Raw genomic sequence first — 84,983 nt, 5'->3', positions numbered from 1 at the left:
TGTCTCTGTGCCCAAGGAATTGAAAACCCTTAGTTTAAAGGGGGAAAAACAGGGGGATTGACAAATTCGTTCATAGCAGTGGGAGCATTTCCAGTTAAAACGTCGAAAATCCTCATTTTGCTTAAATTAGCTGGAGCTTTTCCTTCTATTAGATCGTAAATCAGTGGACTTCGAGAGCTAGTCTTAGAACCCTAGAACCCTTGTAACCTTAGAGCAATCACTCGTTTGACGCGAGGCCATGATTTATCTCTGCCGGTCGTCGCAGTTCTCATCTGTGCCATTCGAGTAGTTTCGGGAAATTAAGCCAAGATAGACCCGGAAAAGTTTAAGATTACCTCACTACACAACAGATTACATATATTGTAAGCTAGAGCTAGTCCTAGAATTTACAATTTCATCCAATCCATAATGGAGGAGGTAACATTTTTATGAAGAAAAAGCTTGTGGGCCTGCTTTCGACCGGAACGTTGCTGCTGTCCGTTTTTACGGGATTCACATCCTCTGCCTCGGCTGCCGATCCTGTTACCGTGTCAGGAAACCCGATTTTCACCAGCATCTTCACCGCCGATCCATCCGCGCATGTGTGGAATGACGGACGGATTTATGTGTACCCTTCGCACGATATTTTTCCTTCCAGAGGCAGTGATCTGATGGATAAATATCACGTATTCTCGTCGGACAATATGGTTGACTGGGTGGACGAGGGAGAGATTCTGAGCGCTGACGATGTGCCGTGGGGACGGCCCGAGGGCGGCTTCATGTGGGCTCCGGATGCGGCTTATAAAGATGGAACCTACTACTTCTATTTCCCTCATCCGAGCGGATCGAACTGGAACGATACCTGGAAAATCGGAGTGGCGACCAGCGACAAGCCTGCCGCGGATTTCACCGTTCAGGGGTATATTCAAGGTCTTCCGGGAGGCAATCTGATAGACCCGAGTGTGTTCCGCGATGATGATGGAACTTATTATATGTATGCCGGAGGAGGCGGACAAGCCATCGGGTTCAAGCTGGGGGCCGATATGATGTCCATTGACGGTCCGGTCAAGCAGTTCACCGAGCTGCAGGATTTCCATGAAGCCAGCTGGGTTTTTAAGCGGGGCAATCTCTATTACCTGATGTATGCCGACAATAATCCGAGCGGAAACCAAATGCGCTACGCAACGAGCAGCAGCCCGCTGGGACCATGGACGAACCGCGGCGTTATTCTCGATCCGGTTCCTAGCAGCGGAACGACGCACGGCTCCATTGTTGAATACAAGGGAAACTGGTACATGTTCTATCATAACGGAAAAATCTCCTCCAACGGTACGCTGCGCTCCGTCTGCGTGGATAAGGTCAATTTTAATGCGGACGGCACGATTCAAAAGGTTGTTCAAACCAGCGACGGCGTCCCAGCTGTTGGACCGCGTTCCCATGCCACGGAAATCAAGTATTATGATCTGATCAATGAGAACTTCGACGAATACACCCAGCAAACGCCATACGGCATGAATGACGGGAATGTGACCTTCGGCGGCGGAGCCACCCGGTCCAATGGCACGATTGAAAATATGCATACTTCCGGCTCCTATATCCAACTGAGCGGCATCAACGGCGGAGCAGGCGGCAAGGCGCTGCTTACCGTATTGTACGCTTCAGGCGACAGCGGGGCGGCCTTTAAGGTGGACGCCAGCGGCGATACGGCCGGAGACGGGTATTTCCTGGCCTTGCCGGGCACGGGCGGCTGGGGAAATTATACCGGCCGGACCAATCGACTGATTGATTTGAATCCGGGCACGAACAACATCATCAAGCTGAGCGGCGGCATGGGAGGAGCTAACGTAAATCAAGTCATCGTGTCGCTGATTCCTACGGGCGGCCAGGACCAGGACACTGAATACCCGATGAGCGGAAGCAATGTCACGGTTGGCGGCGGAGCGACCCGATCCAACGGAACGATTGAGAATCTGCATATTTCAGGCTCTTACGTTGAGTTAACCGGCATTAACGGGGGTTCCGGCGGCCAAGCTACGGTTACCGTGATTTACGCCTCCGCGGACAACCAGTCTACTTTTAAGGTGAACACCAGCGGCGATTCGAGCGGAAACGGTTATTCGCTGACGCTTCCGGGTACAGGCGGCTGGGGCAATTATACGGGGCAGGCCAGCCTCCAAGTCGCTTTGAATTCGGGTGGAAATAATGTCATCCGGTTAAGCGGGGGGAATGGCGGGGCCAACATCAGCAAAATTATCGTATCGCTGAATCCTTAATAAAAAGCGGCTGCTGGGCCAGTTTGCTGCAACTGGAAAACCGCTTATAAATAAAAGCCTAGAGAATCGCATTGGGCGCGATTCTCTAGGCTTTTTGCGCTGGAAAACTTCCATTAGCAGCGTTATCGGACATGACCGCGAGAAGTTTTGAACGTTTGTTTAAACTTTCAGAAAATTTCATTATCTTGAGCAAAGATTCGACATCAGCTTACATTTTGCGCATATTTCATTGCTACAATTCTCTTAGTAACAGAAAAAAACCAATAGGGAGAGATAACCATGAGGGAAATGTTCTTCAAGAAAATTGGACGTAAGGGTTTCAAAAGCATTCGGACGAGAACATTCGCGATCATAATGCCGGCTTTCCTGGTTACCTTGCTTATCGTTGCCATTTTCGCTTACAGCTACTCCAAATCTATTATCCAGACACAGATTCGGGAAAAAATGAACGTGCAGCTCTCCGAGGTTTCCAATCAGATTTATTCCAACTTGAGCGCTCACGGCAAAGTGCCTGAGGTGCTGGCCCGCGCACTGGAAAGCGACGCGTCCGCCTATTCGCTGAAGCAGTACCAAACGATTCTGAGTCACGCGCTGGAAAGCAACGCGGATACGTTTGGCGTGGGTGTTTATTTTGAACCGAAACAATATGATCCGAATGTTGATTTCTTCTCTACATACGCTTACCGTGACGGGGATAAGATTGTGACCACCGAGCAGTACAGCGATCCGTCATACAATTATCCGGAGCAGGATTGGTACAAGATCGGCAAGGAAAAGACGGGGATTACCGACCCTTATTATGATCCGGGTACGGATACGACCATGACGACGTTTACCGTGCCTTTTTTCCGGGCGGACCATACCCTGCAGGGCGTGATTACCGGGGATATCAACCTGAAGACGATGCAGAAGGAGATCGAAGAGACTCAGGTCGGAGATACCGGCTGGGCGATGCTTCTGGATACACAGGGGAATTATATCGCCGGTCCCGATAAAGATAAAATTATGAAGCTGAAGATTACCGATGAGACCAATACTTCCCTGGCACAGGCGGGAAAAGAAATGATGGCGCAGGACCGGGGGATGGTTACCTATACGAACGATCAGGGCAAGCACCAGCTGTATTACGAGAAGCTTCCTACCACCGGCTGGGTGCTCGGCCTGACAATTTCCGAGGCGGAGCTGTATGCGCCGCTTAAATCGCTGCTGGCCACGATGGTTGCGATCGGACTGGCCGGGTTGATCGTGACCCTGCTTGCCGTGCATTTGTACAGCAGATCCATTACCGGAAGACTGTCTCGGGTCAATAACTTGGCGCAATCCATGGCTGAGGGCGATTTCACCCAAAATCTGAGTATCGACGGTTCGGATGAATTCGCCAAAATGGCTCAGTACATTAACCGGATGCTGGAAAGAGTAAGAGAATTATTGGGACAGGTTGCCGACAATACGTTTCAGGTGGCGTCAACCTCGGAACAACTGATGACCAGCTCCGCCCAAACCCATGAAACAACGGAGAAAGTGGTCCAAGCCATTAAGGGCGTGGCATCAGGTGCGGATACCCAGCTTCAAGCGACCGGCGAATCGGCAAGAGCCATGGAGGAGATGTCGGCGGGAGTACAGCGGATCGCGGAATCCTCCGTTCATGCGGCCGAGTTGACGGATCTGGTCTCCAGACAGGCCGGCAGCGGATATGAGAAGATTGCTCAGGCCGAGGCTCAAATGAGAAAAATAGAGAGCTCTGCGGCGGAAACCTCTGGGCTGGTTGCTTCCCTGGGAGCAAGGACTGACCAGATCGGCAGCTTCAGCGGACTCATTACCGAAATCAGCAGCCAGACGAACATGCTGGCGTTGAATGCTTCCATTGAGGCGGCGCGGGCCGGTGAATACGGGCGCGGCTTCTCGATTGTCGCGGCCGAAGTCAAAAAGCTCTCGGAGCAGACAGCGGACGCGGCCGGCAAAATCGGCAGTCTGATTGTCGAAATTCACGCGGAGAGCGACCGCGTTGCGGAAGCCATGCTCGGCAATAGCGAACTGGTGAATAAAGGTGCACAGACCATCGGAGAAGCGGGAGAGATGTTCACTGGAATTCTGGAAGGCATTCGGGACATCAACGCTCAGATTCATGAGGTATCGTCTTCCTCGGAAGAATTGCTGGCAGGCACGGAGCAGTTGACCGCGACGGTGGATCAGCTCGCGGGTATCGCCCGCAACGCCGCCGGTCATTCGCAGAACGCCGCGGCCTCGTCAGAAGTGCAGTTGGCTTCCATACATGAGGTTGCCTCGGCTTCCATGGAACTGGCTTCAAAAGCGGACGGACTGCAGCTGTTGATTGCGCAGTTTAAGGTAAGCTGAAGAACCCGCATTCCAAGGCATTCATTTATTTGGGCATGTACTTTATTCCTGAATGAGGCCGGTTCGTTGCCGCTGGAGATCAAAGAAGGATGTCGAGTCCGCCGCTGCACGGCGCTTGACATCCTTCTTGTCTGAAAGTCTGTTTTTAGATTTTCACCGTGTCTGATCTATGCGAGCGTTATCTCTAGGTAATGGGCTTCAGTCCGCGCTTGCGGTAACTTGTTCCCATTTATCGTATTCGTCCAGCATGGCATTCAGCTGTGTCCGGGCCATAACAAGCCCCATGCTGCCCAGCGCCAGTCTTCTTGGCGGGTTGTCAGTCCCCGCTATGTCCACAACAGCCATCATTGCCTTCTCCACATTGCCGTATGGGGCGGTTTCTGCTAAATTGTCCATCCAATCGTAGCTTGCCTGATAATCCGGTATTTTGCTTATGGCCGCTGTCGTATTGTTCTGGAAGCCGGTTTTGAATCCCGCCGGCTCAACGAGCGTAACTTTTATGCCCAACCCTTTAACTTCTTCTGCCATGCCTTCGCTCAGATTTTCCAGAGCGGCTTTGGAGCTGCAGTAGACGGGCATCGTCGCCAAGCTCTGAAGGGCTCCCATGGAAGAGGTGTTGATAATGTGTCAGGAGCGGCGTTGTCTCATTTGCGGCAAGACGGCCTGAGTGACGCCGATAACTCCGAATACGTTGGTTTCATATTGCGCCCTTGCTTCGTCCAGCGTTACTTCCTCAACGGTTCCGAGCTGTGCGTAACCGGCATTGTTGACCAGTACGTCGATGCTGCCATATTGACTTGTCACTTCCTTGACAACGCTTGTGATCATTTCGGGTTTGGTTACATCGAGGGCCATCACCTTGATATTGCTGTATTTTCCAAACTCGGGATCTGCCTTTACAGGATTTCGCATGGTGGCGACAACTTCCCAGCCTTGCTTGGCGAACTGAATCGCCATGGCCTGTCCAAAACCTGTGGATGTACCTGTGATCAGAACAGTTTTACTCATTGGTTTACCTCCTGGTATTTTGTTGGAGCCCAAAGGCTCAAAAGGATGATACGACTTAAAGTTGACTTCAAGTCAAATGTTATTTTTAAAAGCCTTGTTTCCGCGAACCGAAGTGAGTTGACTTGAAGTTCACTTTAAGTGCTACGATAATTTGTACAGGTGGAATGAGGCCTAGGCGGAATACTTGTGGATGATTCGAACAAGGTATGGGAGGAGTGAAGGAATGAAATTATCGATAGGGGAAGTTTCGGAAATCCTGACATGTCCGGCATACACGATTCGCTATTATGAGAGGGAGGGATTGCTTCCCTTTATAAATCGGGATGGGAATGGCAAGCGCTATTTTACGCAAACCGATCTGGACTGGATTCGGTTAATCATGTGTTTTCGCGCTACCGGCATGAAATTGACGGATTTGAAAAAAATCGTGGAATTGGCGCTGCAGGGGGAAGAAACCATTCCGGAGAGAAAGATGATCCTGAAAGCGCACCAGGAGGAGCTGCAGAGAAAGCAGAAAGAGTTGAACAGGGCATTTGAAGCGATTACCTACAAGCTGGACAGCTACGAGTATATAGAGCAGAAAAGAATAAATTCCCCGGAGGGAATCTACTTGGCGGATAACTGCTAGCCGGTCGCTTTGTCGTTTGTCGGCTTAACCACGTACGAATTTCGCGCTGCCATGTTGCGGAAATCCCCGGGAGGGCTATACGGGAACTCATTTTCCGAGAAAGGTGCTGACCCATGCAAACCATTCTTCTGCTTCTGAATTTGCTGGCATCCTTTGCTTCCGCAGGGGCTGCCGTAGTGGCTCTGATCCGGCCGGGGGCTTTGTCCGGCTCCGGTCATGCTGTTGCCGGCGAGTTATTTTACGCGCGCATGTATGCGGCACGTTCCATTCCATTCGGACTGGCCGCCGGCATTTTGCCTTTTTGGCCCGGCGGGCTCGCCGCCGCTTGGGTTCTTTTTACGGCTGCCGTGATTCAAATCCTCGATGCCGTCATTGCCGCGAACAAAAAAGAACGGGGCATGATGATAGGCTCCTCTGTCGGCGCCGTCGTGCATCTCATTTGCGGTATTACACTCAGCTAATCCAGCAAAATAAAGCGTATTTGCCGTTCTGGCTGTTGAGAAAGTCTCGACAGCCTTCTTTATGTTTGTGACAGAAAAGTATCCCAACATTATAATTGTTTATTATATCCTATAGCGGCGCTGACCAGGAGGATGGCATGCAATTTCAACCAATGTATGTTGACGGGGAATTATTTCTACCGAAGATCGAATTTAATATGACATCGAACCAATCGATTGGCATTATAACGGACTTGAAGCGAAAGCAGCTTTTAATGAATCAATTGGCGAATCATTCCCAATATTATTTATTTCGAGCCGGACAAAGCGAGTATATGCGTCTAACGGTGGAAGAGCTAATCACTTTTCTGATCAAAGTAACGGAGAGGGACGACCGAGTCGCTTTGTTAATGGATTATTTTGCTTTAAAGGAAGAACGAAAGGTAAAAATCAAGGATCTAAGCTCATCGAAAAGGATGTATGTTACATTGCTGCGTGTCTTTTTTGCGCATCAGCCCACACTTGTACTGGAGGAACCCTATTTTTACTTGGAAGAGCAAGATCGTCGTCATTATAAACGGATTTTGGATGACCTTTCGAAAGGGAAGCAGCTTTTAATTTTGACTTCGAATTTGGAGGATGCCCTTATTTCCTGCGATGTCATTTATCGATTGAATGAATCCGGATTTCATCCACTGGATATTCGGGACTCGGAAGAGGATAAGCAGGAAGTGCAGGAACAAGATCGGGCCAATATAACGTTGCAGAAGATATCTACTAAAAGAAATGACAAGGTGATTTTATTTGATCCGCCTGAAGTCGATTACATAGAAAGTATAGAGGGTTCGGTCCTTGTTCATGTGGGCGGAGAACATTATGCTTGTGCTCTGACGCTAACCGAGCTCGAGCAGAGATTGTTAAATTTCGGTTTTTTTAGGTGTCATCGATCCTACATCGTTAACTTGCAAAAGGTAAGAGAGATTATTACGTGGACGAAGAATAGCTACAGCTTGCGATTAAATACAGGAAAAGATGCCGTGGTTCCGTTATCCCGCTCAAAATTGCAGGAATTAAAAGCGCTTCTTCGCATTTAATTTCCGGAGTAATGCCGAACCAATCAAGCATAGGGTGGTACCATTCAGGCGGAAACAGCTACATTTCGGCGGGTTTTGATGGCTGGAAGCATGCAATCTTTATATACTTATGCCATTAACTCTAAGGAAGTGGTGTTAATGGATGTTATCCAAGTCGAACGTATTCGAAAGAGATTTGGGAATAAGGATGCGTTAGCGAATGTGTCTTTTTCCATTCCGAAAGGTGAAATTTTTGGTTTCCTGGGTCCGAGCGGTTCAGGAAAAACAACATTAATAAAGATTTTAACCGCTCAGTTAAATCCGACAAGCGGACAGGCAAGTGTATTTAATCAGCCGGCGGAGATGATGCATCAGTCTGCACAGAAGATGCGCTTTGGCATTTTGACGGACAACAGCGGACTATATGAGAGGTTAACGATTGAGGAAAATCTGGAGCTGTATCGTAGGTTATATGATCTTCCCGGATCTTCGATCGATAAGGTGCTGCAGTTTGTAAACCTAAGCGGAGAGCGCAAAAAGAAAGTCAATCTCCTATCGAAAGGGATGCGTCAGCGTGTCCTGCTGGCATGCGCGATTATCCATGAGCCGGAATTATTATTCCTGGATGAACCTACTTCGGCTTTAGATCCGGTAAACTCAGCACATATTTATAAAGGCCTGCGCTACTTAAATGAGAAAGGGACAACGATTTTTTTAACTACGCATGATATGGCTGAAGCAGAATTGATATGTAACCGTGTAGCGATTTTGTATCAAGGACAAATTCAAACCATCGGTTCACCCAAGGAACTAAAAAAACAGCATCGGGAAAACGTAGTTTGTGTTGATTTAATCAATGGAGAAGCATACGAGCTCCCGCTCGATGAGGAAACGGCCGATCAAATATCCGATTGGATGAAACGAGGGTTAATTGATCGCTTAGAAACGAAAGAGCCAAGTCTGGGCGATATCTTCATTAAGATGACAGGAAGTGAGTTACTATGAGTATCTCATTAAAACGTGTGCGAGCGATATTTGTGAAGGATTACAAAGAGTTTTCACGTAATTATGCGGTCTCCATTATGTTGATTTTTCCAATAGTCTTTGCACTTCTTCTTCGAGGTGTAGACCCGTCTTTGTTGCCTGGAGCTTTCGGTTTAGTTCTTAATCTTTCGTTTGTGATACTAACATGTTTTGCACAAGCATGCTTGATTGCGGAAGAAAAGGAGCGTAACACTTTAAGATCATTAATGATGACTCCGGCCACGACCACGGATGTTTTAATCGGCAAAAGTACTTTAGTCCTTGTCATGTCTGCCGTTGTTCTGGCTATTGCTACGTATCTATTTGGCTATGAGCCGGCTAGTATATGGGCGTTTGTGGCAGCAATCATTCTTTCGATTATTCTATATACAGCAGCTGGAACGATATGTGGTTTATTCTCCAAGACGCTACTTGAAGCCTCATTATCTATAGTTCCTGTGGCGATCGTATTCGGTTTACCATATGGAGGAATGTTGCTAGTGGATGATTATCCAATTTTCAAAGTGCTGGAGTATGCACCAAACCTTCAACTTGTGCGTTTGCTGGATATACGTAATATAGGCTTTACGACTGGAGATTTATTAAAACCCCTCCTGATTATTTTGGCATGGACGATTGTATTAACGATTGTATCTGTTGTTTTGTATGGGCGACGGTTAAAGGATGAGTAGAAAAAAATAGAATCGAGTATTTCTAACCGGGAGGGGTCAAATTCCGATGAATTTAGCCGTCAAGTTAATACGAGAATTCAAAGACCGCGATACCCGGCTACAACTGAAAGGCTACCGGGATAAAGCGGAGCTCATCAGGAAACGGAATTTGGAAGCATGGGACGAAAAGCAGCTGCAAGCGGAATCTCTCCGGCTGAAAAAGAAAGCAAAATCGGGTACGCCTTTGGACGAACTGCTGGTCGATGCCTATGCGTTAGTCTGCGAGGCAGCGAAGAGAATGCTTGGATTACAGCCCTACGATGTCCAGATTATGGCTGCCGTCGCTCTGCACGAGAGATTTCTGATCGAGCAGCATACCGGCGAAGGAAAAACGCTTTCTGCCGTTATGTCTGCTTATCTAAATGCGCTAACCGGTGAAGGCGTTCATGTGCTCACTTTTAACGATTATTTGGCAAATCGGGACGCGGAGTGGATGGGCCCGATCTATCGTTTCCTGGGGTTAACGGTAAACACGGTTCAAGCGGGCATGAGCTTGTCCGAGAAACGGAGAGCGTACGCCGCGGATATAACCTATGTTACGGCCAAAGAGGCGGGATTCGATTATTTGCGCGACACGATCGCTCTAGACCCATTCGATACCGTGCATCGTCCTTTCCACAACGTCATCGTCGACGAAGCGGATTCACTGCTTCTCGACGAAGCGCGGGTGCCGCTGGTCATCGCCGGAGAGCCGGGTTCCTCCAAGAGCGACGGCATTCATTTCGCAGAAGTGGCTAGGCAGCTCAAGCAAGATGAGGATTACGACTTCGACGAGTTCAAGCGGAACGTTTATTTAAATGAAGCGGGATCGGCGAAAGCGGAATCGCTGCTGGGATGCAGCAATTTGTACGAAAGCCATAATAGTCATTTGTTAATGTCGTTAAATTGCGCCCTGCATGCGGAATTGTTATTGAAAAAAGACGTCGATTACATCGTCCGGGACGGAACAATCGAGCTGATCGACGAATATACCGGCCGCGTGGCGGAGAACAGGCATTTGCCGGACGGGCTGCAAGCCGCGCTTACGGCTAAAGAAGGACTACAGCCCTTTGCCGGCGGGATCATTCTCGGTACGATCACCCTTCAACACTTCCTTAGCCTATATCCAAAGATTTGCGGAATGACGGCGACCGCGCAAGCTTCCGCAATGGAATTCGAAAAAATTTATGCGCTGCAGGTCGTGCAAATCCCGCCGAACCGCCCAAACATACGGATCGACCATCCGCATCGGATTTATACCCATAAGGAAGCCAAATTCAAGGCGCTTATACAAGAAATCTCGGCCGTGCATAGGGCGGGGCGCCCAATTCTCATTGGTACATCAAGCGTTGAGGAGTCTGACATGCTGGCGGTGGCGCTAGCGGTTGCCGGCGTACCTTGCCATGTTCTGAATGCGAAAAATGACGCAAAAGAAGCCGAGCTCATCGCCAAAGCGGGAGAAATCGGCGCCGTGACAGTGTCTACGAATATGGCGGGACGCGGCGTCGACATTCGGCTCGGCAGGGGCAACCCCACGCAAGCGGAAGTTGTCGCCAAGCTGGGCGGGTTGTACGTGATTGGTACGCATATGCACCAAAGCGTACGGATCGACAACCAGCTGCGCGGGCGATCCGGCCGCCAAGGCGATCCGGGGGCTTCCGTATTTTTCTTAAGCTTGGAAGACGAGTTGTTGGTTCGGTTCGGCATCGATAAAGCGATTCGCGCTCCTAGGCAGGATGAGGCTCTCGAAGAGCCGGCGCTCCACAGCAAAATTAAGCATATTCAGCGCGTTATTATGGGCCAAAACTTCGATATCCAACAGGAATTGAACGGTTATTCGGATATGGTGGAGGAACAGAGGCGAATGCTATATGAGGAGCGGCTCGGAATTTTAAGAGGCGAGACGAAGATGAGTCCTTCGGAGCAGCGGGTACGGCTTTATTATATCGACAAGTTCTGGGCTGACCATCTGGCATACGTTTCTTATATTCGCGAAGGCATCCATTTGACGAGCCTTGTTAACCGCAATCCGATCGACGAGTTTCATGCGCAAATCATCCAAGCCTACGAGCAAATTCCGGCTAAAATGAATAGAGAGTCGGCGAATATGCTCGTAAAGCTTGGAGGTTCGAATGATCCGGCGATGTGGGAAAAGTTCGGGCTGAAGAACCCTACTTCCACTCGGACTTATATTATCAACGATCAATACAAGGAGTACTTGCAGAATCCCGGTTCATGGTCCGCAGGGACGATAATCGCTTTTTGGATGCGGAAGTTTTTGAGGCCGCCAATGATCAGGCAGTAATCGCACTTGTGTCCGCCGGGGTGGGAATCTCGCTTGTCCTTGGCTGTTTAAGTAAAACCTTTGATAAGGATATTGCCTTTATTCCGCTCATCAAGCCAAAATTCACTATGGACTTTGCCTTTTGCTGGCCGCGGAACAATGAAACGGCTCAGGTTAAGGAGCTGGCGAAGTTTGTCGGGGAGCATGAGGAAAGTATTTGTCCCTTCTAAACTATACTGAGGGGTTACGGCAGATTTGCTGATACCTGGATGGAGGATCCTTGACGGTAAGATTGCCGGTTCACAGCAAGGATCCCTTCCGCCAATTCGGCAGAAGGGGCCAGTTCAAACAAATGTTTGTTGCACTGTGAATTGAATTCCAAATCCATGCTTTGCATGTCCTATGGGACGCTGAAGGAAACTGCTGATGACACCAGTTTTTCGCTTATTTTTCAGGTTACACCTGAGCGGTGGGACGGATCACGATCTCGTTCACATCAATATCATCCGGTTGTTCGATTGCGTATGCAATTGCGCGTGCTACTGCATCCGGCGTCATCGCCAGTTTGAGTTTTTCTTGCAATACTGGGTCTGTCGCATTCTCCGTGAAACTGGTCTTTACAATACCGGGCGAAATGATGGTTACACGTAGCTTATTGCCCGCCTCTTGGCGCAGCCCCTCCGAGATGGCACGAACAGCGAATTTCGTTCCGGAGTAGACCGACTGACTCGGCACTGTTTTATGTCCTGCTGTAGAAGCGGTGTTCACGAAGTGCCCGAAGCCCTGCTTGCGAAAGATTGGCAAAGCTGCAGCAATGCCATACAGAACACCTTTTACATTAACGTCAATCATGTCCTCCCAATCTTCGACACGCAGGTCATCGAGAGGGGAAATGGGCATAACCCCAGCATTGCTGACGAGAACATCAAGCTTTCCATACCGTTCGCAAGCTAATGTAACAAGTCTGCTTAGATCCTCGCGCCGTCTCACGTCTGTGCTTGCATAAACAGCTTCGCCACCTCTATTTACAATGCGAGCCGCCAACGCTTCAAGACGATCCGCTCCGCGTGCCCCAAGCACTATTTTTGCTCCGCGTTCGGCAAGCAACAGTGCTGTTGCTTCTCCAATCCCGCTACTTGCCCCCGTGATAATGACGACTTTATTCTCAATACTCATACTCAGTCCTTCTTTCATTAGTTTCTTATCCTGCAAGCAAATTATAAGTGGAATGTGATTGAGTCAGGTAGACGGATCGCCTCTTATTCTTGCCTAATCCTATTCGGTGTAATATAATTAGCCATCAAACATTCTTGGAAAGGAAAAGTAAAGCATGAATAAATTCTCCCCTCCCTCTACTATTTCTGCTCTTTTGCAAGAACTGATTCTTCTTATTCAACGTCACGCACCTTCGGACGGAACACATGCTTCAACAGTGCCGGAGCTGTGCTTCAGACGCTCAAGCCATGTGTCCGAGCCAAGGCATTCAGTAAATATGCCTTCTCTATACGTGATCGCACAAGGTTCCAAGACAGCAACGTTGGCAGGGGATAATTACGTATGCAATCCGGCCAACTATATGGTTAGTTCGGTGTATCTGCCTGTAGTCGGAATAATCACAGAAGCCTCGCCAGAGCTTCCTTATCTAAGCCTTCAATTATCCATTTCTCCGGATGTCATTCTGGACATCATGCATAGCAGCAGCATCCCTTGGGACGGAAAAACGGGACGGGGCATATTGGTGAGCCAGTCCGAGCCGCCGTTACTTGATGGACTGGTCCGGCTTATTCGGCTTCTGGATACCCCTGAGGATATTGAATTCCTTGCACCTATCATTATCCGCGAGATCCTTTATCGTGTGCTAAAGGGTGAGCAAGGCGCCTTAATCAGACAATTCTCTATTCCCGGCAGTTATTCACATAACATTTCCAAAGTGATCCAACTGATTAACCGCGATTACTCCAAGCCGCTTGTGATCGAGGAGTTAGCGAGGGTAGCAAACATGAGTCCTTCTTCTTTGCACAAGTATTTCAAAAAGGTCACAGCAATAAGTCCCCTGCAATATCAGAAGGCCATCCGGCTGCAGACCGCACGTCGTTTACTGCTCTCAGAGGGGATGGAAGCTGCTGATGCAGGCTTTCAGGTTGGCTATGAGAGTCCTTCGCAGTTCAGCCGGGAGTATAGCCGTATGTTTGGCCGCCCGCCAATGAACGACGTTAAGCATTTTCGCAATACCTTAAGTACTCCGGTTGATTGACAGTACACGAGTTTATTGACGATATGTAACTTGTTTTTATAGACAGCGTGGTGAACCGTGTCACAAGTAGTGGGGAATTTAGGGGGGCTCCCTCCTGAATAGCTTAAGCTTCTGCTTTCAGGAATTAGTACCATGTGCTAAGGTCAGATGAAGAAGCGTTTTACGCTGCTGGATTGGGAAATGACACAGTAGCTCATCGGACTTAGTCATCAGGGATCGCACAAGTTCGAAGGGGACGATTGGCTTGACCGTCTCGCAGATTCATCGCCAGCGTTGATTCCCCGTTGACTCTGTATATCTCCCGGCCCGATGTACGCCTTCTGTACCATCATAGCACCAAGCAAAAAAGCCCGCGCTCAGCGCGGGCTTGTCTTTATTTCTCTCCCCCCGTAGCCACTGGGTTGTCCTCGTACGAGATCCAGTCGCTCCAGCTTCCCGCGTACAGCTTTACCTGCGGGTAGCCGAGCTTGTGCAGGGCCAGCACGTTCGGGCAGGCGCTGACGCCGGAGCCGCAGTAGACGATCACTTCGCGGCCGGCGTCGAGCGCGGCCGCTGCCGGGGCGAGCTGCTCCCGGAGCGGCTCGCCGCTTTTCCATGAGCCGCTGTCGTCAAGGACCTGCTTCCAGAAGCGATTGATCGCGCCCGGGATATGCCCCGCCTTGACGTCTAGCGGCTCGACCTCGCCGGCGTAGCGGTCCCCGGCCCGCGAGTCGACGAGCAGCACGCCGGGATCGCGGAGCGCCCGGCGGACGTCCTCCACATCGGCCAGCATGTCCGGCCGAGGGGAGGGGGTGAAAGCGGCGGGAACCGTGATCCGCCGCTCAGCGGTGACGGGGTAGCCGCCGGCCTGCCAGGCGGCAAATCCCTCATCCATGACGAAGACTTCGTCATGGCCCAGCCAGCGCAGCAGCCACCACAGCCGGGAGCCGTTCATGCCTCCCTGGTCGTCGTAGGCGACGACCCTGGTGCTGCTGCCGATCCCTGCCCGGCCTAGCCGCGCCGCAAGCTCGGCGGGATCGGGCAGGGGATGCCGCCCGCCGTGCGCCGAGACCGGAGCGGAGAGATCCCGCTCCAGGTCAAAATACACGGCTCCCGGCAGATGGCCCGCCTCATAAGCTTCCCGCCCGGCAAGAGGTTTCCCAAGCTCGAACCGGCAGTCCGCAATGACAAGATCGGGTTCATACAAACGCGCCAGCACCCATTGTTTCGAGACGATTTCATTCATCCGCACCAAGCCTCCTTTGATAACACCATCCATAAGCTAAAGATTTATAATTATTGATTCTATCATAAATCCGGCTTTGCCTGAATGAAGGAGGCGAGGCGGGATAGGACCGATGCGGTCCCGCAGCTTTTATCGACCCGTTTCCGGTTTAACGCTGCTTCAATTGCAAATGCGGCAGGCGAACCGATTTCGTTCTCCCCGCAAGATAGGTAACCGCCGCGCCGGCGGCCAGCAAAATACAGCCGTAATAAATCATGCCGTTCCAGCCGATCTGATGATAGAAAATGCCGCCCGACCAGCCGACGAAGCTGGACCCGCCGTAATAGAACAGCAGGTACAGCGACGAGGCCTCGGCTTTATGCGACTTGTCCGCGAGCACGCCGACCCAGCCGCTCGCCACCGAATGCCCCGCGAAAAAGCCGAAAGCGACCACGGCGACTCCCAGGATTTTGACGCTCAGCACCGGAACCTCCGTCAGCAGCGTCCCGGCCATCAGAATGGCGATACCGATGCCGATGACATGGGATCTGGGATGGCGGTCCGCCAGTTTCCCGAACCAGATGGAGCTGAACGTACCGACCAAATTAACGACAAACAGGAATCCGAAGGCGGTTTGGCTCAGGTTGAACGGGCTGCTGGTCAGCGGGTATCCGATATAGTCCAAAATCATGATATATACGCCCATAAGCACGAAACCGGTCAAAAACAGGAAGACCAGCTTTTTGTTCAGCAAATTGCTCAGCATCCCCGTTTTCCATTGTTTCAGGGACACTTTCCGTGCCGCAAAGTTGCGCGACGCCGGAAGATACCGCCAAAACCAAAGGCTGAACAGCAGGCTTGTTATGCCAAGCATCATCATGGCGACCTGCCAATTGAAGAGGTCGGTGAGCGTCCCGATGACGATCCGTCCGGTGAACCCGCCGATGGAGGTCCCGGCAATATAAATGCCCATCACCCGGCCTATGGTCTTGGGACGAAATTCTTCGTTCAAGTAGGCCATCGCGATGGACGGAAACCCTGAAATACTGATGCCTTCCACGAAGCGCAGAATCAGGAATAAAGTGAAATTATGGCAAAAAGATGATAATAACGCCAAAACCGAGGTGAGCACGAGCGAGCAGCTCATCAATACTTTGCGGTTCCAGCGGCCCGCCAGCGCCGAGACGAGAATCAGGCCGATTGCCAGCCCTACCGTCGCCAGCGATATTGAGGCTCCGGCCGTTGCCGGGGTAACGTTGTACTCTTTGGAAAACAAGCTGATCAGCGATTGGGGACTGTACAAAACGGCAAAAGTGACGATGCTCCCCATCAGCATACTGGCGGCTGCCCGCCGGTGCGCCGAGCTTCCTATCTCGATGAAATCCATGCCTTACTCTCCTGTCCTATCCAATTCTCTATTTTTGGTTTTCTAACCGACAAATTAAGTATATGATGGGAATGAAACAAAGTATAATGCATTACTTTCATTAGTTTCATATACTTCACGTAATGAATGATAGGGAGTTGTACAGTATGGAATGGCAGCAGCTGGAGTATTTCGAGGCGACCGCACGTTTGCAGCACATGACCCTGGCATCGCAAGAGCTTAACATCACGCAGCCGGCGCTCAGCCGGTCCATTGCCAGGTTGGAAACGGAGCTGGGAGCTCCGTTATTCGAAAGACGGGGACGCTCGATCCAGCTTAATCGTTACGGAATATTGTTTTTGGAGCATGTTCAGCGCATTTTGGAGGAATACCACTCCGGCAAGCAGGAGATCGAAGATTTGCTGAGTCCGGAGCACGGGGAGGTATCGCTGGGATTTTTGCATACGCTGGGCATTCAGCAAATCCCCAATCTGATCGGCAGGTTTCGGACCAAGAATCCGAATGTCTCTTTTCAACTGCATCAGAACAATACCTTCTATCTTCTGAACCATCTGATGGCGGGAGAGATTGACTTGTGCCTCGTTTCTCCTCCGCAGGATACGAATTTGAACGTCGATTGGGTTCGGCTGTGCAGCGAGGAATTGTTCCTCGTCGTTCCCGCAGGGCACCGTTTGGCAGGGACCGATTGCCTCCCGCTCAAGGAGATTGCGAACGAGCGGCTGATTTCTTTTAAAGAAGGGTATGGACTGCGCAAAATTATTAATCATCTGCTCATAAAAGCGGAAATCAACCCGCCGATTTTGTTCGAAGGCGAGGACGTCCACACGATTGCCGGGCTGGTCGCCGCCGGACTGGGGGTTTCTATTTTGCCGAAAAGCAAAGGGCTTGAAATGGAGGGTCTGGCTTGGGTTTCCGTATGCGAACCGGTCTGCCGCAGAGATATCGGTATCGCGCGGGTTGAAGGAAGATACCTATCGCCGGCCGCGGAGGAATTCAGGGAGTTTGTGATTAAATACTTCGGATAAAAATCCGCCGCAGGGAAGCATCGAGAGATGATACGCCCGGCAGCGGACTTAGGTGATGAATTTTGGCTTGCACGGACGTCGGGTTATCCTTTTAAAGCTCCAATCATGACGCCCTTCACAAAATAGCGTTGAATAAACGGATATACGCACAAAATCGGGAGCGTGGCCACAACAATGGTCGCGTATTTGATCGTTGCCCCGATTTGGAATTGTTCGCCTACCGCGGAGTTTGACGTCATCGTATCCGTTGAGCTCAAGATCAGAATCTGTCTCAGAAAAATTTGCAGCGGGTACAGATCGTGATCCTGAATAAAGACGGAGGCGTAAAACCAGCCGTTCCATTTCTCCACCGCATAATAAAGCCCCATTACGGCGATGACGGGCAGCGACAGCGGAATGATGATCCGGGACAGAATGACAAAATGATTGGCCCCGTCGATTTTCGCGGATTCCTCCAGGCTGTCCGGAACGGCCATGAACGAAGTTCTCATGACGATCAGGTTAAACGTATTGATGGCAAACGGAATGATCGTCGACCAAAGCGTGTTGTATAAGCCGACGCCTTTGACCACCAGGTAGAACGGAACAAGCCCGCCGCTGAAAAACATGGTGAAGGTGATGAGCATCATGAACGCTTTGTTCCACATCACGTTTTTCCTTGAGAGCACGTAGGCGCCGAGCGCGGTCATCAACAGGTTAAGGGCAACGCCGGCCACGACGATAAATAGGGTGTTCCGGTATCCCGTGTAGATGCCCGGGTCGGCAAAAACCAGCTTATATGCCTCCAGATTGAAGCCCAGCGGCTTCCACAGCAGGCCTTTGTGCGAGATGATTTCGTTCGGATTGCTGAATGAGGCGAAGATGACATGAATCAGCGGATAAACCGTAACGACAATCAGTAAAAACAATACGAAATAGATGATATATAGTGAAATTTTCTCCGACAAAGTCGTTTTCAATAGGGCACCTCCTAATGCAGCCGAAACTTATTCAATGATCGGACGGGGTTGTTTACCACAGGCTGTTATCGGTCACTCTTCTGCTGATCCAGTTGGCCAGGACGAGCAGGACCAGATTAATTACGGAGTTGAACACCCCGACCGCGGTGCTGTAGCTCCAGCTGAATTCCAGCAGCCCCTTCCGGTACACGAAGGAAGAAATGACGTCTGCCGTTTCGTACACCACCGGATTATACAGAAGAATGATCTTTTCAAATCCGACGTTCAGCAAATTCCCCATACGCAGAATAAATAAAATGACGATCGTCGGGAGAATTCCCGGAAGAGTGATGTACCACATTTGTTTGAGCCGTCCGGCTCCGTCCATGCGCGCGGCTTCATATTGCTCCTGATCGATCCCCATCAGCGCGGCCAGATAAATGATCGACTCCCAGCCCGCTTTTTGCCAAATTTCCGACAGGATGTAGATCGGACGGAATAATCCCGCATGCTGTAGCATAGCGGTGCCGTCTCCGCCGAAATAAGTGTAAAGGGTATTGATCACGCCTCCGCTGTCCGTAAAATCCCGGATTAAGCCGGCAATCACGATCATCGAAATAAAATAAGGCATGTAGGTGGCGGATTGAACGACCTTTCTGTAGGTTTTGCTGCGCACTTCATTAATCAGAATCGCCAGAATAATCGGGGCGGGAAATTCGAAAATCAATGAATACACACTGATAATCAAGGTGTTTTCCAGCACGCGCCCGAAATAGTAACTGTCAAAAAACGTCTTGAAATGATCCAGGCCGACCCAAGGGCTGTCCATAATTCCTTTGAGCGGCGAATATTCTTTGAAAGCGATCAGCACGCCGTACATCGGGGCGTAATTGAATATGGCATAGTAAGCGATCACGGGCAGCATCATCAAATACAAGTACTTGTTGGTCAAAAAATCCCGGATAAACCTCTTGCGGAATACGGCTTTGTTCATGTTTTTCTCTCCTTAAATGGGAGAGGGGCGAGTCCCCGAATCTCCCGCCCCTCTTTGCCATCTCCCAACTAACGTTTAGCGTTTATTGTAGCGGTCCAGGGCAGCTTGCTGAATTTCGATCGCGCGGTCGATACCCAGCGTTTTGAGCTTATCCATATATCCGTCGAACGCGTCGACCGATTCATTGCCCATGATGATTTTAAGCGTCATTTCGTCCACCAGCGTATTTACGTCGTTCATAATTTGCGCGAGCTCCGAAGCTTCCTCCGGCGTAGGCGTGATTTGCGGCATTTTATATTTGTCGACATCCGTTTTGGCCCAAGTTTCCAGCGCTGATTTCTGTTCCGGAAGAGCCAGGTATTGGGTGATGTAGCGCTTATCCTGAACGAACGGGCCGCCGTAGTTGGCGCGGATATACAAAGACATCGCCTGGGAAGGGGACAGCTTATCCGGATTGTTCATGAGCAAATCGGTGTAGGTAGGGTTGCCGTCTTTCATTTCGTAGCTGACCCCTTCTTGCCCAAAGTTGAAATACATATGTCCTTCTTCGCTGTAGCCCCAGTCAAGCAAGCGGGCGGCGAGTTCCGCGTTTTGCGCTTTGGATGTGATCGCTACGTTCGTTCCCGTCGTATAGATCGGGTCCTTTTGGCCGAGCATCGGAACGTCTCCGGCATGCAGTACCGGATATGGTGCCGCGACCAGGCCGGCTTTCGGATCTTCCTCCTGAAGCAGAGGAAGCCATTTGCCGATGCCGCTGCCGGAATTATGGACGGTGGCGCCGGTGACTCCGGTCGTGATGTTGGAATCCAGAGCTTTGCCGTCCACATTGGCGATGTTTTTATCGAGCAGTCCCTCGGCATACCACTGGCGGAACGTGTTCAGAAATTCCTTGTATCCCGGCTGCATGGGACCGAACTTCACGGTTCCGTTATCTTGATACCAGGTATGGCTCGTGCCAAACGCGCCGATAAAAGCTCCATTGTTCAAAAATTCGGATTGGAAAACATAAGACAGCGGAGCCGTTGCGCCTTTCTTTTCTTTAAAGGCCGTCAGCATCGTATGCCAGTCGTCGATCGTTTCAGGCACCTTGAGACCAAGCTCGTCGAGCCAGTCCTGACGGATGATCGGTCCTTGATATACCTGCAGCAGAGGGTCGCCGCGCAGGAAAGGAAAAGTATAATAGCTCCCGTTATCGGTTTTCAGCATCTTATCGATTTCGGGATTTTCCTGAAGAAATTTTTTCAGATTCGGCGCGTATTTGTCGATGACGTCATTCAAGCGAAGAATGTAACCTTCGGCGATGGCCTTTTCCGGTCCGCCCGGGAAGTTGAACCAGTCGTATTCGATCATGTCCGGAAGATCGCCGGATGCAAGCATAATGTTCAGAGCATCCTTCGATTGCCCGGCGGGAGGGCTGATGAACTTAAGCGGCACTCCCGTGCGTTTTTGCCATTCCTGGAAAAAAGGAACCTGGTCCATCGTCGCTTTCACCGAGCCGTATTCGGCCCAGTAGGTCAGCGGTTTGTCCGCGTCCGCCTTTAACGGATAAGATGCATCTGCGGATCCGGAGGAGTTTTGCGAATTTCCCGCGTTTGCCGAATCGTCCGGCTTGGCTTCATTCTTGCCGCTGCCGCCGCAGCCGGCCGCAATCGTGAACAGCATGACAGTGACGAGGGTCAATGTGGCGAATTTGAATTTCTTTTTACGTGGCAAGCCCATATTGCTGTAACCTCCCTGTATTTTGCGGTTTTGAAGTTGAGGCGCCTCACTACCGATTATGGCGCTTCCGTGCCGTTCTTGAGAATCGTCAACACCTCGAATCGGATCGCCGATATTGCGTTTGGCGTAAACCAAATCGAAAATGGCATCGGCAAAATCCCAAATTCGAGAAAAAAAGAGGCTCGGGAGAGCCTCGGGTAGGGGAAGGAGGGACACGGTCGCGCGTGAAATCGGCTACAATATTTTCTGATATTGCCCCGGCGTTATTCCCTCGTATTTTTTGAAAGTCCTAATAAAGGTATTGATATCATGGAATCCGACCTGGGCGGAAATGGATTTAATGCTGCCGGAGGAATCGCGCAGCAGCCGTTTGGCCTCTTCCATTCTGAATCGGTTGATGGTATCCAGCAATCCGTCGCCGGTTTGGTCTTTAAACAGCTTAGACAAATACGTCGGGGTCAATCCGAAATGCTCTCCGATCATGGAAATATTCAGATTGGCCTCTTTGTAATTGTTGGCGATGAAGGTCAGGATTTCGGTGCTCAGTTCTTTAAGCGCCTGACTGCGGGTGGACGACTGCAGCTGCTTTTGCCGGAATAATGCGTATTCGCAGACCTCATGCATGACCGCGAGCAATTGGAGTTCCATATCTTTGAGCGATTCGCAGTTCATGACCCGGGTTACCCAAGCCGTGCTGTTCACCGTTGAGTTTTCCTCCGTTTCGCCGATTTCGCCGACCGTTTTGATTAAAGTGCTGATCAAATCGAACATCAGGCATTTGATCAGATTGACGGAGAGCTTGCTTTGTTCCATGCACCGGGAAACGATGTCCTTGATCAAAGCCTCGGCTTTGGAGTCGTCGCCCGCTTTGACGTAATTCATCAATTGCTGCTCCGTTTGAAGCGGATAATAGAAGCCGGTTTTCACTTCTTCCGGGTCGTTAATCTGGATTTCGTCATAGGTTACGGCTTCGCGATCGCCGACCACGACCATGTATTCCAAGGCGTCGACCGCCTCCTTGTAGGCCGTGGAAATTTCGCCGACCGAACCTTTGATCGAACTGATCGAAGTAAACGTATGAATATTAAATTTTTCATTCAGGAATTGTCTTGCCCGCTCGGCAAGATGTTGTGCGTCAACCAGCAGCTGCTCCCGGTCCCCGGAGGCGAAGTTGAGGATACACGCCATATTGTCGTCCATTTCGCATACAAACCCCCGGTGTTTTTCATTGGCCAGATCCTCAACGATATTGGTTACGATAAACTGCATCAGCTTTGGTTTGTTGGCGATATCGGACAACTCGTCCAGGTGCCAGGCAAACTTTTCATAGTCCAGATAAAAGAGAATTACGGCGAAATCGTCCGAGTGAAAATGAACGTCAAAAGCGGCCAGCGATTCGTCCAGCGACAGCTGGTTATCCAGCTTGCCCTTTAGCATGCGCGCCAGCATGTTGGAACGGAGCATATAGGACTGCTGCTTCATCCTCAGCTGGATTTGCCCTTTTTCATTCAACGTATCGGAGATTGCCTGCTGAATTAGCGCAAATTCATTGCCCTCGTAGAGAGCTGCCTTGTCCTTCGCCCCCTTCAGCATCCGCAGCAGCCGGCTGACCGGACTGTAGTTTCTGAACAGAAAAAGGGCGGTAAGGAGGATGCCTCCGATCATACTGATCAACAGGCCAATATACGTAATATTGCGCAGATAATAGGTTTTGTGCCAAAACAGGCTGCGCGGGACGACCGTGGCATAGACAAGCTCCGAGTTTTTCGATTTGATGTACATGAACTCCGAGGGCTTGCCTTCGTATTCCGTAAAATAAGAGCCGGTGTCTTTGGTAAAATCCATATTCGATAAGGCCAGAGGATCGCTGTTTTGTTCCGTGGAGAGCAGAACCTGCTTGTCCCGGTTCAATACGAATACCTGACCGTCGCTGAAATCCTGAACGTTAAGGATCGTTTCCATGAGCTGGGTCGTATCGAGCAGAACAACGGTTGCCCCCGGCGGACTCCCCAATTTTTCGCCGGGAAAAGAATGAATGTACGCCAGCGTGTTCATGGCGGAATCTTTGTTTTTCAATTTAATGAATCGCCCGGCGTTGTTCTTTTGCAGGATGTCCAGCCACACTTCATAAGAAATGGATTCATTCGGATGAATGGTTTCAAAGGCCAATTTGCTCGTGCGATATACGCCCGGCTCGAGGACGAGATCCTGATCCTTCCAGTAAACGTAATAGGTCCTGATGGAAGGATAGAGCGTTTGGTATATGGCGATTTCCTGAGCGGTCTGGTGCAGGCTGTAAAGGTCGGAATCCAGGCTGCCGTGAGTTTTGTACAGGTTCGAGTACATAAACCCGCGGATGCGTACGTTCCAAGTCAACTCCGTCGTGAGGCGTTCCGCGTTTTGAACCTGGTTGTCGATCGTTCCCCTGACTTCTTTCAGCAGCACGTTGTTCGCCCGGTGGATTTCGCTTTTCAAGATTTCCCGGGACTCGTCATAGACGAAAATGCTGATCAAAATCGGTACCGTCAAAACGACCAAGTAGGAAAATAACCATGTTAAAATGATGCTTCTGCGCCGCAGAAGAAACCGCTTCCATAATTTTTGCTTCTCCTTCGCCATCTTCTGACTCGCCTTTCTTCGTCATAGTGTATGGTTAATACTAGAGCAGATATCGGCGCAAAATTCAACACGAATTTTTGTTTTTTTCTTAATTTGTCGTATAAGGCCGATGTTTGGATTGGCGATTGCTTATTTTCCAATCGCGGCTTCTCGGCTATAATGTGTAGTGGCCTGAAAATAGGAAACCGACAGAAATCGTAACCATTAAGAATGGACCAAACATGAAGAATAGTTCTAATAGGGAGCCTGAACATGAATTCGAACATCAAGTCATCCTTTAAGTATCCGTTGTTTTATGTCATCGGAATTATCGCCATCTCGTTTTCGTCCATTTTTGTCCGCTGGTCCGATGCGGAAGTGTCGGTAATCGCCATGTACCGCCTTTATTTGACGAATTTGCTTATGCTTCCGCTGCTGTGGAAATATCGCGGGGAGATCGCGCGGCTCAGCTTGAACCAGTGGGGACGCTTGCTGCTGTCCGGCTTTATGCTGGGACTGCATTTTCTGCTCTGGATGAGCTCGCTGCGGTTCACGTCGGTAGCCAGCTCGACCGTCATTTTGACGTTAGAGCCGATTCTCGTCATGATCGGTTCCTTTTTCCTGTTCGGGGTCAAAATCAACCGGGCCATGATCCTCGGGATCGGCCTTGCTTTGATCGGCTCCATTGCGATCGGATCGGGAGATTTCTCGTTGTCGGGGAAAGCCGTAACCGGAGATATGCTATCCTTGCTCGGTACCGTCGCGATCGCCGTACATATTTTGATCGGCAAACAGCTTCTGCAGAACATCAGCGCCTACGTGTACAATTTCCTCGTTTTTGCGGTAGCGGCGTCGTTTTTGGCGCTTTACAACCTGTTCTCCGGCATTTCGTTTACGGGCTACGCCCCGCGCGAATGGGGGATCTTTTTGCTCCTTGCCGTCGTGCCTACGCTGTTCGGGCATTATTTGTTCAACTGGCTGATGAAGGTGATCAGCGCTTCGACGGTGTCCATGGCCGTGCTCGGCGAGCCGGTATTTGCTTCCATTCTCGCCTGGATCCTGCTTAAGGAGAGCTTAAGCGTGCTTCAGCTGCTGGCGGGAGCGGTTATTTTAAGCGGGGTTTGGATTTTCATCCGTTTCGGCAAAGAGGACTTCGGCCGCAAAAAAGAGCAGCCTTTGGCGGTTAGCACCGGTCCGAAGGGGGAATCCGCCGGACTGCGGTAGAATCGGCGTGAAGGAAGACGACGGGGCGGAAGAGCGGGGGAGTCATTTTTTGAGTTCGAAAAACTGGCATTCGGAGCGCGAGTGGTAAGTGATGTCGCTGACCCCGGACTGCGTAATGATCGTAGCTTCGGTAAAGCGGATAATAATGCCGCCGGTATCGATCAACTGGTTGTTTTGAAAAACGCGAATGCGCAGCTGCCGGTCCATCGCTTCCTGAAAATCCTGTTCGGTGAGCAGCTCTCTGATCACGGGCATGGAAATGAGCCTCCTTATGCGTAATACAATATGCTTTTTGTTTTTGATTAAGACAAATATAGAGCTTCTGCTATTGTACCTATAACCGCTTCTCTTGAAAAGTCACCTTCAGGAGAAGCGTTTTTTTGTGAAAAACCGCCTTTAGTTGGCAGTCATGTTCTGCTCCTAAAGGCGGTCCTTAATTACTGCTTGTTCTCTTCATTCCTCTTCAGCAGCATATCTACGAACATATCAATCTGGCCGGTGATGGCGATCGGATCGTAACGGTAAAAGGTGTCGAAGTCGTTATAGAAAATGCGGTTATTCTTGACGGCGTCGACTCCGTTCCATACGGGGGAGTCTTTCAGCTTCTTCAGCGCTTCGCCGGTTTTGTCCGGATCGTAGGTCGTCAGGAACATATAGTCGGCGGCGTAATCGGGCAGCGTTTCGAGAGAGAGCTGGAACGTCTGCGCGTCCTTCTGCATTTTTTTCGGCATTTTGAGCCCGAGTGCGTTATAGACGGCCTGACCGCCCCGGCCGGCGTTGTCTCCAAAGACCCACAGTTCGTTTTTGTTTGTCAATTCATAAAGGCCAAACGTCGCGTTCTCGTCGATCACGCCTTTCAGCTTATCGCGTCCTTCGGCAGCTTTTTTCTCGAAATCGGCCAGAAACGCCTCGGCTTTATCCGGCGCGTCTACAATATCTCCGAACAGCTTAACCGTATCCGTAATGTTGGTCGTCGTTCCGTACGGTATGTACAGCGTTGGCGCGATTTTGGACAGTGCTTCATAATTGTCGTCATACATGACGATGATGAGATCGGGCGCGAGCTCCAGCGTTTTCTCCGCATTGACGGGGGTACCAACATCCTCGGTATTTTTGAGCAAATCGGCCAGGAATGGATTTTCGAAAGCGGTAGGTTCAACGCCGACCACATTCGCTCCAACCGATAAAAGCTCGCCGCCATAGTAATCCGTAACGATTCGTTTAGGTTTTACGGGAATTTTCACGCTGCCCTTCACGGTTTGGAAGTCCCGGAGTTCGGCGGCCTCCGCGTTGGATTCGTCCTCGGCGTTTCCGGGGGTGCTTCCATTTGAGGCGGACGACTCTCCGCTCCGGTTGTTCGAAGTGGTGTTTCCGCTCGTGCCCGCGCTGGGGCCGCTATTTCCCCCACAGGCCGTAACGAGAATGGATGATGCCAAAATAAGCGCAAAAGCGATGAAGCGTGAGGTTTTTTTCAACTTGATAAGCCTCCCCTTGGGAAATAAGTGACTGAGTAGCGGTCATTGGATAATAATGATAATCATTATCAATTAAATAGGACTATATCAGAACTTCAAATTTGCTGTCAATATGCAAATAAGAAGATGAGAGTGTGCTTGGGAGAAGAAAGGAGCGAGCTCACTGGGGAGAAGACAATCCTAATTGCCGGAGTTGCGTGGTCCGAATGGCTGGAGGTAGGAAGGGGGGGGCTGCGTGCATGCTGTTAGTGCCCGGAAGCGAGTATGGAGGGGCGGGAGGTTCTTTGGTCGTTGGGATTCGATTCACTTGCAAGCCGCTTAGCGAACGTGCCCGAGCAAGTGCTGGAGAGTGTTCGGAGTCAAGCGGGACCGCTTCTTTGGGGAACTTTAGCGCACGGGTGTGAGCAAGAGCATGGAGAGCGTACTGGTACGGTACAACGGTGCGGCAATTTGCTGGGCTGGGATGAGTAACCGGGTTCATGTTGCTGTACGTAGGTTCTAAGCACTCCCTACTTATAACGGTGGGCAACTATTGGAGACGTGCAGCCGAACTTTTGACTGGTGAACTAAAAATGTTGTATAAAGTACAACATTTTTCCTCGATTGCCTTTAGAGAAGAAAAAATGTTGCAGAAAGTACAGCATTTTCGGCGTTTTTTACCGGGGGAGGGTGAAAACGGGCTGAAATGTTGTATTAAATGCAACATCCCAGGCTAAATCCGTAAAATACGCCCCGAAATATTGTACGAAATACAACATTTCGGGGCGACAAGTTAGCTGAAGTGAAACCCGTGCGGGAACTCGCCCGGCACCCGCCAATCTCGAGTCCGGATTCTCCAGCAGGGTGAATTCAAGCCTGGTCCGGTACGCCCCAACGGACGATCTGCCCGGCGTGGGTCAGCCCGCTGCCAAAGCCGTAAAGCAGCACGCGATCGCCGCACTTGAGCTGGCCCGCGTCGATGCCGGCCTGCAAGGCGAGGGGGATGGAGGCAGAGGAGGTATTGCCCATGTCCTGCACACTCTGCAGCGTTTTGCCCAGGGGCAGCGAGGCTTTCTCGCAGATGGATTCGATCATCCGCAGATTGGCGCTATGCGGCACGAACCAATCGATGTCGTCGCGGCCAAGGCCGGATTGATCGAGTAGCTGCTCAATTCCTGCGGTGACGGTGCGTACCGCCCATTTGAACACCTCGCGGCCGTTTTGAACGATTCTTCCGCGCCCTTCCAAGGGAATGCCGTCCATGCTCGAGGATAACCCGGAGCGGTAAACATGGATGCCGCCGGCGCCACTAGTTCCGAGCACGAACGACTCAAAGCCGGGGTACTCGGGATCGTATTCGACCAGCACGGCCCCGGCTCCGTCCCCAAATAAAATGCAGGTGCTGCGGTCGGTGTAGTCCGTGATTTTGGACATCGTTTCACCGGCTACCACAAGTATTTTCTTGTGAAGTCCGGAGCTGATCATGCCGTTAGCCATATGAAGAGCGTAGGAGAAGCCTGCGCAGGTAGCATTTAAATCGATGGCCCCGGTCTCACTGATGTTAAAATGCTGCTGAATCCGGCAGGAAACCGTCGGAAAGGAGAAATCCGGAGTGGTTGTGGAGACGATAATCAGATCTACATCATCCAGGGATTTGTTGTACGTATCCCGCAGCTTCTCCACGGCCCGGATGCAAAGATGCGAAGTGAATTCATCGTCAGCGGCGATGCGGCGTTCCTTGATACCGGTGCGCTGTACGATCCACTCATCGTTCGTATCTACCATCCGTTCCAGATCTTCATTGCTCAGGATGCGCGCCGGAACGTAGGTCCCGATTGCGGTGATGCGGGCTTGCGAAAGAATAGCCAATCCAATCACTCCTCATCATAATGTGATCAAGTATTAGAACCAGGTACTAAATTGATTGTATCAGTTTTTTATTAATTTTCCAACTCTTCCCCAAAAACATGTACCGGTACTCGTTTTCGCCTTCGCATTTATATCCGTCCAAGCCATTGGGCAGGCATTTTCATAAACTATATAAATATCAATGTTCTGGTAGAAATGTTGAGCCGATGATTATGCGTTAAAGGCGCCGTATTCAATGTCATATGCAATATAATTCTGACTATCGTTTGTCGAGGGAGGATGCTTAACATGCCGGTAATCAAGCTGTATTTGGAAGCTCAAAATACGGTGACGGGGAGTATCAGCACGACAACCACGACCAGTACAGCTCCGGCCGTCAATCGTTATATAGCGACGGTGGTACTCGGGAACATCATCGGAAGCACCACCGTCATTCCCGCGTCCAGTTTCACGGATGACAGCGGGGGAACCGTTCCGTCCGGAGGGCTGGCAATCCCAACGGGCTCGGGCTTCTACAATCTTTTCGTGAACAATACGCTCCAAAGAGGAGGGTTCAGCTCTTTGACTTCCGCGCAGTTGACGATCAACACGGCTCTGGTTATCGGAGTGACAGTTATTGTCGAAGTCGTCAACTTTACTTCAACTTCATCGTCCACATCGAGCACAGGCGGTCTGGGGGTTTCAACATCCATCGGATATTGAAGCCGGAGGCTTGTTTGACCCGGAGCGGCGATTCGCAGCTTCGCGGGTTTATCCTTGCCTTGCTTCAGATGATATAATATAGCGAGGAAAGGAGTGTCTTTAAATCTCATGAAAACGTTGGTATTGGCGGAAAAGCCCTCAGTCGCGCGGGAAATTGCCCGTGTAATGGGGAGCCGCGATAAAAATAAGAGTTACTTTGAAGGACCCAAATACGTGGTGACCTGGGCGCTGGGCCATCTGGTAGGTTTGGCCGAGCCCGAGGATTACGATAGCAAGCTGGGCACGTGGGCTTTGGAGGATCTGCCGATTTTGCCGGGCAAAATGAAGCTGAAGATCCTTAAGGAAACGAGTCATCAATTCAAAGCCGTGCAGCAGCTTATGCGGCGCCAGGACATCGGCGAGTTTATTGTGGCGACGGATGCAGCCCGCGAGGGCGAACTGCTGGCAAGATGGATCATGGAGATGGTTAAGTGGAACAAACCTTTCAAGCGGCTGTGGATCTCCTCGCAGACGGACAAAGCGATCAAGGAAGGGTTCGCTACGCTGAAGCCGGGAAGCGCCTATGAACGGCTGTATCAATCGGCGCGCTGCCGGGCCGAAGCGGACTGGATGATCGGGCTCAATGTAACGCGGGCGCTGACCGTCAAATTCGGTGCGCCGTTATCTGCCGGCCGCGTTCAGACCCCGACCCTGGGGATGATTATGCAGCGGGAGCATGAAATCGTGAATTTCCGCTCGGAGGAATACAGCGTGCTGCGTGCCGATTTCGGCAAATTTGAAGCGGTTTGGAGAGGGAGCAACGGGGATTCCCGGATTTTTGACAAGGAGCGGGCGGCAAAGCTGCAAAGCCTTCTGCAGGGAAAGTCCGGGAGCATCGTCAAGCTGACGAAAAACGAAAAGACGGTGCCGCATCCGCTGGCATACGATCTGACCGAGCTGCAGCGCGACGCCAATAGGCTGCTCGGATTTTCGGCCAAGCAGACGTCAAACGTGCTGCAGCGGCTTTACGAGCAGCATAAGCTGGTGACGTACCCGCGGACCGATTCGCGCTACCTCACCTCCGACATGACGGATACGCTGAAGGAGCGCCTCACCAGCGTGGCCGTCGGACCATACGCGCCGCTGGCCCGCCCGCTGCTGCGCAAACCGCTTCCGCTCGGTAAGCGGATCGTCGATGACAGTAAGGTGACCGATCACCACGCGATCATTCCGACGGAACAGACGGTGCTGCTGAACGCGCTTAGTCCCGAGGAACGGAAGCTGTACGATTTGATTGTGCGGCGGTTTATCGCCTTGTTTTATCCGCCGGCCCGTTTTGATCAGGTATCGGTGACCGTGGAAGCGGCGGGAGAAATGTTCCATGCCAAGGGAACCACGATGAAGGATAACGGCTGGCGAGGCGTTTATGACGGACGCTCCCTGGAAGAAGAGGGAGACGACGAGGAGGAGACGGGCACGGCGCTGCCGGCTTTAAGCCTGGGCGAGGCGGTTTCCGTTAGCCGCTGCCGGTTGGAGCCCGGACGGACCCAGCCGCCGAAGCGTTATACCGAAGCGGCTCTGCTGACGCAGATGGAGAAGCACGGTCTCGGCACGCCGGCGACACGCGCCGATATCATCGAGAAGCTGGTCAGCTCCGATACGATCGAACGGCAGGGCAATTCGCTTCATCCGACCGGCAAAGGCAAACAGCTCATTGAACTGGCGCCGGCCGATCTTCGCACGCCGGAATTGACCGCGCGCTGGGAAGCCGAACTGGAACGCATCGCTCGCGGGCAAGGGAAGCCGGAGCCGTTCCTGAATGGCATACGCGACATGGCCTCGGGACTGGTCAAAGGCGTTAAAAACAGCGAGGCCGCCTACAAGCCTCATAATGTATCGAACAGCCACTGCCCGGACTGCGGTACAAGGCTGCTGGAGAAGAAAACGGCCCGCGGGCTTATGCTGATATGCCCCAGCGAGGATTGCGGGTATCGCCGCTCCGGCGAGAAAAGGCTGTCCAATCGGCGCTGCCCGCAGTGCCATAAGAAGATGGAGCTGAAGGAAGGCAAAGCCGGGCTTTATGTGCAGTGCCTGAGCTGCGGCATTACGGAAACGGTGAACAAGGATGCCAAGCATATCAACAAACGCGAACAGCAAAAGCTTGTCCAGCAGTATTCCAAGCCGGAATCGATGGGCTCCAATCTCGGCGAATTGCTGAAAGCGGCCATGGAGAAAAAGGACCATTCTTAAGACAAGACGGCATAAAACGGATATATTTCGGGATGCTAGGTATGGAGGTGATGAGGATGCCGCATCATGGAGCGCGGAAAACCGAAAACCGGCAGAACAAATCGAGCATTCTGGAGAAGACGGACGCGGCCAAGCCGGACAAACAAGCCGCTTACCCGCCCAGTCTGAACGAAATTTCCAAGAACGAATCCTAGTGGACAGCATATATAAGGGTACAAAAGGGCGCTATTAGGTCAATATCCCTCGTTTTGTGTGAAATAGAGGACAGGAAGGGCGCTATTTCTCGAGACTCCGGGGAATGGCCTTCTTTTGCACCGTTTGCTCAAAAATAGCGCCCTTCGATTCCCTTATTGATGCGAAGCACGCTCGGATCCGTAAAATAAGGTCATAATGTTCCGCTATTTTGTAGGGTCCCCCCTTAGCAAAGGAAGTACTGCCAGGAGATGAACTCCGTTATCGATTAGCCGATGCTGCTCTCCCCTGCGGAGAGCTTTTTTAATAGATGGGCACGAGTTATAATTAAAATTGGAAGCGAAGCGAGTGGGCAACAATATCAATAACGGTAACGGAAGGGGCGGTGCTGATGAGGACAGGCTTGCTGCTCTGGTTCATCTTTATCAATGCGGTAGCGTACATGGTGATGTCTGACGACAAACGCCGCGCCCGGCATAGGCGGGAAAGGATTCCCGAGCGGACGCTGTTTCTTCTGGCGACGATCGGCGGAGCACTGGGCGTGCTGCTGGCCATGAATCTTAAACGCCATAAGACTAAACACGCCAGTTTCCGGGTTGGCGTCCCGCTGCTGCTGCTTTTGAATGCCGTGCTTTACGGGTATTTTCTGATTTGATCCTAGGACAAGAGAGGTGCTTCATATGTTATTCTCGAAAATCGTGGCGGCTTACGACGGTTCCAAGGCTTCTACCAAGGCTCTTGAAAAGGCGATTGAGCTGGTTAAAGTGACACCCGGGGCAACGCTTGAGGTACTGCATGTTTATGATTTTCCGCGGTTTTATGTAGCTGAGGGATTCGCCCCGGTTCCGGCCTCGATGAACAAAGATTTCTACGATCTTGCCGAAAAAACCGCAGATGAAGCGAGAAGCCGTCTGCAGGAAGCCGGCGTAGACGGCAAAGTGGAGCTTGCCCAAGGGCCGGCGCCGGAAGTGATTCTGGAATACGCGAAAGAGCACGGAGCGGATCTGATCGTGGTCGGCAGCCGTGGATTGGGCGGCATACGCGAATTCGTACTGGGCAGTGTCAGCCATAATGTCGTGCAGCATGCCCGCATCCCGGTTCTGGTCGTGAAATAACAGTAAGAGAATCGTATATCAAATTTCCAAAAGGGATGCCGTTAACAGACGGTGTCCCTTTTTTTGTTTCGGGAGCCCAGGGCCTTGTCGGAACCGGGTTCCGGATGGGTTACATTGACAAAAATTAAACGAGTATGTTATCTTACGTGTAACGTTAAACATTTAGTCCCGTTTTATATTATTATTCTGCGGTATGGGGGAGAATGTGGATTTGGACACCTATGAGAACCTTAGTGTGAAATTCGTGGCGCAAGGCAAAGCGGCCCTAGTGAAGGAAGTCTTGGAAGGACGAGCGCTGGGGGATCATGAGATATTCGGCAAAACGCTCGTATCGCTCATTTCTTCGGGTTCCGAGCGGGGCGGGTACATGGATTATTTCGGCGGGAACCGTTATCCGATGGAAACGGGGTATGCCGTAGTTATGGAAGTCATTGAGACAGGAAGCAAGGTAACAGGAGCGGCGCCCGGAGACCTTGTGTTCGCCAGCGCTCCTCATTCGCTGTACAACATCGTTCCGGAGGGAGAAACCGTTCCCGTGATCAAGGGAATGAAACCGGAGGAGGCCGTGCTGTGCAGGTTTCCGGCGGTTTCGATGACCACGATGCTGAAAACGCAGATTCGCCCGGTGGAGCCGGTTCTGGTTACCGGACTTGGCATCGTTGGCCTAATGTGTGCGCAAATGCTGAAGCATTGCGGCTACGACGTTTACGCGGTGGATCCCGGCGAAAATCGGCGCCGGATTGCCTTGGATTGTGGCATTCGGCATGTGTATCCTACTGTGAAGGACTGCCCCGTTGCAGGAAAAATCGGTCTCGCCGTCGAATGCTCGGGTGCGGAGCAAGCGGCCCTTGACGCGCTGGATGTGCTGCGAAAGGGAGGAGAGCTGTCCCTGGTGGGCGTGCCATGGTATAGAGGGACGGACACTTGGGCGCATGAAGTGTTTCATAAGGTCTTTTACGGATTTATCACTTTGACTTCCGGCTGGGAATGGAGTATTCCCCGCCATTCGACGGAGTTCATGCCCGGCAGCAATTACGGGAACTTTGCCAAAGGCATGCAGTGGATTTACGACGGCGATATCAAGGTCGGGGATATTTACGAGCTGGCCGATCCGGCTAGTTGCGACGACGTCTATCAGGCGATCGTCGACAAAACTTCGCCCAAAACCTGCACGATTTTCGACTGGAGAACTGCCGCGGCGGGAGCAAATTAATTTATTGTAGGAGTTGTTAAGATGGCAACGATCAAGGATGTGGCAGAGCGTGCCGGGCTTTCCACCACGCTGGTCTCGCGATATCTGAACGGTCGCAAGGGCGTAAGCCCCGTTTCGAGAGAAAAAATTCAGTCGGCGATCAAGGAGCTGAATTACCGGCCGAACGGCATTGCCCGCTCGCTGGTTCTCCAAAAGACGCAAAGCATCGGCATCGTTTTGGACAATCTGTGGGCTCCTTTTGCGGGGCGGCTGATTTCCGGATTGGAGCAAGGAGCCGAGGATTTTGACAAGGAAAACAAATACAACGTGCTGTTTTGCTCCTCCAACGGGGATTTGCAGAAAAAACGGCGCCACATCAGCTTTCTGACGCAGGGGCGGGTGGACGGCATCATCATATACGGAAGCCTTACGTCGGACGACACGATCATTCGGGAGCTGGCCGATTCGACGTTTCCTTTTTTGCTGATCGAAAACAACGTCGACGACGTATACGTGGACAAGGTCGTGATCGACAATGCCGAAGGAGCTTACCGGGCTACGGAGCATTTGATCAAACAAGGACATAAACGAATCGCGCATATGGCCGGCAACATGAGCCTGAAGATCACACTGGAACGCATGAACGGCTATATCAGGGCGCTCCAGGATTATCAGATTCCGGTGCAAAGCGACTTGATCATCTATCCGACATTCGATCCCGCCGTGCAGCCGCCTTCGCAGGATTCCAACATGCGCGGGGACCGTTCGTATTACGAGGTAGGTTATCGGGAAATGAAAAACATGATCGCTAAAGGCAACCTGCCGGACGCGATTTTCTTCGCGTCGGACATTTCCGCCTTCGGGGCCATTCAGGCCATGGAGGAAGCGGGAATCCGGGTGCCGGAGGATATTTCCGTCATCGGGTTCGACGACGAGAATCCTGGGGATTACCAGTGCAGCTGCAAGCCCATCAGCACGATGCGGCAGCCATTGTACGATCTGGGCTATATCGGCATCAAACGGCTGATCAAAAGCCTGAATCACCCCGAGCTGCCGAAAGAGAAAGTGGTACTGAAAGCGGAACTGATCGTGAGAGACAGCTGCATGCCCAGAAGCAGTTAAAAAAACACTGACATGTAGCGTTACACATTTGTTAACCGGAGATCCGGGATAAGCCGTCCAAAGGGCGAACTTGTCCCGGATTTTCTTTGTTTTCCATGAAAATACCGAAATACAGATAATGTAAGCGATTGCTATTATTCGAATGCTGAAAAAACACGAATAATAAATTGCGATTTTTTGGTTGACATCAGGAAAAACCGTTGTTATATTTTATGTGTATCGATACACATTGGGAATATGAATGGCAGCTTTTCGAGCTATCCTGAGTGAATGGAGAAAAACAGCTATGACCAATCTTTTGTTCGACAAGCATCTTCAAGATAGCAAAATGATTCATCGTCCGCTGTTTTTGGCTGAAGACGAGTATTATGAGCATGTGCTGGGGACGACTCCGGCAATCGGGAGCAGAACGCTCGAAACCTTCGAGAATCTCGAAGCTTGGGAAGCCGATTCCTTGGCAAACCTGTCGTTAAGCGATGAACAATTGTGGAACGAAACCAAAACCATCAAATTCACGACGCCGACTCGTCTTGAAAAGTGGACGGAAAGTTACGCGCGCATTTACGCAACACCTTATATCAGCCGTAAATTTGCAAAGGAAGATTGGACGGCGTATAACCGGATCTCCTTGAGAATCCGGCCGGAGATGCCGGGGTTCAAGTTTGTCAGCCTGCATCTGCAGTTGATCAACGAGGGAGCCGAACCCGTGCCTGATCGTTATATCCGCGAGGGCTGCCACAATTTCAATCTCAAAAATCACGAATGGAATCACGTGAGCGTTGAGATTCCCAATGTGGCGAGGGATCAAGTTACCGCGCTGAAATTCGGCTACGACATCATCGGCCACGAAAACGAGGCTGTAGAAGAATCCTGTTTCTTTCTGAGCGACATCCGCCTGGAGCGGGTGGAGAAAACCGCCAAATGGAGCGGATGGGAGCCGGAGGCGGGCAGTGTTCTGTTCTGCGGATCGGGGTACCAACCGGGAGCGGCGAAAACCGCGATCGCGGGCGAATCGACTGCGGACAGCTTTAAACTGGTGGATGCCCACACAGGACGTATTATCCTGGAGAAGCCGGTAGTTAGGACGGAAAACGAACAAGGGAAATTCTCGCTTCTCGATTTTTCCGAGGTTCATATTGAAGGAAGCTATCTCCTGATATACGGCGATACGGTTACGCGAACCTTTCCGATAGCGGAAGACGTTTGGGAGAACTCCATCTGGAAAACGGTCAATCTTTTCTTTTGCGAACGCTGCGGGTTTGAGGTGCCCGGTGTACATAAATACTGCCACGGAAACGTCGTGGATCGTCACGGGGACAAAAGCGTGGTCGCTAACGGAGGCTGGCATGATGCGGCGGATATGTCCCAAAATCTGACGAACACCGCGGAAGCGGTTTATGCTTTCTTTCACGCCGCGGTCTCGCAGCAAGATTACCTCCCTTTATTCGAGCGTTTGATCGAAGAAGGAAAATGGGGACTCGACTGGATGCTGCGCACCCGATTTGGCGACGGCTACCGGACGATGGGAAGCGGCGGATCGGTCTGGACGAGTCATCTGATCGGCCATCATGACCAGCTCAACAGCCAGGCGCAGAACCTGGCGATCGAGAACTTCATGGCCGCCGCCGCCGAAGCGTACGCCGCGGAGGTGCTGGAGGACATTGATCCGCCCCAAAGCCGTTATCTGAAGCAGGTCGCCAAGGAAGACTGGGATTTTGCTTACGAGAAGCTGGACTTCGAGGAATATACGGAAGCGATGGACCCGGCGCGGGTATCGTCGCCGATTCTCCTGTACAGCGCGTGCGTGCTGGCGGCGGGCCACATCTACTCCTTCACCGGCGACGATTATTACGCGGAAAAGGCCGCCGAAGTCGCCGAACGCGTGCTTGCGTGCCAGCAGACGGAGTTTCCGGAATGGGACATTCCGCTGACGGGATTCTTTTACCGGGATGAAAAGAAAGAGCAGATTCAGCATTACAACCATCGCTCCCACGAGCATGAACCGGTCATGGCGCTGAGCCTGCTGTGCCGCATACTCCCGGAGCATCCTCACTGGATCCGCTGGTATCACGCGATTGTGCTGCATACGGAGTATCTGAAAACGGTCGCAGGAAGCACCGCCCCTTACATGATGGCGCCGGCTTCAATTTACCACGAGGACGAAGCGGACCAGGACGCGGAACTGTTCCTGAACCAGCAGGCTTTTGCCCATCCGGGTATGCTGGCGGAATACCGGGAACAGGTCAGAAACGGCGTAGCTTTGGGCAAAGGTTATTATCTTCGCCGCTTTCCGACTTGGTTTAGTTATCGCGGCAACAATGGGCTTGTGCTTGCCGGCGGCAATTTGGCCGCAATCGGAGCGGAAATCCGCAACGATTACGAGCTGCTTCAACTGGCGCATCGTCAACTGGAATGGGTCGTGGGCAAAAATCCGTTCGGCCAATCGCTGATGCTGGGAGAAGGGTATAACTACGCGCAGCAGTACGTTTGCCTCCCCGGGCCGGTGTCCGGATCGATCTGCGTAGGGATTCAAAGCTACCGCAACGAGGATTATCCTTATTGGCCGCAAAGCAACAACGCGGTTTACCGGGAAATGTGGATTCATCCCAGCGTTCGTTACCTCCTGCTTGCCGGCCGGATGAATCGGAAGGCGGCCGTTTACGGCTGGTTGTCCGATGCGCCGGGAGCGCTGCTGGAAGCGGAAAACCGGATGACGGGGCACAAAACGGAGATCCATACCGATCCGCATACAGGAGGCTTCAGACTGGAGCTGCCGAGCGGCGAATACCGCTTTAAGTGGCAGGGGCTGACCCAAACGCTGCGGCTCATCAACGGCAATGAATACTTGTTGGACAACGGCTTTGCCAATTATGAAGCAACTTGGCGGGCCGAGGGCGGCATTTTAACCATCTCGCTGTCCGCAAGCGGAAATAAACCGGTCGAATTTGCTTTCCGCACGGACAATCTCGAAGAAATCAAGCCGGTTACCCTGGCCCCAGGCGAAACGGCCGTGCTAAAAACGGGCATCCTGAACAGCGGCCGCCCTTGGCTGGCGATTGTGGTGCCGGACGGGAAGCTGGAGAATAAGTCGGAGATGTATCCCGGTAAGAAGGTGATCGGCGAATGAACGGCGACACGGTACTTGCCATGGACCTGGGCGGCACGAAGCTGCTGATTGGGGAAGTTGACCATAAGGGACGGATTCTTGGCTCCAAGTCGTATCCTTCAGGATATCTGACTCAGGAACAAGCGGTGGAACTGATTTGTTCGTCTCTGGACGACTACTTGTCCACGACGGACTTGTCGGCTTCGAAACCGGCCGCGCTGGGCGTGGGGCTGATCGGTCTTGTTGATGCCGCGAAGGGCGACTGGGTTATGATCGATCCGGGAAGAAAAAGCCCGGTGGCTCTGACGCCGCTTTTAGAGGAGCGTTACGGCTATCCCTGCCGGATTGAAAATGACGTCAAAGCGGCGTCTTTGGCGGAACGAACATTCGGCGCGGGGCGAGGAACCGATCACTTTATTTATTTGAACATCGGCACCGGCATCGCCGCCGGATTCGTGACGGATGGACAGCTGATTCGCGGCTGGCAAAACGATTCCGGCGAGGTTGGCCATATGACCGTGGATTATACGGGCGGAACCCCTTGCGTCTGCGGCCGTTTCGGCTGCGCCGAAGCGATCGCTTCCGGCGGGGGGATGGACCGCAGGCTGCGCTTGCTCGGTCAGCGTTACCCCGGATCGCCGTTGCTGGAATTAGCCGGCCAAGGCTTCGTCCGCGCGGAGGACATCTTCGCCCATGCGGACAAAGGCGACACGCTGGCTTCCAAAATCGCCGGGGACGCCGCCGACGCGGCCGCCGAGCTGATCATGAATCTGGTGCGCGTCGTCAATCCCGAACTCGTCATTTTGGGGGGAGGTGTGGCGGGCAGCGCCTGGATGGCGCGGGAACTCCCCAAACGACTGGAACTGCCGGTAATGGAATCGGTCGCGAAGGGCGTGATCTTCTCGCAGCTGGATCCGGCGACGGTAGGGCTGATCGGCGCTGCGACCATTGCGCTTTCGTAAATTTTGCATAGCTAGGAGGAGCCGCATATGAAAATCACCATTGAAAGAGACGAGCATGCTTTTGACGTAGCCGCGGCCTGGCGCATCATCGGGCAGATGCTGAAAAAGCCGGAGGCCGTGATCGGACTGTCCACGGGGCAGACCACCGGAGGCATGCATGAAGTCGTCTCGCAAATATACCGTAGTTTCCCATTTGACGTGTCCAGAGTCACCGTTTTTAATGTGGATGAGCTGACAAATCTGGACCGGAGCTATCCCGGAAGCTGCTACACGATGATTTACGAGCAGCTCGTCAAAAACTTGGGGATTCCCGATGAAAACTTCATCATGCCGCCAACGCTGTCGGACGATTTCGAGCGGGAATGCGAAATTTTCGAATCGAAGCTTGCCGCCCGCGGCGGGGTGGACCTGCAGATGCTGGGAATCGGCTTTAACGGACACATCGGCATCAACCAGCCGGGAACGCCGTTTGAGAGTACGACCTGGGTATCGCCGATGGACCCTATTTTTGAAGCGAGAGTACGGAAAGAAACCGGCGTAGGCCCCGATTATCCGCTCGGGGGCTTGACCCGCGGCATCAAAGACATCATGCAGACCCGCCATTTGATCCTGGTTGCCAAAGGCGAGCATAAAGCGGATATCATCGAAAAAGCGTTATTTGGCCCCATCACTACGGATATGCCGGCATCCGTCGTTCAATTGCACCCGAACTGCGAAGTTCTGTTGGACGCGGCCGCGGCATCCAAGATCCTGAACCGGATTTAGGAGGGACTTTGATGAAAAAAGAAGCGCTGATTATCTGGAACGATTTTTATCATCCTAAAGAAGTTTTGGCTACCGCTGTTGAGAAGCTGTTCCCCGTTTCGGAATGGAATGTGCGGAAAACGGAACGCGCCCGCGATTTGCTGGAATCGGCCAGGCCGGACCTGACGGTATTCTTCACCAACGGCCGGCCGGAAGGCGAGACGGATTTAACCTTCGCGGAGCAGTCCCGAATCGCGGATCAAGTGCGCGCCGGCATGGGCATTCTTTTCTACCATGCGGGGCTGGTGCTCATCGACGAGGAGAGCCCGTTCTATAAAGAACTGAACTCGGGCCGATTCGTCCATCATCCGGAACAAAGCGACGTCACCGTTACTCCGCTCGGCAATGTCCGGCACCCGATTACTGAAGGCGTGAACGCGTTTTGCCAAAACGACGAGCATTATTTCTGTCAGGTGGACGTTGCCCGCACCAACCTGCTGGCCTGCGCAACCTCCGAGCATCTGACCTCGGCAAGCGTCTGGTGCCACGATTACGGTAAGGGCCGCGTCGCCGGAATCAGTCAAGGCCACACGCTCGAGATGCAGAACGATCCGGAAATGCTGAAGCTGGCTGCCAATACGCTGAGTTGGCTGACCGAAACCGGGGCAGGGAGCCGGCCATGAAAATCGCGCTCGCGATGTACACCGTATATGAGGAATTGCAAAAGGATCTGGAAAGCACGTTCGGCACGCTGCATCGGATGGGGTACACCGGCGTGGAGATGTATGGCGAAGCCCGGTGGCCTGCCGCAGAGGTGAGGGAGCTTGCGAAGCGTTACGAATTGGACATTTGCGGCTGGCACGTGGAATGGAAGCTGCTCCAGCCGGAAACGATTCAAGACACGATCCGTTACCACAAGGAACTGGGCAACCGGAACATCGTTATTCCCTGCCTTGGCGGGCCCTGGAACATTGCCCACACGCCGGAGGAGAATAATGTGGCTACATGGCTGCGCCACGCGGAGGACATGAACCGGATCGCCGAACTGCTGGAGGCGGAAGGGATGCGGCTTGGCTACCATACCCACGCGCATGAATTCGAGGACGATCTGGATGGAATTACGCCTTGGGAAATTCTCGTGAGATATACCCGATCCTCCATTTTTTTGGAGCTTGATACGGGGAACTGCATCGAAGGCGGGGGCGATCCCGTTCGAGCTCTCAGAGAAGCTACGGGAAGGCTTGACGTCGTCCACTGCAAGCCGTTAAGCGCTGCGAATGGCGTGGAGACGGGGATCTCGGAAACCGGCGACTTGAACGACTGGCCCCGAATTCTTGAGGAATGCCGTGCCGGCGGCTGCCACTGGCTCGCCGTCGAGAACGAGGCGGAAACGAAGGGCGGCAAATTCGACGTGGCCCGGCAGGATTTGAAGCATCTCGAGCAGCATCTGCTCCGAATGCCTTAACGTTGTAAACACCGGGAATATCCTGTGTTTAAAAATTATGGGGGGGATTTTCAATGGTAAAGAAAGCAATGGCAATCATGATGGTTTTTGCTCTTTGTTTTACCCTGGCGGCTTGCGGCGGCAACAACTCCAATTCCCAATCGGCCGGAAACGGCAATGCGAGCGGGAACGGACAGCCTGCGAACTCCGGCGAAACCGAGAAGAAGGATCCGGTTACGATTGAATTCTGGACGTTATCTTTGCAGCCAACTTTTACTGATTATGTAAACGGTGTCATTAAGGATTTTGAAACCCAATACCCTTACATTACGGTCAAATGGACGGATTTGCCTTACGACGCCATGCAGCAAAAACTGGTAGCCCAAATCGCCGGCAGCAAGGCCCCGGATGTGGTCAATGTCTGGACGACGCTGCTGCTCGGCATGGCCGGGAAGGACGCGCTGGTGGATTTGCGCAAGGAAGCAACTCCTGAGCAGCTGTCCATCTACCAAGAAAGCCTGAATAAGTCCAATGAGTTCGGCGATGGATTGTACGGCTTCCCATGGTACGTCACCCCTCCGATTTCGACCTATAATACGGAGCTGTTCCAAAAAGCGGGACTGGATCATCCGCCGGTCGATTACCCGGAAATGTTCAAAATGGCTAAAGTCATGAAGGAAAAAACGGGCGCTTATATGTACTTCCCTAATGAAATGTGTCAAGTGCTGTACAGCAACGGCATCCAAATCCTGAGCGAAGATAAAACCGCAGCGGCCTTTAATACTCCTGAAGCCTTGCAACTGCTCACCGAACTGCAGAACGGAGTTAAGGAAGGCTGGATGCCTAGAACGGACTGGAACAACTGGGATAACATGATCAAGCTGTATGCGCAGGACAAATTGGCCTTGATCAGCTTGGGCGCCCAAACGGTTACCCGGATCAAAAACGAAGCGCCGGGCTCCGTGAACAAAACCGCCGTCGCTCCTCCTCTGCTGGGTACTGCCGGTATTGCGCAAGGCGCGCTGCAAAGCTTGGTGATTCCGAAAGCATCCAAGCACCATGAAGAATCTATTTTGTTCGCGAACTTCCTGTCCAACGACAAAAACCAATTGGCTTTTGACAAGCTCGCGGCGATCATGCCAACCACGAATGAAGCTGCGAAGGATTCGTTCTTCACTTCGGATACGGAATCTCTGGAAGGACGCGCTCGCGCCGAAGCGGCTAAAGCCACTGCGGTAAGCTTTGACCTTGGCCTTGGGGTCGAGAAGGAAAGCGACGTGGTCAGCACGGTCAACGGCATGTTCGAGTCGATTATGCAGGCGAACAAAGATCCGCAAAAGGTGCTTGACGAAACCGAAGCCAAAGTCAACGAACTGCTGAAATAGCAAGGACACGGCATACCTGCCCGGCGGGAGGGGGGACCCTTCCGCCGGATTATTAAGGAGATGAATGACATGACAGGTGTAGGTGCAACTTTAGAGGAAGTTGGCCCTGGCGGCATAAGCGGTACACCGAAGAAACTCAGCAAAAAAATGAGAACCAGCTTGATGGCCTATGCTTTTATGGCTCCGGCACTGATCGTCTTGGTACTGTTTGTGTTCTATCCGATAATCTACAGCATCCCTTTGGCATTTACCGACTATTCCGCCATCGGAGACACCAGCTTCGTCGGTTTGGATAACTTCAAGCGGGCTTTCGCCGACCCTGAATTCTGGACGGCCATGAAGAATTCGGCGATTTTCGTCGCCTGTGTGCCCGTGCTCCAGATCCTGTCTATCTTACTCGCGGTTGTCGTCAACACGAAACTGCGCGGGGTTACCTTTTTTCGCGTGCTCTTCTATATTCCGGTCGTTACTTCCATGATCGCGATTTCCATCATGTGGAGTTTTATTTTTAATCCGGACGGAATCATCAACAGTCTGCTGCTGCAGCACGGCTGGATCAAGCAGCCGATTTACTTCCTGGCGGATACCAAGTATGCGCTGGTCTCGCTGATGTTCGTCACGATCTGGCAGGGCCTAGGCTATTATATGATGCTGTACCTCGCCGGACTGCAGTCCGTGCCCGAGGAAATGCAGGAAGCCGCACTGATCGACGGGGCGGGGAAAGTGACTGTGTTCTTCCGGATCACGCTGCCGATGCTGAAGCCTTACATCTGGTTCTGCAGCCTGTTCAGCGTGCTGTCGGCCCTGGGCGTCTTCGACATCGTTTTCGCCATGACCAAAGGAGGGCCGGACAAGGCCACGATGGTCATGAACCTGTATACGTACAACAAAGCGTTCGGAACCTTTGAGTTTGGCTACTCCGCCGCCGCGGGCCTCGTCATGAGCGTGGTTACCACGGTGTTCAGCCTGGCTATTTTCTTCTACGGGAAAAAGGGAGGGATGAGCTATGGGGAGTAGCTTGCAAACGGGTGCGGTTACCGTCAAAAGCACCTCTGGGCGAAAAATTGCCGGAAAGGTTGTTTTGTATCTGATCCTGATTTTGGTGGCGGTGCTGTGCGCCGGACCTTTCCTTTGGATGCTCAGTACCTCGTTCAAAGGCAACGAAAATATTTATGAAATGTCGCTGTTTCCGAAACACCCGACCTTCGACAATTACGTTGGTGTCGTGCAGTTCCTCGACTTGCCGATATACATCTGGAACACGCTGGTCATGACTGCGCTCGGGATTGTTCTGGACGTCGTGCTGGCCTCGTTATGTGCGTATCCGCTGGCCAAATTCGACTTTTACGGAAAAAAGATCATCACCGGCGCTTTGCTCGCCACGCAGATTTTGCCTGCGGCCGCCGGGCTGATTGTCAACTATATAACCATCGGCGGGCTGCAACTGATGGGCAGCTATTGGGCCGTTATTTTGCCGGGCTCCGTGGCGGTGTTCAGCATTATCCTGTTCCGGCAGGCCTATTTTTCGGTATCGAATGAGGTTATGGAGGCCTCGCGGATCGACGGCGCTTCGGAATTCAAAATCTGGTACAAAGTGATGGTGCCGCAAATCCTTCCCGCCGTGTCCACGGTTGTAATCTTCGACTTCATCAACAAATGGAACAACTTCCTGTGGCCGATCATCGTGTTGAACCCGGAAAAATATCCGATCGCCGCGGCTTTGAACTATTTGGGCGGGACCTTTAACTTCCAGTTCGGTTATATCGCGGCCGCTACAATTATTTCGATCATTCCGATCATTCTCGTCTTCATCTTCTTCCAGAAGAACTATATCAATTCCGTCGCCGGGGCGGTGAAAGGATAACATGATGAATCCAATTCCGAAGGAACCAAGCCTGCATCATGTCGGCATGACCTCCTATCATTTTGAAGAGACGATCAAGTTTTATCAGGAAGGCCTCGGTTTTAAGGTCAAACATATCTGGGGCAGGGATAAGCAGGTTTACATGATGGATATGGGCGACGGCTCATGCATCGAGGTGTTCGAAGGCGGAGCGGAGGATGTTCCGGCAAGCGGCCGCTGGCTGCATGTCGCGCTGCGGACGGATGATATCCGCGCCAGCTACAACCGGGCGATTGCCGCGGGCGGGAAACCGAAGCTTGCGCCGACGTTCGCGGATATTCTGGAAGCGAGGCCCAACCCCGTATATATGTATTTTGCTTACGTGATCGGGTTTGACGGGGAGGAAATCGAGTTCATTCAGGAAGTGGAGGGTCCGGAATCATGACGGCAGCTTTACTCAATCGCCGTGTGCTGTTTGCGCGCAAGCAGGACGCCCGCTTTGTGGAAGAACCGCTGGATGAGAAGAACCTAGGCGAGCGTGAAATTCTCGGCAAAACGGTCATGTCGCTGATTTCCACCGGCTCCGAGCGGGGCGGGTACATGGATTACAACGACAACATGGCGTATCCTCAGGAGACGGGATATGCCGCTGTTCTGGAAGCCGTGGAGACCGGCTCCGCGGTGACGCGGATCAAAAAAGGCGACCTTTTCTACGCGGGTACGCCGCATGCGCTGTACAGCCGGGTTTCGGAGGAGGAAATCTTTCCGGTTCCCTCCGGACTCGCACCCGAGCGCGCGGTGTTCTGCCGATTCCCGGCGGTGTCCATGAGCTCCATTATCCAGATGACGGTGAGGCCTACCGAACCGGTGCTTGTTACCGGGCTTGGCCTCATCGGGCTCATGTGCAGCCAGGTGCTGCAAAGTTTCGGCTATGACGTTTATGCGGTGGATCCGGTGCAAAAACGCCGGGATTACGCGAAGAGATGCGGTATACTGCACCCGGTTGCCGAAATGGCCGACGTTTCCGGAATGCTCAGGAAATTCGGGGCGGCTTTTGATTGCAGCGGGGACGAGAAGGGCATTTATGCTTGCGCCGACAGTTTGCGCCAGGGCGGCGAGCTGTTCCTGGTCGGCGTTCCTTGGCGGAAATCAACCTCCATGGACGGACACGGCCTGCTGCTGAAAATCTTTTACGGCTTTCTTCACGTCCATTCCGGGTGGGAATGGAACCTTCCGCGCAAATCGGGCCCGTTTCTGCCGGACAGCAATTATCACAGCCTGGAAAAATCGCTGCAATGGATTGCGGAAGGCAAGCTTCACACGGACGGCATCGCGCTAGTCAGGGATCCTGCGGATTGTGGCGAGGTGTACCGCGGAATCGGCGATAATGTCCTGCAAAGCGAGGCAAGCTGCGTTTTGTTCGACTGGAGATCCTATTAAAAGCGCGAGTTCAAAAAGTCAGCTTTAGAGCACCGAAGCGTATGCCGAGTTTCCTCGTGATCAAAAGTTGACTTTGAACAACCTCTAAAAGGAGGCTTTTTGAGATATGGCGGATTTTCCGAAGATTCGAGTAACGGTGTTTTGCGAGCATAATCAGGACCGCTATGAGCCGGTAAGCAAGGTGTATCCCGAGGGAATTCATGCGGCGCTTGCCGGAGCATTTGCGAATGATCCCGAATTTAGCGTTACGATTGCGATCCAGGATATGGCCCAGCACGGACTAACGGAGGAAGTGCTGAATCACACGGACGTGCTCCTCTGGTGGAGCCATTTGGACAATCCCGAACTGGACGACACGGTTGCCGATGCGGTGTGCAGACGGGTCGTGCGAGACGGAATGGGGTTTATCGCCCTGCACTCGGCCAGCTTCTCCAAGCCCTGGCAGCGGCTTCTGGGCATTGAATACGAAGCCGGAGAATGGGGCAGATTCCGCACGATGCCTAAAGGCGAGAAGTCGCGGCATTGGGTTATCGCTTCCGGTCACCCCATCTGCGAGGGGATCGGCGATTTCATCGAGATTCCGCATGATGAGATGTACGGCGAGCCGATGCTGATTCCCGACCCCAATAAGCTGCTGTTCATCGCCTGGTGGGAAGGCGGGGACGTGTGCCGCAGTGGCTGTCTGTATGAACGCGGCCGTGGCAAGCTGTTCGGTTTCACGCCCGGGCACGAGGAGTTCCCGATTTATTATCAGAAGGACATTCGCCAGGTACTGCGCAATGCCGTACGTTACCTCGCTCCGGCGGGGGGCGCGAAGGTAAGGAACGGAGAGGGGCATCTGTCCGGCGAACCGAGAGAGGACTTGTCTCACCGGATGTAGGGCGAAAACTTCATAGCCGAAAAGCGGCAGCCTGACCGAGATCATCGGTCGGGTTTTTTGAATTTGCTCGAGCATAAAGCGAAAGTTCCTTCGAACGGTGGTTTTGCGACAGAAAAATGGGCAGTCCTGGCCGGTGAAAAACGGACAAATGTGCAGCGAGAAAAGTTTTTACGGATACCGTTTTGATGTTGGTGGAGCAGATGGAGCAGCGATGCCGTTTTATATCCCGGAAACAATCATGTGAGTTCGTCAAAAAACGAACATTCTATTTTTACATAGTTTTAATGTTCGGATTTGAGTTGACATGGCGTGTTCGGGATTGTTAAACTAGTAGATGTAAGGCGGCATGGCCGCCCAATATAATATCCTCGTATAAAGCCGGGAATAAGGCCCGGAAGTTTCTACCCGAAAACCGTAAATTTTCGGACTACGAGCGAATACGTGAGGAAGGTAAGGCGTAATTGCCGGTTGACCTTCTTTTGTTGCGGCCTGAACCGGCATGGGTTCGGGCTTGGCGCCGCCGATGCCGAAAACGGTCGTTGATGGGGGGCGGCAGACTTGGCGTATTCCTTTGTGGTCCGGAAATTCTGAAAATACTTGTTATTTTTAGAGTGCGCTCCGGACCTTTTTTGCATGGGGCCGAAGCGACCGAAAAATCAGCGTTTACAGAAAGTGGGTTGAACATGTCAGCACAGGTTGCAGTGATCATGGGCAGCAAATCGGATTGGGAGACGATGTCTCACGCCTGCTCCGTTTTGGAAGAATTGCGGATTCCTTACGAGAAAAAAGTCGTCTCCGCGCACCGCACGCCGGATTTGATGTTTGAGTTCGCGGAGCAAGCCGCCGGACGCGGGATCAAGGTCATCATCGCCGGAGCCGGAGGCGCGGCTCACCTGCCGGGCATGGTCGCGGCCAAAACGGTGCTGCCGGTGATCGGCGTACCGGTTAAATCGGCCGCGCTGAACGGGCTCGACTCGCTGCTGTCGATCGTGCAGATGCCGGGCGGCATCCCCGTGGCGACAGTGGCGATTGGCAAGGCCGGCGCAACGAATGCCGGGCTGCTCGCGGGGCAGATGCTGGGCGTGTTCGACCCTGACGTGCAGCGGCGCGTGCAGGAACGGCGCGACCGGATGAAGGGCGAAGTGCTGGAAAGCGGCGCAGGCCTGGGGGCGCTGGAATGAGTGGCGGCGGCAAGACGCGGGAGACGCGGACGAACGATGCGAACGGCTGGCCGGTGCTTGGTCCGGGTTCCACGATCGGGCTGCTGGGCGGCGGGCAGCTCGGGCGGATGATGGCGCTCGCCGGCACCAATCTGGGCTACCGCTTCGTGACTTTGGATCCGACGCCGGATTCGCCTTGCGGCCAGGTGGCCGGCCAGATCGTGGCCCGTTACGACGATCGGGCGGCGGCACGCGAGCTCGCTGAACGTTCGGACGTAATCACGTATGAATTCGAAAACGTCGACGCCGGTGTAGCCGCGCTGCTCGAAGAGCTGAGCTACGTGCCGCAGGGCAGCCGGCTGCTCTACACGACGCAGCATCGGCTGCGCGAGAAGCGGGCGGTGGAAGCGGCGGGAGCCAAGGTGGCCCCGTACGCCGAAGTCGGCAGCGAAACGGAGCTGCGGGCAGCCGTGGCGCGGCTGGGCCTTCCCAGCGTGCTGAAGACGGCAACCGGCGGCTATGACGGCAAAGGACAGTGGGTGATCCGCAGCGAAGCGGAAATCGCCGAGGCCTACACCGAGCTGAGCAAGGCGGGAACGGAACTGGTGCTGGAGCAATTCGTTCCGTTCGTGAAGGAATTGTCCGTCATTGCGGCGCGGAGCCCACGCGGGGAGATTAAGACTTTCCCGGCGGCGGAGAATATTCATGTAGACAACATCCTGCATATCTCAATCGTGCCCGCCCGAGTGGAAGAGCGCGTGCAGCGTAAGGCGGAGCGCCTGGCGGCGCAAATCGCCGAATCCATGGAAGCAGTCGGGCTGCTGGCCGTGGAGATGTTCCTGACCGGCGACGGCGAGATTTACGTGAACGAACTGGCGCCGCGGCCGCATAATTCGGGACACTACACGATGGAGGCCTGCACGACCTCGCAATTCGAGCAGCATGTCCGGGCGGTCTGCAATTTGCCGCTTGGGGAGACGAAGCTTTTGACGCCCGTGGTTATGGTTAATGTTTTGGGCGAGCATCTGGAATCCGTGGTCGAAGCCGTAATGGGCAACTCCTGGATTGACCGGGAGGGCACGGGGTTGCCGGAAGAAGACGCAAACAGGGATGCCGCTGGTATAAAGGTTGTCCCGAAAGTACACTTATATGGAAAGAACGGGTCCGCTCTCAAGCGCAAAATGGGCCACATCAACCTGCTTTGCGGGGACGTGCGGGACGGACTCGACTGGATACAGCAAACCAACATTTGGAGGAATGGGCAGTTATGATCGAACGTTACAGCAGACCGGAAATGCGGGCCATTTGGACGGAGGACAACAAGTTCAAGGCCTGGCTTGAGGTAGAACTATGCGCCTGCGAAGCCTGGGCCGAGCTTGGCGTAATTCCGAAGGAAGATGTGACGCAGCTGCGCCAAAACGCGTCGTTTGATATCGATCGGATTTACGAAATCGAACAAGAGACCCGCCACGATGTGATCGCGTTCACCCGGGCCGTCTCCGAAAGCCTTGGCGCCGAGCGCAAATGGGTGCATTACGGTTTGACCTCGACGGATGTCGTCGACACCGCGCTGGGATATTTGCTGAAGCAAGCCAATGAAATTTTGGAGCGGGACATCATCCATTTTATCGCGATTCTAAAAGACAAAGCGATCGTCTACAAGGATACGCCGATGATGGGGCGCACGCACGGCGTGCATGCCGAACCGACGACCTTTGGCCTGAAAATGGCGCTTTGGCATGAAGAGATGAAACGGAACCTGGAGCGTTTCCGTCATGCGGCGGGCGAGGTTCAATACGGCAAAATCTCCGGTGCGGTTGGCACTTACGCGAACATCGATCCGTTTGTCGAGCAGTTCGTCTGCGACAAGCTGGGCACATCGGCGGCGCCGATCTCGACCCAGACGCTGCAGCGCGACCGGCATGCCCAGTACATGGCGACGCTGGCGCTGATCGCCACTTCGCTCGACAAGTTCGCCACGGAAATCCGGGCCTTGCAAAAGAGCGAGTTCCGCGAGGTGGAAGAGGCCTTCGCCAAAGGGCAAAAAGGCTCGTCCGCGATGCCGCATAAGCGCAACCCGATCGGCTGCGAGAATATCTCCGGCCTGTCGCGCGTGATCCGCGGCCACATGCTGTCGGCTTACGAGAACGTGACGCTGTGGCATGAGCGCGATATTTCGCATTCATCCGTCGAGCGGATCATCCTGCCGGACGCCACGATGCTGCTGAACTACATGCTGAATCGCTTCGGCAACATCGTGAAGAACCTGACGGTGTTCCCGGAAAACATGAAGCGGAACATGGGCCGCACGTTTGGCGTACCGTTCTCCGGCCGCGTGTTGACGAAACTGATCGACAAAGGCTTCAGCCGCGAGCAAGCGTACGATACGGTGCAGCCGCGGGCGATGCAGGCTTGGGAAACGCAGCGCCAGTTCCGCGACATCATCGAGGAAACGCCGGAAATCACGGCGGTGCTGAGTCAGGAAGAGATCGAAGATGCGTTTAACCCGGCATGGCATCTGAAGCATGTCGACACGATTTTCCGCAAGCTGGGGCTGAGCGAGTAACTAGCCGGACGGGGCGGTTGGGCCGCGGATGCGCGGCCTGCCGTTTTTGGGCGGATTAGTTGGTTTAGTTGGTTTAGCCGGCCTGTGGTATGGGCTGACGGACTGAGCGCGATATAGCGGTAAAAAATACCGCTATTCAGTGAGATTTAGCTTTTTACGGGAAATAGGGGTGTTATTGGACGTTATTTTGCGAAAAAGGCGTGGGTTTACTTGGTTAACCTTATTGTTGAGCGGAATAACGCCATTTTTTGACCTTATTTTTCGGATTACGGCTGAAAGACTGGGAATAGCGATATTTTTTACCGTTATTGTTTTAGCTTCATTTAGAAAGATACAGTTCATTGAGGAGATTGGAGGACAGCGAAATGTCTTTACCGGCAATTTCTACGGCGGCAGACGCGGTGAACGCCCCGCTGCTGTACAAAGGAAAGGTTCGGGAACTGTACGATTTGGGCGAGCATTACCTGATCGTCGTGACCGATCGGATTTCCGCTTTCGATTACGTGCTGGAGCCGGCGGTGCCGGACAAAGGAAACGTGCTGAACCGGCTGAGCGCTTTTTGGTTCGAACAGACGAAAGGTTTACTGGACAATCATGTGGTTCACACCGATGTGGAGCGTTTGGGGGACATTATTCGCGAGGAGCATCGGGAACTGCTCAAAAACCGCGTGATGGTGACCCGTAAAGCCGAGCGCATCGATATCGAGTGCGTCGTCCGAGGGTACGTCACCGGTGGCGGCTGGCGGCAGTATCAGCAAAACGGTGAGATCAACGGCATCCGGCTGCCGGAGGGATTGCGGAAGAACGCCAAGCTGCCGGAGCCGATTTTTACGCCGGCCGCGAAAAACGACGTAGGACATGACGAAGACATTTCGTTCGAGGCCATGGCGGATCTGGTCGGCCTTGAACTTGCCGAGCAACTGCGCAGCCGCAGCCTGGAGATGTACGCTTTTGCCCGCAATTATTGCGAGGAACGCGGTATTATCCTGGCTGACTGCAAGCTGGAATTCGGGCTGGTAGACGGCAAGCTGATTCTGATCGACGAGATTTTCACCCCGGATGCATCGCGTTTTTGGGCCAAGGAAAACTATGCGCTCGATATCGAGATCGACAGCATGGACAAGGAGCCGGTCCGCAGCTATTTGTCCAGCTCCGATTGGGATAAAAACAGTCAGCCGGAGCCGCTTCCTTCGCACGTCGTCGAGGAGACGACCCGGCGCTACCGCGAGATTTACCGGCGCCTGACCGGTCAGGAGCTAAGCTAGGAAGACGTTGTCGCGGCTGCCACGGTAATTTGGTGTTTAGCACCATTCGCCAACTGACACGCATCTCGTATCGAAGTTGGCAACGAACCTGCCATTCGGCTATGCGGCTCCGCAACAAGTGCGGCAACGAACCCGTAATTCGGCAAAGGTGGTTCACACCAGGCGAGGTGCGTTCCACCTACGGCTTGAGGGACACCCCACGAGACTAACGCACCCATTTCGCGGCTAACGGACTCCAGTAGCGTTATTTGCGGCAAAACTTGGGTTTTTGAAATCTAACGGATCCAGGAAACCTTATTTCGGGCAAATCCATACAAATGGCCTCAATTGCAGTCAAATAACGTCTGTAGAGTCCGTTAAAAGTGAAAATCGTCCGAAAGTGAGCGAATAACGTCATTACGATTCGTTACAGTGTGGAAGTTTGGCGGAAGGGCCGGTCAAAGAGTCAAAATGAAGCAAGTACGCAGAAGTAAGTTGGAAAGACGGATGGAGAGTAAGACGGAGTGTTAAACGGGAGACAAACAGAGAACAAACAGAGAACAAACAGAGAAACACATGAAAGAATCCGCAGAGAAACAAACAGAGAGATCATAGGAACGGCAATGAGTCACACAGCGAGAACGGAGAGAAGTCGTGAAACAATCAGATAGGCAAGAGGGAAAATAAACGTAGCGACAAAAATAACAAGATAAAAAAGACAAAGCAAGCAAAATGCAACAAGTAGCAAGCAACCAGCAAGCAACCAGAAAGAAACAGCAACGCGGCCGTGCCGCACAAGTCCAAATCATAGGAGGAACACGAGGAACATGATTAAAGCGAGCGTTTATGTCACCATCAAGCAAAGCGTACTTGACCCGCAGGGGGTTGCCGTACAGGGCGCACTGCATTCTTTGGGCTTTAGGGAAGTGGATAGTGTCCGGATCGGCAAATACATGGAGCTGCAGCTCGACACGAACGACCGGTTTGAGGCGGAAGCGCGCGTGAAAGCGATGTGCGAGAAGCTTTTGGCCAACACGGTTGTCGAAGATTACCGCTTTGAATTGGAGGGCTGATCGATGAAATTCGCAGTGCTCGTATTTCCCGGTTCCAACTGTGATATCGACTGTTATAAAGCGGTGGAAGATACGGTCGGCGAATCCGTCGATTTCGTGTGGCACACGGCCACCGATCTTTCCGCCTACGATTGCATCCTGGTTCCCGGCGGATTCTCTTATGGCGATTACCTTCGCTGTGGAGCGATCTCCCGGTTTGCTCCCGTAATGGCGGAAGTGGCCAAAGCCGCGGAACAAGGCAAGTACGTCCTTGGTATCTGCAACGGGTTCCAGATTCTGACCGAAGCCGGTCTGCTGCCGGGGACGCTGCGCCGCAACATGTCGCTGAAGTTCCGCTGCCACGATACGGCCCTTCGGGTGGAAAATAACGAAAATCCTTTTACTTCGCAATATTTGCCCGGCGAAGAAATTACGATTCCGATCGCTCACGGCGAAGGAAATTATTATTGCGACGAAGCCACGCTCGAGCGGTTGCGTGAAAACCGTCAGATCATTTTCCGCTACGTTAACAATCCGAATGGTTCGGTGGACGATATCGCCGGCATTTCCAATGAACGCGGCAACGTGGTTGGCATGATGCCCCATCCGGAGCGTGCAGTAAGCAGCTTGCTCGGCTCGGAGGACGGCAAAAAAATGTTCACATCGATATTAAACGCCTGGAGGGATCGTCATGAGTCAGCAAGTGTCCGCTAAAGAACCGAACGCGGAGCAGATCGCGGAGCAGCAAATATACAAACAGATGGGCGTTTCGGACAGCGAATACGAACTGATTTGCGGGTTTCTTGGCCGAAAACCGAATTATACCGAAATCGGCGTGTTCAGCGTAATGTGGTCCGAACACTGTGCATATAAAAATTCGAAGCCGCTTTTGCGCCGGTTTCCGACCAGCGGCCCCCGTGTTTTGATGGGACCGGGGGAAGGCGCCGGGATCGTGGATATCGGCGACAATCAGGCGGTCGTGTTTAAAATCGAAAGCCATAACCACCCTTCTGCGCTGGAGCCTTATCAGGGAGCGGCGACGGGCGTCGGCGGGATCATCCGCGATATTTTTTCCATGGGAGCCAGACCAATTGCCTCGCTGAATTCCTTGCGTTTCGGGCGGCTGGAAAGCGAGCGGGTTAAGTACTTGTTCGAGCATGTTGTATCGGGGATCGCCGGTTACGGCAACTGCATCGGGATTCCGACTGTTGGCGGGGAAGTGGTGTTCGACGAGAGCTATGAAGGCAATCCGCTGGTCAATGCAATGTGCGTCGGCTTGATCGATCACGATAAAATCCAGCGCGGCGTCGCCAAAGGCGTGGGCAACCCGGTATTTTACGTAGGTCCTCCAACGGGCCGCGACGGCATTCATGGCGCGACCTTCGCTTCGGAAGAATTGACGGCCGAGTCGGAAGCAAAGCGGACGGCGGTGCAGGTAGGCGATCCGTTTATGGAAAAGCTCGTCATGGAAGCCTGTCTGGAATTGATCGACACGGGCATCGTGCTCGGTATTCAGGATATGGGCGCGGCGGGGCTGACTTGTTCGAGCTCCGAAATGGCCAGCAAAGCCGGGAACGGCCTTGAGCTGTACCTGGATCAAGTGCCTCAGCGGGAACAAGGCATGAGCGCTTATGAAATGATGCTGTCGGAATCGCAGGAACGGATGCTGTTTGTGGTGGAGCCGAAAGACGAAGCTCAGGCCCGGGAAATTTTCGAGCGCTGGGGCGTCATTTGCGCCAAGGTTGGCAAGGTAACCGACGACGGACAACTCAAGCTGTTCCATCACGGCGAGCTTGTGGGCGACATGCCGGTCAAAGCGCTGGTGGACGAATGCCCGATTTACGAAAAGCCTTCCGCGGTGCCTGCTTATTACGAGCAAAACGCGTCTGTCAATACGGAACGTTATGGGGAAGTTACCGATCTTGGCGGAGCTTTGGACAAGGTGTTGTCCTCGCCTTCCGTTGCGAGCAAGGCCTGGGTTTACAACCAATACGATTACATGGTGCGCACCAGCACGGCGGTTCGTCCGGGTTCGGACGCGGCTGTCGTACTGGTGCGCGGCACGCGCAAAGCGCTGGCGATGACCACAGACTGTAATGGCCGGTTCGTCTATCTCGACCCGGAAGTTGGCGGACGCATTGCCGTTAGCGAAGCGGCGCGAAACATCGTCTGCTCCGGCGCGGAGCCGCTTGCCATTACGGATAACCTGAATTTCGGCAGCCCGGAAAAGCCGGATATTTTCTGGCAAATGGAGCGGGCGGTCGACGGTATGGCCGAAGCCTGCCGCGTGCTGGACACGCCGGTCATCGGCGGGAACGTCAGCTTATACAACGAAAACTCCAAGGGTGCGATATACCCGACGCCGGTGGTTGGCATGGTTGGTCTGGTGCATGACACGGATCACATTACGACCCAAGGCTTCAAGGCCGAAGGAGAAGTGATCCTGCTGCTCGGCGACACGCGCGCCGAACTGGGAGGCAGCGAATTCCAAGCCGTCGTGCATGGCGTAACGGAAGGCCGCCCTCCGCAGCTTGATCTTGCGGTGGAGAAAAAGCTGCTGAACGCCGTGCTTGAATCGATTCAAAAAGGGCTTGTATCCTCTGCCCATGATTTGTCCGAAGGCGGTCTGGCCGTGGCGCTGGCGGAGTCTTGCATCAGCGGCGGCCTGGGGGCTCGGGTTGATTTGGCGACCGAACTACGTCCGGACTTCGCGTTGTTCAGCGAATCGCAATCGCGCATTTTGCTGTCGGCTAAGCCGGAGCATGCCGAAGAGCTGGTGCAATTGATCGCTTCGCGCGGCGTGCCGGTAGAGCGGATCGGACGCGTGGAGGGCCGGAACCTGGCCGTTTCCATCGGCGGAGCGGCTGCACTTGAACGCCCGGTAGACGAATTGAAGCGTGTGTGGGAGGAAGTCATTCCATGTCTGATGCAATGATACCGCAAGGGCTATGGACAGGGGATTTTTATAACGAGGATGCGGGCCGCGTCGATCCGTTCGACACGCTCAGGGAAGAATGCGGCGTGTTTGGCGTGTTTGGCCACCCTGAGGCTGCCTCGCTATCTTACTATGGGCTGCACGCGCTGCAGCACCGGGGAGAAGAGAGCGCAGGGATCTGCGTGACGGGGAGCGAGGGCTTCCACTATCACCGTGGCATGGGGCTGGTCAAGGAAGTGTTCGACCGGGACAAATTGGACTCGCTGAAGGGCGACCGCTCGATTGGGCACGTCCGTTACTCCACCAGCGGTGACAGCCGATTGACGAACGCGCAGCCGCTCATTTTCAAATACCGCGACGGGGATTTGGCAGTGGCGACGAACGGCAACATCGTGAACGCGCCCAAGATCCGCCGTGAGCTGGAACAAGCCGGCTCGATTTTTCAAACGACCAGCGATACCGAGGTCATCGCGCATTTGATCGCCCGCTCGCCGAAGGATTTCGTCGAAGCGGCCAAGGATGCGCTGCGGCAGCTCGTGGGCGGCTTTGCGTTCCTGCTGCTGACGAACGACAAGCTGATCGCCGCCAGCGATCCGAACGGCCTTCGTCCGCTCACCATGGGTCAGTTGGGTGGTGCCTATTTGTTCTCGTCCGAGACCTGCGCGTTTGAGGTAGTTGGCGCCACGACGATTCGCGACATTCAACCGGGCGAGATGATCGTGCTGGACAAAAGCGGAGTTCGCGAAGAGCGCTTCACGGAGCCGCAGCGCAAAGCGCTGTGCGCGATGGAGTACATTTACTTCGCCCGCCCGGACAGCGATTTGAACGGCTCGAACCTGCACGCCTCCCGCAAACGGATGGGGCAGGTGATGGCGCAGGAATCGTTCGTGGATGCCGATGTCGTCACCGGAGTTCCCGATTCCAGCATTTCCGCCGCTATCGGCTATGCGGAGCAAACCGGCATTCCTTATGAGCTTGGTCTGATAAAAAATAAATACACCGGCCGGACTTTCATTCAGCCGAGCCAGGAGCTGCGCGAGCAGGGCGTGAAGATGAAGCTCAGTGCCGTCCGCCGGGTGGTTGAAGGCAAACGCGTCGTGATGATCGACGATTCGATCGTCCGCGGAACTACCTCGCGGCGGATCGTTAATCTGTTGCGCGAAGCGGGAGCGACCGAGGTTCATGTGCGGATCACGTCTCCGCCTTTTAAAAACCCCTGCTTCTATGGCATCGATACGCCGGACCGCGGTGAATTGATCGCCTCTTACAAATCCGTAGACGTAATTTGCCGGGAGATCAATGCCGACTCGTTGGAATTTCTCAGCCCGGAAGGCTTAATCCAGGCCGTTGGCGGGGATAACGCGGGCGATTACAAAGGCGGCCTGTGCATGGCTTGCTTCGACAACGATTATCCGACGCAAACCGATTTTGACGGTGAAGAGAAGTTCGGCTGCACTTGTTAAGAAGCGGTTCGGAGAGCATCATATCGTTAACGTGATTAAATGCATGAGTTGAAATAAAGAAGGAGACAAAGATTGAACTTTTTCGACTTCAAATAACCTGAAGGAGTGTGTCCCAGCGTGTCAGAAGCATACAAAAACGCCGGCGTGGATATCGCGGCGGGGAATGAAGCGGTAGAACGGATGAAGAAGCACGTCAAACGGACGTTCCGTCCTGAAGTGATGACCGATCTGGGCGGCTTTGGCGCGTTGTTCGGCCTCAATAAGGATAAATACGAGGAGCCGGTGCTGGTATCGGGAACGGATGGCGTCGGTACGAAGCTGAAAATCGCGTTTGCCATGGATAAGCATGACACGATTGGCATCGACGCGGTGGCGATGTGCGTCAACGACGTGGTCGTTCAAGGCGCGGAGCCGCTCTTTTTCCTCGATTACCTCGCTTGCGACAAGGTGATTCCGGCCAAAATCGAGGCGATCGTCGCCGGAATCGCCGAGGGCTGCAGCCAGTCGGGCTGCGCGCTGATCGGCGGGGAAACCGCGGAGATGCCGGGGATGTACGGCGAAGGGGAATACGATATCGCCGGTTTTACCGTCGGCGTGGTCGACAAGAAAAACATCGTGAACGGCAGCGGCATCACTGCGGGCGACACCGTGATCGGGCTCGCGTCCAGCGGTGTGCACAGCAACGGGTTTTCGCTCGTGCGGAAGCTTTTGCTGGAGCAGTCCGGCTACGGTCTTCATGACAAATTGCCGGAACTTGGCGGAGCCGAACTTGGTGACGTGCTTCTGACGCCAACCAAGCTGTATGTTAAGCCGGTACTCGCTTTACTGAATAAGGTCAAGGTCAAAGGGATGGCTCACATCACGGGCGGCGGGTTCATTGAAAATATCCCGCGCGTGCTTCCTGATGGAGTTAATGTCGAAATCGAATACGGCTCATGGCCGATTTTGCCGATTTTCTCCCTGCTGCAGCAAAAAGGAGACGTCAGCTTCCGCGATATGTTTACAACCTTCAATATGGGGATCGGACTTGTTATCGTCGTTGCGGAGGACCAGACCGAGCTGACGCTTGAGACGCTGCGTGCGGCCGGCGAAAGCCCCTATGTCATTGGACGAGTTACCGAAGGAAACCGGGAAGTGACGTTTACGGGAGTCGGAGCGTAATGGCGGCAGCACCTTACCGGGTGGCGGTGTTCGCCTCCGGACAAGGCAGCAACTTTCAAACACTGGTGGACAGGGCCGTGGAGGGCAAACTTGGCGGTGCCGAAATCGTGCTGCTCGTCTGCGACAAGCCGCAGGCTCCTGTCGTCGAACGGGCGCGGAAAGCCGGCATCGAATGTTTCCTGTTTGAGCCCAAGACATATGCGCGGCGGGAGGATTATGAGGCGGAAATCGCCGCCGAACTGGCCGAACTCCGGATTGACCTGGTTGTTTTGGCCGGTTACATGCGCTTGCTGACACCGGTGCTCGTCGAGCCCTATGCGGGCCGGATGATCAATATCCATCCTTCGCTGCTGCCTGCTTTTCCGGGAAAAAACGCCGTCGGCCAAGCTTTGGAGTATGGCGTGAAAATAACCGGAATCACGGTGCATATGGTCGACGGCGGTATGGATAGCGGCTCGGTCATTGCGCAAAAGTCCGTCGAAATTGCGGCCGATGATCATTTGGAGTCATTGGAGCAGAAAATTCACCAGGCGGAAAAGGAGTTGTATCCGCAGGTTGTGTCTTGGTTTGCCGGAAACCGGATTCGCGTCAACGGACGTAAAGTCGAAATAGACCATTAAGTTAGAGCAACCGATTTGCCATATCAGGCTTTTCGATATTTCCCGAGAAATATCGGGAGCCCATTCGCCAAAATAAAGGAGGAGCCGATCGTGAGTATCAAAAGAGCGCTGGTTAGCGTGTCGGATAAAACAGGCATCGTTGATTTTTGCCGTGAACTGTCGCAGTTAGGGGTTGAAATCATTTCGACAGGAGGGACGAAGAATCTCTTGTCGAAGGAGGGAGTACCGGTTATCGGTATTTCCGAAGTGACCGGGTTTCCCGAAATTCTGGACGGCCGTGTCAAATCGCTGCATCCCGCTGTTCACAGCGGTTTGCTTGCGGTTCGCGACAGCGCCGAGCACCAAGCGCAAATGAAAGAGCTGGGACTGGATTATATCGATCTGGTCGTCGTTAATCTTTATCCTTTTCAAGAGACGATTGCGAAACCGGACGTGACTTATGAAGAAGCTATCGAAAATATCGACATCGGCGGTCCGACCATGCTGCGTTCGGCAGCCAAAAACCATGCTTTTGTCAGCGTTGTAGTTGACGCCGCCGATTACGGTACGGTGCTTGAGGAACTTCGCGCCAATGGGGATACCACGCTGGAAACGCGCAAGCGGCTTGCGGCAAAGGTTTTCCGCCATACGGCGGCTTACGATGCCTTGATTTCCGACTATCTGGCGGGAGTCACCGGAGACCCGCTGCCGGAGCGCTTTACAGTAACTTACGAAAAAATCCAGGACCTTCGCTACGGCGAAAACCCGCATCAAAAAGCGGCGTTCTACCGCAAACCGTTGGCTGCCGCGGATACGCTGACTGGGGCCGAGCAGCTGCACGGCAAAGAGCTGTCCTATAATAACATCAACGATGCGAACGCCGCGCTGCAAATCGTCAAGGAATTCGACGAACCGGCCGTCGTTGCCGTGAAGCATATGAATCCGTGCGGTGTAGGGATCGGCACGAGCATCTTTGAAGCTTTCAGCAAAGCGTATGAAGCAGACCCCGTATCGATTTTCGGCGGTATTGTGGCCGCCAACCGGATGATCGACGCGGATACGGCGCTTCAGCTTAAAGAAATTTTCCTGGAAATTGTGCTGGCTCCCGGTTTTACGCCGGAAGCGCTGGACATTTTGACGCAGAAGAAAAATATTCGTCTCTTGAAGTTGAGCGGATTGGAGCATAACGGAACACGGAAAGGCCAATTTAATGTCACGTCGATTGAAGGCGGGATGGTTGTTCAAGAAAGCGACATTCATTCCTTGAAGGAATCCGATCTCACGGTGGTGACCGACCGCAAGCCAACCGATGAAGAGCTGAAACAGCTATTGTTTGGCTGGAAGGTCGTTAAACATGTGAAGTCCAACGCGATCGTGCTGGTCAAAGACGACATGACGGTGGGTGTCGGTGCGGGCCAAATGAATCGCGTCGGTTCGGCCAAAATCGCGATCGAGCAAGCGGGAGAAAAATCGAAGGGCAGCGTGCTGGCCTCCGATGCGTTTTTCCCGATGGGCGACACGCTGGAAGAAGCGGCCAAGGCCGGAATCACAGCGGTGATTCAACCGGGCGGTTCGATCAAGGACGAGGAATCGATCAAGGTGGCTAACCAATACGGCATCGCCATGGTATTCACGGGCGTGCGCCACTTCAAGCACTAATCAGGTCCGGACGGCAGACCGCTGCGGCGGCCTGCCGTTTTTTGGCTGAGTGTTTGGCGGAACAGCGGAGGACGTGCGGGTGATGCGGATATCCGGAGACTCTCACTATGGTAGGACGTGCGGATGATGCGGACATTCGGAAACTCTCACTATGAGAGGACATACGGGCGATGCAGGTTCTGCAACTCCCATTATGCGGATAAGTGTATAACCGTCACTCTGCTGATGTTGCAAAGTTGATTGAAGAGTCGTTTTACCTGGAAATTCTCCTGTTATTTTGGTTATATAGAGCTTGTGCTGTAATTTAAATGGAAAACCTCCCGTTAATTTCAGCAGATACTCGGTATACAGCGGTTTTGAGGCAAATTAGATGGAGAATTTCCGGTTAATTATAGCCAGATGGCTGCATTTCACTCAATTAGATGGAGAAATTCCAGCTAAGCAAGAGAGGTACGAGGATGGTTGGCTGCCGTCACGCGATGACAGACCTTGCGTTTGGAGCCGCACTTGCAAACATTGTTTGAGTCACGCTTGCAAACCAGGGCTTGGAGTCGTTACTCGTAAACTATGGTTACGAGCACGCTCGGTGAGAAAAGGCTCCGAGGCTAGAAGTCGGGTTGAATGAGGTTAACTTTCCAGGATACCGAGACCGAGGCATCGGATAAACGAATAATGATCTTTTCATGGCTAAAGGAGGAGACGTATGGATATTTTGGTGATCGGCGGCGGCGGACGGGAGCATGCGATTTGTTGGAGCCTGGCGAAGAGCCCCAAGGCGGGAGACATTTACTGCGCTCCGGGTAACGCCGGGATCGGGCAAATCGCTAAGCTGGTTCCGATTCAGGTGAACGAGTTCGACAAATTGACCGCGTTTGCCGAAGAGAAGCGAATCGGACTCGTGGTCGTGGGGCCGGATGATCCGCTGGCGGACGGAATTGTGGATGCTTTTGAAGCGAAGAGCATACCGGTGTTTGGCCCGCGCAAAAACGCGGCCCATATCGAAGGCAGCAAAACCTTCATGAAGGATTTGCTGCGTAAATACAACATTCCGACCGCCGAATACGAGAAGTTTGCCGACTTTGATCAGGCGCTTGCCTATTTGCGGAGCCGGGAGGTACCGATCGTCATCAAGGCGGACGGACTGGCCGCCGGGAAAGGCGTAACGGTCGCGTTTACCCGTGAAGAGGCGGAAACGGCGCTGCAGCAAATCATGGTCGACAAGGTGTTTGGCGATTCCGGAAGCCAAGTGGTCATCGAGGAGTTCATGGAAGGACAGGAGATGTCGATCCTTGTTTTTGTCGACGGGGAGACGGTGCGGCCGATGGCGGCGGCTCAAGATCACAAGCAGGTATTTGACGACGACCAAGGGCCGAACACCGGCGGTATGGGAACCTATTCCCCGCTTCCGCATATCGGGGAGAGCATTATCGAGGAAGCGATCGAGACGATCATCAAGCCGACCGCCAAAGCGATGGTGGCGGAAGGCCGCCCGTTTCGCGGCGTTCTGTTCGCCGGTCTGATGATAACGCCGGACGGCAAACCGAAGACGATTGAATTCAACGCCCGTTTCGGCGATCCGGAAACCCAGGTGGTTCTCCCGCGGCTCAAGAGCGATCTGCTGGAGATTTTCCTGGCTGCGGTGAACGGCACTTTGGATCAGGCGGAGATGGAATGGAGCGACGAAGCGGCGGTATGCGTTGTGCTTGCTTCGGGCGGATATCCCGCTTCTTATCCAAAAGGAGTACCGATTCACGGGCTGGACGATGTTCAAGACGCGGTTGTTTTTCATGCAGGAACGGCCAAAAACGATTTGGGCGAATGGGTCACCAACGGCGGACGCGTGCTTGGCGTCGTAGGTCTAGGCGGAACCATAGCCGAAGCGCGGGAAAAAGCGTATCAAGCGGCGGCGGGAATTGCATTTGAAGGCAAACATAACCGGACCGATATCGCGGCGAAAGCATTGGTTTGAACGAATGAATCATCCGCCGGATGAAACCGCAAACCGGCAGATGTCGCCACATGCTCCGCTCAAAGATATAGGATAATCCTTGTCTGAACAGCGCATGTTAAGGGGTATTGGGGAATCATTCCCATTAACTCTTTGCCGATGGAGGAAAACGCCTCATGAGTGAGAAAAGCAAGGAAATGCCGCCCGTATCCCGGGAGAAGGTGGAAGTCGACGGCGTTTTTAGAGATGAGCTGGGACGCGAGGAATTTCTGCGGAAGGGCGAGGAGTTTCCTTCCGATCCGGTGTACGGCACCATGGAATGGAAGCTGACCGAACTCGCCCCGATGAAGGACATCGAGGGGCACACGGACGAGCGTCTCATCCCCAAAAAAGATTAATCCGAACCAAGAACGCCCTTCGATCGCGCCTGATTTTCAGGCTGATGAATGAGGGGCGTTCCGCTATGTATAAATAAAACGGGCATCTGCAAACTTTTATCCATAAAATAACTTGAACCTGAAGGCTCCGGGGTGTAAATATAGAAGAATGAAAGAAAAGAAGTGAAACGAGGAGAGCGAGATGAACCAGGCGGAACGACAGATCGTAGGGATGGAAGACATCGTAAAAGCGCATCATGTATTAAAAGAGGTTGTGGTTCGGACTCCGCTGCAGCTCGACGCCACTTTATCGGCCAAATACGAATGCAGCGTTTATTTGAAACGCGAGGATTTGCAGGTAGTTCGTTCTTTCAAGCTTCGCGGGGCGTACAACATGATCCGCAGCCTCCTGCCGGAAGATTTGGAGAAGGGGATCGTCTGCGCCAGCGCCGGAAACCATGCGCAAGGGGTAGCATTTTCGTGCAATTCTCTCGGAATCCGAGGAAAAATATATATGCCAAGCACCACGCCCAATCAGAAGATCAAGCAGGTTAAACGCTTCGGCGGTGCGCATGTGGAGGTCGTTCTGACGGGAGACACCTATGACGATGCCTACGAGGAAGCGATCAAAGCGTGCCGGGAAGAGGGAATGACGTTCATCCATCCGTTCGACGACCCGAAAATCGTGGCCGGCAACGGCACCATCGGGATGGAAATCATGGAGGGCCTGACCGTTCCGGCCGATTACGTGTTCGTTACCATCGGCGGGGGAGGATTGGTGTCGGGCGTAGGCACTTATTTTAAGACGGTAAGCCCGCAGACCAAAGTGATCGGCGTCGAGCCGTCGGGTGCAGCCTCCATGACCGAAGCGCTCAAGCGGAAAAAAGTCGTAACGCTCGAATCGATCGACAAATTCGTCGACGGCGCGGCGGTAAAACGGGTGGGGGATCTCAATTTCGAGATCTGCTCGCGGGTTCTGGACGATATCGTCCAGGTTCCGGAGGGAAAAGCGTGCACGACCATTCTGGAACTTTACAACGACAGCGCCATTGTCGTGGAGCCGGCGGGAGCTTTGCCGGTATCCGCATTGGACATGTACCGGGATCAAATCCGCGGCAAAACGGTCGTCTGCATTATCAGCGGCGGCAACAACGATATCGACCGGATGCAGGAAATGAAGGAGCGCTCTTTGATATACGAGGGTCTCAAGCATTATTTTGTGATCAACTTCCCGCAACGGGCCGGAGCTCTGCGCGAATTTTTGGAAGAAGTAGTTGGTCCGAACGACGATATTACGCGATTTGAATACATCAAAAAGCATAACAAAGAAAACGGCCCGGCTACGATAGGAATCGAGCTCAGCGACAAATCCGATTATGAAGCCCTCATCGGCCGCATGAAGGCCAAAGGCATCAACTATACGGAGCTGAACCGGGATCTCAACCTGTTTAATCTGCTGATCTGACGGAGATAGCAGCCTTCCTTGACGATAATAAGTCGGGGAAGGTTTTTTGATGGGCGAAAGAAAACCCGATTTCCGCCTCAAACGGCGAAAACCGGGTTTTATAAGAACCTCTGCGATCTATTATTTCAAAATTTCTTCAATACGTGCCAGCACATCTTCGCCGAGCGTAATATCCGAAGCCTTCGCGTTCTCCGTTACTTGCTCCGGACGGCTTGCGCCAACGAGCGCACTGGCGACGTTGCTCTGACGAAGAATCCAGGCCAGCGCCAGGTTGCCGACGGATACGCCAAGCTCGGAGGCAACGCCTTCCAATTGCTTCACTTTGGCGATTTTCTCTTCCGTGATGCCTTTGCGCATCCAATCGAGCTTGGCGGCCCGGCTATCCTGCGGAATGTCGGACACCGACGTGTATTTGCCGGTTAACAGTCCTTGCGCCAGCGGCGAGAAGACAACTTGGCCAATGCCGGAACGTTCGCTGACCGGAATAACTTCCTTCTCAATGTAGCGGTCGAACATGTTGTAGACCGGTTGATTGACCACGATGCGATCCAGCAGATAACGGTCGGAAAGACCCACCGCTTCCGCGATTTGGGACGCTTGCCATTCGCTCACGCCAGCATACAGTACTTTGCCTTGACGGATCAAATCGTCGATCGCGCGCAGCGTTTCATATAGCGGCGTTTCAGGGTCATGACGGTGGCAGTAGAAAATGTCGATGTAGTCATGGCCGAGACGTTTCAAGCTCGCATGGGCTTGTTCCATCACGTGTTTGCGCGACAAGCCGCGGTCGTTGGGGCCGTCGCCCATTGGCCAGAATGCTTTTGTTGCAAGCACATAGGATTCGCGTGGATAGGCTTTAAGGGCTTTACCTACCAGTTCTTCCGCCGCGCCCCGCTCATATACGTTAGCGGTGTCGAAGAAGTTGATGCCGAGCTCGTAAGCGGTTTTGATCGCGTTCTCCGCGTTTTCGCGTTCGACGTAACCTCCGTATGTAAGCCAGCTTCCCAGGCTGATTTCGCTGACTTTCAGTCCGCTTCCGCCCAATCTTCTATATTTCATAGTATAGTCCTCCTCGTTTATTGTTTTGGCACCATTTTCATTCTATAGAAGTTCATATACAATTTAAAGAAGTGAAAATTCTTATACTTAGTGATAGCAACTATATTCACTATATAAAATATAGTAAGGTTCAAGGAGGGCTTTTGCCGATGACCACGGTTAAAAACGCAAGCAATTACGTTCCGAAGACACCGGAGCATATCGAGTGCAATATTGAGAAAACGCTGGATGTCTTGGGCGGGAAATGGGCTTTCCTCGTCATTCGGGAGCTCTTCTGCGGAACCCTTCGCTTTGGGGAACTGCAGCACAAAATTCCCAAGGTCAGCCCCCGCGCCTTGAGCAGTACGCTGCGGCACCTGGAGGAGCAGGGCGTACTGGAGCGCACCGTATATCCGACCGTCCCGGTGTCGGTCGAGTATTCTCTCACGCCGAAAGGCATGGATCTGCACGTCATCTGCCACGAAATGAAGTTATGGGCGGCCCGCTGGACTTAGCCCAAAGCGGTATATTCACTTCCCGCAAGCGAAATGCGATCGTGTTTGTTTCAATGTCAAAATCTCTGCCTTCCTCGGCATAAAACCGGGGGAGGTTTTTTTTTTGCAAATAGCATTTACATTACCAACATACTAGTGTACTATCTAACTATAACAGTGATACAAAAAGAGGAGTGAACGTCATTGAGCATCCATTTGGATAGCGGAAAGGTGAACGACACAACACAACACGACGCGCATCCGGTCGTTTTATCCGTAAATCAGGTCACCAAAAGAATCGGCAAGAAAGATATCGTCAGCAAGTTATCGTTCGAAGTCCGCGCCGGGGAAATTTTAGGACTTCTTGGCCCGAACGGAGCGGGCAAAACGACGACAATACGCATGATCGTCGGCCTTATCGGCATGACGGAAGGCGACGTGATCGTCAAAGGCACAAGCGTCCGCAAACATTTTGCCCAAGCGATCTCCCACGTCGGAGGCATTATCGAGAACCCGGAATTTTACCCGTACATGACCGGGTACGACAATCTGAAGCAGTATCAGCGCATGACGCAGGGCATCACGGAGGCGCGGATCCGGGAGGTCTCGAAGCTGGTTGGGCTTGAGCAGGCGATGAATAAAAGAGTCAAGGCGTATTCCCTGGGCATGCGCCAGCGTCTCGGGATCGCTCAGGCGCTTCTGCATAACCCGTCGATCCTGATCCTGGACGAACCGACCAACGGGTTGGATCCGGCCGGGATTCGCGAAATGCGCGATTATCTGAAGCGGATTGCCGCAGAGGAGGGCATCGCCGTGCTTGTCTCCAGCCATTTGCTGTCCGAAATGGAGCTGATGTGCAGCCGGGTTGTTGTTATCCAAGAGGGCAAGTTCGTGACCGCACGGGATTTGGGCGCCGCGGCCCCCGTCGAAACCGAACGGGTCAATATCACGTTCCGCGTGAGCGATGCGGCACTAGCCAAGGCCAGACTGGAACGGATGGAGGAGATCCGCATGATCGGCATTTCGGTAGAGAAAGGTGAGCTAACGGTAGGCGTACGGGACAGTTATATTCCGAGAGTCGTCACCGCGTTGGGAGCCGAGGGCATCGCCATTTACCGGATCGAGGAAAACAAGGAGTCTCTGGAAGACGAATTCCTGAAATGGACGGGAGGAAATCAAATTGCGTAGTTTTAGTAATCTGGTCGTTAACGAATGGCTGAAAATGTGGAAAAAGCGCAGCTTTTTCGTTCCTTTTGCGGTGATCGTCGGCTTCCTCATCCTGATCCCCTATATGATGAGTTCCTTCGGTTCGGAGGAGTCCAATGGGGTGGGACTCGACTTTGCCGCCACCGTCTTCTCCAGAAACGGAATGGGGCAGTTGCTGACCTTCCTGATCCTTATGGGTACGGCAGGCTCGGTCGCCAAGGAGCACAGCTACGGGACGATCAAGCTGCTGCTTATCCGGGCGCAAAGCCGCGGCAAAATTCTCGCCTCCAAATACGCTGCCGTACTGCTGTATGCCATAGCCATTTCGGTCTTTACCTTGATTGGCGCGGTACTGGCCGGAGGAATTACCTTTGGTTTCGGAGCCGGAGAAACCGGCTGGGATGACCTCCTTCTCATCGCTTTGTACCAGTTCATTTACAGCCTTGTGTATGCGACGATCGCATTTATGATCGGAGTTCTTACCCGTTCAACGGGAGTCACCATCGGTGTTGCCATGTTCCTGGTCGTGATGGAGAGCCTGTTGGTCGCTCTTTTGCAGCGGTACGACTTCATTAAATATGCCTGGTTCACGAATTCGGATTTGTCGGTCTACATGGCCGGCGGACATCCTCCGCTCGAAGGCATGACGCTGGCGTTCTCGGCGATCGTGCTGGCCGTATATCTGGTCTTGTTTCTCGTTGCCAGCTTTGTTACGTTTAAGAAACGGGATGTCGCCTAAAACGGGCAGCAGCGCACAGATGGTGAAGATCAGCGCCTTGCGGCATCACGGCGGAAAGGAGTAAACACAAGGTGAGCATTGAATTCGACAATAATCTGCCGATCTATTTGCAAATTATGAATTATCTAAAAAGAGAAATTGTAACCGGCAGATTGAAGGCCGGAGACAAGATCCCTTCGGTTCGCGAACTGGCAGCCGAGCTGCAAATTAATCCGAATACCGTTCAGCGGACTTTTCAGGAATTGGAGCGTGAAGCCGTCGTGGAAACGAAACGTGGACTCGGAAGATACGTAACAAGCGAGGAATCGAAAATTATGACGATCAAAAAAGAGATGGCCGGAGAACTGCTGGACCGCTTTATCGGCGGTATGCAGGAACTGGGCTTTTCAAATCAGGATATAGCGGCCATCGTCGCCGAAGCCGTCAGGGCGGAGAACGGGCGATAGAGAAAGGGAGTGAGAGCAATGGGCAATTTGTTGGAACTGCAGGGTGTTTCTAAAGCTTACGGATTCAAAAAAGCGCTGCGCGGCGTCTCCTTCGGGATCGGCGAAGGAAAAATCGTCGGCCTGCTCGGCACGAACGGAAGCGGGAAAACGACGCTGATGAAAATCGCCGCCGGATTGATGCGCCCCTCAAGCGGCGAGGTATCCGTAAACGGGATCCCCGTGGGTCTGTCCACGAAATCCGTCGTATCTTTCATGCCGGACCGGCCATTGACGGAACCGTGGATGAAGGTGCGGGACGCGATTGGTTTTTATCGCGATTTTTTTGAGGATTTTAATGAAGAAAAAGCCCGGCATATGCTTGAATTCATGAACCTGAAGGAGAATGAAAAGGTTGGTACGCTCTCCAAAGGGATGAACGAACGGCTGCAGCTTACTCTGGCTTTGTCCCGAAATGCCAAGCTGTATTTGCTGGATGAGCCGATTGGCGGCGTTGATCCGGTGGCTCGCGCCAAAATTCTCGACGCTATCGTGGAATTTTACAGCGAGGACAGCAGCCTCGTCATTTCGACGCATCTTGTGCGCGATATCGAGCGTATTTTTGACGAGGTGATCTTTATTAAAGGCGGGGAAGTCGTGATGCAGGAGGATGTGGAACATCTGCGCCTCAAATACGGGAAAAGCGTGGACGATATGTTTAGAGAGGTGTTTGCGGAATGATCAGGCTGCTCAAATACGATATCAAACGGAACGCCACGATTCTTCTGGGTATCGCTGTCGTTCTGGTGCTAGCGCAAATTTTGATCGCCACAGTAGGACATATGCGGCATTGGACCGACAGTATCATATTCGGACTTGGCTTCGCATGCTATGTTGGGACCGGTTGCGCTTTGATCGTCATCGTCTGCAAAACCTACGGCGTCAACATCACTGCCTACCATCGCCGGCTTCTCCCGGTACGGCCGGTTTGGACGCTCTCTTCCGCGATTTTGCTGAGTTGGTTGTTCGGCATAATCATTATGGGGGCCGCGGCGATTCACGGAGTTATTTATATTCATTCGGTGGGCATCGACTATTCGATGAGTGCCCAAGACTGGCTATTGGTTATCGCGGGAATTTTCTTTATGTTTACGCAGACGATCATGATCATTCTTCTCTCGATAACGATAGGAGCCAGCATCAGGGCAAGGGGTAAAATCGGAACCTGGATCGGCATTATTTCCTTCTTCGCGATTCAGCAGATCCTGTCTTTTCTTCAGGTGGCCTTGTTTGGAAACGAGACGCTGGCGGGCCTGAAGATCGGCACCGTTCAAATGGGCTCGGGCGAGGTTACTTCGGTAACTTCATCGGGACTAAGCGGCGTTCTCCTGGGACCTCTGCTTCTTGAAGTCATTTTCCTGGTTCTTATGTTTGCGGCCGCGACGCTCCTGTTAAGCAAAAAAGTCGAATCTTAAAAAATTGACGCTGCCTCAAGCGTCAAAAAAGCTCCCGCGAAAATTCGCAAGGGAGCTTTTTATTTAATGGCTTCAGCCGATTGAACAAGCGAAACATGGAAAGTATTCAAGCGGCTATTGAATAACGAAAGGAAAAGGGGATTTAATTCTATTAACGGGAAAAGTTCCCGCTAATTTCAGCAAAATGAGGATTTACGGCGATTTAACTGGAAATGCTCCCACTAATTTCGGCAAATGAGGAAGTCTATGGCCTAAATCGATGATTTAGCTGGAGGATTTCCAGTTATTGTTCGACCAGATTCAATAAGGGGCTAAATAACAGGAGGTTTTCCAGTTATTGTGGTTCCATTCGTTGAAAAGTGGTTTGAAGAGTCTATTGTATGTTGGCAAAATACCAGCTATCGAAAATAAGTTAACTTCGAGCTCCAGATGGGAGTTCTCCGGTTAATTGAACGCAAACAAAGTTTATTTCGGCTACTAACCTCATGCCCGTTTGACGGGTGGTAATGATTCCTGCGCCGTTCTTTATCGGGAGCGCCGCCCGAAAAACAGAAATTGTCCGGCCACGCCGATGATGAAAATAATCAGGCTATTCCATGGCGATACGGAAAATGAAGGCAGCGTTCGGCCAAGGAACAAGCCGATAACAAGCACGGCCACCGCAACCGCCAAGTAACTTCCAAAGCTTTTGAGATCGATAAACTTGCGGGTGTTAGGCGGTTCGTTTTCCCGCTTGGGTGCCGGAGAGCCGAGAAACTTAGTCACCAGCTCGATCAGCACGATCGATAAACCGGCGATAATGATCAGTGACGCGCTGCTGACCTCCGTATACTCCGTTTCCCCGCCAAGCCATTTGCCGAAAAAGCCCATGATCATATAAATGAAAAATACCCACGTCAACGCAATCCAGGGAATCATGGTGTAATACTTGATTTTCTCTTGCAGAGTGCGCGGTTTACCGGTCAGGATATCGTCGGCGAGCTGCTCGCAGTAGGCTTCGGGGTCATTGCCCAGCAATTCGGGAGCGGTAAGACCCTTATCCTGGCCGCCGACGATTTTCCGGGCCGACTCAAGCAAGGCGCTCTCCCGCTGTTTCTCCGTGAGAAGCGTATCTTCCGAGCGAAAGAAGGAAGTTATTTTTTCAAAATAAGCCGCGTTGTCCGGGGTCATTGCTTGCCCAAACTTGGCGGTTTCATCGATCATTTCCTGAACGTTCATGATGAACCTCTTTTCCTAAACCTATTCCTGATTTTCTTCCGTAGTATACATCAAATTTTGGCATGTCCACAAGGAAAAGCCCCCTCAACTGAACAATTTTGGACTTTCCGTGAACCGGGAATAAAATAAGCCGCACTCTCCAATAACTATGCCAAAGGGAGGCGAACAACAGTGGGAAAATACGAATCGGAGCTGACCCGGAGATATTTGCTGAACAGCAACTCCCGAGGCAGCCTGGAAGAGGTCGTCGCAGAGAATGAACACGGATTGTGCGGAGACGAAGAAGATTGCTCGTCTGAGGAAGATTACCTTGGCAACGGCCAGTTCATGAAAGAATGGGAAGGCCGGGCGGAAACTCACGCATACTTCCGTGAATCCTACGACTAACCGTTAAAGCATTGACACTCCCGTTTCCGCGATGATATTATAGGTTTAATAATTCTTATTAAACTTATCGGATTTAATTGATATATAAAATTCTATATATCGCGGAAACGGGGAGGAATCATTATGGAACGGCAAATTACAATTCCTCATGAAGGGGAGCAAATTACGGCAAGCATCCATTATCCAGCGCAAGCCAAACATGAAGGACGCTGCAAAAATCGCGCGCCGCTAGCCGTGATTTGCCATGGTTTCGTCGGCAGCCGGATCGGAGTGGATCGCCTCTTCGTCAAAACGGCGCGTAAATTGGCGGACGAAGGATTTCTGGTGCTCCGCTTCGATTATATCGGCTGCGGCGAAAGCAGCGGCAATTACGGGGATCACGGGGTAGACTCCATGATCTCCCAGACCCGTTCCGTGCTTGATTACGGTCTTAGCGCCTTCGACATCGATCCGACCCGGGTGACGCTCATCGGTCACAGCCTCGGCGGGATGATCGCCATCCTTACCGCAGTTAGAGACCAACGCGTGAAGAATCTGGTTCTATGGTCGTCCGTGGGATATCCGTTTAACGATATTATCAAGGTAACCGGTCGAAAGGTTTACGACGACGCGGTGGCGAAGGGGGCGGCCGATTTTCTTGGCTTTGGCCTAACCTCGCAATTCTTCGATTCGCTGGGAACCTATCAGCCGTTTCAGGAAGCGATTAAATTTACCGGGGATGTACTGGTGGTGCACGGTACTTCGGATGACACGATTCCGGTCGATTACGCTTTTTTGTACCAGAAAGTTTTTTGGATGCGTCCGGAGGGGCGCTGCGATAAAGAGATCATTTTTCAGGGAGACCACACTTATTCATCCGGGGAACATCAGGAACAGCTCATCGGCAAAACCAAGGATTGGCTCGGGCGATTGGAAGCCGCTCATAGCGATTGGCAGAATTGGATGATTTAAAATTAGAAATTCGGTTAAAATTTGGTTATTTTGAATTTTAACCAACGCCAAACTGGTAAATAACTTCCTGTAGGGATACAATGGAGTTGTAACCATTATTGGCGTAGGGAGGTTTGAGGGCGATGACTCAGCCTGCACTGTTTATTGCACACGGATCCCCTACTCTGGCGATAGAGAAAAACGCCTACACGGATTTTCTTCATCAGCTGGGGCAGGAAGTGATCAGCACACCGAAAGCCATTGTCATCTTCTCTGCGCATTGGGACTCTCCCGACCAGTGGCTGACCGCAGACCTTAAACACGGAACCATGCACGATTATTACGGATTTCCGGAAGAAATGTATGACATTCATTATCCTGCACCGGGAAATCCGGAGCTGTGCGAGTCGATCGGGGCCATATTCCGGTCTCATAATTTGCCGTATCGTTTGTCGTTGGGCAGGGGGCTTGATCACGGGGCGTGGGTAGTGCTCCGCATCATGTTTCCGGACGGAAAGATTCCGGTCGTTGAACTGTCCGTCGATTCGAAACGTTCGCCCGAAGAGCAGTATGCGATCGGGAGAATGCTCGCAGGATTGCGTCAAGAGAATGTGCTTGTCATTGGAAGCGGCGGTCTGGTTCATAATCTGCGCTTGCTCGGCGGAGAAGGAGACACGGCGGCATCCTGGGCCGTCGAATTTGACGGTTGGATCGAGGAACAGCTTCAGAACTGGAATTTGCGGGCCTTGTTCGACTACGACAAGAAGGCGCCTCATGTTCGCGAAGCGATTCCGGCCTACGGAAAAGAGCATTTCGTCCCGCTCCTGTACGCCATGGGGACCGCGGATAATGAGCGCCACGCCGTTAAATTGTTCCAGGATTATCATTATGGAAGCCTCAGCTTGAATTGCTGGAAGTTCGGCTGATGATCGGCAACCTAACGAAATAAGCGCAGACCCCTTTTCAGCGGGATCTGCGCTTTTTGTTTGAATAAAGGTTAAAAGGCGGCCTATCTGCGGCGGCCGAAAGATTTTCGGAAATAAGGCAGTGCAAAATAATCGAGCCCGATGCGGCCGGAATTGGCGCCGGCGACGGTGATGAAGATTTCGAGCACCAGCAGTTGAGCATTGATGCTGACCGTGCCCGAGAACAGAAAGGCAAAGTTCATCAGCATGCCAAAGAGCGCGGCAAGCCAGGTAAACAAGCCGAGAATCAGGCCAAGCCCTACGAGAAGTTCACCGATGGGAACCAGGACATTAAATAACCCAACGTTCGGAATGGCAAAATGCTCCAGGAACGATCCCCACCAGGCTTGTACATCCGGATGTTCTCCGGTGGCTTTTGCCAAGGCTCCTTTCATAAACCCTCCGGCATCAAATCCTTTAGTGAGCTTTTCCCAACCCGAGGTGATCCACTCGTATCCCGCATAAAGACGAATAATCGTCAGCAGCCAGGATGCGACAACACTTTCGCGCAGCCATTTGACAAACATGTAATGATCTCCTTTCAAGACAGTATGGTTTGACAGCATTCGCACTTTTTCTGCAAAGCTTTTTCTAATTTATAGTATTTATATTAGTGGTAAAATTTTAAACATACAATATTTAATCTAAAATTTTAATGTTTTTGAGCGATTTTAACCGGTCTCATGATTTTTCCCTCTGCTTTTCCAAATTGTGCACTTCGACGTATAATGTAGAAAATACTTGGATTTACGGAGGCGCTATGACACGTGGATTGTTGAAACCAACATTGTTGCTGATTTTATCTCTGGCTTTAACGCTGATTTCCGCTTGCGGCAGGCCGGGAGCCGATGCAAGGCAACCGGAGGGGAACATTTCGCCGGGGACAACCAATAACGGAACGGCAGAAACGCCGCCGTCCGAGACCGAGACGCTAGCCTACACGGCCCCGCTCACAGGCAAGCCGGTGGCTAAGCCAATTACCCGGCGCCCGCTTGCGATAATGGTCAACAACGCTCCGGCGGCGCGTCCCCAATCGGGACTGTCAAGCGCGGATATCGTATATGAAGTGCTGGCGGAGGGGGGAGTCACCCGGCTTATCGCCATTTTTCAAAGCGGAGAGGATGTCGCCAAGATCGGCCCCATCCGCAGCATTCGGCCTTATATGATCGATCTTGGAGAGAGCTACCACGGAGTGCTGGTTCATGCGGGAGCGAGCAACGAGGCTTACGCGATTCTGCAGCGGCAGCATAAGCAGGATCTGGATGAAATCGTCAACGCGGGCTCTTACTTCTGGAGGGATAAAACCCGCAAGGCTCCGCATAACTTGTACTCCAATGTGGAGAAACTGCTAGAGGGAGCGGCCAAACGAAATTATGCCACGGAAGACAACGCGGTTCCGGCTTATCTTTTCCGGGATAACAGCGATCCGGGAGAAGGCGATCCGGCCGATCGCGTGGATATCAAATTTCAATTGGATAATTACCGGGTTTCCTATGAATATGACCCTACGAGCATGCAGTACAAACGCTTTATTAACGGAGAGCCGCACACGGATTTGGAAACCGGCCAGCAGTTGACGGCTACGAATGTGGTTGTCATGGGCGCGGACCATCAGGTGCTTGACGACGTGGGGAGGCTGGACGTGGACCTCGACTTCGGCGGGGAAGCGCTGCTGTTTCAGCGGGGAAAGGTCATTCGCGGACAGTGGATTCATAAAGCAAACGACATCATCCGCTTTGTAAAAGATAATGTAGAGATTCCATTATATCCGGGAAATACCTATATTCATGTGGTCCCGAATAAACCCGATTTCGACAGTCATGTTAACGTACAGTAAACGGGAAATTCAGGGCTTATTGCGGGATTATGGAAAAATGAAGATAAGTTTGTCAAACATAGGGCGAATTTAGCCTGATGAACGTGAAATGTTTGCAACATTATTGACCATCTTTTCACAAGTTGTGTTAAGATAGTCAGGGTTATATTAAGGGAGTGTAAATTCACGTCCTTATCTAGAGAAAAGGGGATACTGATGCGAGTGAAGAAGAAGGATATTTTTTTCCAGACGCTAGAGAACATGGCGGATACCATCGTGCATTCGGCGGACTATTTCGCCCAGCAGGTAACGGAGTTCAAGGATGTTGAATTGTTCGCCAAGAAGATGAAGGAATTCGAGTCCAAGTGCGATGAATATACACACACGATTATCGTTGAGTTGAACAAAACGTTTATTACGCCAATCGAACGCGACGACATCATGAACCTGACGACGAAGCTGGACGACGTTATCGATGGGCTGGAAGCTTCTACTTCCCGTTTTTTTATGTACAATATGACCGAACCGGACGAGCATATCATTCATTTTGCGGAAATTTTGCGGACGTCGGCCTATGAAATTCAAAAGGCGATTCATCTGCTTTCCCAAAAGAAGCTGCTTCCTATCCGCGAATATACGATCCGCCTGAACGATTTGGAAAACCAAGGGGACGAGCTGCTCAGAATTTGCATCAAAGAGCTGTTCCTTAAGGTAACCGATCCGATTCTGCTGATCAAGAAGAAAGAAATTTACGAACGCCTCGAAACGACGACGGATTCTTGCGAACACGTGGCAAATATGCTGGAATCCATTATCATGCGCAATTCATAATCACTACAAATGGGAGGTCGGAGTTGCGCGGATCGTTTTTCGAGATAATTATCTGTGCAATTAAATAAATGGATACAAACTTGCTGATTATATTCATTGTCATTATTTTGGCGCTCGGCTTCGATTTTATCAACGGCTTCCACGATACCGCCAATGCCATTGCCACTTCCGTTTCAACTCGGGCGTTGAAGCCGCGTACGGCCATTTTGATGGCGGCGGCGATGAACTTCCTGGGAGCGCTTCTGTTTACGGGCGTGGCCAAGACAATCGGCGGCAGCGTCGCGGATCCGGCCAAGCTGGATAACGGGTTGGAGATCCTGGTTGCCACACTGCTCGCAGCGATCATCTGGAACCTCATTACGTGGTGGTTCGGAATACCGTCATCCTCGTCCCATGCGCTGATCGGCGCTTTGGCCGGGGCGGTTTACGTTGGGGCAGGCTCCGATCATCTGAATTGGAGCGGCTTCAGAACGATCATCGAGGGACTGATTTTATCGCCGCTCATCGCGTTTGTCATCGGATTCATTATCATGACGATCCTGAAATGGATTTTCGCCAGACGCAGTCCGCATACGGTGAACAAAGGTTTTCGCTTGGTGCAGATCGCAACGGCCGCGCTGCAGAGCTTTACGCACGGCACCAACGATGCGCAAAAGGCGATGGGAATCATCACCTTCGCTTTGGTGACGGCCAACTATCAAAGCCATATGGAAGTGCCGCTCTGGGTTAAAATGGCCGCGGCAACCTCGATGGCGCTGGGGACTTCCATCGGCGGCTGGAAAATCATCAAAACGATGGGAACGAAGATTTTCAAAATCGAGCCGATCAACGGCTTTGCGGCCGATATCTCGGCCGCGTCGGTTATTTTCGGCGCGACGCTGATCCATTTGCCGGTAAGCACCACGCATGCGATCACTTCGGCGATTCTCGGCGTAGGCTCCGCGAAACGTTTTGCGGCGGTTCGCTGGTCGATGGCCGGAAGAATCGTCGTTGCCTGGGTCATCACGATTCCGATCGTAGCCGTGCTCGCTGGGCTCATTTATATGCTGTTGTTTTAATGTTTTAACGATGAAGCGTTCGTTCGTGTTATAATTTCGGGTAGAAGCCAATCCTAGGATTGGCTTTTTTTTGAAGGCGGGAATAGAGCAATCGTCTGGGGGCGAGAACATGATCAGGGTTATGGGAATGACGCATGACCATAAAGTGGAGACGGGAATAGCTCTCGAACGGATCCACGATTCGGAATATTTATGGAGCTGGGTGGATTTTGAGGCGCCTACCGACGAAGAAGCCGAGCTGCTGTCTTCTTTTTTTCATTTTCACCCGCTGGCCATCGAGGACTGTTTGCACATACTGCAGCGGCCGAAGCTGGATTATTACGAGGATTATCAGTTTCTGGTGCTCCATGCGCTGGATCAGGACACGCTGGCGACGACGGAAGTGAACCTCTTTGTCGGCACGAAGTTCCTGGTATCCTTCCATCATCATCCGCTTGACGAAATGGACGAGTCCTGGGACAAAATAACGAAGCGCGCCCACGACCGGAAGATCTGGTCGCATGGGCCGTATGCCGCTACCTATACGGTGATCGACAGTCTGGTCGATGAGTATTTTCCCTGTGTATACGCCATCGAGGATGAACTTGACGAGCTCGAGAAAAAAGGGAGCGGAGAGTCGGTCGAGCTGCTGCTAAACCAGGTATTCGACCTCCGCGGGCGGCTGCTGAAGCTGCGGCGGACGATCGTGCCGATGCGCGATTTGATGTACCGCATCCTCAATTCGGAGCATGTCCAGGGCGAAAAAGAACCTCGGGCCTATTACGCGGATATTTACGACCATCTATTTAAGCTGTCGGAGATGATTGAGGCCGACCGGGAAATGACGGCGGATCTCCGCGACTCCTACATTTCGCTGAATTCGAACCGGATGAACGGAATCATGAAGACCCTGACGGTCATTACCACCGTATTTATGCCGCTGACGCTGATCGCGGGGATTTACGGGATGAACTTCGTGAACATGCCGGAGCTGAGCTGGCGGTACGGATACTTTGCCGTGCTTGCCGTGATGGCAGGGCTTGGCGCCTGGATGATTTTCTGGTTTAACAAGCGCGGATGGTTTAAGTGAAGCGGGATGGTTGAACCCGGAACGGGAAAGGTTCAGGTGAAAAAAGCCGGAAAGCCGCCGGGTTAACGGCGGCGTTTCCCGGATTTGCTGCTCTTGCCGGATTTACCGCGGCTGCGGGAACCGGAGCTTGATTTCTTTTTAGCGCCTTTTTTGGTGTTCTTGCGTCGGCGGGGTTTGTACTCGTCGAGCCGCTCGGACGTTTTCTTGGCGCCTTTTTTGGCGCCGGGGAGAAGTCCTGCGAACAATTTGGCCATAGGCGCAAATTGCTGAAAGGTCTGCATCGCTTTTTGCACTTTGCCCGCGGTGGCCAGAATGCCTTCGATCCCGCCGAACCGGTCGACGATGTTTTTGAGGTCGCCCATGTTCGGGATAGAGAAACCCCCGGTGGTTTTGGGGACGACGCTTGTTGCGCCCGCGGCAGACGGAAGCGTGGAAGCTCCTCCTGCGGCGGAGTTAGGCGAATAGGGCATTAACGCAGAGGCTTCCGCTTTGATCGGTGCTACGGCATATGGATTAATCCCGGGATAAAAATCGGAATAATAGTACGGGGACGGCGGCGCGCTCTGACGGGGAGCCTGATAATGTGGCATGTCATCACTTTCCTTTTCGGAGAATAGGCTTTTGTATTACTATACTGTATGTGCCCGAAACTTCCGGCGTATGGACGAATGTCCCGGTTTTCGTAGGCGTATGCGGAATTTGGGCGTTCTTTCTGTAATGCGTGAAATCGTTAATGCTTGAAAAGGAGTCCTCCACTCAGGTACAATAGGGTTGTGGTACCAGTAACTGTAGGGGATGATTATTCAGTGCAGCTGAAGAAATTGAATGACAAAACGATCGATCAATTATTTGAAGCCATTCTTACTCTGAAAGACATCGAGGAATGTTATATCTTTTTTGACGATCTGTGCACGGTGAACGAAATTCAATCGTTGTCCCAGCGTCTTGAGGTAGCACGGATGCTCGGCAAGGGCAATACGTATAACCAGATCGAGGCCGAAACCGGTGCCAGCACGGCGACGATTTCACGTGTGAAGCGCTGCTTGAACTACGGCAACGACGGTTACAAAATGACGCTCGACCGTTTGGGCAGATAAACGGGTTTATGAATGAGCGGTTAGGGGAGTCGATGATGCAGCGGACGGAGAATTTGCCGTCCGCTGTACTCGGTCAAGCCCGTAAGCCCGGGGTGCTCGTCGTCAGTCACGGGTCGTCCGACGCCCGATGGGTAAGCCTGGTCGATGAGGCCGTGGCGGAAGTGGCCGCGGAGCTGGCTTTAAGCGATCCGCCGGTTTTGTTGGAATTGGAGGCTGCTTTCCTCGAAATCGTGGAAGGACGTCTGATTCAGGACGGGATTGACCGTTTGGAGGCCCGGGGAGTATCGGATCTCATCGTGATCCCTCTGTTTATGTCCTCCGGAAGCACCCATATCGATGAAATTGAATATGCATTTGGCGTAAAAAGCACGCCGGAGAAGGAGACTTCATTGCAGCGTTTCCGTATTTCCGCACGCGTGTTTTTTGGTGATCCTATTGACGATGATCCGCTGGTGGCGGAGATGATTTGGGACAAGGTCAAGGCGATGTCCCTCGAGCCATGGCGGGAAGTGCTCTTGCTGGTTGGACACGGCAGCAGCCATCCCCGCTTTTTGGAGCGCTGGGAACAGGGGATATCCCGTCTCTCGGCGCGGGCCTTAGCGATCAGCGGCCTGGCGGGAGCGGACTATGCGCTCCTGAATCCGGACAGCTTGCGGCGCAAAGTTGAAGAATGGTCTATTTTACGCGGATATGATGTGATTGTCGCTCCGCTTTTTCTCAGTTCCGGGTATTTTACGAACACGATAATTCCCTCGCGTTTGAGCGGCCTGACGAACTGTTACCGTTATGCGGGAGAGGCGCTGTTACCCCACCCGCTGTTGTCCCGCTGGATGTTGCGTCAAATATTGAATATAATGGGATCATGGAAATTATGAATATCGGGTGGCGTTTATGAGATGAAAAGAGCAAGGTTGATCTATAATCCAACCTCCGGACGGGAGGAAATGCGGCGCTTGCTTCCGGACGTGCTGGAGAGGCTGGACCGCGCCGGGATCGAGACGTCCTGTCATGCGACGACCGGAGAAGGCGATGCAACCCGCGAGGCGGCGGAAGCCGTCAGCCGCGGTTACGATATTATCATAGCGGCCGGCGGGGACGGTACGTTGAACGAGGTCGTGAACGGCATGGCCGGCAAAAGCGACCTGCCTCCGCTGGGGATATTCCCGCTGGGAACGACCAACGATTTTGCCCGCGCGATGGGAATTTCGAGGCGCTGGGAAGATTATTGCGATTTGGTGATCGAAAACAAAACGAGAATGATCGACATCGGCAAAGCCAATGGCCGTCACTTTATTAATATTGCGGGCGGGGGGTCTTTGACCCAGCTCACGTATGAAGTGCCAAGCCGGCTGAAGACGCTGATCGGCCAGCTCGCTTATTATATGAAGGGCATCGAAAAGATGGCCAGCCTGTCGCCGACGAAGCTGGTCATCCAGGCCGAAGGCTACGAGACGCTGGAAGGCGAGTTCATGCTGTTCCTCATCGCGAACAGCAATTCGGTCGGCGGCTTCGAGAAGCTGGCCCCCGACGCGCGCATCGACGACGGGCTGCTCGACGTGATCGCCATCAAGAAATGCAACCTCGCGGAGTTTATCCGCCTGGTGACGATGGCGCTGCGTGGCGATCACTTCAACGACTCGCATGTCGTCTACTTCAAGACGCACCGCATGGAAGTGACCTCGCCGGGCAACGTGCTGCTTAACCTCGACGGCGAGCTGGGCGGCGAACTGCCCGGCGTGTTCGAGATTTTGCCGCGGCATTTGGAGATTTTTGCTTAGCGGATATCATATGGTCATAGGCTTGAACAGCTTTGTCCCCCGTCGAACCGGCGGGGGATTTGTGCGGATAGCGTGCCGGATTTCGGGAACCATGTGTGGTGAGTCGGAGTAAGCGAATGCGCAATCATGATTTTCTTATGGTATAAAATACTTTTCCTCTAGGAAACAAAAAGGAGCCTTCGATGAAGAAGCAGCAAAATGGGCGAAATCGCCGAAATGACCGGGGAGGCGGCGGAAATACGGGGCGGGGTGCAGCGCTTCCCGTGTCTGCCGATGAGTCGCTTGCCGGTGTTCCCGTTGCCAAAAACGACGAAGTGATCGTCGATATCATCGGGATGAACCACGACGGCGAAGGTGTGGGCCGCGCCGAGGGCTATACGCTGTTTGTGCAAGGAGCGCTTCCCGGCGAAAAAGCGCGCGTGAAGGTGCTGAAGACGAAAAAGCAGTATGGCTACGCCAAGCTGCTTGACGTGCTGGAGGCGAGCCCGGACAGGGTAGCCGCGCCATGCCCAATCTATGACAAGTGCGGCGGCTGCCAGCTGCAGCACCTTAGCTACGAAGCGCAGCTCGCGTGGAAGCGGCAGCATGTCGTCGACGCGCTGGAGCGGATCGGCAAGCTGCGCGTCGCAGGCTCGACAGCGGCCGAAGGCGAGGTCGTTGTCAGCGATGGGGACGGCGGTATCCTCGTTCGCCCCACGCTGGGCATGAGCGAGCCGTGGCGTTACCGCAACAAGGCTCAGGTGCCGATCGGCGTCGCCGAAGGCGGTCTGGTCGGAGGCTTTTACGCCCGGGGCAGCCATCGGATTATCGATATGGAGACCTGTCTGATTCAGCATGAGCATAACGACGTGGTAATCGCCCGCGTTAAGGAGATTGGCCGGAACTTGGGCATCTCCGCTTACAATGAAGTGACCGGCCGCGGCCTTTTGCGCCATGTCGTGATCAAAAAGGCGTTCCGCACCGGCGAAATCATGATCGTGCTGGTGACCAACGGCCGCGATATTCCGCGTGTCGATGCCTGGATCGGCAGCATTCGCGAGCAAATCCCGGACGTCGCCAGCATCTGCCAAAACGTGAACATCAAGCAGACCAACGTGATTTTCGGCGATGAGACCCGGGTGTTATGGGGCCGCGACGTTATATACGACTACATCGGCAACGTGCAGTTTGCCATCTCGGCCCGGTCCTTTTACCAAGTGAACCCGGTTCAAACCGAGGTGCTGTACGGCAAAACCGTGGAATATGCCGGGCTCACCGGCAAAGAAACCGTCATCGACGCCTATTGCGGCATCGGGACGATTTCCCTGTTCCTGGCTCAGCATGCGGATCAGGTGTACGGCGTCGAAATCGTCAAAGAGGCGATCGAAGACGCGCGCAGCAATGCCGAACTTAACGGCATGCGCAACGTGAAGTTCGAGGTCGGCGCATCCGAGGACGTCATTCCGCGCTGGAAAGCCCAAGGCATCGAAGCCGACGTCATCGTCGTCGACCCGCCGCGCAAAGGCTGCGACCCGCGCCTGCTGGACACGATCCTCGAAATGCGGCCGGAGCGCGTGGTGTACGTCTCGTGCAACCCTTCGACTCTGGCGCGGGATTTAAGAGTGCTGGAGGACGGTGGGTACACTACTGTTGAGGTGCAGCCGGTGGATATGTTCCCGCATACGGTGCATGTGGAGAGCGTGGCATCCTTAATTAATAAGGGTTTTAAATGATGGTTGAAGTTATTTGGGGACGGAATGGGGACGCGATAATTCGCGTCCCCATTTTCTTAGGAATTGTTATGTTGAATCAACCTAGTATTCAAGATTATTCGTAGATAGCCTTATCTGAAAGTTCTCTGATTCGAATTAATATCTTGATCTTGACTATTACTGGATAAATAAAATATGTTATTGATCAATTTTACAGTCCTAAACCTGTTGTTTAAATCTAATGATTTCTCACGAGTTATAACAATAACCTCTTGGCGAATTGACGGATCTGAAATTTCTGCCTCTTTGCTCTGGTCTGAAATTATTGCCTTATATACTTGACGACCAGATGTAAAGAACACTGGGCATACACTAATAAAATCCGTCTTAACATAAATTGCAATAACAATCACCACAATTGCAATAGTTGCTATTAAATTTATGGCAGATGCTTGGTCTATCGAGACTAACGGCAACAGTAAAGTCATCAGGAAAAACGAATAATCATTCACGCTTAAACGTTCATATTTTCTAACTGATACATTTTTTCCTATTTCCTTATCTTTCAATTGAGAATCATAATTATTGAATAACCACATTGCGACTAAGCGATACATAAATAACGAAATGACAATTATCATCGTTATAATAATCAAGTCAAAGAGAGTCTTATCAATGAGCTTAGCAAACCATTTCGCCCATTCAGTTTTTTTAAAGAAGTTGTTGCTGTCAACGAATCTATAGACCATGATAAATACCAAGGGAAGGTATGCTGTCACCCATAAAATGACCTGTTCTCTTTTGCCCCACATTTTTACTATCCCTCCAAAAGAACAACCAAACCCTCTATGAATTACTCATAGGCAACTGCTACCTTGAAGTCCTCAGTTACAAAAGACTTCACGATCTTATCGGCAAAGAAGTGTAACAAAGTCTTAGGGGAAGCACCTTCTTTAAAGATAATTGTACGGGTATCCAAGTCAATATATTCAAATAATTCCCATATGGTTCCGTACTTTGTCATATAACGTTCTTTCTCAGCTTGAACTTCAGGAAGACTTGCCTTTATTTGCGCTAGTTCATCACATCTGTCCTGAAAATTTTCCTGTATTGCAGTTAATGTCTCGGGTTTAATTTGTGCCAAGCTCCTGGAATAAATGAATCTTTTACATGACTCTTCAAAAACTTCCTTATTCGACTGCGCACCATCAAAAAACGGCATTGAAACGATCTGGGTAATATTTTGATCGCGCAACTCATTGATGTGATCACGATAGTCAAAAGCAAACTCAAAGTTTCTGGCATTGATTATAAAGATGAAGTCATCGACAATAAAAAAGTCGACGTTCCCTCCAATATCGATGATTGCTTCATCGAGGAAAACAAACTGATTGGCATTTTTAAATACCGACTTCTTTTTTGAGCTATTCTTCTTCGTTCCCCTGTAGTAGCAAAAGTATGCGCTACGCTCTTCATAGGTCAATTTTACAATTTGAAAGTTAGTTTTCTTCTCTGGATAATTAGGGTCAGGACTTCTTAAAGATGTAATAAGACTTCCCTTCTTATCCAACAGAGCTTGGTTTAAAGCAAATCTAGCGATTTTATCGTTTGGAGAGATTTCGTGGTTATAATCACCTACAAGGAAAACCTCGGTATTTGTTTCATTTGTTTCTTTTAACTCTTGTAGGGTCCTAACAATATTTTCTCTTACCCATTTTTTAACATCCGGATGAAGAGCTATTTCTAATGTTTGGTAAAATTGATCAGCCTCAGTTTGCTTTCTCACGAGGTGAAAAGATAAATCTATGTTTTGCATCTGTTCTGCGCTGACAGTACTCAATTTATAAATAAGACTGTCCCTGTGGTTTATATCCATTCCAATATCGCCTCCACAAAACAACATTTCGACAAAAGGAAGGGATTCCCTGCTTGCTCTTGCTATATTCTGCTGAAGGAAGGAATGTGACTACATATCATAGATTTCCTAAATTATTCCTGTATATCTTTGTGAATACAGTTTTGTCTATTGAGCTATATCGAGAGTGCTCATAAGACGATACTTAATCCATGTATCTCATAGATACAATTAGGTCATCAATTCGCAACTTTCCCGCGCCACAGATCATTACAAAATTACAGTATTACAATATTACAAAGAAAACTCATTCGAATTAATCAGAGTTATTGCTCCCATATGACTTATCATAATCCAGCATCATTAACGCTCTCAAGCGCCTTCAGATCGGTTGGGACTGACAAGTAGTCTTCGTATTATCAGGTTAGCCAGAATTTCTGGTTGGCCTTTTTTTATGGTCGTTTTACGATGGAAGTGGCCGGGAGAACGT

78 protein-coding genes, 1 pseudogene and 1 riboswitch are annotated in these 84,983 nt (G+C 52.4%); of the genes and pseudogenes, 62 read left to right on the top strand and 17 right to left on the bottom strand.

What is annotated here, in order from left to right; genetic code table 11:
- The first annotated feature begins 428 nt into the window (after positions 1 to 428).
- Together ACI48K_RS21825 and ACI48K_RS21820 are read left to right on the top strand one after the other, a co-directional pair.
- Positions 429 to 2,252: a family 43 glycosylhydrolase gene (locus ACI48K_RS21825; RefSeq protein ID WP_475029750.1), complete on the top strand. Its 1,824-nt coding sequence runs from the start codon at positions 429 to 431 to the stop codon at positions 2,250 to 2,252.
- 279 nt (positions 2,253 to 2,531) lie between these two features.
- A complete protein-coding gene (locus tag ACI48K_RS21820) occupies positions 2,532 to 4,607 on the top strand; it encodes a methyl-accepting chemotaxis protein (RefSeq protein WP_475029749.1) in 2,076 nt (691 codons plus the stop codon).
- A gap of 198 nt (positions 4,608 to 4,805) precedes the next feature.
- Here the strand turns inward: ACI48K_RS21820 and ACI48K_RS21815 are convergent.
- Positions 4,806 to 5,615: pseudogene (locus tag ACI48K_RS21815) on the bottom strand (SDR family NAD(P)-dependent oxidoreductase).
- 223 nt (positions 5,616 to 5,838) lie between these two features.
- On the opposite strand from ACI48K_RS21815, the gene ACI48K_RS21810 reads away from it, so the two are divergent.
- The 7 genes from ACI48K_RS21810 to ACI48K_RS21780 all read left to right on the top strand — a co-directional run bounded on the left by ACI48K_RS21810 (position 5,839) and on the right by ACI48K_RS21780 (position 12,003).
- Positions 5,839 to 6,243: a MerR family transcriptional regulator gene (locus tag ACI48K_RS21810; RefSeq protein WP_475029748.1), complete on the top strand. Its 405-nt coding sequence runs from the start codon at positions 5,839 to 5,841 to the stop codon at positions 6,241 to 6,243.
- A gap of 113 nt (positions 6,244 to 6,356) precedes the next feature.
- Entirely contained in the window at positions 6,357 to 6,704 is a 348-nt protein-coding gene (locus tag ACI48K_RS21805; protein WP_475029747.1) for a hypothetical protein, read from the top strand.
- A gap of 137 nt (positions 6,705 to 6,841) precedes the next feature.
- Positions 6,842 to 7,777 carry a LytTR family DNA-binding domain-containing protein gene (locus ACI48K_RS21800; protein ID WP_475029746.1) on the top strand — a complete coding sequence of 312 codons (936 nt, stop codon included), beginning with the start codon at positions 6,842 to 6,844 and terminating at the stop codon, positions 7,775 to 7,777.
- A gap of 138 nt (positions 7,778 to 7,915) precedes the next feature.
- Positions 7,916 to 8,761 carry an ABC transporter ATP-binding protein gene (locus tag ACI48K_RS21795; protein WP_475029754.1) on the top strand — a complete coding sequence of 282 codons (846 nt, stop codon included), beginning with the start codon at positions 7,916 to 7,918 and terminating at the stop codon, positions 8,759 to 8,761.
- Positions 8,758 to 9,471, top strand: a complete 714-nt coding sequence (locus ACI48K_RS21790; protein ID WP_475029745.1) for an ABC transporter permease — start codon at positions 8,758 to 8,760, stop codon at positions 9,469 to 9,471. Before ACI48K_RS21795 ends, ACI48K_RS21790 begins: the two co-directional genes overlap by 4 nt.
- A gap of 46 nt (positions 9,472 to 9,517) precedes the next feature.
- Positions 9,518 to 11,794, top strand: a complete 2,277-nt coding sequence (secA2, locus tag ACI48K_RS21785) for an accessory Sec system translocase SecA2 (RefSeq protein WP_475029744.1) — start codon at positions 9,518 to 9,520, stop codon at positions 11,792 to 11,794.
- A complete protein-coding gene (locus tag ACI48K_RS21780; protein ID WP_475029743.1) occupies positions 11,752 to 12,003 on the top strand; it encodes a LysR substrate-binding domain-containing protein in 252 nt (83 codons plus the stop codon). Before secA2 ends, ACI48K_RS21780 begins: the two co-directional genes overlap by 43 nt.
- 226 nt (positions 12,004 to 12,229) lie before the next feature.
- Here the strand turns inward: ACI48K_RS21780 and ACI48K_RS21775 are convergent, their stop codons facing one another.
- Complete coding sequence (locus ACI48K_RS21775) at positions 12,230 to 12,967, bottom strand: SDR family oxidoreductase (protein ID WP_475029742.1); 738 nt, start codon at positions 12,965 to 12,967, stop codon at positions 12,230 to 12,232.
- Positions 12,968 to 13,103: 136 nt separating this feature from the next.
- Between ACI48K_RS21775 and ACI48K_RS21770 the strand changes: the two genes are divergently transcribed.
- Entirely contained in the window at positions 13,104 to 14,027 is a 924-nt protein-coding gene (locus ACI48K_RS21770) for an AraC family transcriptional regulator (protein ID WP_475029741.1), read from the top strand.
- A gap of 373 nt (positions 14,028 to 14,400) precedes the next feature.
- Here ACI48K_RS21770 and ACI48K_RS21765 read toward each other — a convergent pair whose 3' ends face one another.
- Positions 14,401 to 15,252, bottom strand: a complete 852-nt coding sequence (locus tag ACI48K_RS21765; RefSeq protein WP_475029740.1) for a sulfurtransferase — start codon at positions 15,250 to 15,252, stop codon at positions 14,401 to 14,403.
- Between the two features lie 148 nt (positions 15,253 to 15,400).
- Complete coding sequence (locus ACI48K_RS21760; protein ID WP_475029739.1) at positions 15,401 to 16,618, bottom strand: MFS transporter; 1,218 nt, start codon at positions 16,616 to 16,618, stop codon at positions 15,401 to 15,403.
- 146 nt (positions 16,619 to 16,764) lie between these two features.
- Here ACI48K_RS21760 and ACI48K_RS21755 point away from each other — a divergent pair, with 146 nt between their 5' ends.
- Positions 16,765 to 17,643, top strand: coding sequence for a LysR family transcriptional regulator (locus tag ACI48K_RS21755; RefSeq protein WP_475029738.1), 879 nt, complete (start codon positions 16,765 to 16,767; stop codon positions 17,641 to 17,643).
- 83 nt (positions 17,644 to 17,726) lie between these two features.
- Here the strand turns inward: ACI48K_RS21755 and ACI48K_RS21750 are convergent, their stop codons facing one another.
- The 4 genes from ACI48K_RS21750 to ACI48K_RS21735 all read right to left on the bottom strand — a co-directional run bounded on the left by ACI48K_RS21750 (position 17,727) and on the right by ACI48K_RS21735 (position 23,913).
- Positions 17,727 to 18,602: a carbohydrate ABC transporter permease gene (locus ACI48K_RS21750; protein ID WP_475029737.1), complete on the bottom strand. Its 876-nt coding sequence runs from the start codon at positions 18,600 to 18,602 to the stop codon at positions 17,727 to 17,729.
- A 52-nt stretch (positions 18,603 to 18,654) separates the two neighbouring features.
- The gene (locus ACI48K_RS21745; protein ID WP_475029736.1) at positions 18,655 to 19,575 is read right to left on the bottom strand and encodes an ABC transporter permease; all 921 of its coding nucleotides are present in this window, start codon (positions 19,573 to 19,575) and stop codon (positions 18,655 to 18,657) included.
- Between the two features lie 75 nt (positions 19,576 to 19,650).
- Positions 19,651 to 21,294, bottom strand: a complete 1,644-nt coding sequence (locus ACI48K_RS21740; protein ID WP_475029735.1) for an extracellular solute-binding protein — start codon at positions 21,292 to 21,294, stop codon at positions 19,651 to 19,653.
- A 234-nt stretch (positions 21,295 to 21,528) separates the two neighbouring features.
- Complete coding sequence (locus ACI48K_RS21735; RefSeq protein WP_475029734.1) at positions 21,529 to 23,913, bottom strand: helix-turn-helix domain-containing protein; 2,385 nt, start codon at positions 23,911 to 23,913, stop codon at positions 21,529 to 21,531.
- A 252-nt stretch (positions 23,914 to 24,165) separates the two neighbouring features.
- Here ACI48K_RS21735 and ACI48K_RS21730 point away from each other — a divergent pair, with 252 nt between their 5' ends.
- A complete protein-coding gene (locus tag ACI48K_RS21730; protein ID WP_475029733.1) occupies positions 24,166 to 25,116 on the top strand; it encodes a DMT family transporter in 951 nt (316 codons plus the stop codon).
- Positions 25,117 to 25,158: 42 nt separating this feature from the next.
- Here the strand turns inward: ACI48K_RS21730 and ACI48K_RS21725 are convergent, their stop codons facing one another.
- Both ACI48K_RS21725 and ACI48K_RS21720 read right to left on the bottom strand, forming a co-directional pair.
- Positions 25,159 to 25,371: a hypothetical protein gene (locus ACI48K_RS21725; RefSeq protein WP_475029732.1), complete on the bottom strand. Its 213-nt coding sequence runs from the start codon at positions 25,369 to 25,371 to the stop codon at positions 25,159 to 25,161.
- 182 nt (positions 25,372 to 25,553) lie between these two features.
- Positions 25,554 to 26,591, bottom strand: a complete 1,038-nt coding sequence (locus ACI48K_RS21720) for an iron-hydroxamate ABC transporter substrate-binding protein (protein WP_475029731.1) — start codon at positions 26,589 to 26,591, stop codon at positions 25,554 to 25,556.
- A 291-nt stretch (positions 26,592 to 26,882) separates the two neighbouring features.
- Between ACI48K_RS21720 and ACI48K_RS21715 the strand changes: the two genes are divergently transcribed.
- Entirely contained in the window at positions 26,883 to 27,062 is a 180-nt protein-coding gene (locus tag ACI48K_RS21715; protein ID WP_475029730.1) for a hypothetical protein, read from the top strand.
- Between the two features lie 378 nt (positions 27,063 to 27,440).
- Here ACI48K_RS21715 and ACI48K_RS21710 read toward each other — a convergent pair whose 3' ends face one another.
- On the bottom strand, positions 27,441 to 28,433 hold the full coding sequence (locus tag ACI48K_RS21710; protein WP_475029753.1) for a beta-ketoacyl-ACP synthase 3: 993 nt from the start codon (positions 28,431 to 28,433) through the stop codon (positions 27,441 to 27,443).
- Between the two features lie 294 nt (positions 28,434 to 28,727).
- Between ACI48K_RS21710 and ACI48K_RS21705 the strand changes: the two genes are divergently transcribed.
- The 32 genes from ACI48K_RS21705 (at position 28,728) to ilvA (ending at position 64,424) form a co-directional block, all read left to right on the top strand.
- Positions 28,728 to 29,141, top strand: a complete 414-nt coding sequence (locus ACI48K_RS21705; protein ID WP_475029729.1) for a DUF4183 domain-containing protein — start codon at positions 28,728 to 28,730, stop codon at positions 29,139 to 29,141.
- Between the two features lie 108 nt (positions 29,142 to 29,249).
- A complete protein-coding gene (locus ACI48K_RS21700; RefSeq protein WP_475029728.1) occupies positions 29,250 to 31,370 on the top strand; it encodes a DNA topoisomerase III in 2,121 nt (706 codons plus the stop codon).
- Positions 31,371 to 31,426: 56 nt separating this feature from the next.
- The gene (locus tag ACI48K_RS21695; protein ID WP_475029727.1) at positions 31,427 to 31,564 is read left to right on the top strand and encodes a hypothetical protein; all 138 of its coding nucleotides are present in this window, start codon (positions 31,427 to 31,429) and stop codon (positions 31,562 to 31,564) included.
- Positions 31,565 to 31,953: 389 nt separating this feature from the next.
- Positions 31,954 to 32,217, top strand: a complete 264-nt coding sequence (locus tag ACI48K_RS21690) for a DUF1294 domain-containing protein (RefSeq protein ID WP_475029726.1) — start codon at positions 31,954 to 31,956, stop codon at positions 32,215 to 32,217.
- Between the two features lie 25 nt (positions 32,218 to 32,242).
- Complete coding sequence (locus ACI48K_RS21685) at positions 32,243 to 32,677, top strand: universal stress protein (RefSeq protein ID WP_475029725.1); 435 nt, start codon at positions 32,243 to 32,245, stop codon at positions 32,675 to 32,677.
- Positions 32,678 to 32,888: 211 nt separating this feature from the next.
- The gene (locus tag ACI48K_RS21680; protein WP_475029724.1) at positions 32,889 to 33,890 is read left to right on the top strand and encodes a zinc-dependent alcohol dehydrogenase; all 1,002 of its coding nucleotides are present in this window, start codon (positions 32,889 to 32,891) and stop codon (positions 33,888 to 33,890) included.
- A gap of 21 nt (positions 33,891 to 33,911) precedes the next feature.
- The gene (locus tag ACI48K_RS21675; protein WP_475029723.1) at positions 33,912 to 34,991 is read left to right on the top strand and encodes a LacI family DNA-binding transcriptional regulator; all 1,080 of its coding nucleotides are present in this window, start codon (positions 33,912 to 33,914) and stop codon (positions 34,989 to 34,991) included.
- A 286-nt stretch (positions 34,992 to 35,277) separates the two neighbouring features.
- Positions 35,278 to 38,118 carry a glycoside hydrolase family 9 protein gene (locus tag ACI48K_RS21670; RefSeq protein ID WP_475029722.1) on the top strand — a complete coding sequence of 947 codons (2,841 nt, stop codon included), beginning with the start codon at positions 35,278 to 35,280 and terminating at the stop codon, positions 38,116 to 38,118.
- A complete protein-coding gene (locus ACI48K_RS21665; RefSeq protein ID WP_475029721.1) occupies positions 38,115 to 39,059 on the top strand; it encodes an ROK family protein in 945 nt (314 codons plus the stop codon). The genes ACI48K_RS21670 and ACI48K_RS21665 overlap by 4 nt, the downstream gene beginning before the upstream one ends.
- A 27-nt stretch (positions 39,060 to 39,086) precedes the next feature.
- Positions 39,087 to 39,824, top strand: a complete 738-nt coding sequence (locus tag ACI48K_RS21660; protein ID WP_475029720.1) for a 6-phosphogluconolactonase — start codon at positions 39,087 to 39,089, stop codon at positions 39,822 to 39,824.
- 11 nt (positions 39,825 to 39,835) lie between these two features.
- Positions 39,836 to 40,486, top strand: a complete 651-nt coding sequence (locus ACI48K_RS21655) for a ThuA domain-containing protein (RefSeq protein ID WP_475029719.1) — start codon at positions 39,836 to 39,838, stop codon at positions 40,484 to 40,486.
- A complete protein-coding gene (locus ACI48K_RS21650; RefSeq protein ID WP_475029718.1) occupies positions 40,483 to 41,268 on the top strand; it encodes a sugar phosphate isomerase/epimerase family protein in 786 nt (261 codons plus the stop codon). Before ACI48K_RS21655 ends, ACI48K_RS21650 begins: the two co-directional genes overlap by 4 nt.
- 53 nt (positions 41,269 to 41,321) lie before the next feature.
- A complete protein-coding gene (locus ACI48K_RS21645; RefSeq protein WP_475029717.1) occupies positions 41,322 to 42,632 on the top strand; it encodes an ABC transporter substrate-binding protein in 1,311 nt (436 codons plus the stop codon).
- Between the two features lie 69 nt (positions 42,633 to 42,701).
- Positions 42,702 to 43,649 carry a carbohydrate ABC transporter permease gene (locus ACI48K_RS21640; protein ID WP_475029716.1) on the top strand — a complete coding sequence of 316 codons (948 nt, stop codon included), beginning with the start codon at positions 42,702 to 42,704 and terminating at the stop codon, positions 43,647 to 43,649.
- The gene (locus tag ACI48K_RS21635) at positions 43,639 to 44,496 is read left to right on the top strand and encodes a carbohydrate ABC transporter permease (protein ID WP_475029715.1); all 858 of its coding nucleotides are present in this window, start codon (positions 43,639 to 43,641) and stop codon (positions 44,494 to 44,496) included. The genes ACI48K_RS21640 and ACI48K_RS21635 overlap by 11 nt, the downstream gene beginning before the upstream one ends.
- A gap of 1 nt (position 44,497) precedes the next feature.
- Complete coding sequence (locus ACI48K_RS21630) at positions 44,498 to 44,920, top strand: VOC family protein (protein WP_475029714.1); 423 nt, start codon at positions 44,498 to 44,500, stop codon at positions 44,918 to 44,920.
- On the top strand, positions 44,917 to 45,915 hold the full coding sequence (locus ACI48K_RS21625) for a zinc-dependent alcohol dehydrogenase (protein WP_475029713.1): 999 nt from the start codon (positions 44,917 to 44,919) through the stop codon (positions 45,913 to 45,915). Before ACI48K_RS21630 ends, ACI48K_RS21625 begins: the two co-directional genes overlap by 4 nt.
- Before the next feature lie 106 nt (positions 45,916 to 46,021).
- On the top strand, positions 46,022 to 46,795 hold the full coding sequence (locus ACI48K_RS21620) for a ThuA domain-containing protein (protein WP_475029712.1): 774 nt from the start codon (positions 46,022 to 46,024) through the stop codon (positions 46,793 to 46,795).
- Between the two features lie 348 nt (positions 46,796 to 47,143).
- Positions 47,144 to 47,245, top strand: a riboswitch (purine riboswitch).
- Between the two features lie 233 nt (positions 47,246 to 47,478).
- Complete coding sequence (gene purE, locus ACI48K_RS21615) at positions 47,479 to 47,976, top strand: 5-(carboxyamino)imidazole ribonucleotide mutase (RefSeq protein WP_475029711.1); 498 nt, start codon at positions 47,479 to 47,481, stop codon at positions 47,974 to 47,976.
- A complete protein-coding gene (gene purK, locus ACI48K_RS21610; RefSeq protein ID WP_475029710.1) occupies positions 47,973 to 49,226 on the top strand; it encodes a 5-(carboxyamino)imidazole ribonucleotide synthase in 1,254 nt (417 codons plus the stop codon). Before purE ends, purK begins: the two co-directional genes overlap by 4 nt.
- On the top strand, positions 49,223 to 50,521 hold the full coding sequence (purB, locus tag ACI48K_RS21605; protein ID WP_475029709.1) for an adenylosuccinate lyase: 1,299 nt from the start codon (positions 49,223 to 49,225) through the stop codon (positions 50,519 to 50,521). Before purK ends, purB begins: the two co-directional genes overlap by 4 nt.
- Positions 50,522 to 50,886: 365 nt before the next feature.
- Complete coding sequence (locus tag ACI48K_RS21600; RefSeq protein WP_475029708.1) at positions 50,887 to 51,786, top strand: phosphoribosylaminoimidazolesuccinocarboxamide synthase; 900 nt, start codon at positions 50,887 to 50,889, stop codon at positions 51,784 to 51,786.
- Positions 51,787 to 52,592: 806 nt separating this feature from the next.
- Positions 52,593 to 52,838: a phosphoribosylformylglycinamidine synthase subunit PurS gene (purS, locus tag ACI48K_RS21595; protein WP_475029707.1), complete on the top strand. Its 246-nt coding sequence runs from the start codon at positions 52,593 to 52,595 to the stop codon at positions 52,836 to 52,838.
- A 3-nt stretch (positions 52,839 to 52,841) separates the two neighbouring features.
- Positions 52,842 to 53,531: a phosphoribosylformylglycinamidine synthase subunit PurQ gene (gene purQ, locus ACI48K_RS21590; RefSeq protein WP_475029706.1), complete on the top strand. Its 690-nt coding sequence runs from the start codon at positions 52,842 to 52,844 to the stop codon at positions 53,529 to 53,531.
- Positions 53,509 to 55,752, top strand: a complete 2,244-nt coding sequence (gene purL / locus ACI48K_RS21585; protein ID WP_475029705.1) for a phosphoribosylformylglycinamidine synthase subunit PurL — start codon at positions 53,509 to 53,511, stop codon at positions 55,750 to 55,752. Before purQ ends, purL begins: the two co-directional genes overlap by 23 nt.
- On the top strand, positions 55,737 to 57,215 hold the full coding sequence (gene purF, locus ACI48K_RS21580; RefSeq protein WP_475029704.1) for an amidophosphoribosyltransferase: 1,479 nt from the start codon (positions 55,737 to 55,739) through the stop codon (positions 57,213 to 57,215). Before purL ends, purF begins: the two co-directional genes overlap by 16 nt.
- Before the next feature lie 117 nt (positions 57,216 to 57,332).
- Entirely contained in the window at positions 57,333 to 58,376 is a 1,044-nt protein-coding gene (gene purM / locus ACI48K_RS21575) for a phosphoribosylformylglycinamidine cyclo-ligase (protein ID WP_475029703.1), read from the top strand.
- Positions 58,376 to 58,996 (top strand): phosphoribosylglycinamide formyltransferase, encoded by a 621-nt coding sequence (purN, locus tag ACI48K_RS21570; protein WP_475029702.1) that lies wholly within the window; start codon positions 58,376 to 58,378, stop codon positions 58,994 to 58,996. Before purM ends, purN begins: the two co-directional genes overlap by 1 nt.
- 90 nt (positions 58,997 to 59,086) lie before the next feature.
- The gene (gene purH, locus ACI48K_RS21565) at positions 59,087 to 60,634 is read left to right on the top strand and encodes a bifunctional phosphoribosylaminoimidazolecarboxamide formyltransferase/IMP cyclohydrolase (RefSeq protein ID WP_475029701.1); all 1,548 of its coding nucleotides are present in this window, start codon (positions 59,087 to 59,089) and stop codon (positions 60,632 to 60,634) included.
- A gap of 703 nt (positions 60,635 to 61,337) precedes the next feature.
- Positions 61,338 to 62,603 (top strand): phosphoribosylamine--glycine ligase, encoded by a 1,266-nt coding sequence (gene purD, locus ACI48K_RS21560; RefSeq protein ID WP_475029700.1) that lies wholly within the window; start codon positions 61,338 to 61,340, stop codon positions 62,601 to 62,603.
- A 155-nt stretch (positions 62,604 to 62,758) separates the two neighbouring features.
- Positions 62,759 to 62,980: a hypothetical protein gene (locus ACI48K_RS21555; RefSeq protein WP_475029699.1), complete on the top strand. Its 222-nt coding sequence runs from the start codon at positions 62,759 to 62,761 to the stop codon at positions 62,978 to 62,980.
- A gap of 181 nt (positions 62,981 to 63,161) precedes the next feature.
- Entirely contained in the window at positions 63,162 to 64,424 is a 1,263-nt protein-coding gene (gene ilvA, locus ACI48K_RS21550) for a threonine ammonia-lyase IlvA (protein WP_475029698.1), read from the top strand.
- A 120-nt stretch (positions 64,425 to 64,544) separates the two neighbouring features.
- Here ilvA and ACI48K_RS21545 read toward each other — a convergent pair whose 3' ends face one another.
- Positions 64,545 to 65,483, bottom strand: coding sequence for an aldo/keto reductase family protein (locus ACI48K_RS21545; RefSeq protein ID WP_475029697.1), 939 nt, complete (start codon positions 65,481 to 65,483; stop codon positions 64,545 to 64,547).
- Between the two features lie 149 nt (positions 65,484 to 65,632).
- On the opposite strand from ACI48K_RS21545, the gene ACI48K_RS21540 reads away from it, so the two are divergent.
- From ACI48K_RS21540 to ACI48K_RS21515, 6 genes are all read left to right on the top strand, one after another.
- Entirely contained in the window at positions 65,633 to 65,977 is a 345-nt protein-coding gene (locus ACI48K_RS21540; RefSeq protein ID WP_475029696.1) for a winged helix-turn-helix transcriptional regulator, read from the top strand.
- A 189-nt stretch (positions 65,978 to 66,166) separates the two neighbouring features.
- Positions 66,167 to 67,144 (top strand): ABC transporter ATP-binding protein, encoded by a 978-nt coding sequence (locus ACI48K_RS21535; RefSeq protein ID WP_475029752.1) that lies wholly within the window; start codon positions 66,167 to 66,169, stop codon positions 67,142 to 67,144.
- The gene (locus ACI48K_RS21530) at positions 67,137 to 67,901 is read left to right on the top strand and encodes an ABC transporter permease (protein WP_475029695.1); all 765 of its coding nucleotides are present in this window, start codon (positions 67,137 to 67,139) and stop codon (positions 67,899 to 67,901) included. Before ACI48K_RS21535 ends, ACI48K_RS21530 begins: the two co-directional genes overlap by 8 nt.
- Positions 67,902 to 67,972: 71 nt before the next feature.
- The gene (locus ACI48K_RS21525) at positions 67,973 to 68,347 is read left to right on the top strand and encodes a GntR family transcriptional regulator (protein WP_475029694.1); all 375 of its coding nucleotides are present in this window, start codon (positions 67,973 to 67,975) and stop codon (positions 68,345 to 68,347) included.
- 18 nt (positions 68,348 to 68,365) lie between these two features.
- Complete coding sequence (locus ACI48K_RS21520) at positions 68,366 to 69,064, top strand: ABC transporter ATP-binding protein (RefSeq protein WP_475029693.1); 699 nt, start codon at positions 68,366 to 68,368, stop codon at positions 69,062 to 69,064.
- Positions 69,061 to 69,798, top strand: coding sequence for a hypothetical protein (locus tag ACI48K_RS21515; protein ID WP_475029692.1), 738 nt, complete (start codon positions 69,061 to 69,063; stop codon positions 69,796 to 69,798). Before ACI48K_RS21520 ends, ACI48K_RS21515 begins: the two co-directional genes overlap by 4 nt.
- A gap of 525 nt (positions 69,799 to 70,323) precedes the next feature.
- Here ACI48K_RS21515 and ACI48K_RS21510 read toward each other — a convergent pair.
- Positions 70,324 to 71,016 (bottom strand): DUF1129 family protein, encoded by a 693-nt coding sequence (locus ACI48K_RS21510; protein WP_475029691.1) that lies wholly within the window; start codon positions 71,014 to 71,016, stop codon positions 70,324 to 70,326.
- Between the two features lie 171 nt (positions 71,017 to 71,187).
- On the opposite strand from ACI48K_RS21510, the gene ACI48K_RS21505 reads away from it, so the two are divergent.
- The 3 genes from ACI48K_RS21505 to ACI48K_RS21495 all read left to right on the top strand — a co-directional run bounded on the left by ACI48K_RS21505 (position 71,188) and on the right by ACI48K_RS21495 (position 73,259).
- Entirely contained in the window at positions 71,188 to 71,403 is a 216-nt protein-coding gene (locus ACI48K_RS21505; RefSeq protein ID WP_475029690.1) for a hypothetical protein, read from the top strand.
- A gap of 123 nt (positions 71,404 to 71,526) precedes the next feature.
- Positions 71,527 to 72,354: an alpha/beta hydrolase gene (locus ACI48K_RS21500; RefSeq protein WP_475029689.1), complete on the top strand. Its 828-nt coding sequence runs from the start codon at positions 71,527 to 71,529 to the stop codon at positions 72,352 to 72,354.
- A gap of 122 nt (positions 72,355 to 72,476) precedes the next feature.
- On the top strand, positions 72,477 to 73,259 hold the full coding sequence (locus ACI48K_RS21495) for a DODA-type extradiol aromatic ring-opening family dioxygenase (protein WP_475029688.1): 783 nt from the start codon (positions 72,477 to 72,479) through the stop codon (positions 73,257 to 73,259).
- A gap of 83 nt (positions 73,260 to 73,342) precedes the next feature.
- Here ACI48K_RS21495 and ACI48K_RS21490 read toward each other — a convergent pair whose 3' ends face one another.
- Complete coding sequence (locus ACI48K_RS21490; RefSeq protein WP_475029687.1) at positions 73,343 to 73,825, bottom strand: DoxX family membrane protein; 483 nt, start codon at positions 73,823 to 73,825, stop codon at positions 73,343 to 73,345.
- A 233-nt stretch (positions 73,826 to 74,058) separates the two neighbouring features.
- On the opposite strand from ACI48K_RS21490, the gene ACI48K_RS21485 reads away from it, so the two are divergent.
- From ACI48K_RS21485 to corA, 4 genes are all read left to right on the top strand, one after another.
- On the top strand, positions 74,059 to 75,135 hold the full coding sequence (locus ACI48K_RS21485; RefSeq protein WP_475029686.1) for a DUF3048 domain-containing protein: 1,077 nt from the start codon (positions 74,059 to 74,061) through the stop codon (positions 75,133 to 75,135).
- A 195-nt stretch (positions 75,136 to 75,330) separates the two neighbouring features.
- Positions 75,331 to 75,945: a DUF47 domain-containing protein gene (locus tag ACI48K_RS21480; RefSeq protein WP_475029685.1), complete on the top strand. Its 615-nt coding sequence runs from the start codon at positions 75,331 to 75,333 to the stop codon at positions 75,943 to 75,945.
- Positions 75,946 to 76,013: 68 nt separating this feature from the next.
- Positions 76,014 to 77,003, top strand: a complete 990-nt coding sequence (locus ACI48K_RS21475) for an inorganic phosphate transporter (RefSeq protein ID WP_475029684.1) — start codon at positions 76,014 to 76,016, stop codon at positions 77,001 to 77,003.
- Positions 77,004 to 77,112: 109 nt separating this feature from the next.
- On the top strand, positions 77,113 to 78,072 hold the full coding sequence (gene corA / locus ACI48K_RS21470; RefSeq protein ID WP_475029683.1) for a magnesium/cobalt transporter CorA: 960 nt from the start codon (positions 77,113 to 77,115) through the stop codon (positions 78,070 to 78,072).
- A gap of 62 nt (positions 78,073 to 78,134) precedes the next feature.
- Here corA and ACI48K_RS21465 read toward each other — a convergent pair whose 3' ends face one another.
- On the bottom strand, positions 78,135 to 78,662 hold the full coding sequence (locus ACI48K_RS21465) for a hypothetical protein (RefSeq protein WP_475029682.1): 528 nt from the start codon (positions 78,660 to 78,662) through the stop codon (positions 78,135 to 78,137).
- Positions 78,663 to 78,878: 216 nt separating this feature from the next.
- Between ACI48K_RS21465 and ACI48K_RS21460 the strand changes: the two genes are divergently transcribed.
- The 4 genes from ACI48K_RS21460 (at position 78,879) to rlmD (ending at position 82,659) form a co-directional block, all read left to right on the top strand.
- Positions 78,879 to 79,169, top strand: a complete 291-nt coding sequence (locus tag ACI48K_RS21460) for a YerC/YecD family TrpR-related protein (RefSeq protein WP_331848013.1) — start codon at positions 78,879 to 78,881, stop codon at positions 79,167 to 79,169.
- Between the two features lie 35 nt (positions 79,170 to 79,204).
- Complete coding sequence (locus ACI48K_RS21455; RefSeq protein ID WP_475029751.1) at positions 79,205 to 80,044, top strand: sirohydrochlorin chelatase; 840 nt, start codon at positions 79,205 to 79,207, stop codon at positions 80,042 to 80,044.
- Positions 80,045 to 80,065: 21 nt separating this feature from the next.
- A complete protein-coding gene (locus ACI48K_RS21450) occupies positions 80,066 to 80,947 on the top strand; it encodes a diacylglycerol kinase (RefSeq protein WP_475029681.1) in 882 nt (293 codons plus the stop codon).
- A gap of 182 nt (positions 80,948 to 81,129) precedes the next feature.
- A complete protein-coding gene (gene rlmD, locus ACI48K_RS21445; protein WP_475029680.1) occupies positions 81,130 to 82,659 on the top strand; it encodes a 23S rRNA (uracil(1939)-C(5))-methyltransferase RlmD in 1,530 nt (509 codons plus the stop codon).
- 110 nt (positions 82,660 to 82,769) lie between these two features.
- Here rlmD and ACI48K_RS21440 read toward each other — a convergent pair whose 3' ends face one another.
- Positions 82,770 to 83,450 (bottom strand): hypothetical protein, encoded by a 681-nt coding sequence (locus ACI48K_RS21440; protein WP_475029679.1) that lies wholly within the window; start codon positions 83,448 to 83,450, stop codon positions 82,770 to 82,772.
- Between the two features lie 41 nt (positions 83,451 to 83,491).
- Positions 83,492 to 84,514: a Kiwa anti-phage protein KwaB-like domain-containing protein gene (locus tag ACI48K_RS21435; protein ID WP_475029678.1), complete on the bottom strand. Its 1,023-nt coding sequence runs from the start codon at positions 84,512 to 84,514 to the stop codon at positions 83,492 to 83,494.
- Positions 84,515 to 84,983 lie beyond the last annotated feature (469 nt).

The sequence above is a fragment of the Paenibacillus terrisolis genome (assembly GCF_056171975.1).
This window is presented reverse-complemented; position numbering and strand designations above follow the sequence as displayed.

Bases quoted from the DNA above. Each gene is read 5' to 3' on its own strand.
- ACI48K_RS21665 (WP_475029721.1), top strand. From the start codon at position 38,115: ATGAACGGCGACACGGTACTTGCCATGGACCTGGGCGGCACGAAGCTG.
- ACI48K_RS21620 (WP_475029712.1), top strand. From the start codon at position 46,022: ATGGCGGATTTTCCGAAGATTCGAGTAACGGTGTTTTGCGAGCATAAT.
- purN (WP_475029702.1), top strand. From the start codon at position 58,376: ATGGCGGCAGCACCTTACCGGGTGGCGGTGTTCGCCTCCGGACAAGGC.
- purB (WP_475029709.1), top strand. From the start codon at position 49,223: ATGATCGAACGTTACAGCAGACCGGAAATGCGGGCCATTTGGACGGAG.
- ACI48K_RS21600 (WP_475029708.1), top strand. From the start codon at position 50,887: ATGTCTTTACCGGCAATTTCTACGGCGGCAGACGCGGTGAACGCCCCG.
- ACI48K_RS21725 (WP_475029732.1), bottom strand. From the start codon at position 25,371: ATGCCCGTGATCAGAGAGCTGCTCACCGAACAGGATTTTCAGGAAGCG.
- ACI48K_RS21555 (WP_475029699.1), top strand. From the start codon at position 62,759: ATGAGTGAGAAAAGCAAGGAAATGCCGCCCGTATCCCGGGAGAAGGTG.
- ACI48K_RS21490 (WP_475029687.1), bottom strand. From the start codon at position 73,825: ATGTTTGTCAAATGGCTGCGCGAAAGTGTTGTCGCATCCTGGCTGCTG.
- ACI48K_RS21480 (WP_475029685.1), top strand. From the start codon at position 75,331: ATGCGAGTGAAGAAGAAGGATATTTTTTTCCAGACGCTAGAGAACATG.
- ACI48K_RS21820 (WP_475029749.1), top strand. From the start codon at position 2,532: ATGAGGGAAATGTTCTTCAAGAAAATTGGACGTAAGGGTTTCAAAAGC.
- ACI48K_RS21520 (WP_475029693.1), top strand. From the start codon at position 68,366: ATGGGCAATTTGTTGGAACTGCAGGGTGTTTCTAAAGCTTACGGATTC.
- ACI48K_RS21705 (WP_475029729.1), top strand. From the start codon at position 28,728: ATGCCGGTAATCAAGCTGTATTTGGAAGCTCAAAATACGGTGACGGGG.
- ACI48K_RS21650 (WP_475029718.1), top strand. From the start codon at position 40,483: ATGAAAATCGCGCTCGCGATGTACACCGTATATGAGGAATTGCAAAAG.
- purE (WP_475029711.1), top strand. From the start codon at position 47,479: ATGTCAGCACAGGTTGCAGTGATCATGGGCAGCAAATCGGATTGGGAG.
- ACI48K_RS21675 (WP_475029723.1), top strand. From the start codon at position 33,912: ATGGCAACGATCAAGGATGTGGCAGAGCGTGCCGGGCTTTCCACCACG.
- ACI48K_RS21545 (WP_475029697.1), bottom strand. From the start codon at position 65,483: ATGAAATATAGAAGATTGGGCGGAAGCGGACTGAAAGTCAGCGAAATC.
- ACI48K_RS21450 (WP_475029681.1), top strand. From the start codon at position 80,066: ATGAAAAGAGCAAGGTTGATCTATAATCCAACCTCCGGACGGGAGGAA.
- ACI48K_RS21500 (WP_475029689.1), top strand. From the start codon at position 71,527: ATGGAACGGCAAATTACAATTCCTCATGAAGGGGAGCAAATTACGGCA.
- ACI48K_RS21735 (WP_475029734.1), bottom strand. From the start codon at position 23,913: ATGGCGAAGGAGAAGCAAAAATTATGGAAGCGGTTTCTTCTGCGGCGC.
- ACI48K_RS21635 (WP_475029715.1), top strand. From the start codon at position 43,639: ATGGGGAGTAGCTTGCAAACGGGTGCGGTTACCGTCAAAAGCACCTCT.
- ACI48K_RS21685 (WP_475029725.1), top strand. From the start codon at position 32,243: ATGTTATTCTCGAAAATCGTGGCGGCTTACGACGGTTCCAAGGCTTCT.
- purL (WP_475029705.1), top strand. From the start codon at position 53,509: ATGAGTCAGCAAGTGTCCGCTAAAGAACCGAACGCGGAGCAGATCGCG.
- purK (WP_475029710.1), top strand. From the start codon at position 47,973: ATGAGTGGCGGCGGCAAGACGCGGGAGACGCGGACGAACGATGCGAAC.
- ACI48K_RS21540 (WP_475029696.1), top strand. From the start codon at position 65,633: ATGACCACGGTTAAAAACGCAAGCAATTACGTTCCGAAGACACCGGAG.
- ACI48K_RS21745 (WP_475029736.1), bottom strand. From the start codon at position 19,575: ATGAACAAAGCCGTATTCCGCAAGAGGTTTATCCGGGATTTTTTGACC.
- ACI48K_RS21645 (WP_475029717.1), top strand. From the start codon at position 41,322: ATGGTAAAGAAAGCAATGGCAATCATGATGGTTTTTGCTCTTTGTTTT.
- ACI48K_RS21465 (WP_475029682.1), bottom strand. From the start codon at position 78,662: ATGCCACATTATCAGGCTCCCCGTCAGAGCGCGCCGCCGTCCCCGTAC.
- ACI48K_RS21700 (WP_475029728.1), top strand. From the start codon at position 29,250: ATGAAAACGTTGGTATTGGCGGAAAAGCCCTCAGTCGCGCGGGAAATT.
- corA (WP_475029683.1), top strand. From the start codon at position 77,113: ATGATCAGGGTTATGGGAATGACGCATGACCATAAAGTGGAGACGGGA.
- purF (WP_475029704.1), top strand. From the start codon at position 55,737: ATGTCTGATGCAATGATACCGCAAGGGCTATGGACAGGGGATTTTTAT.
- ACI48K_RS21695 (WP_475029727.1), top strand. From the start codon at position 31,427: ATGCCGCATCATGGAGCGCGGAAAACCGAAAACCGGCAGAACAAATCG.
- ACI48K_RS21630 (WP_475029714.1), top strand. From the start codon at position 44,498: ATGATGAATCCAATTCCGAAGGAACCAAGCCTGCATCATGTCGGCATG.
- ACI48K_RS21770 (WP_475029741.1), top strand. From the start codon at position 13,104: ATGAATAAATTCTCCCCTCCCTCTACTATTTCTGCTCTTTTGCAAGAA.
- ACI48K_RS21455 (WP_475029751.1), top strand. From the start codon at position 79,205: ATGCAGCGGACGGAGAATTTGCCGTCCGCTGTACTCGGTCAAGCCCGT.
- ACI48K_RS21825 (WP_475029750.1), top strand. From the start codon at position 429: ATGAAGAAAAAGCTTGTGGGCCTGCTTTCGACCGGAACGTTGCTGCTG.
- ACI48K_RS21740 (WP_475029735.1), bottom strand. From the start codon at position 21,294: ATGGGCTTGCCACGTAAAAAGAAATTCAAATTCGCCACATTGACCCTC.
- ACI48K_RS21515 (WP_475029692.1), top strand. From the start codon at position 69,061: ATGATCAGGCTGCTCAAATACGATATCAAACGGAACGCCACGATTCTT.
- ACI48K_RS21440 (WP_475029679.1), bottom strand. From the start codon at position 83,450: ATGTGGGGCAAAAGAGAACAGGTCATTTTATGGGTGACAGCATACCTT.
- purS (WP_475029707.1), top strand. From the start codon at position 52,593: ATGATTAAAGCGAGCGTTTATGTCACCATCAAGCAAAGCGTACTTGAC.
- rlmD (WP_475029680.1), top strand. From the start codon at position 81,130: ATGAAGAAGCAGCAAAATGGGCGAAATCGCCGAAATGACCGGGGAGGC.
- purD (WP_475029700.1), top strand. From the start codon at position 61,338: ATGGATATTTTGGTGATCGGCGGCGGCGGACGGGAGCATGCGATTTGT.
- ACI48K_RS21485 (WP_475029686.1), top strand. From the start codon at position 74,059: ATGACACGTGGATTGTTGAAACCAACATTGTTGCTGATTTTATCTCTG.
- ACI48K_RS21795 (WP_475029754.1), top strand. From the start codon at position 7,916: ATGGATGTTATCCAAGTCGAACGTATTCGAAAGAGATTTGGGAATAAG.
- ACI48K_RS21495 (WP_475029688.1), top strand. From the start codon at position 72,477: ATGACTCAGCCTGCACTGTTTATTGCACACGGATCCCCTACTCTGGCG.
- purQ (WP_475029706.1), top strand. From the start codon at position 52,842: ATGAAATTCGCAGTGCTCGTATTTCCCGGTTCCAACTGTGATATCGAC.
- ACI48K_RS21625 (WP_475029713.1), top strand. From the start codon at position 44,917: ATGACGGCAGCTTTACTCAATCGCCGTGTGCTGTTTGCGCGCAAGCAG.
- secA2 (WP_475029744.1), top strand. From the start codon at position 9,518: ATGAATTTAGCCGTCAAGTTAATACGAGAATTCAAAGACCGCGATACC.
- ilvA (WP_475029698.1), top strand. From the start codon at position 63,162: ATGAACCAGGCGGAACGACAGATCGTAGGGATGGAAGACATCGTAAAA.
- ACI48K_RS21690 (WP_475029726.1), top strand. From the start codon at position 31,954: ATGAGGACAGGCTTGCTGCTCTGGTTCATCTTTATCAATGCGGTAGCG.
- ACI48K_RS21475 (WP_475029684.1), top strand. From the start codon at position 76,014: ATGGATACAAACTTGCTGATTATATTCATTGTCATTATTTTGGCGCTC.
- ACI48K_RS21670 (WP_475029722.1), top strand. From the start codon at position 35,278: ATGACCAATCTTTTGTTCGACAAGCATCTTCAAGATAGCAAAATGATT.
- ACI48K_RS21760 (WP_475029739.1), bottom strand. From the start codon at position 16,618: ATGGATTTCATCGAGATAGGAAGCTCGGCGCACCGGCGGGCAGCCGCC.
- ACI48K_RS21765 (WP_475029740.1), bottom strand. From the start codon at position 15,252: ATGAATGAAATCGTCTCGAAACAATGGGTGCTGGCGCGTTTGTATGAA.
- ACI48K_RS21755 (WP_475029738.1), top strand. From the start codon at position 16,765: ATGGAATGGCAGCAGCTGGAGTATTTCGAGGCGACCGCACGTTTGCAG.
- ACI48K_RS21805 (WP_475029747.1), top strand. From the start codon at position 6,357: ATGCAAACCATTCTTCTGCTTCTGAATTTGCTGGCATCCTTTGCTTCC.
- ACI48K_RS21655 (WP_475029719.1), top strand. From the start codon at position 39,836: ATGAAAAAAGAAGCGCTGATTATCTGGAACGATTTTTATCATCCTAAA.
- ACI48K_RS21660 (WP_475029720.1), top strand. From the start codon at position 39,087: ATGAAAATCACCATTGAAAGAGACGAGCATGCTTTTGACGTAGCCGCG.
- ACI48K_RS21800 (WP_475029746.1), top strand. From the start codon at position 6,842: ATGCAATTTCAACCAATGTATGTTGACGGGGAATTATTTCTACCGAAG.
- ACI48K_RS21640 (WP_475029716.1), top strand. From the start codon at position 42,702: ATGACAGGTGTAGGTGCAACTTTAGAGGAAGTTGGCCCTGGCGGCATA.
- ACI48K_RS21775 (WP_475029742.1), bottom strand. From the start codon at position 12,967: ATGAAAGAAGGACTGAGTATGAGTATTGAGAATAAAGTCGTCATTATC.
- ACI48K_RS21510 (WP_475029691.1), bottom strand. From the start codon at position 71,016: ATGAACGTTCAGGAAATGATCGATGAAACCGCCAAGTTTGGGCAAGCA.
- ACI48K_RS21435 (WP_475029678.1), bottom strand. From the start codon at position 84,514: ATGGATATAAACCACAGGGACAGTCTTATTTATAAATTGAGTACTGTC.
- ACI48K_RS21810 (WP_475029748.1), top strand. From the start codon at position 5,839: ATGAAATTATCGATAGGGGAAGTTTCGGAAATCCTGACATGTCCGGCA.
- ACI48K_RS21790 (WP_475029745.1), top strand. From the start codon at position 8,758: ATGAGTATCTCATTAAAACGTGTGCGAGCGATATTTGTGAAGGATTAC.
- ACI48K_RS21730 (WP_475029733.1), top strand. From the start codon at position 24,166: ATGAATTCGAACATCAAGTCATCCTTTAAGTATCCGTTGTTTTATGTC.